Origin of the sequence: Sphingomonas cavernae (assembly GCF_003590775.1) — a bacterium.
GTDB lineage: Bacteria > Pseudomonadota > Alphaproteobacteria > Sphingomonadales > Sphingomonadaceae > Sphingobium_A > Sphingobium_A cavernae.
Genome location: NZ_QYUM01000003.1, coordinates 286,213 through 399,514 on the forward strand (window position 1 = coordinate 286,213; position 113,302 = coordinate 399,514).

General features: G+C 64.4%; 109 protein-coding genes, 1 tRNA gene and 1 pseudogene (2 of these 111 running past the window's edge). 65 read left to right on the plus strand and 46 right to left on the minus strand.

The genetic code is table 11. The features are described from left to right. Positions 1-544, plus strand: the final stretch of a protein-coding gene (locus tag D3876_RS09085) for a M16 family metallopeptidase (RefSeq protein WP_119761558.1). 2,345 nt of this gene lie to the left of the window's left edge; only the last 544 of its 2,889 coding nucleotides appear in the window; its start codon lies beyond the left edge, outside the window; its stop codon occupies positions 542-544. 3 nt (positions 545-547) lie between these two features. On the opposite strand, the gene D3876_RS09090 is transcribed toward D3876_RS09085, so the two are convergent. From D3876_RS09090 to hslV, 5 genes are all read right to left on the minus strand, one after another. Beyond that, positions 548-1,171: a hypothetical protein gene (locus D3876_RS09090; protein ID WP_147417627.1), complete on the minus strand. Its 624-nt coding sequence runs from the start codon at positions 1,169-1,171 to the stop codon at positions 548-550. A 73-nt stretch (positions 1,172-1,244) separates the two neighbouring features. Then, positions 1,245-1,640 (minus strand): nuclear transport factor 2 family protein, encoded by a 396-nt coding sequence (locus D3876_RS09095; RefSeq protein ID WP_119761562.1) that lies wholly within the window; start codon positions 1,638-1,640, stop codon positions 1,245-1,247. 9 nt (positions 1,641-1,649) lie between these two features. Next, entirely contained in the window at positions 1,650-3,767 is a 2,118-nt protein-coding gene (locus tag D3876_RS09100; RefSeq protein WP_119761563.1) for a S9 family peptidase, read from the minus strand. A gap of 54 nt (positions 3,768-3,821) precedes the next feature. Next, positions 3,822-5,123, minus strand: a complete 1,302-nt coding sequence (gene hslU, locus D3876_RS09105) for an ATP-dependent protease ATPase subunit HslU (protein WP_119761565.1) — start codon at positions 5,121-5,123, stop codon at positions 3,822-3,824. Positions 5,124-5,165: 42 nt separating this feature from the next. Further along, positions 5,166-5,717 (minus strand): ATP-dependent protease subunit HslV, encoded by a 552-nt coding sequence (gene hslV, locus D3876_RS09110; RefSeq protein ID WP_119761566.1) that lies wholly within the window; start codon positions 5,715-5,717, stop codon positions 5,166-5,168. A 246-nt stretch (positions 5,718-5,963) separates the two neighbouring features. Between hslV and D3876_RS09115 the strand changes: the two genes are divergently transcribed. Together D3876_RS09115 and D3876_RS09120 are read left to right on the plus strand one after the other, a co-directional pair. Then, on the plus strand, positions 5,964-7,976 hold the full coding sequence (locus tag D3876_RS09115) for a hybrid sensor histidine kinase/response regulator (RefSeq protein ID WP_274378988.1): 2,013 nt from the start codon (positions 5,964-5,966) through the stop codon (positions 7,974-7,976). A 74-nt stretch (positions 7,977-8,050) separates the two neighbouring features. After that, complete coding sequence (locus tag D3876_RS09120) at positions 8,051-8,440, plus strand: response regulator (RefSeq protein WP_238475308.1); 390 nt, start codon at positions 8,051-8,053, stop codon at positions 8,438-8,440. A 150-nt stretch (positions 8,441-8,590) separates the two neighbouring features. Here the strand turns inward: D3876_RS09120 and D3876_RS09125 are convergent, their stop codons facing one another. The 3 genes from D3876_RS09125 to D3876_RS09135 form a co-directional block, all read right to left on the minus strand. Next, positions 8,591-10,489 carry an ABC-F family ATP-binding cassette domain-containing protein gene (locus D3876_RS09125; protein WP_119763649.1) on the minus strand — a complete coding sequence of 633 codons (1,899 nt, stop codon included), beginning with the start codon at positions 10,487-10,489 and terminating at the stop codon, positions 8,591-8,593. A gap of 165 nt (positions 10,490-10,654) precedes the next feature. Then, positions 10,655-11,068: a holin family protein gene (locus D3876_RS09130; protein WP_119761571.1), complete on the minus strand. Its 414-nt coding sequence runs from the start codon at positions 11,066-11,068 to the stop codon at positions 10,655-10,657. 58 nt (positions 11,069-11,126) lie between these two features. After that, positions 11,127-11,666 carry a glycoside hydrolase family 108 protein gene (locus D3876_RS09135; protein WP_119761572.1) on the minus strand — a complete coding sequence of 180 codons (540 nt, stop codon included), beginning with the start codon at positions 11,664-11,666 and terminating at the stop codon, positions 11,127-11,129. Between the two features lie 180 nt (positions 11,667-11,846). Here D3876_RS09135 and D3876_RS09140 point away from each other — a divergent pair, with 180 nt between their 5' ends. Continuing rightward, complete coding sequence (locus D3876_RS09140) at positions 11,847-12,371, plus strand: GNAT family N-acetyltransferase (RefSeq protein ID WP_238475309.1); 525 nt, start codon at positions 11,847-11,849, stop codon at positions 12,369-12,371. Between the two features lie 229 nt (positions 12,372-12,600). Here the strand turns inward: D3876_RS09140 and D3876_RS09145 are convergent. After that, positions 12,601-12,677: transfer RNA gene (locus D3876_RS09145), tRNA-Pro, on the minus strand. 248 nt (positions 12,678-12,925) lie between these two features. Between D3876_RS09145 and yajC the strand changes: the two genes are divergently transcribed. The 4 genes from yajC to D3876_RS09165 all read left to right on the plus strand — a co-directional run bounded on the left by yajC (position 12,926) and on the right by D3876_RS09165 (position 16,375). Further along, positions 12,926-13,267, plus strand: coding sequence for a preprotein translocase subunit YajC (gene yajC, locus D3876_RS09150; RefSeq protein WP_119761576.1), 342 nt, complete (start codon positions 12,926-12,928; stop codon positions 13,265-13,267). Positions 13,268-13,275: 8 nt separating this feature from the next. Then, complete coding sequence (gene secD / locus D3876_RS09155) at positions 13,276-14,868, plus strand: protein translocase subunit SecD (protein WP_119761578.1); 1,593 nt, start codon at positions 13,276-13,278, stop codon at positions 14,866-14,868. A gap of 146 nt (positions 14,869-15,014) precedes the next feature. Next, positions 15,015-15,989, plus strand: coding sequence for a protein translocase subunit SecF (secF, locus tag D3876_RS09160; RefSeq protein ID WP_119761580.1), 975 nt, complete (start codon positions 15,015-15,017; stop codon positions 15,987-15,989). 2 nt (positions 15,990-15,991) lie between these two features. Continuing rightward, complete coding sequence (locus D3876_RS09165) at positions 15,992-16,375, plus strand: Mth938-like domain-containing protein (protein ID WP_119761582.1); 384 nt, start codon at positions 15,992-15,994, stop codon at positions 16,373-16,375. On the opposite strand, the gene D3876_RS09170 is transcribed toward D3876_RS09165, so the two are convergent. Both D3876_RS09170 and D3876_RS09175 read right to left on the minus strand, forming a co-directional pair. Then, positions 16,358-17,521: a glycosyltransferase gene (locus tag D3876_RS09170; protein WP_119761584.1), complete on the minus strand. Its 1,164-nt coding sequence runs from the start codon at positions 17,519-17,521 to the stop codon at positions 16,358-16,360. The genes D3876_RS09165 and D3876_RS09170 overlap by 18 nt on opposite strands. A 38-nt stretch (positions 17,522-17,559) precedes the next feature. Next, positions 17,560-18,405 carry a class I mannose-6-phosphate isomerase gene (locus D3876_RS09175; RefSeq protein ID WP_119761586.1) on the minus strand — a complete coding sequence of 282 codons (846 nt, stop codon included), beginning with the start codon at positions 18,403-18,405 and terminating at the stop codon, positions 17,560-17,562. Between the two features lie 136 nt (positions 18,406-18,541). Between D3876_RS09175 and D3876_RS09180 the strand changes: the two genes are divergently transcribed. The 5 genes from D3876_RS09180 to D3876_RS09200 all read left to right on the plus strand — a co-directional run bounded on the left by D3876_RS09180 (position 18,542) and on the right by D3876_RS09200 (position 24,958). Further along, positions 18,542-19,324 (plus strand): outer membrane protein assembly factor BamD, encoded by a 783-nt coding sequence (locus tag D3876_RS09180; RefSeq protein ID WP_119761588.1) that lies wholly within the window; start codon positions 18,542-18,544, stop codon positions 19,322-19,324. 243 nt (positions 19,325-19,567) lie between these two features. Beyond that, positions 19,568-21,232, plus strand: a complete 1,665-nt coding sequence (recN, locus tag D3876_RS09185; RefSeq protein WP_119761590.1) for a DNA repair protein RecN — start codon at positions 19,568-19,570, stop codon at positions 21,230-21,232. A 97-nt stretch (positions 21,233-21,329) separates the two neighbouring features. Further along, positions 21,330-22,049 (plus strand): TylF/MycF/NovP-related O-methyltransferase, encoded by a 720-nt coding sequence (locus D3876_RS09190; RefSeq protein ID WP_220475448.1) that lies wholly within the window; start codon positions 21,330-21,332, stop codon positions 22,047-22,049. A gap of 32 nt (positions 22,050-22,081) precedes the next feature. Then, complete coding sequence (ligA, locus tag D3876_RS09195; protein ID WP_119763653.1) at positions 22,082-24,214, plus strand: NAD-dependent DNA ligase LigA; 2,133 nt, start codon at positions 22,082-22,084, stop codon at positions 24,212-24,214. 123 nt (positions 24,215-24,337) lie between these two features. Further along, positions 24,338-24,958: a PilZ domain-containing protein gene (locus D3876_RS09200; protein WP_119761592.1), complete on the plus strand. Its 621-nt coding sequence runs from the start codon at positions 24,338-24,340 to the stop codon at positions 24,956-24,958. Here the strand turns inward: D3876_RS09200 and D3876_RS09205 are convergent. Next, entirely contained in the window at positions 24,949-25,431 is a 483-nt protein-coding gene (locus tag D3876_RS09205; protein ID WP_119761594.1) for a hypothetical protein, read from the minus strand. The two genes, D3876_RS09200 and D3876_RS09205, sit on opposite strands and share 10 nt — an antisense overlap. A 3-nt stretch (positions 25,432-25,434) precedes the next feature. After that, positions 25,435-25,782: a DUF6152 family protein gene (locus D3876_RS09210; RefSeq protein ID WP_238475310.1), complete on the minus strand. Its 348-nt coding sequence runs from the start codon at positions 25,780-25,782 to the stop codon at positions 25,435-25,437. A gap of 104 nt (positions 25,783-25,886) precedes the next feature. Here D3876_RS09210 and phhA point away from each other — a divergent pair, with 104 nt between their 5' ends. Together phhA and D3876_RS09220 are read left to right on the plus strand one after the other, a co-directional pair. Continuing rightward, entirely contained in the window at positions 25,887-26,759 is an 873-nt protein-coding gene (gene phhA, locus D3876_RS09215; protein WP_119761598.1) for a phenylalanine 4-monooxygenase, read from the plus strand. Further along, entirely contained in the window at positions 26,756-27,358 is a 603-nt protein-coding gene (locus D3876_RS09220) for a hypothetical protein (RefSeq protein ID WP_119761600.1), read from the plus strand. Before phhA ends, D3876_RS09220 begins: the two co-directional genes overlap by 4 nt. 134 nt (positions 27,359-27,492) lie before the next feature. Here D3876_RS09220 and D3876_RS09225 read toward each other — a convergent pair whose 3' ends face one another. Genes D3876_RS09225 through D3876_RS09240 form a run of 4 tightly spaced genes read right to left on the minus strand, consistent with a single transcriptional unit; the run spans position 27,493 to position 32,007 of the window. Then, positions 27,493-28,470: a 50S ribosomal protein L11 methyltransferase gene (locus D3876_RS09225; protein ID WP_119761602.1), complete on the minus strand. Its 978-nt coding sequence runs from the start codon at positions 28,468-28,470 to the stop codon at positions 27,493-27,495. After that, positions 28,460-29,176 carry an SDR family NAD(P)-dependent oxidoreductase gene (locus D3876_RS09230; protein WP_119761603.1) on the minus strand — a complete coding sequence of 239 codons (717 nt, stop codon included), beginning with the start codon at positions 29,174-29,176 and terminating at the stop codon, positions 28,460-28,462. Before D3876_RS09230 ends, D3876_RS09225 begins: the two co-directional genes overlap by 11 nt. Positions 29,177-29,223: 47 nt before the next feature. Beyond that, complete coding sequence (locus D3876_RS09235; RefSeq protein WP_119761605.1) at positions 29,224-30,591, minus strand: methyl-accepting chemotaxis protein; 1,368 nt, start codon at positions 30,589-30,591, stop codon at positions 29,224-29,226. Between the two features lie 33 nt (positions 30,592-30,624). Further along, positions 30,625-32,007, minus strand: coding sequence for a methyl-accepting chemotaxis protein (locus D3876_RS09240; protein ID WP_238475311.1), 1,383 nt, complete (start codon positions 32,005-32,007; stop codon positions 30,625-30,627). Positions 32,008-32,178: 171 nt separating this feature from the next. On the opposite strand from D3876_RS09240, the gene sdhC reads away from it, so the two are divergent. The 6 genes and pseudogenes from sdhC to D3876_RS09260 all read left to right on the plus strand — a co-directional run bounded on the left by sdhC (position 32,179) and on the right by D3876_RS09260 (position 36,278). Further along, the gene (sdhC, locus tag D3876_RS09245) at positions 32,179-32,574 is read left to right on the plus strand and encodes a succinate dehydrogenase, cytochrome b556 subunit (RefSeq protein ID WP_119761607.1); all 396 of its coding nucleotides are present in this window, start codon (positions 32,179-32,181) and stop codon (positions 32,572-32,574) included. Then, positions 32,574-32,963 carry a succinate dehydrogenase, hydrophobic membrane anchor protein gene (gene sdhD / locus D3876_RS09250; RefSeq protein ID WP_119761609.1) on the plus strand — a complete coding sequence of 130 codons (390 nt, stop codon included), beginning with the start codon at positions 32,574-32,576 and terminating at the stop codon, positions 32,961-32,963. Before sdhC ends, sdhD begins: the two co-directional genes overlap by 1 nt. Next, positions 32,963-34,768: a succinate dehydrogenase flavoprotein subunit gene (gene sdhA / locus D3876_RS09255; protein ID WP_119761611.1), complete on the plus strand. Its 1,806-nt coding sequence runs from the start codon at positions 32,963-32,965 to the stop codon at positions 34,766-34,768. The genes sdhD and sdhA overlap by 1 nt, the downstream gene beginning before the upstream one ends. A gap of 188 nt (positions 34,769-34,956) precedes the next feature. Next, positions 34,957-35,451 carry a hypothetical protein gene (locus D3876_RS20235; protein WP_147417628.1) on the plus strand — a complete coding sequence of 165 codons (495 nt, stop codon included), beginning with the start codon at positions 34,957-34,959 and terminating at the stop codon, positions 35,449-35,451. Between the two features lie 45 nt (positions 35,452-35,496). Next, positions 35,497-35,676 (plus strand): annotated as a pseudogene (locus D3876_RS20815) (transposase); the annotation flags it as partial. Positions 35,677-35,705: 29 nt separating this feature from the next. Continuing rightward, a complete protein-coding gene (locus D3876_RS09260; protein ID WP_238475177.1) occupies positions 35,706-36,278 on the plus strand; it encodes an IS5 family transposase in 573 nt (190 codons plus the stop codon). Between the two features lie 110 nt (positions 36,279-36,388). Here the strand turns inward: D3876_RS09260 and D3876_RS09265 are convergent, their stop codons facing one another. Together D3876_RS09265 and D3876_RS09270 are read right to left on the minus strand one after the other, a co-directional pair. Further along, positions 36,389-37,537, minus strand: coding sequence for an alpha-hydroxy acid oxidase (locus D3876_RS09265; RefSeq protein WP_119761613.1), 1,149 nt, complete (start codon positions 37,535-37,537; stop codon positions 36,389-36,391). Positions 37,538-37,549: 12 nt separating this feature from the next. Next, the gene (locus tag D3876_RS09270) at positions 37,550-39,076 is read right to left on the minus strand and encodes a lipopolysaccharide biosynthesis protein (protein WP_119761614.1); all 1,527 of its coding nucleotides are present in this window, start codon (positions 39,074-39,076) and stop codon (positions 37,550-37,552) included. A 129-nt stretch (positions 39,077-39,205) separates the two neighbouring features. Between D3876_RS09270 and D3876_RS09275 the strand changes: the two genes are divergently transcribed. Together D3876_RS09275 and D3876_RS09280 are read left to right on the plus strand one after the other, a co-directional pair. Continuing rightward, positions 39,206-40,231: a D-alanine--D-alanine ligase family protein gene (locus D3876_RS09275; RefSeq protein ID WP_119761616.1), complete on the plus strand. Its 1,026-nt coding sequence runs from the start codon at positions 39,206-39,208 to the stop codon at positions 40,229-40,231. 244 nt (positions 40,232-40,475) lie between these two features. Further along, entirely contained in the window at positions 40,476-41,174 is a 699-nt protein-coding gene (locus D3876_RS09280; RefSeq protein ID WP_238475312.1) for a TIGR02117 family protein, read from the plus strand. Here the strand turns inward: D3876_RS09280 and D3876_RS09285 are convergent. Next, positions 41,171-42,655: a hypothetical protein gene (locus tag D3876_RS09285; protein WP_147417629.1), complete on the minus strand. Its 1,485-nt coding sequence runs from the start codon at positions 42,653-42,655 to the stop codon at positions 41,171-41,173. The genes D3876_RS09280 and D3876_RS09285 overlap by 4 nt on opposite strands. Before the next feature lie 163 nt (positions 42,656-42,818). Between D3876_RS09285 and D3876_RS09290 the strand changes: the two genes are divergently transcribed. The 14 genes from D3876_RS09290 to D3876_RS09355 all read left to right on the plus strand — a co-directional run bounded on the left by D3876_RS09290 (position 42,819) and on the right by D3876_RS09355 (position 57,698). Next, positions 42,819-43,841, plus strand: coding sequence for a D-alanine--D-alanine ligase family protein (locus D3876_RS09290; RefSeq protein ID WP_119763659.1), 1,023 nt, complete (start codon positions 42,819-42,821; stop codon positions 43,839-43,841). After that, complete coding sequence (locus tag D3876_RS09295) at positions 43,838-44,638, plus strand: NTP transferase domain-containing protein (protein WP_238475313.1); 801 nt, start codon at positions 43,838-43,840, stop codon at positions 44,636-44,638. Before D3876_RS09290 ends, D3876_RS09295 begins: the two co-directional genes overlap by 4 nt. 69 nt (positions 44,639-44,707) lie before the next feature. After that, complete coding sequence (locus D3876_RS09300; protein ID WP_119761621.1) at positions 44,708-45,493, plus strand: succinate dehydrogenase iron-sulfur subunit; 786 nt, start codon at positions 44,708-44,710, stop codon at positions 45,491-45,493. A 136-nt stretch (positions 45,494-45,629) separates the two neighbouring features. Then, a complete protein-coding gene (locus D3876_RS09305) occupies positions 45,630-46,079 on the plus strand; it encodes a PaaI family thioesterase (RefSeq protein WP_119761623.1) in 450 nt (149 codons plus the stop codon). Continuing rightward, entirely contained in the window at positions 46,076-47,218 is a 1,143-nt protein-coding gene (gene zapE / locus D3876_RS09310; protein WP_119761625.1) for a cell division protein ZapE, read from the plus strand. Before D3876_RS09305 ends, zapE begins: the two co-directional genes overlap by 4 nt. Positions 47,219-47,665: 447 nt before the next feature. After that, on the plus strand, positions 47,666-48,628 hold the full coding sequence (gene mdh, locus D3876_RS09315) for a malate dehydrogenase (protein ID WP_119761627.1): 963 nt from the start codon (positions 47,666-47,668) through the stop codon (positions 48,626-48,628). An 81-nt stretch (positions 48,629-48,709) separates the two neighbouring features. Further along, complete coding sequence (locus D3876_RS09320) at positions 48,710-49,000, plus strand: GIY-YIG nuclease family protein (RefSeq protein ID WP_119761628.1); 291 nt, start codon at positions 48,710-48,712, stop codon at positions 48,998-49,000. A 49-nt stretch (positions 49,001-49,049) separates the two neighbouring features. Beyond that, complete coding sequence (gene sucD / locus D3876_RS09325) at positions 49,050-49,934, plus strand: succinate--CoA ligase subunit alpha (RefSeq protein WP_119761630.1); 885 nt, start codon at positions 49,050-49,052, stop codon at positions 49,932-49,934. 209 nt (positions 49,935-50,143) lie between these two features. Then, positions 50,144-53,065: a 2-oxoglutarate dehydrogenase E1 component gene (locus tag D3876_RS09330; protein WP_182911967.1), complete on the plus strand. Its 2,922-nt coding sequence runs from the start codon at positions 50,144-50,146 to the stop codon at positions 53,063-53,065. A gap of 8 nt (positions 53,066-53,073) precedes the next feature. Then, positions 53,074-54,312 carry a 2-oxoglutarate dehydrogenase complex dihydrolipoyllysine-residue succinyltransferase gene (gene odhB, locus D3876_RS09335; RefSeq protein ID WP_119761634.1) on the plus strand — a complete coding sequence of 413 codons (1,239 nt, stop codon included), beginning with the start codon at positions 53,074-53,076 and terminating at the stop codon, positions 54,310-54,312. 85 nt (positions 54,313-54,397) lie between these two features. Beyond that, a complete protein-coding gene (locus D3876_RS09340; RefSeq protein WP_274378989.1) occupies positions 54,398-54,667 on the plus strand; it encodes a GIY-YIG nuclease family protein in 270 nt (89 codons plus the stop codon). 45 nt (positions 54,668-54,712) lie between these two features. After that, entirely contained in the window at positions 54,713-56,107 is a 1,395-nt protein-coding gene (lpdA, locus tag D3876_RS09345) for a dihydrolipoyl dehydrogenase (RefSeq protein ID WP_119761637.1), read from the plus strand. A gap of 192 nt (positions 56,108-56,299) precedes the next feature. Beyond that, the gene (locus D3876_RS09350; protein ID WP_147417630.1) at positions 56,300-56,935 is read left to right on the plus strand and encodes a hypothetical protein; all 636 of its coding nucleotides are present in this window, start codon (positions 56,300-56,302) and stop codon (positions 56,933-56,935) included. 178 nt (positions 56,936-57,113) lie between these two features. Further along, on the plus strand, positions 57,114-57,698 hold the full coding sequence (locus D3876_RS09355; RefSeq protein WP_119761640.1) for a trimeric intracellular cation channel family protein: 585 nt from the start codon (positions 57,114-57,116) through the stop codon (positions 57,696-57,698). On the opposite strand, the gene D3876_RS09360 is transcribed toward D3876_RS09355, so the two are convergent. Beyond that, positions 57,695-58,258: a GNAT family N-acetyltransferase gene (locus tag D3876_RS09360; protein WP_119761642.1), complete on the minus strand. Its 564-nt coding sequence runs from the start codon at positions 58,256-58,258 to the stop codon at positions 57,695-57,697. The genes D3876_RS09355 and D3876_RS09360 overlap by 4 nt on opposite strands. Next, positions 58,255-60,129, minus strand: coding sequence for a signal peptide peptidase SppA (sppA, locus tag D3876_RS09365; protein WP_119761644.1), 1,875 nt, complete (start codon positions 60,127-60,129; stop codon positions 58,255-58,257). The genes D3876_RS09360 and sppA overlap by 4 nt, the downstream gene beginning before the upstream one ends. A gap of 293 nt (positions 60,130-60,422) precedes the next feature. Between sppA and groES the strand changes: the two genes are divergently transcribed. Both groES and groL read left to right on the plus strand, forming a co-directional pair. Then, on the plus strand, positions 60,423-60,710 hold the full coding sequence (gene groES, locus D3876_RS09370; RefSeq protein ID WP_119763663.1) for a co-chaperone GroES: 288 nt from the start codon (positions 60,423-60,425) through the stop codon (positions 60,708-60,710). Positions 60,711-60,764: 54 nt separating this feature from the next. Then, the gene (gene groL / locus D3876_RS09375; protein ID WP_119763661.1) at positions 60,765-62,408 is read left to right on the plus strand and encodes a chaperonin GroEL; all 1,644 of its coding nucleotides are present in this window, start codon (positions 60,765-60,767) and stop codon (positions 62,406-62,408) included. A 248-nt stretch (positions 62,409-62,656) separates the two neighbouring features. Here groL and D3876_RS09380 read toward each other — a convergent pair whose 3' ends face one another. Together D3876_RS09380 and D3876_RS09385 are read right to left on the minus strand one after the other, a co-directional pair. After that, positions 62,657-62,893, minus strand: coding sequence for a hypothetical protein (locus D3876_RS09380; RefSeq protein ID WP_119761645.1), 237 nt, complete (start codon positions 62,891-62,893; stop codon positions 62,657-62,659). A gap of 79 nt (positions 62,894-62,972) precedes the next feature. Then, positions 62,973-63,263, minus strand: a complete 291-nt coding sequence (locus D3876_RS09385) for a hypothetical protein (RefSeq protein WP_119761647.1) — start codon at positions 63,261-63,263, stop codon at positions 62,973-62,975. Between the two features lie 232 nt (positions 63,264-63,495). On the opposite strand from D3876_RS09385, the gene D3876_RS09390 reads away from it, so the two are divergent. From D3876_RS09390 to D3876_RS09410, 5 genes are all read left to right on the plus strand, one after another. Further along, positions 63,496-64,455: an ArsR/SmtB family transcription factor gene (locus tag D3876_RS09390; RefSeq protein WP_119761649.1), complete on the plus strand. Its 960-nt coding sequence runs from the start codon at positions 63,496-63,498 to the stop codon at positions 64,453-64,455. Continuing rightward, positions 64,452-65,393 (plus strand): methylenetetrahydrofolate reductase, encoded by a 942-nt coding sequence (metF, locus tag D3876_RS09395; protein ID WP_119761650.1) that lies wholly within the window; start codon positions 64,452-64,454, stop codon positions 65,391-65,393. Before D3876_RS09390 ends, metF begins: the two co-directional genes overlap by 4 nt. Next, positions 65,390-66,436, plus strand: coding sequence for a homocysteine S-methyltransferase family protein (locus D3876_RS09400; RefSeq protein WP_119761652.1), 1,047 nt, complete (start codon positions 65,390-65,392; stop codon positions 66,434-66,436). Before metF ends, D3876_RS09400 begins: the two co-directional genes overlap by 4 nt. 131 nt (positions 66,437-66,567) lie before the next feature. Continuing rightward, on the plus strand, positions 66,568-69,246 hold the full coding sequence (metH, locus tag D3876_RS09405) for a methionine synthase (RefSeq protein ID WP_119761654.1): 2,679 nt from the start codon (positions 66,568-66,570) through the stop codon (positions 69,244-69,246). An 81-nt stretch (positions 69,247-69,327) separates the two neighbouring features. Further along, on the plus strand, positions 69,328-70,263 hold the full coding sequence (locus D3876_RS09410) for a right-handed parallel beta-helix repeat-containing protein (protein WP_119763665.1): 936 nt from the start codon (positions 69,328-69,330) through the stop codon (positions 70,261-70,263). A gap of 3 nt (positions 70,264-70,266) precedes the next feature. Here D3876_RS09410 and D3876_RS09415 read toward each other — a convergent pair whose 3' ends face one another. Next, positions 70,267-72,003 (minus strand): alkaline phosphatase family protein, encoded by a 1,737-nt coding sequence (locus D3876_RS09415; RefSeq protein WP_119761656.1) that lies wholly within the window; start codon positions 72,001-72,003, stop codon positions 70,267-70,269. Here D3876_RS09415 and D3876_RS09420 point away from each other — a divergent pair. From D3876_RS09420 to D3876_RS09430, 3 genes are all read left to right on the plus strand, one after another. Continuing rightward, entirely contained in the window at positions 71,973-74,042 is a 2,070-nt protein-coding gene (locus D3876_RS09420) for a protein-disulfide reductase DsbD family protein (protein ID WP_119763667.1), read from the plus strand. The genes D3876_RS09415 and D3876_RS09420 overlap by 31 nt on opposite strands. Before the next feature lie 30 nt (positions 74,043-74,072). Further along, on the plus strand, positions 74,073-74,690 hold the full coding sequence (locus tag D3876_RS09425; RefSeq protein ID WP_119761658.1) for a redoxin domain-containing protein: 618 nt from the start codon (positions 74,073-74,075) through the stop codon (positions 74,688-74,690). Positions 74,691-74,810: 120 nt separating this feature from the next. Beyond that, positions 74,811-77,330: a hypothetical protein gene (locus D3876_RS09430; RefSeq protein WP_119761660.1), complete on the plus strand. Its 2,520-nt coding sequence runs from the start codon at positions 74,811-74,813 to the stop codon at positions 77,328-77,330. Positions 77,331-77,436: 106 nt separating this feature from the next. On the opposite strand, the gene D3876_RS09435 is transcribed toward D3876_RS09430, so the two are convergent. The 3 genes from D3876_RS09435 to D3876_RS09445 form a co-directional block, all read right to left on the minus strand. Beyond that, on the minus strand, positions 77,437-78,126 hold the full coding sequence (locus D3876_RS09435; RefSeq protein ID WP_220475450.1) for a DsbA family oxidoreductase: 690 nt from the start codon (positions 78,124-78,126) through the stop codon (positions 77,437-77,439). 14 nt (positions 78,127-78,140) lie between these two features. Further along, positions 78,141-79,769, minus strand: coding sequence for an amidohydrolase (locus D3876_RS09440; protein ID WP_119763669.1), 1,629 nt, complete (start codon positions 79,767-79,769; stop codon positions 78,141-78,143). Between the two features lie 89 nt (positions 79,770-79,858). Further along, the gene (locus tag D3876_RS09445) at positions 79,859-80,725 is read right to left on the minus strand and encodes an NAD(P)-dependent oxidoreductase (RefSeq protein WP_119761663.1); all 867 of its coding nucleotides are present in this window, start codon (positions 80,723-80,725) and stop codon (positions 79,859-79,861) included. Between the two features lie 57 nt (positions 80,726-80,782). On the opposite strand from D3876_RS09445, the gene D3876_RS09450 reads away from it, so the two are divergent. Next, on the plus strand, positions 80,783-82,036 hold the full coding sequence (locus D3876_RS09450; RefSeq protein ID WP_119761665.1) for a threonine ammonia-lyase: 1,254 nt from the start codon (positions 80,783-80,785) through the stop codon (positions 82,034-82,036). Positions 82,037-82,188: 152 nt separating this feature from the next. Next, positions 82,189-82,986, plus strand: a complete 798-nt coding sequence (locus D3876_RS09455; protein WP_119761667.1) for an arginyltransferase — start codon at positions 82,189-82,191, stop codon at positions 82,984-82,986. A 37-nt stretch (positions 82,987-83,023) separates the two neighbouring features. Here D3876_RS09455 and D3876_RS09460 read toward each other — a convergent pair whose 3' ends face one another. From D3876_RS09460 to D3876_RS09490, 7 genes are all read right to left on the minus strand, one after another. Continuing rightward, positions 83,024-83,569, minus strand: coding sequence for a thermonuclease family protein (locus D3876_RS09460; protein WP_182911968.1), 546 nt, complete (start codon positions 83,567-83,569; stop codon positions 83,024-83,026). Between the two features lies 1 nt (position 83,570). After that, on the minus strand, positions 83,571-84,320 hold the full coding sequence (locus tag D3876_RS09465; RefSeq protein ID WP_119761670.1) for a proteasome-type protease: 750 nt from the start codon (positions 84,318-84,320) through the stop codon (positions 83,571-83,573). 9 nt (positions 84,321-84,329) lie between these two features. Continuing rightward, entirely contained in the window at positions 84,330-85,154 is an 825-nt protein-coding gene (locus D3876_RS09470; protein WP_119761672.1) for a transglutaminase family protein, read from the minus strand. A gap of 2 nt (positions 85,155-85,156) precedes the next feature. Beyond that, on the minus strand, positions 85,157-86,092 hold the full coding sequence (locus D3876_RS09475) for an alpha-E domain-containing protein (protein WP_119761674.1): 936 nt from the start codon (positions 86,090-86,092) through the stop codon (positions 85,157-85,159). Positions 86,093-86,267: 175 nt separating this feature from the next. Continuing rightward, positions 86,268-87,713: a circularly permuted type 2 ATP-grasp protein gene (locus tag D3876_RS09480; protein ID WP_119761676.1), complete on the minus strand. Its 1,446-nt coding sequence runs from the start codon at positions 87,711-87,713 to the stop codon at positions 86,268-86,270. Positions 87,714-87,979: 266 nt separating this feature from the next. Further along, positions 87,980-88,183: a ferredoxin gene (locus tag D3876_RS09485; protein WP_119761678.1), complete on the minus strand. Its 204-nt coding sequence runs from the start codon at positions 88,181-88,183 to the stop codon at positions 87,980-87,982. Next, complete coding sequence (locus tag D3876_RS09490; RefSeq protein WP_119761680.1) at positions 88,180-89,496, minus strand: cytochrome P450; 1,317 nt, start codon at positions 89,494-89,496, stop codon at positions 88,180-88,182. The genes D3876_RS09485 and D3876_RS09490 overlap by 4 nt, the downstream gene beginning before the upstream one ends. A 393-nt stretch (positions 89,497-89,889) precedes the next feature. Here D3876_RS09490 and D3876_RS09495 point away from each other — a divergent pair, with 393 nt between their 5' ends. Continuing rightward, positions 89,890-91,989, plus strand: coding sequence for a catalase (locus D3876_RS09495; protein WP_119761682.1), 2,100 nt, complete (start codon positions 89,890-89,892; stop codon positions 91,987-91,989). 101 nt (positions 91,990-92,090) lie between these two features. On the opposite strand, the gene ctrA is transcribed toward D3876_RS09495, so the two are convergent. Both ctrA and D3876_RS09505 read right to left on the minus strand, forming a co-directional pair. Next, positions 92,091-92,807, minus strand: coding sequence for a response regulator transcription factor CtrA (gene ctrA / locus D3876_RS09500; RefSeq protein WP_119761683.1), 717 nt, complete (start codon positions 92,805-92,807; stop codon positions 92,091-92,093). Positions 92,808-92,943: 136 nt separating this feature from the next. Beyond that, positions 92,944-93,870, minus strand: a complete 927-nt coding sequence (locus D3876_RS09505) for a LysR family transcriptional regulator (protein ID WP_119761685.1) — start codon at positions 93,868-93,870, stop codon at positions 92,944-92,946. 108 nt (positions 93,871-93,978) lie between these two features. On the opposite strand from D3876_RS09505, the gene D3876_RS09510 reads away from it, so the two are divergent. The 6 genes from D3876_RS09510 (at position 93,979) to D3876_RS09535 (ending at position 97,505) form a co-directional block, all read left to right on the plus strand. Then, positions 93,979-94,677, plus strand: coding sequence for a pirin family protein (locus D3876_RS09510; RefSeq protein WP_119761687.1), 699 nt, complete (start codon positions 93,979-93,981; stop codon positions 94,675-94,677). 88 nt (positions 94,678-94,765) lie between these two features. Beyond that, the gene (wrbA, locus tag D3876_RS09515; RefSeq protein ID WP_119761688.1) at positions 94,766-95,365 is read left to right on the plus strand and encodes an NAD(P)H:quinone oxidoreductase; all 600 of its coding nucleotides are present in this window, start codon (positions 94,766-94,768) and stop codon (positions 95,363-95,365) included. An 83-nt stretch (positions 95,366-95,448) separates the two neighbouring features. Further along, positions 95,449-96,108 (plus strand): RluA family pseudouridine synthase, encoded by a 660-nt coding sequence (locus D3876_RS09520; protein WP_119761690.1) that lies wholly within the window; start codon positions 95,449-95,451, stop codon positions 96,106-96,108. Continuing rightward, a complete protein-coding gene (gene arfB, locus D3876_RS09525) occupies positions 96,095-96,511 on the plus strand; it encodes an alternative ribosome rescue aminoacyl-tRNA hydrolase ArfB (RefSeq protein WP_119761692.1) in 417 nt (138 codons plus the stop codon). The genes D3876_RS09520 and arfB overlap by 14 nt, the downstream gene beginning before the upstream one ends. Positions 96,512-96,519: 8 nt before the next feature. Beyond that, positions 96,520-97,008 (plus strand): GAF domain-containing protein, encoded by a 489-nt coding sequence (locus tag D3876_RS09530; protein WP_119761694.1) that lies wholly within the window; start codon positions 96,520-96,522, stop codon positions 97,006-97,008. 137 nt (positions 97,009-97,145) lie between these two features. Next, entirely contained in the window at positions 97,146-97,505 is a 360-nt protein-coding gene (locus D3876_RS09535) for a hypothetical protein (protein WP_147417631.1), read from the plus strand. 96 nt (positions 97,506-97,601) lie between these two features. On the opposite strand, the gene D3876_RS09540 is transcribed toward D3876_RS09535, so the two are convergent. After that, positions 97,602-98,057: a universal stress protein gene (locus D3876_RS09540; RefSeq protein ID WP_119761697.1), complete on the minus strand. Its 456-nt coding sequence runs from the start codon at positions 98,055-98,057 to the stop codon at positions 97,602-97,604. A 141-nt stretch (positions 98,058-98,198) separates the two neighbouring features. Between D3876_RS09540 and D3876_RS09545 the strand changes: the two genes are divergently transcribed. The 6 genes from D3876_RS09545 (at position 98,199) to D3876_RS09570 (ending at position 103,921) form a co-directional block, all read left to right on the plus strand. Beyond that, entirely contained in the window at positions 98,199-99,539 is a 1,341-nt protein-coding gene (locus tag D3876_RS09545; RefSeq protein ID WP_119763671.1) for a pyruvate dehydrogenase complex dihydrolipoamide acetyltransferase, read from the plus strand. Position 99,540: 1 nt separating this feature from the next. Further along, positions 99,541-99,753, plus strand: a complete 213-nt coding sequence (locus tag D3876_RS09550; protein ID WP_119761699.1) for a hypothetical protein — start codon at positions 99,541-99,543, stop codon at positions 99,751-99,753. Between the two features lie 72 nt (positions 99,754-99,825). After that, a complete protein-coding gene (gene lpdA / locus D3876_RS09555) occupies positions 99,826-101,223 on the plus strand; it encodes a dihydrolipoyl dehydrogenase (protein WP_119761701.1) in 1,398 nt (465 codons plus the stop codon). A gap of 206 nt (positions 101,224-101,429) precedes the next feature. Beyond that, entirely contained in the window at positions 101,430-101,720 is a 291-nt protein-coding gene (locus tag D3876_RS09560; protein WP_119761703.1) for a GIY-YIG nuclease family protein, read from the plus strand. Between the two features lie 271 nt (positions 101,721-101,991). Further along, positions 101,992-103,266 (plus strand): Xaa-Pro dipeptidase, encoded by a 1,275-nt coding sequence (locus tag D3876_RS09565; RefSeq protein WP_119761705.1) that lies wholly within the window; start codon positions 101,992-101,994, stop codon positions 103,264-103,266. 1 nt (position 103,267) lies between these two features. Beyond that, complete coding sequence (locus D3876_RS09570; protein WP_119761707.1) at positions 103,268-103,921, plus strand: phosphatase PAP2 family protein; 654 nt, start codon at positions 103,268-103,270, stop codon at positions 103,919-103,921. Here the strand turns inward: D3876_RS09570 and D3876_RS09575 are convergent. Next, entirely contained in the window at positions 103,913-104,575 is a 663-nt protein-coding gene (locus D3876_RS09575; protein WP_182911969.1) for a Crp/Fnr family transcriptional regulator, read from the minus strand. The two genes, D3876_RS09570 and D3876_RS09575, sit on opposite strands and share 9 nt — an antisense overlap. Positions 104,576-104,679: 104 nt before the next feature. On the opposite strand from D3876_RS09575, the gene D3876_RS09580 reads away from it, so the two are divergent. Together D3876_RS09580 and ggt are read left to right on the plus strand one after the other, a co-directional pair. Then, on the plus strand, positions 104,680-105,459 hold the full coding sequence (locus tag D3876_RS09580; RefSeq protein WP_119761711.1) for a class II aldolase/adducin family protein: 780 nt from the start codon (positions 104,680-104,682) through the stop codon (positions 105,457-105,459). Between the two features lie 94 nt (positions 105,460-105,553). Next, positions 105,554-107,401 (plus strand): gamma-glutamyltransferase, encoded by a 1,848-nt coding sequence (ggt, locus tag D3876_RS09585; protein ID WP_119763673.1) that lies wholly within the window; start codon positions 105,554-105,556, stop codon positions 107,399-107,401. Positions 107,402-107,414: 13 nt separating this feature from the next. Here the strand turns inward: ggt and D3876_RS09590 are convergent, their stop codons facing one another. Beyond that, positions 107,415-107,777, minus strand: a complete 363-nt coding sequence (locus D3876_RS09590) for a VOC family protein (protein ID WP_119761712.1) — start codon at positions 107,775-107,777, stop codon at positions 107,415-107,417. Positions 107,778-107,788: 11 nt separating this feature from the next. Then, positions 107,789-108,721 (minus strand): threonine ammonia-lyase, encoded by a 933-nt coding sequence (locus D3876_RS09595; RefSeq protein WP_119761714.1) that lies wholly within the window; start codon positions 108,719-108,721, stop codon positions 107,789-107,791. A gap of 95 nt (positions 108,722-108,816) precedes the next feature. Here D3876_RS09595 and D3876_RS09600 point away from each other — a divergent pair, with 95 nt between their 5' ends. Then, positions 108,817-109,299, plus strand: a complete 483-nt coding sequence (locus D3876_RS09600; RefSeq protein ID WP_119761715.1) for an Lrp/AsnC family transcriptional regulator — start codon at positions 108,817-108,819, stop codon at positions 109,297-109,299. A 30-nt stretch (positions 109,300-109,329) separates the two neighbouring features. Here the strand turns inward: D3876_RS09600 and D3876_RS09605 are convergent, their stop codons facing one another. The 5 genes from D3876_RS09605 to D3876_RS09625 all read right to left on the minus strand — a co-directional run. Beyond that, positions 109,330-109,734 carry a bactofilin family protein gene (locus D3876_RS09605; protein WP_238475315.1) on the minus strand — a complete coding sequence of 135 codons (405 nt, stop codon included), beginning with the start codon at positions 109,732-109,734 and terminating at the stop codon, positions 109,330-109,332. Further along, positions 109,727-110,848: a M23 family metallopeptidase gene (locus D3876_RS09610; protein ID WP_119761719.1), complete on the minus strand. Its 1,122-nt coding sequence runs from the start codon at positions 110,846-110,848 to the stop codon at positions 109,727-109,729. Before D3876_RS09610 ends, D3876_RS09605 begins: the two co-directional genes overlap by 8 nt. 225 nt (positions 110,849-111,073) lie before the next feature. Next, the gene (locus D3876_RS09615; protein WP_119761720.1) at positions 111,074-111,481 is read right to left on the minus strand and encodes an EVE domain-containing protein; all 408 of its coding nucleotides are present in this window, start codon (positions 111,479-111,481) and stop codon (positions 111,074-111,076) included. A gap of 109 nt (positions 111,482-111,590) precedes the next feature. Then, complete coding sequence (locus D3876_RS09620) at positions 111,591-112,823, minus strand: multidrug effflux MFS transporter (protein WP_119761722.1); 1,233 nt, start codon at positions 112,821-112,823, stop codon at positions 111,591-111,593. A gap of 88 nt (positions 112,824-112,911) precedes the next feature. Then, on the minus strand, positions 112,912-113,302 hold the 3' end of the coding sequence (locus D3876_RS09625) for a DUF3667 domain-containing protein (protein ID WP_119761724.1). The gene runs 680 nt beyond the window's last position; 391 of the gene's 1,071 nt are visible here — the last part of the coding sequence; the start codon falls outside the window, past its right edge — the gene reads right to left on this strand; the stop codon is at positions 112,912-112,914.

Sequence of the window (113,302 nt, forward strand, 5' to 3'; positions counted from 1 at the left end):
CGAGCAGTCGGCGGCGGTGATCGCCTGGCCCACGGGCGGCGGGCTCGACAACATCACCGAAGCGCGCAAGCTCGAGGTGCTGGCGGCGATCTTCAACGACCGGCTGTTTGACCAGCTTCGTTCGTCGGCGGGTGCAAGCTATAGCCCGACCGTCGCAAGCCAGTGGCCGACGGGGATGGACAATGGTGGCTATCTGATCGTGCTCGGCCAGTTGAAGCCCGAAGGAACCGAGCAATTCTTCAAGCTGGCGCGCGAGATTGCGGCGGATCTTGCGGCAAAGCCCGTCGACGAAGACGAACTGAGGCGCACGCTGGGTCCGATCCAGCAATATTACATGCGCGCAAGCACGGGCAACCAATACTGGATGCGCGAGACCGCAGGATCGTCGCGCGATCCGCGCAAGCTGGCGGCGATGGAAAGCTTGGCGCGCGACTTGCTCAGCATCACGCCTGAGCAGATCCAGGAGACCGCAGGGCGCTATCTGATCGCGGACAAGAGCTGGTCGATGGTCGTGCTTCCTGAAAAGCAGACTGCGGCGCGGTGACCGTCAGCCGGCGGTAGCAGCGCGTCCCCTGCGCAAGGATTTGTATCTGGCGGTTATGCGCAGGCCGAGGGCAGCGAGTGCAATGGGCGTGAAGACCAGCCCGATCTGGATGCGATCGGGATCGGCAAGGCGCCCTGCATAGCTGAACAAAAATATGAACCAGATATAGTGGATGCCCAACCGGTGCAGGCGCTTCCACCAACCGCCAAGCATCCGCTGGCTGGCATCGTTCGATGTAAGCGCCATCGCGAACATCAGCGCATAGCCGAGCCCGCCCCCGATCAGGACGCCAAGTGGACGCTCTTCGCCCGAAAGCGAAAGATAGGTGATCAGCGCGGCGAGGTGAATCGTGTGCGACAGCGCGAAGCCCAACCCCCATTGGCGGCGGCGCCTGAGGAGAGCCTTCGTCACGGGGCCCGGAAACAGCCGCGCCATTGCAGAGGCGGTGTAGGCCACCAGAAAGACAAGAAAGCTGGCGCGCGCCGTCCACCGAGCGGCGAATTGCGATTGTTCGATCACGTCGCTTCCGGCCCATAGCGCAAAGCTCACCGCAGCCGAGGAGGCGAGGAGGGCCGTGACGATGGGTGCAGCAAGCGCTGCAGGCGAGCTACGGATCGACGTTGGCACGGCATGCCTCCCTCGGATCAGGTCACGCGCTCACTTCCTCATGCTTCGGTCAATTCCGGCTCACGGTGGATCTTCAGGCCGAAACCTGATCGATCCAGTCCTGCAGATTGTAGTGGTTGGTGACGCGCGTGATTCTGTTGCCCGCAATGTCGAAAAACGCGCCGACGCGCAGGCGATAGTGCTGGCCCTTCGCGACTGGAAGATCGCCGTCGGTTTTCAGATATTTGCCCTCGAGCATGAACTCGGCCGACGCATGATTCTCCGCGGGCGAGTAAAGGATGCGCGGCTCGATCGCGTGCTCCTTGTAGCAGCGGTTCATGTGGTCGAGGAATTCGCGGAACGCGCCGACGCCGACGCGCGGGCTGCCCTGACAGGGTTCGTGGACGACGTCGTCGGCGAGCAGCGAGAGCATGCGCTCGGCATCGCCATGATTGAACGCGTCGTAATAGCTCTCGATGATTCCGGTCATGATCTCATCCTATTGCGCCACGCCAAGCTGGTCCATCATGAAGGCCAGATATTCGGCCTGTTCCTCGTAACGCCTGAAGCGTCCGGACTTTCCGCCATGTCCGGCTTCCATCTGCACGCGGAAGAGCAGGGGATTGTCGCCTGTCTTCTTCTCGCGCAGGCGCGCCACCCATTTCGCGGGCTCATAATATTGCACCTGGCTGTCCCAAAGGCCGGTGCTGACATAGATGGCAGGGTAATGTTTCGCCGCGATATTATCGTAGGGCGAATAGCCGAGGATATAGTCATAGGCCGGCTTCTGCTCGGGATTGCCCCATTCGTCATATTCGTTGGTGGTCAGCGGGATCGTCGGGTCGAGCATCGTCGTCACCGCGTCGACAAAGGGCACCTGCGTCACGATCACGCCGTAATCCTCGGGCGCCATGTTGGCGACCGTACCCATCAGCAGTCCTCCCGCACTGCGCCCGAAGCCCGCGGTCCGCCGCGGCGCCGCATATTTCTGCGCCACCAGATGGCGGGTAACGTCGATAAAGTCGGTGAAGCTGTTCATCTTCTTCATCAGGCGACCATTGTCATACCAGGCGCGCCCCATGTCCTGCCCGCCGCGGATCTGCGCGATCGCGACGACCATGCCGCGATCGGCGAGGCTCGGCCAGGCGATGTTGAACGCGGGGTCATAGGATGACCCATAGGCGCCATAGCCGACCTGATAGAGTGCGGCGGTGCCGTTGCGGTGGAACTTGCGGTGGTGGACCAGCGAGACGGGAACCCTGGTCCCGTCGCGCGCGGTCGCCCAGACGCGTTCGGTTACATATTGTGCGGGATCGTAGCCGGGCACGGGCTGCCGCTTGAGCTGCCGACGCTCGCCGGTTTTCGCGTTGACCTCATAGATGGTCGGCGGGGTCACCATCGATTCATAGCGATAGCGCAGCCAGTCGGTCGCAGGCTCGGCATTGGTGTCGAGCGTCATCGTATAGGCGGGCTCGTCGGCGGCTACGGACGTCGACTTGCCGTCATTGGCGAGCAGGCGGATGCGCTTGTTGCCGTTCACGCGCTCCTCGATCGCGACGAAGCCATTGAAGGGCTTGAACGCCTCGATGAAGGCGGTGTCGCTGGGCGCGACCAGATCGCGCCACTGCGTGCGGTCCGCGGTCTGCGCGGTGTCGGGCACGCTCATCAGCCGGTAATTGGGCGCCTGATGGTTGCTCCACACCAGCCAGCGATCGCCGATATGGTCGACATTGTAGAGCCAGCCCTTTTCGCGCGGCGCGAAGACCGTGAACTCGCCCTTGCCCGAAGCGGGCGCGCAGCGCGCCTCGTTGCTCGTCGTGCTCCACAGGAAGATGCACGCATATTTGTCCGAGGCCGTGCGCTTGAGGCTGATGTAGAAGCTGTCGTCCTTTTCCTCATGGATCAGCCGGTCGTCGCTCGCTGGCGTACCGATGACGTGCGCCTTCACGCGCTTGGACAGCAGCGTTACCGGATCCTTGTCGATATAGTAGATCGTCCGGTTGTCGTCGGCCCAGACGAGCGCGTCCTCGATATTGGCGACGGTTTCGTCCACGATCCGGCCCGTGGCGATCTCGCGCACCTTGAGCCTGAATTGCTGCCGACCCACGCTGTCTTCGGCATAGGCGACATAGCGGTTGTCGGGGCTCACCTCCCATGCACCGATGCTGAAGAAGCCCTTGCCCTTCGCCATGGCGGGTTGATCGAGCAGCACTTCCTCGGGCGCCGTCATCGCCCCCTTGCGGCGCGCGGTGACGGGATAGTCCTGCCCGGCGGCGAAGCGACGGTAATAGAGATAGCCGCGTTGGCGATAGGGGACGCTGCTGTCGTCGGGTGCGATGCGGCCCGTGATTTCCTTGAAGAGCGTGTCCTTGAGCGGCGTCAGACGCGCGAGCTGCCCATCGGCATAGCTGTTTTCGGCGGCGAGCCAGGACAGGACGTCCGGGTTCTTCCGCGTATCGTCGCGCAGCCAGTAATATTCGTCCTCACGGACGGCGCCGAAAGGCGCGGCGACCTGATGGGGCTTCTTGGCAGCGACCGGGGGCGTTGGGGCTGGTTCGGCGAATGCGGATGTCGCCGACAAAAGGCATACCGCGCCTGCCAGAAACCGCTTCACCATTCGCTCCCTCCCTTGCCGTGCGATGGACTGCATCGCACGGCGGGAAGGCCACGGCTAGAGCACGTATTTGCTCAGATCGGTGTTGCGCGCGATGGCGGTGAGCTGACTGTCGACATAGGCGGCGTCGATCACCAGCTTCTCTCCCTGGCGATCCTCGGCGTCGAAGCTGACTTCCTCGAGTAGTTTTTCCATCACGGTCTGGAGGCGGCGTGCGCCGATATTCTCGATCTGGCCGTTCACTTCGGCCGCGATCCTCGCGACCGCCTTGATACCGTCCTCGGTGAACTCGACCTCCACACCCTCCGTACCGATCAGCGCCCTATACTGCTCGGGCAGCGACGCCTTGGTGTCGGAAAGGATACTGATGAAGTCGTCCTCGGTCAGCGCCTGCAATTCCACACGAATGGGAAGGCGGCCCTGAAGCTCCGGCAGCAGGTCGCTGGGTTTGGCGACGTGGAAGGCGCCGCTCGCGATGAAGAGGATGTGATCGGTCTTCATCGGGCCGTATTTGGTGGCGACCGTCGTGCCCTCGATCAATGGCAGCAGGTCGCGCTGCACACCCTCGCGGCTGACCGATCCGCCGCGCACGTCGGAAACCGCGATCTTGTCGATCTCGTCGAGAAAGACGATGCCGTTGGCCTCGGCATCGGCGAGCGCGGTGCGGCTGACCTCGTCCTGATCCAGGCGTTTGTCGGCTTCCTCCTCGACCAGCTTGGTCCAGGCGGTGCGGACGTTCATCTTGCGACGCTTGAGCTGGTTGCCGCCGAACGCCTTGCCCATCATTTCGGACAGGTTGATCATGCCGACCTGACCGCCCTGACCGGGGATTTCGAAGGGCATGCCGGGCGCGGCCTCGAGTTCGATTTCGATCTCGGTCTCGTCGAGATGGCCGTCCTCGAAGCGCTGGCGGAAGGCGCTGCGCGTCGCCTCGCTCGCGTCCTTGCCGGTGAGCGCGTCGAGCAGCCGGTTCATCGCCGCCTCCTCGGCCTTGTCCTTCACCGCGTTGCGGCGGCGCTCGCGCTCCAGCCGGATCGCTTCTTCAACCAGATCGCGCGCGATCTGTTCGACGTCGCGGCCGACATAACCGACCTCAGTGAACTTGGTCGCCTCGACCTTCACGAAGGGCGCATCGGCCAGCTTGGCAAGGCGTCGGCTGATCTCGGTCTTGCCGCAGCCCGTGGGCCCGATCATCAGGATGTTCTTGGGCGTCACCTCGTCGCGCAGATCGGCCTTGAGCTTCTGGCGACGCCAGCGGTTGCGGAGCGCCACGGCGACCGCGCGCTTGGCGTCCTTCTGTCCGATGATGTGCGCGTCAAGCGCGGCGACAATGGCTTTGGGAGTAAGGGCGTCGTTCATTCTTTTCTTTCTGAACCGCTGTCGCGGGAGAGGGGGTCAGTGTCAGGAAGCGCTGGCGAGCGTTTCGACGGTCAACTGGTCGTTGGTGTAGACGCAGACGTCCGCCGCGATGCCCATCGCCTTGCGGCAGATCGTCTCTGCATCCTGCTCATAATCGACGAGTGCGCGCGCTGCGGCGAGTGCGAAATTGCCGCCCGAACCGATCGCGGCCACGCCGCCCACCGGTTCGAGCACGTCGCCATTGCCCGTCAGGATCAGTGTCGTCTCCTTGTCGGCGACGATCATCATCGCCTCGAGGTTGCGCAGATATTTGTCGGTCCGCCAGTCCTTGGCGAGTTCGACCGCAGCGCGCATGAGATGCCCGGCATGGCGTTCGAGCTTGGCCTCGAGTCGCTCGAACAGCGTGAAGGCGTCGGCAGTCGCGCCGGCAAAGCCGCCGATCACGCTGCCGTCACCGAGGCGGCGCACCTTCTTCGCATTGGGTTTCATCACGGTCTGACCCATCGAAACCTGGCCGTCGCCCGCCACCACAACCTTGCCGTTCTTGCGCACCGACAGGATCGTCGTGCCGTGCCATTTGGGTAATTCGCTCATTCAAGTCCCCGCTGCATCATGTGTTGGCGCATATGGGGTGCTGTCGCCACGGTGCAACGGTTGCGCGAAATCGTTGGTGCGGGGTGGCTTTTGATGGCGCGACAGGTCATGAAGGTCGAAACATAATAGGGGCGCAGATCGGGCAACCGGACAGGAGACTGCGTGGCTGACGACGCATCAACAGCACCAAAGGCCGGTGCGCCGGCCCAGGTGCAAGGCCATCAGATGTCCATCAGCGAGCTCAGGATGCTGGCTGACAGAATGGATCAGCTCGCTTGGCTCGCCTCGCCATCGGGGTCGCGCTACTGGTTCAACAAGCGCTGGTTCGACTATACCGGCAAATCCTATGGCGAGGTTCGGGGCTGGGACTGGCTGTGTGTGCACCACCCCGATCATGCCGAACGCGTCGAGGCGGGACTGCGCAATTGCCTCGAAAGGGGGGAACCCTGGGAGGACACTTTCCCGCTACGCCGATGGGACGGAAGCTTTCGCTGGTTCCTGACGCGCGCCTTTCCGGTTCGCGATGAAGACGGTGTAGTACGACGCTGGTTCGGGACCAATACCGACGTGACGCGCCAGATAGAAGCCGAGCAGGCTCTGCGCGACGCCGCGGAGCGTTTCGAAGTCGAAGCGTCGGCGCGCGCCGCCTTGCTTGCCCAAATGGACGAGGGCGTGATCGTCACCGATCCCGACGGCCGGATTACCTTCATCAACGAGGCGGCCAAGCGGCTCCACGGCGTCGATCAGCTCGATATCGGGCCGGAGGAATATTCCGACACCTATAATCTCTATACCGAGGATGGGCGCCCCTATCCGCACGAGCAGTTGCCCCTTGCGCGCGCGGTGATGAACGGAGAGGTCGTGTCCGACGCGCGATGGCGAATTCGTCGGCCCGACGGGCGCGAAGTGCTGGCAATCGGCAGCGCGCGCCCCTTCTGGGATGCTGAGGGGAAGTTGCTCGGCGCAGTGCTGACGGTCCGGGACGATACTGCGCGCAATGCCGCTGAGGCTGCGTTGCGAGACCTCAACGCCACGCTCGAGGATCGCGTGGCCGAGACGATCCGCGAGCGTGAGGTGCTCGGCGACGCGCTGCGGCAGGCGCAGAAGATGGAGGCGGTCGGCCAGCTCACCGGTGGCATCGCGCATGATTTCAACAATCTTCTCACGATCATAACGGGCAATCTCGACATGCTCCGCCGCGCGCTGGCCGAGGGCGCCGAACCACGAGTGCGCCGCATGGTCGACAATGCGCTGACAGGTGCGGAGCGCGCGGCATCGCTCACGCAGCGGCTGCTCGCCTTTTCACGACGTCAGCCGCTTTCGCCCAGGCGTGTCGATATGGATGCGCTGCTCGCGGGCATGTCCGATCTGCTTGCGCGTTCGCTGGGCGAGATGATCGATATCAGGACTGTGTCGAGTACGGGTCTCTGGCCTGTTGAGGTGGACGCGAACCAGCTTGAGAACGCCATATTGAATCTTGCCGTCAACGCGCGCGACGCGATGCCCGGTGGTGGCGCGCTTACGATCGAGACCGCCAATGTGACGCTCGACGAAGCTTATGCCGCGCGACAGGCGGAGGTTGTACCCGGCGACTATGTCGTGATCGCGGTTACCGACACGGGCGCCGGCATTGCGCGCGACACCCTGGAGCGCGTGTTCGAACCGTTCTTCACCACCAAGGATGTCGACAAGGGCACCGGGCTCGGGCTGTCGATGGTCTATGGCTTCGTCAAACAATCGGGCGGGAACGTCCGGCTCTACTCAGAACTGGGACAGGGCACCACGGTCAAGATCTACCTGCCGCGGATGACATGGGCCGGCGTCGACGAAGGCAAGGCAACCGAATCGGCGTTGCGCGCGCGGCCCGGCCAGTGCGAGACGCTGCTGGTGGTGGAGGACGATCCCGGTGTGCGCGCCTATTCGGTCGAGCTCATGCGCGAGCTCGGCTACAACGTGCTTGAAGCGCATGACGGCCCTTCCGCACTCGGCATGATCGAACGGCACGGTGCGCCGATCGACTTGTTGTTCACCGATGTCGTCATGCCCGGCATGTCGGGGCGCGATCTCGCCGAGGCCGCGCGGAGGCTCCAGCCCGGGCTGCCGATTCTCTACACCACCGGCTATGCGCGCAGCGCGATCGTCCATGGCGGACGGCTCGATCCGGGGGTCGACATCATCACCAAGCCCTTCACCTATGACGGGCTGGCCAAGCGGCTGCGCGAGGTGATCGACCGTACTGACGGCGAAGTTTCTTCCTGATCGCCGAATCGCGCGCATTTGTCGCCAAAATGCGTTATGGTCGCCCCCCGAATAACCCAGAGGCGAGGTATCGCATGGGACAGGCGAGGGTGCCCGCAGGGCTGAAGGTCCTGCTGGTCGAAGACAATGAAATGCTCGCGGAGGCCGCCGCGGAGCTGCTGGCGGACATGGGCTGTGCGGCCGTTCATTGCGCCACATCGGCCGAGGCCGCGATGGACTGGATAGATCATGGCGGCGAGCTGGACCTGCTGCTGACCGACGTGGTGATGCCCGGCATGAACGGCGTCGAGCTCGCCTGGCACGTCCGCGAGCACCGGCCCGAACTCCCCGTGCTGCTCGTCAGCGGTTATGGCGACGCGCTCCTCGTCGAACAGCAGCGGCACTTTCCGATGCTGAGCAAACCCTATCGCAGCGAAGAAATGTCGCGCGCGATCGGCGGGGTGATCGGAGTGCTCGCCAGCTAGCGCATCGCGCGTTAAATCGGCATCCACTATCCGCTCATCCTGAGGAGCCGTTGAGCGAAGTCGAAACGGCGTCTCGAAGGACGCACCGAGTTGATCCTTCGAGACGGGGCTTCGACAAGCTCAGCCCCTCCTCAGGATGAGCGGGTCTGACTAAGCGCACGATGCACTAACCGCCTGGCTTTCCTCCAGCGCTTCCGACGCTGCGAGCCAGCGCGCCTCGGCGGCCTCGATACCCTCGGTCAGCTCGGCGCGAAGCCGCATCAACTCGCTCATCGTCCGTTTCGAATCTTCCGCGGTCGCGGAGGCGGGATCGAACATCGCGCGATCGATCTGCGAGCGGCGCTCGGCGAGCTTCTTGATCTCGGTTTCGGTGGCCTTGACTGCATCGCGCAGTCCCTTGTCGCGCTCGCGCGCCTCGGCAGCGGCCTTGCGCGCGTCCTTCGCCGACACCTTGGGCCTTTCGGCGGCGGCCGATCGCTGCGCGGGTCCCTTGCCGAGGACCAGATCGGTATAGTCGTCGAGCGTGCCCGAAAATTCGGTCGCGGTGCCGCCGTCGACCAGCACGAGCCGGTCGGCGGTGAGCTCGAGCATGTGCCGGTCGTGGCTGACGACCACGACCGCACCCGAGTAACCGTTGAGCGCCTGCACCAGCGCCTCGCGCGAATCGACGTCGAGGTGGTTGGTCGGTTCGTCGAGGATCAGCATGTGCGGCGCCTCGCGCGTGATCAGCGCGAGTGCCAGCCGCGCGCGCTCGCCGCCCGACAGCTTGCCGACCTGCGTTGTCGCCTTGGACCCCGAAAAGCCGAAGCGGCCGAGCTGGCCGCGGACCGCGCCGGGGGTCGCGCCCTTCATCGCACGCGTCATATGCTCGAGCGGAGTATCGCTGCCGTCGAGTTCCTCGACCTGATACTGCGTGAAATAGCCGACGCGCATCTTGCCCGATGCCGAGATGTCCCCCGCCATCGGCGTGAGCTGGGCGGCGAGCAGGCGCGCGAGCGTGGTCTTGCCATTGCCGTTGCGGCCGAGCAGCGCGAGCCGATCGGTGGGATCGAGCCTGAGGTTGATCCGCTCGAGGATCGGCTGGCCCTCGGTATAGCCGACGCTCGCCATGTCGAGCGTCACCAGCGGCGGGCGCAATTCGTCGGGGCTCGGAAAATCGAAGCTCAGCGAGGGATCCTCGGCTACCGCCGCGATCGGAGTCATCTTCGCGAGCGCCTTGGCGCGTGACTGCGCCTGCTTGGCGGTGCTGGCGCGCGCACTGTTGCGCGCGACATAATCCTGCAGCTTCTCGCGCTGCGCAGCCTGCGCGGCGCGCGCCGATTCGAGTTGCGCCAGCCGCTCGGCGCGCTGCTTTTCGAACGCGTCATAGCCGCCCGGATAGAGCGTGGTCTTGCCCTGTTCGAGATGGAGGATGTGATCGACGACATTGTTGAGCAGATCGCGCTCATGGCTGATGACCACCATCGTCGCGCGGTAGTTTTTGAGGAAGTTCTCGAGCCACAAAGTCGCTTCGAGATCGAGGTGGTTCGAGGGCTCGTCGAGCAGCAGAAGGTCGGGTTCGGAAAAGAGCAGCGCCGCAAGCGCGACGCGCATCTTCCAGCCGCCCGAATAGCTGTCGAGCGGGCGGTGCTGCATATCCTCGTCGAAACCGAGGCCGACGAGGATGCGTGCGGCACGCGACGGCGCGGCATGCGCGTCGATCGCGATCAGCCGCTCATGGATCTCGCCGATGCGGTGGTGATCGTCGGTCTGCTCGGATTCGGCGAGCAGGGCGGCGCGCTCGGTATCGGCGGCGAGCACGGTTTCGAACGGCGTCGCGGAACCCGCGGGGGCTTCCTGCGCGATATATCCGATGCGGCTGCCGCGCGGCATTTCAGCGCTGCCCTCATCGGGTTCGCTGAAGCCCGCGACAACCTTCATCAGAGTCGACTTGCCAGCGCCGTTGCGGCCGATCAGACCGACACGGCTGCGCGGCGGCAGCGCGGCGCTCGCGCGGTCGAGGATCGTGCGTCCGCCAAGGCGCACCGTGATACCATTCAGGTTAAGCATGGCGGGGCCGATAGCCGAAACGCCCGCCATCGTCACCCCCCGCCCCTTCGTCACCCTGAACTTGTTTCAGGGTCCATGAACGATCGAGGCCGAATCCGCACCGCCGGTGTTCATGGATGCTGAATCAAGTTCAGCATGACGGGGAGTGGTGTTGATGACCGAGGTCTATTTTCCCGACCCCTTCGCCTTTTCCCATTGGCGCGCGGCGGTGTAACCGAGATAGCCGGTGCCGAAGAGCATGTAGAGCGATTCGGGGATGCCCGAGAGATAGGCGTTCATGCCTTTTGCGATCGCTTCGGCCATGCCCGGCTGGACCGCCGCGATCAGCCCCATCGGGATCGCCCAAAGCAGAAGCGCGTACATGACATAGAGAAAGCTCGGGCGCGCGCGGCTCGTCCACGGATCGTTGGACTGCGCCTCGGCGACGATCGCGGTCAGTTGCGTGCGGATCGCCTCCATTTCCTGACTGCCCTCCAGCTTGAGCAGCTCGAGCTTGGCGCGGTCGCGCGCTTCGGGGTCGGGAATGATCTTGTCGATCAGCTTGGCGACGGGGCCGATCAGGCCTTCGATTATGGACATCCGAACTCTCCTTGTGTTCGCACTTTTCCCGTGAATCGTGAAATAAAATTGCGCGATTTCATCCAAGCCGGTTGGCGAGCCAGCCGTAGAGAAACGCCTCATTGGCGGGTCGTTTCTCGGCGAGGCGGAGGTAACGTTCGCCCTGCAGCGCTTCGACTGCCCTGAGCAGAACGGTCTCTCCTGTGAGCCCGCGCTTCTTCAGGAAGGCCGCGAGTGCGGCTTCGGTGGCGTGGTCGAAGCGATCCGCCGCGGCGATGTCGGGATAGTCAGAGGCGCCGCGATTGAGCGCGTTCAAGGCGCGCTGGAGGAAACCGATTGCGACTGCGGGACCCATGTTGACGCCGGTGTCGAACAGTTCGGCGGCAAGCGCGGGCGCGTGATTGTGGACGCGGTCGAAGCCGGGGCGATGCCAGTAGATGCGCTTGTAGATCGCGGCGGCTGTTTCGCGCGAAAGCTGGCGCATGTCGCTGTCATAGTCGTTGGCGCGCGCAACCACCTCGGTGATGCCCCATCGTGTAGGGCCGCCGCGATCGGCCGGATGGTTGGAATAGCCTCCCTCGCGGCCGATGACCTCATCGATGAGCTGATCGATATCCACTGGATTCTCCTCGGTTCATGTCGAGTCTATCAATTAACCCATATGGAATATTGTAGGACAGCAGCTTTTCCTGCTTCGCGTCTTCGCGTCTTCGCGTCTTCGCGTGAGAAAAAGGGGTTCACGCGAAGGCGCGAAGAGTTCGGGAGAAGGAATTCGGAGAGGTGGGAAATGAGCCTGGGCGTGTCGCTGTCACGGGATAGGGTGGTGTTGGAGCCTTGGCACGAAACCTATGCGGAGGGGCTGCGCGCGGCTTGCGCCGAGGATAACGCGATCTGGGAGATTTATCCGATCTGCCTGTCAGGCGAGCATTTCGACGCGTCGCTCGACAATTTTCTCTCGCGGCCCAACTGGATCCATTTCGTGGTGCTGGACGGCGATCGCGTCGTGGGCATGACCAATTTCATCAATCCCGATGCGAAAAACGGCGTGGTCGAGATCGGCGGGACCTATATCGCGCCCTCGGTGCGTGGCAGCGGCTTCAACCGCATGATGAAGACGCTGATGATCGAGCACGCCTTTGCACAAGGGTATCGGCGCATCGAGTTGCGCGTCGATCTCCGCAACACCCGGTCGCAGCGCGCGGTCGAGAAGCTCGGGGCGGTGCGTGAGGGGGTGTTGCGCAAGAACATGATCACCTGGACGGGCCATCTGCGCGACACCGTGGTGTTCGGGCTGCTCAAGGATGAATGGGTGGCGGTCCGCTGACTTTCGTCATGCTGACGAAAGTCAGCATCCATGAACACGGAGGGTGCAAAGGGGGACGTAACGGTGTTCATGGATCCCGGATCAAGTCCGGGATGACGGATTATGCCGGCATCCCGCGAAAGCGGGGATTCATTGGGTGTCGCCAAAGGACCGTGCGGCATCAGCATCGTCTGGATTCCCGCTTTCGCGGGAATGACCTGTAAAGTTGAAAAATCGGGGGAAGAATAATTGGTCGGGACGAGAGGATTCGAACCTCCGACCCCCACACCCCCAGTGTGATGCGCTACCAGGCTGCGCTACGTCCCGACCGGAGCCGCGGCCTTTAGGGCCATTGCCCGAGTCTTGCAAGCCACGTTTGGCTAAATTGTACCCCGGCGAAGGCCGGGGTCCAGGAGCCGCTTGCATCGTGGCCGGCCACCCTGGACCCCGGCCTTCGCCGGGGTACTCCGGGGGAACACAGGAAAGTTGCCGCCCACCCTTGAACATGTTAGGCGCGCGCCTTTCATATGGGGCTGTTCGTCGCAGCCCATCCATAGAGACAGGTATCACCGTCCATGCTCATCACACCCGCTTACGCACAGGCCGCAGGCAGCGCCGCATCCGGCGGGGGCGCCGCGTTCTTCATGCAGATCGCGCCGCTGCTTCTGATCTTCGTGATCTTCTGGTTCCTGCTGATCCGTCCGCAGCAGAAGCGGATGAAGGAGCATCAGGCCAAGATCAATGCGGTCGCCAAGAACGATCAGGTCGTCACCGGCGGCGGGCTGGTCGGCAAGGTGGTCAAGGTCGACGAGCAGTTCGTCGACGTCGAGATCGCGAGCGGCGTCAAGGTCAAGGTGGTGAAGTCCACGCTTTCCGACGTCACCCCCGCGGCCGGCTCGCGCCCCGCGAACGACTGAGTTAGACAATGCTCGATTTCCCGCGCTGGAAGGTCTGGCTCGTCTGGATCACGATCGCCGTCTGCATTGCCTATTCGATCCCGAGCTTCTTCCCCAAGGAGCAGGTCGCCAAATGGCCGGCCTTCACGCAGGTCCGGTTCAATCTGGGTCTTGACCTTGCGGGTGGCAGCCACATCCTGCTCGAAGCCGAGACCGGCGATGTTGCCAAACAGCGGCTCGAGCAGATGGTCGAGACCGTTCGCAGCGAGATGCGCCGCAATCAGCCGCGCATCGACATAGGCGACATCTCGCTGCAGGGCGGGCAGGTGTCGTTCATGGTGCGCGATCCCAGCCAGGTCGACGCCGCGGTCGAGCGTCTGCGCGCGCAGACTCAGGGCGCCGGGATGACCGGGCAGCGCGATTGGGACGTAAGCGTCGTCGATTCGTCGCGGATCATACTCAAGCCGACACAGGCGGGCCTCGTCCGCGCGGTGGACGATGCACTCGCGGTCGCGCGCGACGTAGTCGCACGGCGCATCGATCCTGACGGCACCAAGGAAGTGACCGTCATCCGCCAGGGCTCGAACCGCATCGTTGTGCAGGTGCCGGGTCTGGAAGATCCCGAGGCATTGAAGACGCTGCTCGGCAAGACCGCCAAGCTGGAATTCAAGCTGGTCGATCTGAACGCCGATCCCGCGGCGGTGGCGCAGGGCCGCGCGCCCGTGGGCAGTGAAGTGCTGCGCATGGCCGACGGCACGGGCGCGATCGCGGTCAAGCGTCAGGCGATCATCAGCGGCGATCAGCTCGTCGATGCGACGCAGGGCTATGACCAGCGCGACAACACCCCCGTCGTCAACATTCGCTTCGACGGGCAGGGCAGCCGCCGTTTCGCGCGCGTGACGCAGGAAAATACGGGCAAGCCCTTCGCGATCATCCTCGATAACCAGGTGCTCTCCGCGCCCAATATCAACGAGCCGATCCTGGGCGGACAGGCGCAGATCTCGGGCGGGTTCACGGTCGAGAGCGCCAACCAGCTCGCGGTCCAGCTTCGTTCGGGCAAGCTGCCCGTGGCGCTGAAGGTGGTGCAGGAAAGCACGGTCGGGCCCGACCTTGGCGCCGATTCGATCCAGAAGGGAATCATTGCGGGCATCGTCGCGACGCTGGCGGTGATCCTGTTCATGGTCGTCACCTATATGCGTTTCGGCGTCTACACGACGCTGGCGCTGCTGGTGAACGCGTTCATGATCCTCGGCATCATGGCGATTTTCAACGCGACACTCACCCTGCCGGGCATTGCGGGCTTCGTGCTCACCATCGGTGCGGCGGTCGACGCCAACGTGCTGATCAACGAGCGCATCCGCGAGGAGCAGAGGCGCGGGCGCGGGACGCTGCAGGCGGTCGAATTCGGCTATAAGGAAGCGTCGCGCGCGATCTTCGACGCCAACATCACCAATGTGATTTCGGCCGCGATCATGTTCACCTTCGGCTCGGGGCCCGTGCGCGGCTTTGCCGTGGTGCTCGCGATCGGCATCATCACCTCGGTGTTCACGGGCGTGACCTTCACGCGTCTGCTGGTTGCGGACTATTTGAAGCGCAACCGTCCCAAAGAAATCGTCATCTGATGGGCAGTGCGCCTGCCTTTGGTGTCATTCCCGCGAAAGCGGGAATCCATGCACACCGCATCTTCCGGAAAAGTCCGTGTTCCTGGATTCCCGCTTTCGCGGGAATGACAGGAATGTGGAAATCGTGATTTAAGGACTGACACGCGATGCGTCCGCTGAAACTCGTCCCCGACAATACCAATATCCCGTTCCTCAAATATCGCACCTGGGCGATGGGATTTTCGATCCTGCTGATCGTCGCCTCGCTCGCGCTCGTTGCGGTTCGGGGCTTCAACCTGGGCGTCGATTTTGTCGGCGGGCAGATGATCCGCGTCACCTTTGAGAAGCCCGCCGAGCTCGACGAACTGCGCAACACGATTACCGATCTCAATCTCGGCGAGCCGACGATCCAGCACATGGGATCGACGAACGAGGTATCGATCCGCATGCCGCTGCCCGAGGGCGGCGAGGACAGCGCAAACCGCGCAGCCACCGAGATCCGCCGCGCGATCACGGCGGCACATCCCGATGCAAGCTTCACCGCGGTCGAGACCGTCTCGGGCAAGGTATCCGAAGAGCTGTTCAGCGCGGGCGCATGGGCGCTCGGGCTCGCGATGCTGGCGATCGCGCTCTACATCTGGTTCCGTTTCGAGTGGCAGTTCGGCGTGGGCGCGCTGTTCGCGCTATTCCACGACGTCGCGCTGACACTGGGCTTCTTTGCACTCACCCAGCTCGAATTCGACCTGAACGTCGTCGCCGCGATCCTGACGATCATCGGCTATTCATTGAACGACACGATCGTCGTCTATGACCGCATCCGCGAGAATATGCGCAAATATCGCAAGATGGACATCGCCGCGCTGCTCGATCTGTCGGTCAACGAGACGCTGTCGCGCACCGTGGTGACCTCGCTCTCGCTGATCATCGCGCTCACCATCCTGCTGGTGCTTGGCCCCGAGGTGATCTTCGGCTTCACCGCGGCGATGCTGCTCGGCATCGGCATCGGCACCTTCTCGTCAGTGTACGTCTCGGCGGCGATCCTGCTCTGGCTCAACATCAAGCCCGACAGCTTCCTGCCCAAGGAAGATGCCAAGGGCGGCAAGGCCGAGCGCGTCGCCAAAGACGACGGCGCGCGGGTCTGACGATGCCGAGCCTCGTCTCCGAGGCGAAGGGGCCGGGACCGCAGATCACGGGCTTTGCCGAGGGCGGCTTCAGGATCGACGGGCAGGTCTATCGACGCGGCGCGCTGCTGACGCCGGTGAGCGTGACCGCGTGGGACGCCCCCTTATTGGAAGCGCTGGCCGAGGGCGACGTCGCGGCGCTGCTTGCGATCGAACCGCAGCCCGAATTCCTGTTGCTGGGCACTGGCGCGGAGATGGCGCGGCCGGCGCGGGGCTTCGTCGACGTGCTTGAAGCGCGGGGCATCGGGGTCGAGGCGATGGACAGCAGGGCTGCGGCGCGTGCCTGGGGCGTGCTGAGGGCCGAGCAGCGCTGGATCGTCGCGGCGCTGCTACCGCTTCAACGCTGAAAGGTGCGCGAACAGCGCGTCGCTGTTCGCTTCCCATGTGAAACGCTCGGCGGTCGTCCGGACCTGCGCAGGGTCGGGCGGACTCGCCAGCAATTCGGCGATGGCGGCGGCGATCGGGCGCGATTCGCGCGCGACGATGCGCCCCGCGTCGGGCCGATCGAGCAGTTCGCGCGCGCCGCCGCAATCGCTGATGACGGTCGGCGTGCCGCAGGCCAGCGCCTCGACCCAGGCATTGGCGAGCCCCTCGGATGACGAAGGCAGCGCCATCACGTCCGCCGCCGCGAGCCAGCCGGGAAGCGCATCGTGCGCGATACTGCCGAGGAAGCGCACGCGCCCGGCGACGCCCAGCCGTGCGGCCTGCGCTTCGAGCGCGCCGCGGTCGGGACCTTCGCCGGCGAGCGCGAGCGTGACGCCGGGAAGCAGCGTGAGTGCGTCGAGCAGCAACGCCTGACCCTTGCGCGCGATGAGCGCGCCGACGCTGAGGACGAGCGGGCCGGCGATGCCGCGCTCGGCCTTGAGCAGGGCGCGGTCGCCGGGGCGGAAGCGATCGAGATCGACGCCGGTGTAGTGGACGCGTGACCGCTCGACGGGAATGCCCAGCGCCGCCATGTCGTCTCTCAGCGCGGCGCTGACCGCGAGCAGGCCGTCAGCCGATGCGCCGGCCCTGCGAATTTCCCTGCGGCTGCCGCGCTGGACGCCCCAATAGTGGATGTCCGCGCCGCGCGCCTTGACCGAGAAGGGGAGGCCGAGCGCGCGCGCGATCCGCATCGCGGCGGGGCCGTCGGGAAAGAAGAACTGCGCGTCGACCACGTCGAAAGGGCGTTCGGCGTGAATCCTGCGCGCGAGCGGCAGCACCGCGCGCGCCATCAGCGCGGCCGAGGCGAAGCCGTTGCCGCCCGGGATGACGGGAAAGCGCGGTCGGTGGACGGTGAGGCCCTTCCAGCGTTCGGCAAGCGGAATCGCGTCGAACATGCGATAGCGCGCATGGTGCGACAGCGGCCAGGGCGGGATCCCGATCGGCGCGATGACCTCCAGCTCCACATCGTCGCGCGCGGCGAGCCCTAGCGTTTGTCGCTCGACGAACACGCCGAAATTGGGCCGGCTCGCATCGGGGAAGAGCGAGGACAGGGTGAGCGCGCGGAGCATCGCGCCATATTAACGGCGCGAGGTTAAGAAAGTCGGGATCAGCTCTGGAAAACCGTGTCGAGCCGCTTCGCGGTGGGATAGGCGAAGAGGATGTCGCTGCCCTCTTCGGCGGAAAGCGGTGCGGCGTCCTCGATCAGCCAGGTCTCGCCTGCCTTCCATGGCGCGCCGCCGATATTGCCGGCGCCGGCTACGGGCACGAACCACCCGGGCACCCCTTGCGGCATGACGATCGTGCGATGTGACGGCGGGCGCCAGCGTTCAAGCACAAATTTCGGCCCTTCGGCGAGGATCGTTCGGCCGGACTCCGCCTCTTCGGGCGCAAAGTCGGGGACGAAGGGGCGCGCGTCCGAAACCTTTATGCCTTCATCGAGATGAAGTTCGCGCGGTCGGCCATAATCGTAGAGGCGGTAGGTGAGGTCGACATTCTGCTGAACCTCGACCAGCGTAATCCCTGCGCCGATCGCGTGGACGGTGCCCGCGGGCGAATAGAAGACGTCGCCCGCGCTCACCGGTTTCCAGTCCACCAGCCGTTCGATGCTGCCGCCGAGCGCGGCCGCGCGCAGCGTTTCACGGTCGACGGGCTGTCTGGTGCCGATCGCGATCGTCGAGTCGCGCTCGGCGGCGAGGATCACCCACGCCTCGTCCTTGCCGCGCGGATGGCCCGCGGCCTGCGCGGCCTTGTCATCGGGGTGAACCTGAATCGAGAGTTTCTCGGCGGTGAAGAGATATTTGACGAGCAGTTCGGGCGCGTCGTCGGCTTCGTCCTGGAACCAGATCTCGCCCACCGGTTCGCCGTCGGGCGCAGGATCGGCGAAGCCCGGCCACAGATGATGACGGCCCCAGGGTTTTTCGACGCGGTGTGTCTTCAGGCGTTTTGCGCTCATTGCCGGCTCCTTGCCTCCGGTTAAGACCAATGCCCGACCATGCGCAAGCGTTCCGGAGAGGCGCCCCGAAATTGTGCCGGACAGAGGCAATCTCGGCGCTTGGCGAAGACCGATTGCTTCGCTAGAACCCCGCCTCATGCGTAATTCTGCCCTGAAGCCGATCGCCCTCCTCATCGGCGTCGCCCTTATCGCCCCGCTCGCCGGTTGTGCGCGCACCTCTGCCAGCACAAAGGCCGACACCAACTATGTGGCGAGCGACGTCAACACGCTTTACACCGCGGCGAAGGACCGGCTCGACCGGGGGCAGTACAAGCTTGCCGCCGCGCTGTTCGACGAGGTCGAGCGCCAGCATCCCTATTCGCCCTGGGCGCGTCGCGCGCAGCTCATGAGCGCGTTCAGCTATTACGCGGCGAAGGAATATAATGATTCTATCCAGTCGGCGCAGCGCTTCCTGGCGATCCATCCGGGCAACAAGGACGCGTCCTACGCCTATTACCTGATCGCGCTCGATTATTACGAGCAGATCACTGACGTGACGCGCGACCAGAAGATCACCCAGCAGGCGCTGAGCTCGCTGGGCGAGCTGATCCGCCGCTATCCCGACACGCGCTATGCCGCGGACGCGCGCCTGAAGGTTGACCTCGTCAACGATCACCTTGCGGGCAAGGAGATGGAGATCGGGCGCTTCTATCAGCGGCGTTCGCAGTGGCTCGCCTCGGTCGTCCGCTTCCGCGCGGTGGTCGACGACTATGAGACGACGACTCACGCGCCCGAGGCGTTGATGCGGCTCACCGAGAGCTATCTGGCGCTCGGCATGCGCGATGAAGCCAAGAAGTCCGCGTCGGTTCTCGGCACCAACTATCCGGGCACCAAATGGTACGAACGCGCCTACGAATTGATGGAGCGCAATCCCGCCTGACGGGGGCAAGTCCAGTATCATCGTCATTCCCGCGAAAGCGGGAATCCCGCTGCCTTTCCGGTTCGTGCTCCGGGCTTGACCCGGAGCCCATGCCGAAAACGACCGTATGCCCGGGAAAATGGGCTCCTGCTTTCGCAGGAGCACTGAACCCTATTAAACGCACGATGATCTGGCGAAAGAAAAGCGGGATTCCCGCTTTCGCGGGAATGACGAAGAGGAAAACTTCGCTTAAACGAAGCATCCATGCTTTCCGCCCTCGCCATTCGTGACGTCGTGCTCATCGAAGCGCTCGACCTTGAGTTCGGGTACGGGCTTGGCGTGCTGACCGGAGAGACCGGTGCGGGCAAATCGATCCTGCTCGATGCGCTGGGGCTGGCGCTGGGCGCGCGCGCCGATAGCGGACTCGTGCGCCATGGCCAGAATCAGGCGAGCGTCACCGCGAGCTTTGAGTTGAACCGCCGCGATCATCCTGCGCTGGCGCTGCTTGCCGAGAATGGGCTCGAGCCGCAAGAGGGCGAGCCGCTGATCGTACGGCGCGTCGTCAAGGGTGATGGCGGCAGCCGCGCCTTCATAAACGACCAGCCGGTATCCGCGGGGCTGTTGCGCGACGTGGGCACGGCGCTGGTCGAAATCCACGGCCAGCATGACGATCGCGGGCTACTCAATCCCAAGGGCCACCGCGCGCTGCTCGACAGCTTCGCGCGCGCCGATACCGCTGCGGTCGAGGCCGCGCATGGCGCGTGGCGCGCGGCCGAGGCCGCGCTCGAGCAGGCGCGGATGGACATCGCGACTGCCGAGCAGGACCGCGAATGGCTGGAACACGCGATCGACGAACTGCGACGCTTCGACCCGCAGGAGGGCGAGGAGGAGAGCCTCGCAACCGAACGCGCCGATATGCAGAAGGGTGCCCGAATTTCGGACGACCTGATCGCCGTGATGTCGGCCTTTGAGGGATCGGACGGCGGCTTGACGCAATTGCGCCAGGCGGCGCGGCGACTCGACCGGATGGCGGGCGAGCACGAACTGCTTGCCGAGGCGCTGGCGGCGCTCGACCGCGCCGTGATCGAAGCGTCCGAGGCCGAGGAGAAGCTGGAAGCCGCTGGCGAGGCGCTGCGCCATGATCCCGAACGGCTCGAGGCGATCGAGACACGGCTGTTCGAACTGCGCGCGCTCGCGCGTAAGCACCGTGTCGGCCCCGATGAGCTCGGCGCGCTGCTGCGCGAGCTCGAGGACCGCCATGCGCGGATCGAGGCGGGGACCGAGGGGCTCGCCAAGCTCGAAGCAGACTGCGCGGCGAAGGCGGCCAGCTATCGCGAAGCCGCCGACGCGCTGAGCGCGCAGCGCCGCGCCGCAGCGGAGAGGCTCGACGCCGCAGTGAAGACCGAGCTGGCGCCTCTGAAGCTCGACGCCGCGCGCTTTCGCACAGCGGTCGACGCGTTGCCCGAGGGCCAATGGGGCCCGCACGGCAAGGATCGCGTGGAGTTCGAGATTTCGACCAACCCCGGCGCGCCCTTCGCCCCGCTCATCAAGATCGCGTCGGGCGGCGAGCTTTCACGCTTCATCCTCGCGCTCAAGGTATCGCTCGCCGAAGAAGGCGGTGCGGCGACGATGATCTTCGACGAGATCGACCGCGGCGTCGGCGGCGCGGTGGCGAGCGCGATCGGGGAACGTCTCGCGCGGCTGGCGGGCAAGACCCAGCTTCTCGTGGTCACGCACAGTCCGCAGGTCGCGGCGCGGGGCGCGGCGCACATGTTGATCGCCAAGAGCCACGATGGGGTGGTGACGCGCACCGGCGTCGTGCGGCTGGCCGATGGCGAGCGTCGCGAGGAAATCGCGCGGATGCTGTCGGGCGCAAGCGTTACCGATGAGGCGCGCGCGCAGGCGTTGAGGCTGCTGGAGGCGGCCTAGAGGCGGACCGTTTGAGGTAGTGGTGCTTTGTGCTTCCGCCCAAGCGGGAATCAGGCTCTATTCAAAGCCTTCTCGAACGAAGGGCGGTACCGCGACTATGAAGCTGTCGTCCATCAGATCCCGGCTCGGCCGCGCCGCAAACACAGCGATGCTGAGCAATGTCGCGCGATCCGTCCGCCGTGACCGACTCACCTATCTTTCGCCCGCCAAGCTGCTTCGGATCGAGCGCGCGCTCGACACGACGCTCCGCCCCGATGTGCCCGGCGACATTGTCGAGTTCGGCGTCGCGCTCGGGGGGTCGGCGATCCTGCTTGCGAAGCGGGCAATCCCGCCGCGCCGCTTCTTCGGTCTCGATGTCTTCGCGATGATCCCCCCGCCGACGTCCGACAAGGACGATAGCCGGTCGAAACAGCGCTATCAGGACATATTGGAGGGCAGTTCGTCGGGCATCGGCGGCGACGTCTATTATGGCTATCGGGACGATCTGTACGAATATGTCAGCCGCCAGTTGAGCCGCTATGGCACGCCCGTGGACGGCGTGCGCGTGAACCTCGTCAAGGGATTGTTCGAGGAAAGCTGGCCGACGCTTGAGATATCCTCACTGGCCTTCGCGCATATCGACTGCGACTGGTACGATCCCGTCAAATATTGCCTGAATGCGGCGGCGCCACGCCTCAGCCGCGGCGGGCTGATAGTGATGGACGATTATCACGACTATGCGGGCTGCAAGGCGGCGGTCGACGAATTCCTGATCGCGAACCCCGGCTTTGAAATGCTGGACGGCGTAAATCCTGTTCTGCGCCATCGGCGCTCTTGATCGCCGCCGCACTTCTCCCGTACCGCATGGCCATGTCCGCGCCGCTGCCCCCTACCGACGAAGAAGCCGCCACCGAACTCGAGCGCCTTGCTGCCGAGATCGCGCATCACAACCGGCTCTATCACACCGATGACGCGCCCGAGATTTCAGATGCGGCCTATGACGCGCTGGTGCAGCGCAATACCGCGATCGAGACGGCGTTTCCGCATCTGATCCGCGTCGACTCGCCGAGCCGGCAGGTTGGGGCGGCCCCTGCCGAACATCTCGGCAAGGTGCGCCATGCGCGCCAGATGTTCAGCCTCGACAATGCGTTCGCTGAATCGGACGTGCTCGAATTCGTTGTGCGCATCCGGCGTTTCCTGGCGCTGGGCGCCGAGGACCGTGTCGCCTTTACCGCCGAGCCCAAGATCGACGGGCTCTCGTGCTCGCTGCGCTATGAAAAGGGCGTGCTCGTGCTCGCGGCGACGCGCGGCGACGGGCAGGTGGGCGAGGACGTGACCGCCAATGTGCGGACGATTGCCGATATTCCGCAGCGGCTTAAGGGCAATGTGCCCGACGTGTTCGAGGTGCGCGGCGAGGTCTATATGGCCAAGGACGATTTCGCGGCCTTGAACGAGAGGCTGCTCGCCGAGGCCGACGATCCCGCCAAGGCGCGCCAGTTCGCCAATCCGCGCAATGCCGCGGCGGGGTCGCTGCGCCAGAAGGACCCGACGGTTACCGCGTCGCGGCCCCTGCGATTCTGGGCGCATGGTTGGGGCGAGGTTTCGGCGCTGCCCGCCGACACGCAATTGGGTGTCATGAAGGCAATCGAGAGCTGGGGGCTTCCGGTAAGCGACCTGCTGGTCCATGCCGACCTGATCGAAGTGGCGCTCGCGCATTATCGCAAGATCGAGGAGCAGCGCGCCGGGCTGCCCTATGACATTGACGGCGTGGTCTACAAGGTCGACCGGCTCGACTGGCAGCAGCGCCTCGGCTTTGTCGCCAAGGCGCCGCGCTGGGGGCTGGCGCACAAATTCCCGGCCGAACAGGCGCAGACGATTCTGCGCGCGATCGACATTCAGGTTGGTCGAACGGGCAAGCTGACCCCGGTGGCGCGGCTCGAGCCCGTGGGCGTGGGCGGGGTGATCGTCACCAACGCTACGCTCCACAATGCCGACGAGATCGAACGGCTGGGCGCGCGGCCGGGCGATCGCGTTGTCGTCCAGCGCGCGGGCGACGTGATCCCGCAAATCGTCGAGGTGCTGACCAAGGACGAGGAGCGACCGGCCTTCGTCTTTCCCGATACCTGCCCACAATGCGGATCGGACGCGGTGCGCGAGGAGGGTGAGGTCGATGTCCGCTGCACCGGCGGGCTGATCTGCCCCGCGCAGCGCGTCGAAAGGCTCAGGCATTTCGTCAGCCGACAGGCGCTCGACATCGAGGGGCTGGGCGAGACAAGCATCATCGCCTTTTTCAACGACGGGCTGATCCAATCACCCGCCGACATCTTCCGGCTGAAGGACCGGCGCGAGGATCTGATCGGGCGCGAGCGTTGGGCGGAAACCTCGGTCGACAACCTGCTTGCCGCGATAGACGCCAAGCGCGCCTCGCCACTCGACCGCTTCCTCTTCGCGCTGGGCATTCGCCATGTCGGACAGGTGACTGCGCGCGATCTCGCGCGGCGCTATTCGACAATGGCCGCGCTGCAGGCGATGATCGAAACGGCGCTTGGCAAGCGCGCGGAACTGATCCCCGCGATTGGCGAGAGCGACGACAAGTTTCGTCAACGTGTCGGCAAGGATTTAGCGGCGATCGTCGAGACGCCCGGCGTCGGCCCGGAGGTCGCGATGGCATTGCTCGACTTCTTCGCCGAGGAGCATAATCAGGAAGTCCTCGCCGATCTGCTCGATCAGATGGACATTCAGGCCGTCGTCCATGAAACGCGCGCGTCTGAGGTCAGCGGCAAGACGGTGGTGTTCACGGGCAGCCTCGAGACGATGAGCCGCGACGAGGCCAAGGCGCAGGCCGAATCGCTGGGCGCCAAGGTTTCGGGATCGGTGTCGGCCAAGACCGATCTTGTGGTCGCCGGGCCAGGAGCCGGCTCCAAGCTCAAAAAGGCGAGCGAGCTGGACATTCGCGTGATCGACGAGGCCGGCTGGGCCGACATCGTCAAGGCCGCGCAATAGTGACGATATCCTTCACGCCATTTTAACCGCCACTACGCATGCTTGTCCTGTGGGGACGACGCTGTTTCGCGGGGGCGAAACGGCGATCGGTTGTTCATTTCCGGCAAGGGACGGCCACAACCCATGGGTCACGCAGACATTATCGACGAATCATCGAAGGACGACGGCGCGGACTCGGATCGGCGCGGCGCCCAGCGATTCATGACCATCCTGCGCGTTGGCAAGCTGGTGACGGGCGGCGCGCAGGAACTGTGCCTGATTCGGAATATTTCGGCGGGCGGGCTGATGGCCCATGTCTATGCGCAGCACGAAATCGGCGACCGGGTCGAGATCGAATTCAAGTCCGATGAGCGACTTTCGGGCGAGGTCGTCTGGGTCGAGGAAGGCCGCGTCGGCGTGCGCTTCGAGGGGGAGATCGAGGTCAGCGACATCCTGACGCACCGCACCGCGCCCGATGGCCGCAAATCGCGCCCGCCGCGGATCGAGGTGGAGGGCCGTGCGCGAATCAAGGTTGGCGATGTGCGCCACGAGGTCGTGGTGCGCGATTTCTCGCAAGGCGGGATCAAGGTCGAGCTCGACGCGCCGCTGAAGGTGGGCGAGGACGCGGTGATCACGGTCGAGGGCATGCACCCCGTCAGGGGCATCGTGCGCTGGTCCCGCGACGGCATGGCGGGGCTGTCCTTCATCAAGCCCATCGCGTTCGATGAACTCATCCGCTGGCTCGAGGCGCAGGGTCAGGCATAGGCGATCAGCCGCCCTGCGGCGGCGACTGCGAGCCACAGCAGCAGCGAAGCGAGCGCCATGATGCGCGCGCCGGCTGGCGGCTCGGCTCGGCCATCGGCAAGCGCGCGGTTCCACAAGAGGCGAAAGCCGAGAGCATTGGCGAGTGCCAGCGCGACCAGCGCCTGCTTCCACTGAAACAGCGGCGCCACGACGAGCGTCGCCGCGTCGGCGGCGAACAGCACGATGCCGCTCGCGCCCATCAGCCCGATGCCCGCGATCGCCATTGGCGTCACCGCCCGCGAGAGCGCGCGCAGTGGCAGGGCACGGAACAGCCCGATGATTCGCAGATCGAGCAACCCGATCCCTCCGACGATCAGCACGAAGCCGAGCAAGTGGAGCAGGTTGGCCGCGGGATAGGCCGAGGCTGAGCCGCGCGCCCATTGGCCAAGGCCGGATTCCTGCAGGGCGGTTGCGAACGCGGCGAGCGATTCCACGCCTCAGCGCAGCTCGACCGTCTTGCCGCCCGCGGTGACGCGCTCGATCCGCATTTCGGGCGTTCCGTCGCGGCGGGGATAACCTTCGAGCGTCACCTTCTTGTCGGGCGCGAGCATTGCCTTGGACAGCCCGCGCGCTTCCATCCGCGCGACAGGGGCCAGGATCACGTCCCAGGTGCGCTTCTGGTAGGTCACCTTCGCGGTGCCGTGCGGGTTGCCCCAGTTGAGCGACTGCAGCGGCGCGGTGACCTTGATGACCTTTTCGGCGTCGTAGGAACTCCAGCCGTGATGCGCGAGCGCGGCGGCGGGCATGGCAAGCGCGATGACGGCGGCAAGCAGGGGACGGGGCATCGTCATTCTCCTCGGCTGCGGGAATATACGCCTGATCCGACGGATATATCCATGGCCGCCCGCAGCGATTTCGTCCCACGGTCGCGTTGTGCTATTTTGTTGCAATGGAAACCGAATCTCATGTGCTCGAGCGCCCGCCCGAGGGGGCCGGCGCTGACTGGACGATACCGCAGGACTGGCAGGCCTATGGCGACGCCGAACATCGCGTATGGGACACGCTGTTCGCGCGGCAATCGAAGCTGTTGCCCGGCCGCGTTTCCGAGGCGTTCCTGCGCGGGCTCGACGTGCTCAGGCTGTCCAAGCCGGGCATTCCCGATTTCGAGGAACTGTCCGAGCGGCTGATGAAGCTGACCGGCTGGCAGGTCGTCGCCGTTCCCGGGCTGGTTCCCGACGAGGTGTTCTTCGACCACCTCGCCAATCGCCGCTTCGTTGCGGGTAATTTCATCCGCCGCGCTGACCAGCTCGACTATCTGCAGGAGCCCGACGTCTTTCACGACGTGTTCGGCCATGTGCCGATGCTCGCCGATCCGGTTTTCGCCGATTATATGGCGGCCTATGGCAAGGGCGGTCAGCGGGCGCTCGAATACGGATCGCTCAAGCAACTTGCACGGCTCTACTGGTACACGGTCGAGTTCGGGTTGATCGAAGAGGCTGGCGGACTGCGCATCTACGGGTCCGGGATCGTATCGAGCCATGGCGAAAGCCTGTTCGCGCTCGATGATCCGAGCCCCAACCGCATCCGCTTCGACCTGAAGCGCGTCATGCGGACGGACTACAGGATCGACGATTTTCAGCAGAACTATTTCGTCATTCCCGATTTCGAAACGCTGCTGCACACGACGGTCGAAACCGATTTCGCGCCGCTCTATACCGAGCTCGCGACGCTGCCCGATATCGCGATCGCCGACATTCTGCCCGAAGACGACGTGATCACGCACGGCACCCAGGACTATGCGCGGAAACGAGCGGCAGAATGATCAGGGCCGGTTTGCTCTGGGCGGGCACGCTGGCCTTGATGCTGGTGGCGTGCGGCGAAACCGCGAAGGACAATGCCGTCGCGCCGGTCGACGGTGAGAGCGCGGGCGTCAACGCGGCGATCCCGTCTCCCGCAATGCTCAATTCGGTGCTGCCGCAACGGACGCCAACGGCAGCGCCGGTTGCCGGGAGCTTTGCAGCGGTGTCGAACACAGCGATGAGCGTGACAGGCGATGTGACAATCGCCGCTGACACACTGAGCTTTTCGCTCGATCAGAGCTACGGCACGGGCGGCGCGAGCGTGACAACCGCGGCTTCGCCCTATGCCGGCGCGGACATATGGGCTGACCTGTTCGGGGTCACCGCCGATACGCCGGTCGAAATTCGGCCCGTGACCTCGGAGCAGGTGGGCGCCAAGGCGCGCAATGGCGGGCTTTGCGGGAAGGCGAAGGCGAGTTTCGTGGCGATTGCCCGCAAGGCGGCGGGCACCCCCGACGAACTGCTCCAGATCGCGGCCTTTCAGGGGCCGGCCGCGCCGGGGAACGGCGCGAGCCCGGACAGCTTGTGCGGCACCTATACCTACATGCCCAAGGGCAACTAGACCGCGGCACGTTAAATCGGGTTCAGTGCTCCTGCGAAAGCAGGAGCCCATTTGTCCGCTCGCCTTGCCGCTTCCGACATGGGCTCCGGGTCAAGCCCGGAGCACCAGCATGGATCAGATTTACGCACGATGGCCTACCCGAAGCGCCTGCGCTTCCTCAGCATCAGCGTCGGCCATTCGCCGCGGTCGATCCGGCCGGCAAGGCGCAGGCCCTGGCGGCGATAAGCGGTGGCTACACGGTGCGCCTGGCTGTCGAGCAGCCCCGCGAGGATCAGCGTCCCGCCTTCTTCGAGTACCGCGGCGATCGACGGCGCCATTTCAATGAGCGGACCGGCCAGGATATTGGCGATGATAAGGTCATAGGGCGCGCGGCGCTGGATGGTGCGGTGCTGCATCCCCTCCGCGACGACGAGCGCGAGCCGTCCTTCGCGCGTGCCGAGGGGTATGTCATTGATCTCGGCGTTCTCGCGCGTCACGTCGATCGAGATCGGGTCGATATCCGACGCGGTCGCGAAGGCGCGCGGCCAGAGGTGCATCGCGGCGAAGGCCAGCAGGCCGGTGCCCGTGCCGACGTCGATCAGATCGCGGTAGAGATTGCCTTCACGCTTCAGGCGATCGAGCATCATCAGGCAACCCGTGGTGGTCTCGTGCTGGCCCGTGCCGAACGCAAGTCCCGCCTCGATCAGGAAGGGCTTGGCGTTTACAGGAATATTATCCGCGTTGGTCGAGGTATGAACGAAGAAGCGGCCCGCGCGAACGGGCTCGAGGCCTGCCTGGCTGAGCGTAACCCAGTCCGCTTGCTCGACCTTCTCGATCTTTGGCGTGACGCCGGCGGCGCTGGGAATCAGCGCCGTGATCAGCGCAATGGTGACATCGTCGGGCTTGTTCTCGAAATAGGCGTCGAGCTGCCATTGTTCGGGGCGCGCCGGATCGGGCTCGCTGGTCATCAGCACGGGCAACGGGTCGAGTTCGGCGAGCAGGCCGATATCCTCTTCCAATATCCTGGCCTCCTGCGCGGTGCATGGCAGGGTGAGTTTCCAGCTTTCGCCGGTGGACGCATCGCCGGACGAAAAACCGGTTTCCACCTTTTCTGGCGTATGCTTAGCGGACATAGGACGCTCCGTTGATATCCAGCACCGCGCCCGTCATCGAAGGGGGCGCGTCGAGCGCGAGAAACCGCGCGGCTTCGGCAATTTCGGCGGGTTCGGCAACGCGGCCAAGCGGAATCTCTGCGAGCAGTGCTGCACCGCCGTCGCAGTCCAGATGCGCCTCGGCCATCCCCGTCATGGTGAAGCCGGGGCAGATCGCAAAGGCGTAAATCCCCTCGGCAGCATAGCCCCGTGCGATCGACTTCGTCATCCCGATCATGCCTGCCTTCGACGCGGCATAGTGCCAGTGCGCGGGGCTGTCGCCGCGATACGCGGCGCGGCTGGCGATATTGATGATGCGCCCGCCGCCGATCTCGCGAAAATGCAGCACGGCGAGCCGGCTGAGTTCGGCGGCTGCGGTAAGATTCACCTGCATCGTGCGGTCCCAGGCGGAGACCCAGTCGTCATGCGCATCCTCGATCGGCGCCGCCTCGAAGATGCCGGCATTATTGATGAGCACGTCGATGCGGCCGTCGAGGCGATCGAGCGCGGCTTGCCAGAGAGAGGGCGCGGTGTCGGGCACGGCGAGATCGCAAGCGATCAGCCGGTCGGAAGCGGTTCTGCTCGAATGGCCGATGACGCGTGTGGACTCGCCCGTCAGCCGTTCGGCTATCGCAGCACCGATGCCCCGACTGCTGCCGGTGACGAGAATATGGACGGGGTGGGTCATCCCCGCCCCTTAAAGCAAGCGGGCGATGAATCCCAAATGAAGAAGCGTCAGCTCGTGATCTTCTGCAAAAATTGCGCAGCACCTACGCGAAGGCCGTCGAAGCTGCTGTCCGCCTCGGAGAAACCCTGGCGGATGCCTTCCATCTCCGCGGTGACATTTTCGGTATCGGCGCGGATGGCGGCGATGGTGGAAGACATGGAGTCGGCGGCGAGCGCGGTTTCATCGACGGCGGCGGTGATCATGGTGACGGTCTGCGCCTGGACCTCCATGGCCTGACGGATACGCTGCGCGGAGGACTGGACCTCGGCGACGGTGTCGCGGATCGAGGCATTGGTGTCGACAGTGGTGCGGGTGGCGGACTGGATCGCCTCGATCTTGGCGGCGATGTCGTCGGTGGCGCGCGCGGTCTGGCTGGCGAGCGACTTGACCTCCTGGGCGACGACCGCAAAGCCGCGGCCGGCGTCGCCAGCGCGCGCGGCCTCGATGGTGGCGTTGAGCGCAAGCAAATTGGTCTGGCCGGCAATGTCGCGGATGAGCCCGAGGATCGATTCGATCGACTGGGCGTGCGCCGAGAGCATTTGCGAGATCGAGACGGCTTCGCCGGCCTGAGCCGAGGCGCGGGTAGCGACGTCGGCGGCGATCTCGACTTCGGAGCGCGCATCCTCGATCGCGCGGATCAGCCCGGCAGCGGTCTGTGCCGCCTCGCGCATCGCGACCGCCGATTGCTCGGCGGCGGCTGCGACTTCCGAGGTCTTGCCATGCATCCCGCGTGCGGCCTCGACCGCGTTGATCGCCTGTGACCTAAGCGTGGCGCCGCGGTTGGATACCTCGGTGACCGCGGCCGCAATCTGGGAACTGAACGTTTCCGCATCCAGCCCGCGCTGGCGGCTCGCCTCGAGCGTGCGGCGCTCATGGACGTAGCTCGACATCAGCTCGGCTTCGATGAGTGAGATCTGCATCACCGCACTGTTGAGCCGCGTCATGCGCGCGCAATCATCGCCCACCGCGTCGGCAACGAGCGCGATTGTGTATTGGTGCGACGTCGCAAGCGCGGCAAGCACGGTACGCAGCGGAACCTTTGCCTCCTGCGACGCCCAGGCGTTGTCGCGCGCCATGTCCGCCCATTGCTGCGCGGTCGGGCTGGAATATTTGGTGCGGACATAGGCGGTGCTGAAATCGAGCATCTTCTCGCGCTGCGGCGCGGTCAGACGGTCGTAGACCGAACTCGCCGCGCCGTAGTGATCCCAGAAGCAGCGTGCGATGTCGCCTTCGCGCCCCTCGATCAGCGACCAGATCTCCCGGCAATCGCGCGCGAGCGTGTGCTCGCGATCGAAATCCGGCAATCGCTCCGATAGAGCCACCTGAATCTCGGTCGCTCGTTCGTAGCGAGGCTGGCTTTTGCCCTGGCCTTCCATACGCGTCTCTCCTGTTATCGTAATCGCGGCGGATTAGCGTCGCGCACCCGCGACGCTTGCCACGAAGCTGTTGGCGCTGGCGCGAAGCTGCCCCAGTTGCGAGTCGAGGTTGCCGAAGCCTGCGCCTGCGTGATCGATTTCGAACGCCACATTTTCGGTATCGACGCGAATGGCGGCGATGGTGGAAGACATGGAGTCGGCGGCGAGCGCGGTTTCATCGACGGCGGCGGTGATCATGGTGACGGTCTGCGCCTGGACCTCCATGGCCTGACGGATACGCTGCGCGGAGGACTGGACCTCGGCGACGGTGTCGCGGATCGAGGCATTGGTGTCGACAGTGGTGCGGGTGGCGGACTGGATCGCCTCGATCTTGGCGGCGATGTCGTCGGTGGCACGCGCGGTCTGGCTGGCGAGCGACTTGACCTCCTGGGCGACGACCGCAAAGCCGCGGCCGGCGTCGCCAGCGCGCGCGGCCTCGATGGTGGCGTTGAGCGCAAGCAAATTGGTCTGGCCGGCAATGTCGCGGATGAGCCCGAGGATCGATTCGATCGACTGGGCGTGCGCCGAGAGCATCTGCGAGATCGAGACGGCTTCGCCCGCCTGCGCCGAGGCGCGCGTGGCGACATCGGCGGCGATCTCGACTTCACTGCGCGCATCCTCGATCGCGCGGATCAGCCCGGCAGCGGTCTGTGCCGCCTCGCGCATCGCGACCGCCGATTGCTCGGCGGCGGCTGCGACTTCCGAAGTCTTGCCATGCATCCCGCGTGCGCTGGACGCCACCTTGCCCGTCTGGACGCGGAGTTCCTCGCTCCCGCGCGAGACGGTTTCGAGCGAGGCGCCGATTTTGGAGCGGAATTCGTCGGCCATCCGCGCGCGTTCGCGATCGTTGGTGCGATCATTATAGCAGGCGAAGAGCGAGCCGGTGACATCGCTTTCGAGTGCGGAGAGACGCAGCAGCGCGTCGATCAGGCTGAACAGGCGGGGATCGTCGTTTGGCACCTTGCGGATCAGGATTTCGAGTGCGGCGCGGTCGCTGGCATTGATCATCGCGCGCAGCGCCGTCGCGCGGACATTCGCGTCATAGGCCTGAATGACCGAGCGTTCGACCGATTCGATCCAGGCCATCTGCTGCGTGTTGCAGAAGCGATCGCGCAGGAAAGTGCAGCCGATCTCGATCATCCGGTCATAATCGGCCGCCGTCCAACTTCCCTCATTGGGAAAGCAGAGCCGCCAGTGATCCCAATAGGCCTTTGATATCGCGTAGGCATCATCCTCGAGGATCGCCCAGAGCTCGCGGGCTGTCGCGATGAGGGTGCCATCCACATCGAAGACCGAGAGGCGATGCGCAATGTCGATCGTCGCGGCGAACGGGGTCGCGTTATTGGCCTCGGCTGCGCTGCTGATGCTGTCGGTCACGTAATGCTCCGCTGCGAATTTGGTCGCGCCCGCTACAGGGCATCCAAATCCAGTAAGCGGAAATGGTTAAAAGCCTGTTAGTTCGGCGATCGGCGCGCAGACGTCATTGTCTGTTTGCATCCGCGCGCGCTTGTCTTAAGGGAGGCGCGAAAATCATGAGGGGTGAGTATCATGACACGCGAGAAGGCCCGCCCGCTTTCGCCGCACCTGACGATCTGGAAATGGGGCCCCGCCATGGCGGTTTCCATCATCCACCGCGTCACCGGCAACGGACTTGCGACAGTGGGGGCCATCGGCCTGGTCTGGTGGCTTGCCGCCGCGGCGAGCGGACCCGAGGCCTATGCCAGCTTCATGGCTTGCGCGACGGGCTGGTTCGGCAAGATCATCGGTATCGGGCTCACCTGGGCTTTCTTCCAGCACCTTTTCGGCGGGCTTCGCCACTTCGTGCTCGATACCGGCGCTGGTTATGAGCTTCAGTCCAACAAGAGCTGGTCGCTGATGGTGTTCGCGGGCGCGATCATTGCGACCATCATCTTCTGGCTCTTCATCTTCTGGAAGGCGCTCTGATGGGTAGCGGAACGGGAATTGGCCGCGTCCGCGGTCTGGGTTCGGCGAAGCACGGATCGAAGCACTGGCTGCACCAGCGCCTCACCGCCGCAGGCAATCTGGTGCTTGTGCTGTGGTTGCTCTTTTCGCTGCTGAGCCTGGGTTCGCTCGAGCACGCGGGCGTCGTTGCCTGGCTTTCAAGCCCGCTTGTCGCGGTCCCCATGATGCTGATGATCGTCAGCGTCTTCTGGCACCTGAAGCTCGGCATGCAGGTGATGATGGAAGACTATGTGCATGACGAGGGGCTCAAGCTGCTGAGCCTTGTCGCAATCAATTTTTATGCGATCGGCGCCGCCGCGCTTGCGCTGTTCTCGATCGCCAAAATCGCCTTCACGGGAGCTGCCGGCTGATGGCTGACGCATCGTACAAGATCATCGACCACACCTATGACACCGTCGTCGTCGGTGCGGGGGGTTCGGGCCTGCGCGCCACCATGGGTTCGGCCGAAGCGGGCCTGAAGACCGCGTGCATCACCAAGGTTTTCCCGACGCGCAGCCACACCGTCGCGGCGCAGGGCGGTATTGCCGCCAGCCTCGGCAATAACAGCCCCGATCACTGGACCTGGCACATGTACGACACCGTCAAGGGGTCGGATTGGCTGGGCGACCAGGACGCGATCGAATATATGGTGCGCGAGGCGCCCGCCGCGGTCTACGAGCTCGAGCACGCCGGCGTGCCGTTCAGCCGTAACAACGACGGCACCATCTATCAGCGCCCCTTCGGCGGCCACATGCAGAATATGGGCGAGGGTCCGCCGGTGCAGCGCACCTGCGCCGCCGCGGACCGCACCGGCCACGCGATGCTGCACGCGCTCTATCAGCAGAGCCTGAAGTACGACGCGGACTTTTTCATCGAATATTTCGCGATCGACCTGATCATGGAAAACGGCGCGTGCCGGGGCGTGATCGCGCTGTGCATGGAAGACGGCACTCTGCATCGCTTCCGTTCGCACGCGGTCGTGCTTGCCACGGGCGGCTATGGCCGCGCTTATTATTCCGCAACCTCGGCGCACACCTGCACGGGTGATGGCGGCGGCATGGTGCTGCGTGCGGGCCTTCCGCTCCAGGACCTCGAATTCGTCCAGTTCCACCCGACCGGCATCTACGGCGCGGGCGTGCTCATCACCGAGGGCGCGCGCGGCGAGGGCGGCTATCTCACCAATTCCGAGGGTGAGCGCTTCATGGAGCGCTACGCGCCGTCGGCCAAGGATCTGGCCAGCCGAGACGTCGTGTCGCGCTCCATGGCGATGGAGATCCGAGAAGGCCGCGGCGTCGGCCCGCACAAGGATCATATCTACCTGCACCTCGATCATATCGATCCCAAGGTGCTGGCCGAGCGCCTGCCCGGCATCACCGAAAGCGGCAAGATCTTCGCTGGCGTCGATCTGACGCGCCAGCCGCTGCCCGTCAGCCCGACGGTGCACTACAATATGGGTGGCATCCCCTGTAACTATCACGGCCAGGTCGTCACCAAGGTGGGCGACGATCCCGAAGTGATCGTGCCCGGCCTCTATGCGGTTGGTGAGGCGGCGTGCGTTTCGGTCCACGGCGCGAACCGCCTTGGCTCCAACTCGCTCATCGACCTGGTGGTGTTCGGCCGCGCTACTGGCCTGCATCTCAAGGAATCGATCAAGCCCGGTACGGCCCACAAGGCGCTGCCCAAGGATTCGGCCGATCTGTCGCTCGCGCGCGTAGACCATTTCCGCAATGCCAAGGGTGGTTCCTCGACCGCGCAGGTGCGCCTCGAAATGCAGCGCACGATGCAGAAGCACGCGGCGGTGTTCCGCGACGCCGCGCTCCTTGCTGAAGGTGTTGAGCATATGCAGGCGGTCAACAAGCGGCTGGCCGATGTCTCGGTCACCGATCGCTCGCTGATCTGGAACACCGACCTCGTCGAAACGCTCGAGCTCGATAACCTGATGTCGCAGGCGGTCTGCACGATGGAAAGCGCCAGCAACCGCAAGGAAAGCCGCGGCGCGCACGCGCACGAGGACTTCCCCAATCGCGACGACGCGAACTGGATGAAGCACACGGTGAGCTGGTTCGAAGGCTGGGGCGGCAAGGGCGGCAAGGTGTCGCTCGACTACCGCCCGGTGCACGATTACACGCTGACCGACGAGGTCGAGTACATCAAGCCGAAGGCGCGGGTGTATTGAGCGACTGATCATTTTAGCGCAAAAGGAAAGGGCCTCCTCGGAGGCTCTTTTTTATTGTCCTTTTTGCATCATTTGTTTTGAGGTGCTGAGATGCGAAATCCTACCGAGCGATGACAAGTTATTGGGCATACGTTTCTCAGAACCCGGTAGCAGCTTACGCTGCAGGGCTAAGCACTCTGACATTCTTGATGGCACTGCCGCTGACGATCGAAAGCTATCGAAAGGCAAGGCGTGATCGTGGGCTACTTCATGTTGAACGAGCCGATCCTGGTTACGTGGTTCAGGAAGGCTGGAGATATGAGAATGTCATAGTAAGTCTAATAAATGTGGGCGGCCCTACCGTTTTAATTACCGGTTATGACATCCGTGTTTATGAGGGCTGGTGGAATACGCTGCTTAAGCGAAATCCCATCATTCACCGTGGTGATGGATGGAAGGTCGCACGAGGGGAGAAGTCGTTTTCTCTCTCGCTTAAGGGTGGCGAGTCTCCGCCGTTTCCGGTGAAATCCGGAGAGCCCACACGACTCGAAATTCACGCCGACAGGCTGTGGATCGACCGACGGCCAAGAAAAGTGATGGCGTGGGTAAAGTTCAGCCATTCCAAAAAACCTCTGAAGATTACCATTCTGCCAAATGACCCTTGGAGTTACACCGATGCTAGGCGGCGTGGACGAATTGGTTGACGTGGACGGTGTGGGTTGATTCAAGGCTGCCTTTTGGAGGCAGGTTTGAGCCGGGGCGATCTGAGCGAAGCAGAATGGCGCGTTCTGAAGGGTCTGCTGCCGATCGAGCCAGAGAACCGAGGGCGCGGCCGCAGGCCTGAGCAGAATCTCTCGATAGTCAACGGCATACTCTGGCGGCTGCGCTGTGGGACTGCTTGGCGCGATGTCCCGCCAAAATACGGCAATTGGAACACGATCTACCGGCGGTTCCGTCGTTGGAGCGAGGCCGGGGTCTGGGAGGCCGTGTCGGTGACGCTTGCCGAGATCATGGCCGACACCGGACACTACAGCATCGACAGCACCACCCTTCGCGCCCATGTCTCGGCAGCGGGCGGAAAAGGGGGACTTGTCGACGCGCTCTTGGCCGCTCGCGGGGCGGGTTCACCAGTAAGCTTCACTGTCTGGCTGATGCCCGAGGACGCCCCGTCGCCTTCCACCTGACTGGTGGTGAAGCCGCCGACTGCACGGCCTATGACACGCTGATCCGCCTGCCGGACCGCGCTCCGGCGGCTCTGCTGGCCGACAAAGGCTACGACACCAACGCCATTCGCGCCGATCTCGCGAGCCGCAGCATACAGGCTGTCATCCCGGCGCGCTCCAATCGCCGAGAAAGGATCGAGCACGATCGGCAGCTCTACAGGCAGCGAAACGGCATTGAGCGAATGTTCGGCAAGCTGAAAATCAATCGTGCCGTCGCCACCCGCTACGATCAAACGCCCTCAAGTTTCCTCGGCATGGTCCATCTCGCTGCCATCCGGCTTTGGATCAAATTCGTCCACGCCGCCTAGGGGGATACAGGATGCCCAGCGAAAACTAGCGACACTTAATGTCCATCGGAAGTCGGATCAGGGTTGGGAGCCCGTGTAAGGGCTCTTGTGTGCTGTTGCGCCCCGAACGATTACCGCCAGCGCAGATTGTCGCGCGACAGTTCCGATACCGATCGCATTCCCATGAGCTTCATGTCGCGTTCGATCTCGTCCCGCAGTCTGCCGAGTGCGCGCTCTACGCCCGGCTGGCCCGCGGCGGCGAGGGCGTAGAGGTAGAGGCGGCCGCCCGAGCACGCCTTTGCGCCGACGCTCAGCGCCTTCAGCACATGGCTGCCGCGGCGGATGCCGCCGTCGCAGATGACGTCGAGCCTGTCGCCGACCGCATCCACGATCTCGGCGAGCTGGTCGAAGGGGGCGCGGCTGCCGTCGAGCTGTCGCCCGCCATGGTTGGAGACCATGATCGCGGTCGCGCCGATGTCGACGGCGCGTTTCGCGTCGTCGACCGACATGATGCCCTTGAGACAGAATTCGCCGCCCCATTCGGCGCGGATGGCTTCGGCCATCTTCCAGTCCATCGACTGGTCGAGCATGGTGTTGAAGTAATCGGCGATCGAGAGCGCGACATTCGTCCCCTCGCTCACGTGATCCTTGAGGTTGGAGAGCTCGAACTTCTCGCGAAAAAGATAGTTGAGCGTCCAGCGCGGGTGCGCCGCGAAGCTCAGCGCCGAGCGCGGTGTGAGTCTGGGCGGCGAGGTGAAGCCCGTGCGCAGGCAACGTTCGCGATTGCCCCCGACGATCGTATCGACGGTCAGCGTCAGCGCGTCGAACTTCGCGTCCCTGGCTCTCGCGATCATCGCATGGTTCAACCCCTTGTCCTTGTGGACATAGAGCTGGAACATCTTTGGCGTGGAGATCATCCCTCCGACATCCTCGATGCTGACTGTCGCCAGCGAGGAGATGCCGAAGAAGGTGCCGAACTTCTCGGCGGCGCGGCCGACGGCGCGCTCGCCCTGCCAGTGGAAGAGGCGCTGGAGCGCGGTCGGCGAGAGGAAGAGCGGCATCGCGATCTTCCGGCCCATCACGGTGGTGCTCATGTCCACGGTTTCGACGCCCGCGAGCACATTGGGCACGAGGTCGCAGCTTTCATAGGCGTCGGTGTTGCGGCGACAGGTCAGCTCGTCGTCGGCGGCGCCGTCGATATAGTGGAATATCGGGCCCGGCAGACGGCGTTTCGCCAGTCGGCGGAAGTCTTCGATATTATGGCAATCGCTCAGCCGCATGCGATGTCCCTCTCAAATGAGGCGCAGCTTGCGCCCCGCCTTGCCGAGCGCCGCCCGGTCTGCATACGGCAGCGCAAAGCGGCATGCCGTCCAGATCGAGGCGGCCGCGATCAGCGTGACGAGCGGTAGCTGGACGATATCGGGTTGGAGCTTGGCCGCGGGTATGGCGAGCGCGAGGCCCGGGAGCGCAATCAGAACGGAACGCAGCGCAGTTCGCGCGAACGGGCGCTCGAAGGGGTGGACGCCGTCGAAGCGGTGGAGCTGGAAGAGCGGGATGATCGCGGCGATGATGAAGCCCGTGCTCGTCGCGAGCGCCATTCCCGTGAGGCCATGGCGTTCAACAAGCGGCACACCCACGAGTGCGGCGGCGGCAAGGCCGATCGCGCTCGCCGCCAACTGCTGGCGATAACCACCGATCACCTGTTGTACCGGGACTGCCGCGCCGAACACCGCCTCTGCCATGCGCGCGAGGATGAGCACGACGAGCGCGGCGTGCGCGGCATCGGCGCCGCGCCCGAACAGGCCGAGAATGGCCTCTCCGCCTGCCGCCATGACGAACCCCAGCGGCACGACGATCGCGAAGGCGAGCCGCGTGGCAAATGCATAGATTGGCTGGACCTCTGCCTTGCCCCCGCGCGCCGCCGCCGAGGCAAGCGGGGCGAGGACATAGGCGAAGGCGGTGCGGACGAGCTGGACGACGCTCGAGACCTTGCGCGCGATCGTATAGAGCGCGGCGGCGGTTGCGCCCGCGGCGCCGGGGATGAGCGCGTTGAGGAAGATCGGCGGCGCGTCGCCGAACAGCCGCGCGACCGCGTTGGCGGGGAGGATTGCGAGTCCCGCGCGGAAGGTCTCGAAGACGATCGGCTCGATCAGCGGGCCGCGGAAGAATAGCCGCAGATCATATTGCCGTGCGAGCAGGCGGATGCTGAGCAGGCAGATGATCCCCAGCGATATGAGATGCGCGACGAACAGCGCCATGATGCCGAAGCCCGCCGCATAGAGCGCCGCTGCCAGAACGAGCCTGATGAGCTGCTCCCAGAAGATGCGCAGCCGTATCTCGGCTCCGAAGACGCGGCGTGCGCGCAGCGCCGAAGTCGCGATCTCGACAAATGCCCAGAGCGGGAGCGCCCATGCGAAGAGGCGCACGGCGTCGACAAGCATCGCCTGGTCGCGCGGCGCCGCGTTGAATAGGGGAGCGACATGTGGCGCGAACAGCGAGATCATCCCCGCAATCAGAAGGCACGGCACGACGCCGATCAGCAGCGCCGAGCGTAGCGCTGCAACGGCGTCGCGCTCGCTCTTCGCCTGCGGCACGACCCGTTGCAGCGAGGAGGTCATGCCGAGATCGGCGATATTCTCGATCAGGTTCACCGCCGCCCAGAGCACGGCGTAAATGCCATAGCCCGCCAGCCCGAACAGCCAGACATAGACGGGCTGCGAAACGATATCGATCACGCCGCCGAGCCGTGCGAGCAGCGTGGTCCCGAGCCCCCTGGCAAAGTCGCGGCTGGTGACGGGTTCGGGGGCTGAGGCGGTCATCGCGGGCGGGTGGCGGCGGGCGGCATGGCGCGGTGATCAACGCACGCGCGGCGCTTGTCAACGGACGCGGCATTGATATTGTCTACTGAATTACTATACAAAGTATCTCTTCTCTCCCAAGGTGTTCCCATGCCCCATCCCAACACGCTTCGCATCGCGCCCGCCGACAAGGCGCGGCTCAAGATCATGTTCCTCGCCAAACACGCGCTGGCGGGGGGCGTGCCCGATGCGGCCGATGGCACGCACGCGGTCTATCATGACGAGATGCTGACGACGCTGAGAGGGATCGGGCTGAGCGTTCGGCCCGCCAACAGCTATGAAGCGCTGTTCGACTGGCCCGACGCCGATTTCGTGGTGACGCTGCTCAACCGCGGCGGCTTTGTGAACAGCGAGATGCTCGCGCCCTTGCTGTTGCGGCGGCACGGGCTCCCCTTTCTGGGCGCCGCGCCGATCCTGCGGGGCTTGTCCGACGACAAGCATCTGATGAAGGCGGTCGCCGCGCGGCGCGGGGTGCCGGTCACGCCCTGGAATATCGTGCGGCAGGGGCAGGGCGGCGTCAGCGAACCGGATTTCGCGTGGGAGCGGCTGGTGGTGAAGCCCAATGCCAGCTCGGCGAGCTGGGGTGTGAAGATCATCGACGACTGGGCCGAGGCGCGCGCGCATGCCGAGAGTATTCTGGATTCAGGGCACGATGTGATTATCGAGCCCTATGCGCCGCTGATCGACATCGCGGTGCCTGTGGTTGGCGCGGACGGACCGTGGCTGTTGCCCGCGTTTGGCTATTACCCCGTCGACCGCCCGGGCGACGTGCGCTCCTACGAGGAAAAGCGCAATCTGATCGCGACGGGCGACGATCCGCTCGAGGCGATCGGCGATCGTGCGCTGATCGTGCGGCTGGAGGCGCATGTGCGCGCGATGCTGCCCGAGCTCTGGCCCTTCGATTACGGCCGCTTCGAGTTCCGCTATGACCCCGTGACGGGCGATGTACGGTTCATGGAAGTGAACCTGTCGTGCAACCTCTGGTCGAAGAAGACGATCAGCCGCTCGGCGCGCTCGCTTGGCGTGAGCCATGCCGAGCTGGTCGAGACGATCGTCGCGCACAGCATGGAACGACAGGGGCTGATCCGCGCGGAGCGGGTGCGGCTGGCGGCGTGATCGGGCGACGCCTCTCTGCGACTAATGGCCCGCGGCCGGCCGACTGTCCCACATCGCAGCCGGCCGAACCGCAGCCCATCCCGTAATTGGGGAAGGCCGCTGGTTTCCGGGAAGCCGACATTCAGCTACGCTACGCTCCGATGCTCGGAAATCCCATTTTTTCGGCTCGACCTCGACTCAATGTCGATCCGTCCCAGGACTGCCGACTCAAAGCGGCAGGAAGCCAGGCTGGAGGCGAAATTTCGTGACGGACAAGACGCCGCGTTCAACTCCCGATCGCCGCAGGCATCGTCTTGCCGCAAGGCTGGCATGGACGCTTCTTGCCATTCTTGCAGTTCCGCTGGCTTATGGTGCGGCCGGCTATGTCAGCGGGTTTATCCCGGTAAATGATAACTGGCGCGAGGCGAAACAGGGCGTCACCATCTATGTCGAAACCAACGGCGTCCACACCAGCCTCATCCTTCCCATTGCTGCCGAAGGAATAGACTGGCGCGGACTGGTATCCCCGAACGACCTCGCCGACCCGCGCTACGCTGGCGATCACTACGGCTTTGGCTGGGGTGAGCGGCGCTTCTATCTCAACACGCCGACATGGGCCGATCTCGATGCGCGCACCGTGATCCGCGCGACGATCGGCAGCGACGAGACACTGGTGCATGTCGACCATGTCGTCCGCCCCTTTCCCGACCGCTGGCGCCGCCCGCTGAGGCTCAGCTCCGACGAGTATCGCCGTCTTTCCGCCTATATCCGCGCGAGCTTTGCGCCGGGGCGCCCCAAACCGATCCCCGGCTACACGCCCAGTGACATCTTTTATGAGGGGCGCGGCCATTATGATGCGATCACGACCTGCAACGAATGGACGGGCGCGGCGCTCCGCGCCACCGGAGTCCGTGTCGGCGCCTGGACGCCGTTCGAAAGCGGCGTGATGCGATGGTTTCGTTAGGCGCTGATCACCTTCTCCAGCGCGTCGGCGACCGTGGTCATGTCGCGTTCGAACTGCGCCTCGAGCGCGGCGTCGTCGAGCGCGTCGAAGGCTGTGACCTGCGGCATTGAGAGGCCGACGCGCAGCGTGCCGCCCCAGCGGCCATCGGGAAGGCGCACGCATTTCACGGGCTGTCCCAGCCGCACGCCGTGATCGACGAGCGCGCGGTGGATGCGCTTGGCCTCGTCGAAATCGGGCTGGCCGGGCATGTGCGATATGTCGATCGTGGACAGCGTGCGCATCTCGATCGGATGCGCGTCGCCCTCGGCGCGTTCGCCGGGCGCATAGGGCGCGATGCGGCGGCCGCCCAGCCGCTCGACCATCGCCTTGCGGACCGCGGCGTGGAAGGCGAGCACAACGCGTTCGACGCGCTCGATACTCAGTGCCTGGAAGCGCTCGAGCTCGAACACCGACGCTTCCAGGCGGAGCAGCAGGCCGAGATTGGACTCGCGTGGAAGCAGGTCGACATCGGGCCAGTTGTCGGGCCATTCGCCGCGGCGGAAGATCTTGCAAAAGGCGATCGGCATCAGCGCTGCCGCCTCGACCGCGGCGCGCGGGACGAGCGCGAAGCCGCTGAAGGGCGGGCCGCCCATGAACTTGGAGCCCGTGAGCAGCACGGTGCAGCCGCGCGCGAGATAATCGTGGATCGCCTGTGTCGTGATGCGCGCCTGGCACGCATCGACGATGAAGCTGACCGCACCGCCATGTTTTGCGGCGAGCGCGTCGATATGCTCGAGCGAGGGCAGGACAAGCCCGGTCTTGGAGCCGTGGACGACATGGACGACGGTGTGGCGGTCTTCGGCCTTCGCCTCGATCACCTGCCGATCGACTTCCTCTGCCACCGACTCGGGGCGCCATGCGGCGCCCAGATCGTCGCGCACGGGAACATTGGTCAGCTCGATCTTTTCGGGGATGCGGCCGCCCACGGGTTCGCCCGGCGCGACCGCGATGTCACGTGCGGTCTGCTTCGCGAAATATTGCCCGCGCGCCGAATAGATGCAGCCGCTGCCCACCTCGTCGGCGCCGAGCAGGATGTTGCGGATGCCGCCCGGCGCCTTTTCCTTGGCAAGCGCGAGGCCGACATATTCTAGATCGGTGCCGGAGGGTGAGAAGACGATCTCCACATCCTCCGCAAGATTGTAGGAGGCGCGGATGCGGTGGCGTAGCCGCTCCAGCGCTTCGGCATAGCCATCGGGCGAAAGCGTCAGATCGGGCGCGATCTCCGCGATCCGGCGGCAGCCATGATCGAAGGCAGGCGCCGAGATGTCGTTCGCGGTCGACGAGGCATAGGCGATCGCGTCCGACGGCCGGGGCTGCGAGAAATACTGGTTGAGGCCCGTTTCCGGGTCGAGGATGATGCGCGCGTCGCCGCCCTGAGTGAGGAGTTCGGCGGCGGAGTCGGCGAAAGCCTGCGCGTTCATCGCGGTGGCTGTCAGTTTCATAAAATTGATCAATCCCTGGGGTCACGCGGAATTTGGGCGCATCTTGACGCCCGCATTGCGGCGAAAAAAAGGCTCGTTGGCGCTTCGACGGTTTATTCCCTATATGCGCCGCGCCGGACAGGGCAAGCCCAGCGCCGGACCGACATATTGCGAAGGTTCCCACGTGACTCAGCCGATTTCTCCGCTCCGCATTCCGCAGGAAGCCAAGGACCGCCTCAAGATCATGTTCATCGCCAAGCACGCGCTGGGCGACGGCACGCTGCACCCCGAGGACGGCAACCACGCCGTCTATCACCATGAGGTGCGCACGATCCTGGAGGGGCTGGGCATCAACCTCGTGCTCGCCAACAAATACGAGGCGCTGTTCGAGAATCCGGGGGTCGACTTCGTTTTCCCGCTGCTCAACCGCGGCGGCTTTCTCAATTCGGAGATGATGCTGCCGCTGCTCTGCACGCGGCTGGGCATTCCCTATCTGGGTGCATCGCCGATCCTGCGGGGCTTGTCCGACGACAAGCATCTGACCAAGCTCGAGGCGAAGGCGCGCGGCATTCCGACCGCGCCCTGGGCGATCTACCGGCGCGGCGCGCCCGTGCGCGAGGCCGATTGCCCGATGGCCGAGCGCATGGTGATCAAGCCCAATGCCTCCTCGGCGAGCTGGGGCGTGGGCGATGCCGGCGACTGGGCGGGGGTCAGGGCCGCGGTCGCGGGCATCCACGATCAGGGGCATGACGCGATCGTCGAACCCTTCCTCAACGGCAGCGATGTCGAGGTGCCCGTCATCACCGTGAACGACGAGCCCGCCGTGATGCCGATGATGATGTTCCGCCAGGCCGATCCAACGCATCTGCGTACCTATTGGGAAAAGCGCGATCTGGTCGATCGGACGCAGAAGTACGAGCTGTTCGCGTTCGAGGACAAGGAATGGCAGCCCAAGATCGACGCGCTGACGCGCAAGATGGTCGAGGTGTTCCGGCCCTTCGACTATGGCCGCTATGAATTCCGCCTCGACGAGGAAAAGGGCGAGGTGCAGATGCTCGAGGTGAACCTCAACTGCAACCTCTGGTCGCAGAAGGTCTATGGCCGTTCGGCGGTGCTCGCGGGGCTGACGCAGGAGCAGCTCATCGAGACGATCCTGTGCGAGAGCCTTGCGCGCCACGGCCTGATCGAGCGGGACGCGATCGCTTGAGCTACGGCGCATTCACCGTCCTGATCCTCGCGGCGCAGCGGACGGGGCAGGAGAATCCGCTCGCGGTCGAGCACGGCGTCAGCCACAAATGCCTGGTGCCGATCTGCGGCAAGCCCCTCATCGCGCACGTGCTCGATACGCTGACGACGATGGACGATCTGCGGCTGATCCGTATCTCGATCGAGCCCGAAGCAGTGGCGGCGCTGACGCCGCTGATTGAGAGCTATGCGCCATCGGGCGTGAAGATCGAATTCGTTCCCTCGGCCGAAAGCATCGCGGATAGCGTGCTGATTGCGGCCGCGGGCGTCGACGGGCCCTATGTCATCACGACGGCGGACAATGTGCTGCTGACGCATTTCGCGGTGAACGAGATGCGCCGCGCCTTTGCCGAAGGTGCCGATGTGACCGCCGCGCTCGCCACCAGGGGCGGCGTGCTAGCGGCGCATCCGGAAGGACAGCGACGCTTCTACGAGTTCAGCGACGACGGCTATTCCAACTGCAATCTTTACGGGATCGCTGGGGCGAAGGGGATGAAGGCCGCCGAAATCTTCCGCGAGGGCGGCCAGTTCGCCAAGAATCCGAAGCGGCTGATCAATGCCTTTGGCCTCTTCAACATCCTGCTGATGAAGTACAAGCTCATATCGCTGAAAGGCGCAATGAAGCGGGTTTCGCGGCGCTTCGGACTGAAATTCGACGGCGTCGTGCTCGCCGATGGCAGCCACGCGATCGACGTCGACAATGAGCGCACCTATCGCATCGCCGAGGGCTTGCTCGCAAAAAGGCTGGGGCAGGCATAAGGGTCTTTCATCCTTTGCCCCGATTGACTATCGGCTGTCCGCAATTGTGACGCGAAGGACCTGAGCGAGATGGCCGAATTCACGCTGCCCAAGAACAGCAAGATCAATTCAAAGGGCAAGACCAACAAGGCTCCGGCGGGCGCGACCAACGTCAAGAGCTTCAAGGTCTATCGCTACGATCCCGACTCGGGCGAGAATCCGCGCTACGACACCTTCGAAGTCGACCTCGACACCTGCGGACCGATGGTGCTCGACGCGCTTATCAAGATGAAGAACGAGCAGGATCCCTCGCTCACCTTCCGTCGCTCCTGCCGCGAGGGCATTTGCGGGTCGTGCTCGATGAACATCGACGGGCGCAACACGCTCGCCTGCACGCACGCGATCGAGGACTGCAACAAGGACGTCCAGATCACCCCCTTGCCGCACATGGAAGTGATCAAGGACCTTGTCCCCGACTTCACGCATTTCTACGCGCAATATGCTTCGATCAAGCCTTGGCTGCAGACGGTTACGCCGCCGCCATCGGGCAAGGAGCGCCTGCAGAGCCCCGACGACCGCGCCAAGCTCGACGGTCTCTACGAATGCATCCTGTGCGCCTGCTGTTCGACCTCATGCCCGAGCTATTGGTGGAACAGTGACAAGTTCCTCGGCCCCGCGATCCTGCTCCAGGCCTATCGCTGGCTGGCCGACAGCCGCGACGAGATGACGGGCGAGCGACTCGACGAGCTGGAAGATCCGTTCCGCCTCTATCGCTGCCACACGATCATGAACTGCTCCAATGTCTGCCCCAAGGGGCTGTCGCCTGCGCGCGCGATCGCCGAGGTGAAGAAGATGGTGGTCGAACGGCAGCTTTGATCCGGTTGGCCCCAATTTCTTCCTTTGCCGTCATCCCAGCGAAAGCTGGGATCCAGACAATGTTGGAGAAGGTCAGAGAGGGTTGCGGGCATTGCTTGGATCCCAGCTTTCGCTGGGATGACGTAAAAGGGGTAGCATGAGCGCACCCGCCTTCATCCACGAACCCGACCCCGACAATCCGGGCTGGCTGATCTGGCAGTTAAGCGATCCGACCCGCTTCAACGCAACGCTCGGCAAGCTCCTCGTGCGACTGGAACCTGATGGGCAGGCGCGCGTGCGCATGTTCCCCGAACGCCCGCATTCCAATCTCGCCAACAATGTCCATGGCGGCGTGACGCTTGCGTTCATCGACGTGTCGCTGTTCGCGGCCTCGCGCATGTTCGGGCTGATCGAGGCTGCGAGCGCGGTAACGCTCGACCTGTCCACCCAGTTCATGGGTGCCGGGCGCGTCGGTGAGCCCCTCGATGCCACGGTCGAGCTGCTGCGCGAGACGGGGCGGCTGCTGTTCCTGCGCGGACTCGTTGTTCAGGGCGACGAGCGGATTGCGAGCTTTGCGGGGACGATCCGCAAGTCGGTCAGAAGATGATCACCGTCCTTCAGAAATATGAGGCGCTGCTGCGCGCGGGCGAGCTTCGCGAGGATTCCGAGCAGCGCACGGTCGCCGAACGGCTGGATCATCTCCAGCAGGTGCTGCAGGCCGCGCCGCGCAAGGGGTCTATACTGTGGCGGTTGGCGCGCTCCAAGCCCGAGGTTCCGCGCGGCCTTTATATCTGGGGAGGGGTCGGGCGCGGCAAGTCCATGCTGATGGACCTGTTCTTTTCGTGCCTCGACATCAAGCGCAAGCGCCGCGTTCATTTTCACGAGTTCATGATGGAGGTCCATGACCGGCTGCGCGTCGAGCGCCAGAAGGAGGCGGGCGACCCGATCCCGCCCGTGGCCGAGGCGATCGCGGGCGAGGCGCGGCTGCTCGCGTTCGACGAGATGGTGGTCAACAACAGCGCAGACGCCATGATCCTGTCTCGACTGTTCACCGCATTGCTCGAACAGGGCGTCACGGTGGTCACCACCTCGAACCGGCCGCCGCGCGATCTCTACAAGGACGGGCTCAACCGCGAGCATTTCCTGCCCTTTATCGACCTGATCGAAGAGCGGCTCGACGTGCTGACGCTCAACGGCCCGGTCGATTACCGGCTCGAGCGGCTGGGGGGATGCGACACCTGGTATGTTCCTGCCGATCCTGTGGCCACGGTCGCGCTTAGAAGCGCATTCTTCCGACTGACAGATTATCCACCCGAGGACGCCGCGCATGTGCCGAGCGAGGATATTCCGGTGCCCGGCGGTCGTACGATGCACGTACCCAAGAGCCTGAAGGGGGTCGCCGTCTTCTCGTTCCGGCGGCTCTGCACAGGCGCGCGCGGGGCCGCCGATTATCTGGCGATCGCGCGGCGCTTCCACACCGTGTTCATCGTCGGCATACCCAGGCTGGGCCCGGAGAACCGCAACGAGGCGGCGCGCTTCGTGACGCTGATCGACGCGCTCTACGAATATAAGGTCAAGCTGCTTGCCAGCGCCGCGGCGGAGCCTGCGGAGCTCTATACGGAGGGTGACGGAAGGTTCGAGTTCGAACGTACGGTGAGCCGGCTGATGGAAATGCAGTCCGACGAATATCTCGCACTCGGCCATGGCGAAAACGGATCCGCGCTCAACATCATCCGCGCATCCTGAGCTTTAGGGGGCCACCGCTTACCGTTCGGGCTGAGCCTGTCGAAGCCTTCCAATTTCTCCGCGTCTCCGCGTCTCCGCGCGGGAAAAGAGATGTTCGCGCGAAGACGCGGAGGCGCGAAGAAGAAACGGGAAGGAATGGGCTTAGACAGGCTCTGCCCCAACGGGGATGGACGCGCCCGACATCGCCGGTGGCGAAGCGCTCGTGTTGCAGGGGCTGGAACAATTGCGTGCTATATGGGTATTGTGCGCTTGGAAGGGTTACTCGCATGGTGGTCTTCGCGCTGCCTTGAGTGTTATTGCAATTCATTCGCAATCGCAAAGATTTTCGGCGATGCGAGCTTTTCCGCGGTTGCTCTATTAACTTTATGGGCCTAAGCGGTCGCCAATCTTGAATGGCTGCGGCCCGAGTCCTGTGGTCGCCTGGCCCTGATAAGGGAGAATGACTGCATGGCCCGGAAGAAGATCGCGCTGATCGGCGCTGGCAATATCGGCGGAACGCTCGCGCATCTCGCGGCGATCAAGGAACTGGGCGACATCGTCCTGTTCGACGTCGTCGAGGGCGTGCCCCAGGGCAAGGCGCTCGATCTCAGCCAGTGCGGCCCGATCGAAGGTTTCGACGCGAAGATCACCGGCTCGAACGACTATGCCGACATCGCGGGCGCGGACGTCATCATCGTCACCGCCGGCGTCGCGCGCAAGCCGGGCATGAGCCGCGACGACCTGCTCGGCATCAACCTCAAGGTCATGAAGGCCGTGGGTGAGGGCATCAGGAACAACGCCCCCGACGCCTTCGTCATCTGCATCACCAATCCCTTGGACGCGATGGTCTGGGCGCTCCGCGAGTTCTCAGGGTTGCCGCACAACAAGGTCGTCGGCATGGCGGGCGTGCTGGATTCGGCGCGCTTCAGCCACTTCCTCGCCGACGAATTCCAGGTTTCGGTGCGCGACGTGAACACGTTCGTGCTCGGCGGCCACGGCGACACGATGGTCCCCGTCGTTCAGTATTCGACCGTCGCGGGCATCCCCGTGCCCGACCTGATCAAGCAGGGCCGCTCGACCAAGGAGCGCATCGACGCGATTGTCCAGCGCACGCGTTCGGGCGGCGGCGAGATCGTCGCGCTCCTGAAGACCGGCTCGGCCTATTATGCGCCCGCGACCAGCGGCATCGCGATGGCTGAGGCCTATCTGCGCGACCAGAAGCGCCTGCTGCCCTGCGCCGCCTATGTCGACGGCAAGTACGGCCTCGACGGGCTCTATGTTGGCGTCCCCGTGATCATCGGCAAGGACGGTGTCGAGCAGATCGTCGAGATCGAGCTGGATGACGAAGCCAGGGGCAACCTCCAGGTCTCGGTCGACGCGGTCAAGGAACTGCTCGACGCGTGCAAGGGGATTGACGAATCGCTGAAATAGTACCCCGGCGAAGGCCGGGGTCCAGTTCGATGCATGGAACTGGATACCGGCCTTCGCCGGTATACTGGAAGGCCGACGTCCATGAACAAACGCGGTTTCGTTTACATCATGGCGAGCAAGCGAAACGGGACATTGTACATCGGGGTTACGAGCGATCTGGTGAAGCGGGTGTGGGAGCACAGAAACGGCCGGATTGAAGGTTTCACCAAGAAATACGGCTGCAAGATTCTGGTTTGGTATCAGGTGTTCGAAACGATCGAAGCTGCGCGGGGCCGGGAATTGCAGATGAAAGAATGGCGGCGAAACTGGAAGCTGCGTGAAATCGAGGCGATGAATTCGGATTGGAACGATCTGTATCCGTCGTTGATCTGACAACTGGACTCCGGCCTTCGCCGGGGTACTCAAAAGGCGAAACGAGTTTATGAGCATCCTCGTAAATGCGAACACCAAGGTGATCACGCAGGGCTTTACCGGCGCGCAGGGCACCTTCCACTCCGAACAGGCGATTGCATACGGCACCAAGGTTGTTGGCGGTGTGACGCCGGGCAAGGGCGGCACGACGCATATCGGCCTGCCCGTGTTCGACACGGTCGAAGAAGCGGTGAAGAAGACCGGCGCCGATGCATCGGTGGTCTATGTTCCACCCGCATTTGCCGCAGACTCGATCCTCGAGGCGATCGACGCCGAAGTGCCGCTGATCGTGTGCATCACCGAGGGTATTCCGGTGCTCGACATGGTCAAGGTCAAGCGCGCGCTTTCGGGCTCCAAGTCGCGGCTGATCGGCCCCAACTGCCCCGGCGTGCTGACCCCGGGTGAATGCAAGATCGGCATCATGCCCGGCGGCATCTTCAAGAAGGGTTCGGTGGGTGTTGTGTCGCGCTCGGGCACGCTTACCTATGAAGCCGTGTTCCAGACCTCCAACGAAGGCCTTGGCCAGACCACCGCGGTCGGCATCGGCGGCGATCCGGTCAACGGCACCAACTTCATCGACGTGCTCGAACTGTTCCTTGCCGACGACGCGACCGAGTCGATCATCATGATCGGCGAGATCGGCGGCTCGGCCGAAGAGGAAGCCGCGCAGTTCCTCAAGGACGAAGCCAAGCGCGGCCGCAAGAAGCCGATGGTTGGCTTCATCGCGGGCCGCACCGCGCCTCCGGGGCGTCGCATGGGCCACGCCGGCGCGATCGTCTCGGGCGGCCAGGGCGGCGCCGAGGACAAGATCGCAGCGATGGAAGCCGCGGGCATCCGCGTCTCTCCCAGCCCCTCCGAACTCGGCACCACGCTGGTCGAGGTTCTGAAGGGCTGAGGCAAATACCTCGCCCCTGGAAAGGGGAGAGGATACTGAAGCTTGGCGGCTTGCCGCCTAGCAAAAGTTGGTGAGGGGTTGAGCGAGGCGCAGCCTCGCGTGATTGCTGAGCAATCACTCACCCCTCACCCAGCTTCGACTAGCCCCAGCCTGCTGGGGCAAGTCTGCGCAACCCTCTCCCCTCAAGGGGCGAGGGATGGAGAATGAAAATGGGTTACGAAGGCCAGGATTTCGACGACATCGCGGGTGTGAGCCCGGGCTTTGTCGAGGGGCTTTACCGCGTCTACCAGGCGCAGCCGGACAAGGTCGAGCCCGCGTGGCGCGCCTGGTTCGAGGGACTGGACAACGCTGTCGCAGGGCCGAGCTGGGCGAAGAGCAACTGGCCCCTGCGCGACACCGACGCGCTGACGGCTGCGCTCGACCCGATGCAGATGCAGGTCGAGGCGAAGCCCGACGCGAAGAAGGCTGCTGCACCCGCACCGGTGGCGCTGGCCGGCGACGTCGCCTCGGCAGCCGCCGACGCGATCCGCGCGCAGATGCTCATCCGCACCTATCGCGTGCGCGGGCATCTGGCCGCCAATCTCGATCCGCTGGGCCTGACCCAGCGCGAACTGCCTGCCGACCTGACCCCTGAATATCACGGCTTCTCAGCCGCCGATCTTGACCGGCCCGTCTATCTGGGCGGCACGCTTGGCCTCGAAAAGGCGACCGTTCGCGAAATCGTCGACATCCTGCGCGCCAACTACTGCGGTAATGTCGGCCTCGAATACATGCACATCGCCGATGTCGAGGAGCGCCGCTTCCTGCAGGACCGCATGGAGGGCAAGGACAAGGTCATCGAGTTCACCCCCGAGGGCAAGCGCGCCATTCTGGCGGCAGTGATCCGCGGCGAGCAGTACGAGAAATTCCTCGGCAAGAAATATGTCGGCACCAAGCGCTTCGGCCTTGATGGCGGCGAGTCGATGATCCCCGCGCTCGAGGCGGTGATCAAATATGGCGGCCAGATGGGCGTGCGCGAGATCTGCTACGGCATGGCGCACCGCGGGCGCCTGAACGTGCTCGCCAATGTGATGGCCAAGCCCTATCGCGTCATCTTCCACGAATTCTCGGGCGGCTCGGCCAATCCCGACGATGTCGGCGGCTCGGGCGACGTGAAATACCATCTCGGCACCTCAACCGACCGCGAGTTCGACAACATCAACGTCCATATGTCGCTGGTGCCCAACCCCTCGCACCTCGAGGCGGTCGACCCCGTGGTGCTCGGCAAGGTTCGTGCCCAACAGACCTTCTATGACGATCTCGAGGAGCATGATCAGGTGCTTCCCGTGCTCATCCACGGCGATGCCGCGTTCGCGGGGCAGGGCATTGTCTGGGAGACTTTGGGCTTCCAGGGCATCCGCGGCTATGCGACGGGCGGTTGCATCCACTTCATCATCAACAACCAGATCGGTTTCACGACGAGCCCGCAATTCGCGCGCAACTCGCCCTATCCCTCGGACGTCGCCAAGGGCGTTCAGGCGCCGATCTTCCACGTCAACGGCGACGATCCCGAGGCGGTGACCTTCGCGTGCAAGATGGCGATCGAATTCCGCCAGAAGTTCGACAAGGACATCGTGATCGACATGTGGTGCTATCGCCGCTTCGGTCACAATGAGGGCGACGAACCGAGCTTTACGCAGCCGCTGATGTACGCCGCGATCAGGCAGCATCCCGGTGTCAGCAAGATCTATGGCGACCGGCTGATTGGCGAGAAGATGGTCGACCAGACTTGGATCGACGACAACACCAAGGGCTATGTCGACCTGCTCGAGGACGAGTTTTCGGCGGCCAAGGGCTACAAGCCCAACAAGGCCGACTGGTTCGCCGGTCGCTGGTCGGGCCTCAGTCTGCCCGCCGACCGTGACATCACAAACCGCGCGATCGAGACCGGCGTCGAGAAGAAGCTGTTCGACAGCATCGGCCGTACGCTGACCGAGGTTCCCGAGGGGCTCAACATCCACAAGACGCTGGCGCGCGTGATCGACGCCAAGCGCGAGATGTTTCGTTCGGGCGAGGGCTTCGACTGGGCGACGGGCGAGGCGCTGGCCTATGGCACGCTGCTTTCCGAGGGCTTCAGCGTCCGTCTTTCGGGTCAGGACTCAGGGCGCGGTACCTTCAGCCAGCGTCACGCGGTCTGGGTCGATCAGACCACCGAGGCGCGCTACGTGCCGCTTTCGCAGGTTCCGCACGGCCGGTTCGACGTGCTCGACAGCCCGCTCTCCGAATTCGGCGTGCTTGGCTTCGAATATGGCTATGCCATGGCCGATCCCAAGTCGCTGGTGCTCTGGGAAGGGCAGTTCGGCGACTTCGCCAATGGTGCGCAGGTGATCATCGACCAGTTTATCGCCGCGGGCGAGGCCAAGTGGCTGCGCGCCAACGGCCTCGTGATGCTGCTGCCGCACGGCTATGAGGGGCAGGGCCCCGAGCACAGCTCGGCGCGCCTCGAACGCTACCTCCAGCTCTGTGCGGGCGACAATATGCAGGTGTGCAACATCACCACGCCGGCCAATTATTATCACGTGCTGCGCCGGCAGATGCACCGCACCTTCCGCAAGCCGCTGATCATCATGACGCCCAAGTCGTTGCTGCGGCACAAGCTGGCGGTGTCGAAGACCGAGGATTTCCTCGGCGACAGCCACTTCAACCGCATCGTCTCGGATACCAATCCGGCGGCCGACAAGGATACGAAGCGGCTGGTGCTGTGCTCGGGCAAGGTCGCCTATGACCTGATCGAGGCGCGCGACGCTGCGGGTGACAGGAACACGCAGATCGTCCGGATCGAGCAGCTCTATCCTTTCCCCGGCGAGCAGCTCACCACTCGCCTGAAGCGCATGACCAACCTCGAAGAGGTCGTGTGGTGTCAGGAAGAGCCGAAGAACAACGGTGCGTGGTTCCTCGTCGAACCTTATGTCGAGCAATGCCTTGCCGATGCGGGCCGTGCGCCGATGCGCGCACGCTATGCGGGACGTGCGGGCTCGGCCTCACCCGCCACGGGCTTTGCCTCGCGTCACCTGATCGAACAGGGCGCGCTCATCGCCGATGCACTCGGACATAATGTCCGCGAAGAAGTTCGCCGCCAGAAGAAGGGTTGAAAACAATCATGGCAACCGAAGTCAAAGTCCCCGTCCTGGGCGAATCGATCACCGAAGCCACCGTTGGCGAATGGCTCAAGAAGCCGGGTGACGCCGTCGCCGTCGACGAGCCCATTGCCAGTCTCGAGACCGACAAGGTCGCGGTCGAGGTGCCATCCCCCGTCGCGGGCGTGATGGGCGAACAGGTCGTGAAGCCGGGCGACACCGTTCAGGTCGGCGCGCTGATCGCGATCATCGAGGAAGGCGGCGCGGCCGCCGCTGCTCCCAAGGCCGCGGCGCCCGAGCCTGCCAGGGCCGAGGCTGCGGCGCCCGCACCCAAGGTGGAGGCGCCTGCCGCTGCGCCCGCGAACGACGACCACATCATGACGCTTTCGCCCGCGGTCCGTCGCCTCGTCCTCGAGCATGGCCTTGATCCGAGCGCGATCAAGGGCACCGGTCGCGACGGCCGGCTTACGAAGGAAGACGTGCTCGCGGCGGCCGAGGGGCACAAGGCCGAAACGCCAGCAGCGGCGCCCGCCGCGGCTACGGTGCTGGCGCCCGTCGGCGCCCGCAAGGAAGAGCGCGTCCGCATGACGCGCCTGCGTCAGACGATCGCCAAGCGGCTCAAGGACGCGCAGGACACCGCCGCGATCCTCACCACTTTCAACGATGTCGACATGACTGCGGTCATGGAAGCGCGCGCGAAATACAAGGATCTCTTCGAGAAAAAGCACGGCGTGCGGCTGGGCTTCATGGGCTTCTTCGTGAAGGCCGCGGTGATGGCGCTCAAGGACATGCCCGCGGTCAACGCCTCGATCGAGGGCGAGGAGATCGTCTACCACGATTATGTCGACATCTCTGTTGCGGTCTCCGCGCCCAACGGGCTCGTCGTCCCCGTGATCCGCGATGCGCAGGACATGAGCGTCGCGACGGTCGAAAAGACGATCGGCGACTTCGGCAAGCGCGCCAAGGACGGCACGCTCAAGATGGAAGAGATGAAGGGCGGCACTTTCACCATCTCCAATGGCGGCGTGTTCGGCTCGCTGCTCTCGACCCCGATCATCAATCCGCCGCAGTCGGCGGTGCTCGGGCTTCACCGCATCGACGAGCGACCCGTGGTGGTGAATGGCGAAATCGTCATCCGTCCCATGATGTATCTGGCACTCAGCTACGATCACCGTCTGATCGATGGACGCGAGGCCGTGACCTTCCTTGTCGCCTTGAAGAATGCGATCGAGGATCCGACGCGGTTGCTCATCGACCTGTAAATATTATCCTGTGCAATCTTGACCGTGCTCCTGCGAAAGCAGGAGCCCATGCTGGAGAACGGACACGAAGGCTGGTTTTGTCTATCTGATGGCGAGCAAGCGCAACGGGACATTGTATCTCGGCGTGACGAGCAATCTGGCTCAGCGCGTCTATCAGCATCGCAACCGGCTAATTGACGGGTTTAGCAAGGAGTATAGCTGCACGCGTCTCGTGTGGTTTGCCCAGTTCGACGACTTGCAGGATGCACGCGCCTGCGAGCTGCGAATGAAGAAGTGGAAACGTGCGTGGAAGGTGCAGCTTATAGGGGAGCGAAATCCCGATTGGGATGATCTGTTCTTGGGCATTGCGCGATAACAGACATGGGTTCCTGCTTTCGCAGGAACACGATTGAGGTGATGTATGGCTGAGTTTGATTTCGACGTTCTGGTGATCGGTTCGGGTCCGGGCGGCTATGTGGCCGCGATCCGTGCGGCACAGCTTGGCCTCCGGACAGCGTGCGCCGAGAGCCGCGAGACGCTGGGCGGCACCTGCCTCAATGTTGGCTGCATCCCCTCCAAGGCGCTGCTGCACGCTTCCGAGCTGTTCGAGGAAGCGCATAACGGCACGCTGGCCAAGTTCGGCGTCGTGACCAAGGGGCTCAGCCTCGACCTTGGCGCCATGCACGGCGAGAAGGATGTGGCGGTCAAGGGACTGACCGACGGCATCGCCTTCCTGTTCAAGAAGAACAAGATCGAGTGGCTCAAGGGGCATGGCAAGTTCACCGGCCCCAACACCGTCGCTGTCGGCGGCAAGAGCGTGACCGCGAAGAATATCATCATCGCGACGGGCTCCAGCGTGACGCCGCTGCCCGGCGTCGAGATTGACCAGAAGGTCGTGGTGGATTCGACGGGCGCGCTCGCGCTGCCCAAGGTGCCCGAGCATATGGTCGTCATCGGCGGCGGCGTGATCGGGCTCGAACTGGGTTCGGTCTGGCGCCGCCTCGGCGCAAAGGTGACCGTTGTCGAGTTCCTCGACCAGATCCTGCCCGGTTTCGATGGCGAGGTCCGCAAGGAATCGGCCAAGCTGTTCAAGAAGCAGGGCTTCGACATCAAGACCTCGACCAAGGTCACCGGCGTGACGGTGAAGGGCAAGAAGGCCACCGTCACGGTCGAACCCGCTGCTGGCGGTGCGGCCGAGACGATCGAGGCCGATTCGGTGCTCGTCTCGATCGGGCGTCGGCCCAATACCGATGGGCTCGGTCTCGATGCGATCGGGCTTCAGGCCAATAATCGCGGCCAGATCGAGGTTGGCCATGATTTCCAGACGTCGGTGAAGGGCGTCTACGCGATCGGCGACGTCACCCCGGGCCCGATGCTCGCGCACAAGGCCGAGGATGAGGGCATTGCCGCAGCGGAATTCATCGCCGGCATGACCGGGATCGTGAACCATGACGTGATCCCGAGCGTGGTTTATACCCATCCGGAAATCGCTGGCGTGGGCCTGACCGAAGAGCAGGCCAAGGAAAAGGGCGCGATCAAGACGGGCAAGTTCCCGATGATGGCCAACAGCCGCGCCAAGACGATCCGCGACACCGACGGCTTCGTGAAGGTGATCGCCGATGCGGAGACCGACCGCGTGCTGGGCGTATGGATGGTCAGCTCGGTTGCGGGCACGATGATCGCGCAGGCGGCGCAGGCGATGGAGTTCGGCGCGACGTCCGAGGATATCGCGTACACCTGCCACGCGCACCCGACCCACTCGGAAGCCTTCAAGGAAGCCGCGATGGCGGTGCAGGGCAAGCCGATCCACATCTGAGGCATACAGGGCAGAGCCTGATCGTTGGAGGTGGAAGCGCTACGCGCTTCCGCCGAAAGCGTGAATCAGGCTCTGTTCAAATGGTTGCGGCCTTGATCGTTTCAGGCTGACTGAGCCTGAAACGATCAAGGCCCGGGGAACCAATTGCCCGGCCCAGCGCTCTCTTCCATGCAAACTGCATGGGAGAATTGTGTGAACAAGGCCGTATTGCTGCTGTGTCCGGGGCTGCTCTTGGCAAGTGCCTGTGGATCAAAGGCTTTGTCGCTTCCCGCCGACCCGATTGAAAGCGCTGCTACCTGCGGCGTGGTCGCAGCAGCCCAGGCGCGTGAGGGCCAGACCAATATCAGGGCGCCACTCAGCATGGAGGCGCAGGGCAATATCCTCCGCTATCCGTTGGCCATCGGCGCGCGCAGCACCGAGTTCGCGCAGGACGACGCGGCGGCGGTGATCAAGGGCATGTCCGACCGCGCTGATGCGGTGATCGAAAGCGACTGGAAGGAACTGATAGGGCCTTGCGCCACGGCCTATCCCGCGCCGGCAGGTACGCCGCGCCTGCCCGATGATCCTTATCAGGCGGCGCTGGGTTGCGAAGCACTCGGCCGCTTCATGCGTGCCGCGCTCGCCAGCGACGGGCGCTATGAGGAGGTGATGGCCGGCTACAACAAGCTCGAGACGAGCCTCGACTCAAAGCTTGCGCCGCTGCTCGCAAAACATGGCAAGAGCTCAACCGAGGCTGCCCAGACCGAAAAGCGCAAGGCAATGACCGCCTTTGCGAAACTCGGACGGCCGGATCAGGTGATGGAAGCCTGCGTCGCCCGTTATACGTGATCGGCGGTCCCACGCTCGCCATATTTGAGCGCCGTTTGGGCTGAGCCTGTCGAAGCCCACTTCTTTTCTCCGACAAGGGGAAGAAGGAAAGGGCTTCGACAAGCTCGGCCCGAACGGTTTAGAAAGGCTGCGAAAAGGGGGCGTCTTGCAGGAAGTTGAAATCGGAACATTGCTCGCGATGCTCGACCTGCTCGGCATCGCGGTGTTCGCCGCCTCGGGCGCACTTGCGGCGGCGAACAAGCAGCAGACGATCGTCACCTTCGCGTTTTTCGCACTGGTGACGGGCGTCGGCGGCGGGACGGTGCGCGATCTGCTGATCGGCGCTCCCGTATTCTGGGTGCATGACTGGCGCTATCCCGCGGCCTGCCTTGCGACCGCATTGCTGATCTGGGTCACCCCCAAGCACATCTGGCGACCCAAGGCGCTCGACTGGTTCGATGCGGTAGGCCTCGCCGCCTATGCGGTGTTCGGCGCCGCGAAATCGCTGTCCTTCGGCATTTCACCGCTGCCCGCGATCATGATGGGGGTTATCACCGCCTGCGTGGGCGGCATCATCCGCGAGATCCTCGCGCATGAGCCGTCTATCCTGCTTCGGCCCGAACTCTACGTCACCGCCGCCGCGCTGACCGCGGCGTTGTTCGTCGGACTGGTCGTGGCAGGCATAGCCTATCCCGTTGCCGCGGTCGTTGCAGCGGTCGCGGGGTTCATGCTCAGGGGGCTCGCAATCTGGAAGCAACTCGCGCTGCCAGCCTATCGCGGCTAGCTCGGCCCGACGACGCCCACATCCTTGAACGGCTTGGGATCGAGCGGCGGGTTGGCGGCTTCGTTCAACTCACGCTGCCACATGCCGATATCGTACCACTGGCCGTTCTTGAAACCCATCTCGCGGCAGACGCCGGCACGGCGGAAGCCAAGCGATTCGTGTAAGCCTATGCTGTATTCGTTGGGCAGGGACAGCACCGCGATCGCCTGGGTGAAATCCTGCTTGGTCAGCGTCTCGATCAGCGCGGAATAGAGCAGCCGCCCGAAACCCTGACCACGCTGGACATTGCCGCCCAGATAGATCGAGGTCTCGACGGTGTAGCGATAGGCGGGGCGTTCGCGGAACTTGCCCGCATAGGCATAGCCCATCACCGCATCGTCATCTTCGGTCGTCGCGACGAGCCAGGGATAATAGCCGTCGCATGAGGTCATGCGCTGCGCCATTTCCTCGGGCGTGGGCGGGGTCGTCTCGAACGAAATCGCGGTGGTGGTGACGTAAGGCATGTAGATGGCCGCGATCTGCGTGGCATCCTTCGGCTCGGCGGCGCGGATACGGATCATTGCGCGAACCATCCGAGCATGCGGGCAACGAGCGAGCTATCGACTACGGGCATTTTTCCCCCTTCAACCGGACATTCGAGACACTGGGCGCGGACGACTGGTCCCTGCGCCAGCCGTTCCGCATCTTTGACCGCGCGGAACACGGTCATCATGCGTGCCTGCGCCAGGCGCGCGAGCAGATCCGCCTGCTTCCTGCTGTCATCCTCGTCGCGTGTCCAGCCCTGAAACAGCGTCGCCGCGAAGCCGGGTTGGCGCTCCAGATACTCGGCGTGAACCTTGGCCGGGTCGAGCTTGGCGCGGCGCGCCGCCTCGGCGATCGCTTCCTCGATCCCCCCGAACTGGTCGACAAGGCCAAGCTGCCGCGCGGTGCCGCCGTCCCAGACGCGACCCTGCGCGATGCCATCGACCTTCTCCACCGGCAGGTTGCGTGCCTTGCTGACGAGGCCGAGGAAGCGGGCATAGGTATTCTCGATGCTCGACTGGATCACCGCGTCGAAGGTTTCGTTGGTGCCGCCGATGATATCGGGCTGCCCCGAAAGCGGCGTGGTTGCAACGCCGTCGCTGGTGACGCCGATCTTGGCGAGCGCATTTTCGAAAGTCGGGATGATCCCGAACACGCCGATAGAACCGGTAATGGTCGTAGGCTCGGCGAAAATCCGGTCCGCCGGCGTCGAAACCCAATAGCCGCCCGATGCCGCGACCGAGCCCATCGACACCACGACGGGCAAGCCCTTGGCCTTGGCCTGAAGGATCGCCTGACGGATCCTTTCGGATGCGAGCACCGATCCGCCGGGCGAATCGACGCGCACGACAAGCGCCTTCAAATCCTTTTCGGCAAGGCCATCGAGGATCAGCTTCGCGATGCTTTCGCCGCCTGCGGTACCGGGCAGCGCCTCACCATCGACGATTTCGCCCGCCACGGTGATGACCCCGATCGCGTCGCCCGAGGAGGGCACGGGATTGGCGGCGATCCAGTTGGTCAGCCTGGTATGCTTGAAGGCGCCTTCACCCTTGCCGCTGTCCGCCCCGGCGATTTCGGCCACGCGCCTGCCAAAGGCGATGCGGTCGCCGAGCGTGTCGACCAGCCCCGCGCGCAGGGCGGCCTGGGCGAGATCGCCGCCCGCGGCCGCGATCTGCTGCTGGGGCTGCGCGATGAAGGCTGCGAGCTGCGCCTTGGGACGCGCTTTGGCAACATCGTCCTGCCAGTTCTGCCACAGCGCCCCGGCGAGCGCCTGATCTGCCTGTTTCGCTTCGGGCGACTGGTCGGCGCGGGTATAGGGCTCGATCGCGGATTTGTAGGTGCCAACGCGGTATACCTTGGTGGTAACGCCCAGCCGGTCGATCAGGCCTTTGTAATAGAGACGCGAGCCGCCGGGCCCAGTGAACAGCGTCAGCCCCATGGGATCGAGCCAGACCTCGGAAGCATGCGCCGCGAGCTGGTAGCTATCGTCGCTATAGCCTGTCGCATAGGCCAGCACGGGCTTCTTCGCCTTGCGGATCGTGTCGACCGCCTCGGCAGCGCGCTGGATCGCCGCCTGGCCGCCGCCCACGAAGCTGTCGAGATCGAGCACGACGACCTTGATCCTGTCGTCGGTCGCTGCGGTTTCAAGCGCCCGGACCACGTCGCGCAGCCGGTGCTGCCTGACCGCATCGGTCGCGCCTGCCAGCAGGCTCAGCGGATCCACCTCTTCGGGCTGTTCGACAAGCGTTCCCGAAAGGTCGACGAGCAGCGCTCCCGCTGTGACATCCGCCGGATTGGGACGCGCCGAGAGCGCCGCCCAGAGCAGCACGAAGAAGAGCAGCATGAAGAGAAGCACGAGCGCATCCTTCACGCCCACCAGCAATTTCCAGGCACCGCGCACGAACGACACGAATTCGTCTCCCGATCAGGATTGACCCTTTTGGGGCTATAGGAGCGCGCGCGCGCTGTAAACGCCGGCGTTGATCGCCGCTGATCCGGACCATGGCGCGGCTTGCCGATTCCTGACGCGCGATTGCAAAAAATCGCTGCTAGTCCCCTTGACCATGTATCGGGGCAGGCACATATGCCCGCCGTTGGCACTCGTCGAAGATGAGTGCTAATTCCGATTTACAACCGTCGGACAAGGGGGTGCGGGCAGTGGTTGCTGCGTCCCCTGTCCCTAGAGAAAAGAAGGTGACGCGCATGAAATTCCGTCCGTTGCACGATCGCGTTCTCGTCCGCCGCGTCGAGGCCGAGGAAAAGACCGCTGGCGGGATCATCATCCCCGATACGGCCAAGGAAAAGCCGCAGGAAGGCGAAGTCGTCGCCGCCGGCGCCGGCCTGAAGGCCGAAGACGGCAAGGTGACGCCGCTCGACGTCAAGGCGGGCGACAAGATTCTGTTCGGCAAATGGTCGGGCACCGAGGTCAAGATCGACGGTGAAGACCTGCTGATCATGAAGGAAAGCGACATCCTCGGGATCGTCGGCTAACCGCCACGCCCTTTTCCACTCATTCGAATAATCAGAAAGTAGAGGTTGAAGATCATGGCAGCGAAAGAAGTCAAGTTTTCGCGCGACGCGCGCGAGCGCATCCTGAAGGGTGTCGACATCCTCGCCGACGCGGTGAAGGTGACCCTGGGCCCCAAGGGCCGCAACGTCGTCATCGACAAGAGCTTCGGTGCGCCCCGCATCACCAAGGACGGCGTCACCGTCGCCAAGGAAATCGAGCTCAAGGACAAGTTCGAGAACATGGGTGCCCAGATGGTGCGCGAAGTGGCCTCGAAGACCAACGACATCGCGGGTGACGGCACCACCACCGCCACCGTGCTTGCGCAGGCGATCGTCCGCGAAGGCATGAAGTCGGTTGCCGCCGGCATGAACCCGATGGATCTGAAGCGCGGCGTTGATCTGGCCGTCTCCAAGGTCGTCGAGGATCTCAAGGCGCGCTCCAAGCCCGTTTCGGGTTCGAGCGAGATCGCACAGGTCGGCATCATCTCGGCCAATGGCGACCGGGAAGTCGGCGAAAAGATCGCCGAGGCCATGGAAAAGGTCGGCAAGGAAGGCGTGATCACCGTCGAGGAAGCGAAGGGTCTCGATTTCGAGCTCGACGTCGTCGAGGGCATGCAGTTCGACCGTGGCTATCTGAGCCCTTACTTCATCACCAACCCCGAGAAGATGCAGGTCGAACTCAACGACCCCTACATCCTCATTCACGAGAAGAAGCTCTCCAACCTCCAGGCGATGCTTCCGATCCTCGAGGCCGTGGTGCAGTCGGGCCGTCCGCTGCTCATCATCGCCGAGGACATCGAGGGTGAGGCTCTGGCCACGCTCGTCGTCAACAAGCTGCGTGGCGGCCTCAAGGTCGCTGCCGTCAAGGCTCCCGGCTTCGGCGATCGCCGCAAGGCGATGCTCGAAGACATCGCGATCCTGACCAAGGGCGAAGTGATCTCCGAGGATCTCGGCATCAAGCTCGAAACCGTCACGCTCGGCATGCTCGGCACCGCCAAGCGCGTCACGATCGACAAGGACAACACCACCATCGTCGATGGCGCCGGTGAAGCCGATGCGATCAAGGGCCGCGTGGAAGCCATCCGCCAGCAGATCGAGAACACCACCAGCGACTACGACAAGGAAAAGCTCCAGGAGCGTCTTGCCAAGCTCGCCGGCGGCGTTGCCGTGATCAAGGTTGGCGGCGCCACCGAGGTCGAGGTGAAGGAGCGCAAGGACCGCGTCGACGACGCACTGCACGCCACGCGCGCTGCGGTTGAGGAAGGCATCGTCCCCGGTGGCGGTACCGCTCTCCTCTATGCCACCAAGGCGCTCGACGGCCTCAAGGGTGCGAACGACGACCAGACCCGCGGCATCGACATCATCCGCAAGGCGATCACCGCCCCCGTCAAGCAGATCGCGCAGAATGCCGGTCATGACGGCGCTGTGATCTCGGGCAACCTGCTGCGCGAGAATGACGAAACCAAGGGCTTCAACGCCGCGACCGACGTCTATGAAAACCTGGTTCAGGCAGGCGTGATCGACCCGACCAAGGTCGTCCGCACCGCGCTTCAGGATGCGGCATCGGTTGCCGGTCTGCTGATCACGACCGAAGCGTCGATCGCCGAACTGCCCGACGACAAGCCCGCCATGCCCATGGGCGGCGGCGGAATGGGCGGCATGGGCGGCATGGACTTCTGATCCGGATCAAGGCGGGCGGAGCATCGCTTTCGCCCGCGATCCGGCCGATCAGGTCTGCCGTTTTTCGGTACGCAAAAGAAGGGCCGGGGGCATCCCCCGGCCCTTTTTTCGTTTGTTATGCAAGGCTTTTGATGGGTCGGTCTTCAGGTGCTGGTGGCCTGCAGACGGCGCTTTTCTGCGTTTCGGGAGCTCACCTGCTTTAAGTACGCTGCGCGCTGGTTCTCGAAAGGCACCGTTTTCGCCTCTGGCTATTGCCGTGCGGGATCGGGCCAGATCTTCGAGTCGGCCATGCCATTGTCCGGCGCGGCCATGCCGTTGGCCATGGGACGCGCTGCAGCACTGTTGTTGGCGTCGTCGAGCATTTCGGCGGCGTCGTTAAGCGCCTGCACCTCGCCCGTGGTCACGCCTTCTGCACCCGGATCATTGTCCGACGCACCGCATCCGGCTGTCGCCACCAAGAGCGCCAGCATGCTGATACGCTTCATCGTACGGCCTCCTCTCATATGACAAGGGCCGCGCCCCCGGGGATGGAAGCGCGGCCCGATCTACTTCACTGGAAAGCGATCAGTGCTTCACTTCCTCGGCGCCTTCCTTGAGCGCATTGCCGGCCGCGTCGAGCGTGTTCGCGGTTGCGTTGGCGGTTGCCGCAGCGGCGTTATCTGCTGCGCTCTCTGCCGCGCCGATCGCGCCCTCACCGACATTGGCAACATCGGTGGCGGCGTTGTCCACGGTCGCCTCGGCGTCGCTCGCGACAGCATTCGCGGCTTCTGCGGTTTCGTCCTGCGCCTTTTCGCTGCAGGCAGCGAGGCCCAGCGCAGCAGCAAGAACGAGCGATGCAGTGATCGTCTTTTTCATGGATTTTCCCTCCTGTTGATACCCTATGGCCATCTTCGTGCATGGCCCGTTTGGCCAGGGTCGACCCTTTGCCCATGCGCCGCATTGTCTAACCGCTCGATTTCGGCCGCGCAACACGCCGCGCGCCGAACCCCGGTAACTGCTCCGCGGCGGGACAGTGTAGTGCGGCTATCAGTCTGCGATAGAAGTGCTTCGTTGACCACATATAAAGAAATCTTTATATGATGAATTCATGAACCGTTCGCTCGACATCTTCCGTGCGCTTGCCGATCCGACGCGGCTGCGCATCTTCGCGCTGCTGCGCCAGATGGAGCTGTCTGTTGGCGAATTGGCACAGACGCTTGGGCAAAGCCAGCCACGCGTGTCGCGCCATGTCAAGATCCTCGCCGATGCGGGGCTCACCGCGCGCCGCCGCGAGGGGAGCTGGGTGTTCCTGACGCTTGGGCAGGCGCATGTCGTGGCGCCGCTGATCGAGGCGCTCGACGCGTGGAGCATCGGTGCGACTGATCCCTGGCAGGCCGCCGACGCTGCGCGTCTCGCCGCGGTTCGTGGCGATCGCGCGGCTGCGGCCGAACGCTATTTTGACCAGCATGCCGAGCAATGGGATGCGATCCGCAGCCTCTATGTCGCTGAAACCGAAGTAGAGGCGGCGATGCGTGCGCTGCTCGACGGCGAGCCGATCGGCCGGCTGGTCGATATCGGCACGGGCACGGGACGGATGCTTGCGCTGTTCGGCCATAATGCGGAGAGCGCGACGGGCGTTGATCGCAGCCCGCAGATGCTTCGCCTCGCGCGCGCCAAGCTTGCCGAGGCGGGGCTCGATAGCGCGGAACTGCGGCAGGGCGATATGTACGCGGTGCCGCTCGTCGATGGCTCGGCCGATACCGTCGTGTTGCACCAGCTTCTCCATTTCGCGCAAGTGCCCGAAGCCGCGATCACGGAAGCGGGGCGTTTGCTTGCTGCGGATGGCCGCCTGCTGATCGCTGACTTCGCGTCGCACGAGCGCGAGGAGCTGCGCAGCGAGGATGCGCATGCACGATTGGGTTTCGCCGACGACCAGATCCGCCATTGGTTCGCCGATGCCGGACTTTCGATCGAGGCGATCGAGGAATTGAAGGGCGGCGAGCTGACCGTGAAGCTTTGGCTCGGCCGCCGTAGGGAACAGAAAATGACACAAAGGAAAGCGGCATGACCTTCACCTTGAGCCAGTTGGAGGAAGCGCGCCGCGCGCTCGATGCCCCGCTGTTCGCCGATCTTGCGGGCGATGCGCAGGTGTCGTTCGAGTTCTTCCCGCCCAGGACCGAGAAGATGGAGCAGACGCTCTGGGAGGCGATCCAGGCGTTGGTGCCGCTGGGCCCCCGCTTCGTTTCGGTCACCTATGGCGCGGGCGGATCGACACGCGAACGCACGCACGCGACGGTGGCGCGGATCCAGAGCGAGACGCCGATCCCGGCGGCGGCGCACCTGACCTGCGTCGAGGCGAGCAAGGCGGATATCCGCGAGATCGCCGAAGCCTATTGGGAGGCGGGCGTGCGCCATATCGTGGCGCTGCGCGGTGACCCGCCCGTGATGGGCAGCAAGTTCGCGCCGCATCCCGAGGGTTTTGCGGGTGCGGCCGATCTGGTTGCAGGACTCCGGGAAATCGCGCCCTTCGAGATTTCGGTCGCGGCCTATCCCGAAACGCATCCCGAGGCGCAGAGCGGTCAGTCGGATCTCGACAATCTGAAGCGCAAGCTCGACGCCGGCGCCAATCGTGCGATCAGTCAGTTCTTCTTTTCGCCCGACTGTTTCTTCCGCTTCCGCGACCGTGCGGCGGCGGCGGGGATAGACGCCGAGATCGTGCCCGGCATCCTGCCCGTCTCCAACGTCGCGCAGACGCGCAAGTTCGCGGCGATGTGCGGCGCGGCGATCCCGCCCTGGATGGACAGGTTGTTCGAGGGGCTCGACGACATGCCCGCCGCGCGCCAGCTCGTCGCCGCGACGATCTCGGCCGAGCTCTGCCGCAAGCTCTATGCGGGCGGCGTCCGTCATTTCCACTTCTACACGCTGAACCGCGCCGAGCTGAGCTACGCCATCTGCCATCTGCTCGGATTGCGGCCCAAGGCCGATGCGCAGGAGAAAGCCGCATGAACGCCCGTGAACGCCTGGTCGAGGCCGCGTCGAGCCGCATCCTGCTCACCGACGGCGCCTTTGGCACCGAGATCCAGAACTACAAGCTCGACGAGGCGGCCTATCGCGGCAATCTCGATCTTGCGCGCGACCAGAAGGGCAATAACGACATCCTCGCGCTGACGCGGCCTGAGATCGTCGAGGCGATCACGCGCGCTTATCTGGAGGCGGGATCTGACATCGTCTCGACCAACACCTTCTCGGCAAACGTCATCAGCCAGGCCGACTATGCCGCCGAGCATCTGGTGAAGGAGATCAACATTGCCTCCGCCCAGATCGCACGGCGCGAGGCCGATGCGATGCAGACGCGCGATGGCCGCCCCCGCTTCGTCGCGGGCGCGATCGGGCCGACCAACAAGACGCTTTCGCTCTCGCCCGACGTCAACGACCCCGGCTTTCGCGAGATCGACTTCGACTATCTGAAATCGGTCTATCGCGAGCAGATCGACGCGCTGCTCGATGGCGGGGTGGACTTCATCCTGATCGAGACGGTGTTCGACACGCTCAACGCCAAGGCGGGCATCATGGCCGCGCTCGAGGCGGGTGAGGCGCTGGGCCGCGACGTGCCGATCATGGTGTCGATGACGCTCACCGATCTTTCCGGCCGCAATCTGTCCGGGCACACGGTCGAGGCATTCTGGCACGCGGTGCGCCATGCCAGGCCCGTCACGATCGGGCTCAATTGTTCGTTCGGGGCCGAACAGCTCCGCCCGCATGTGCAGGTGCTCTCGGGCCTCGCCGACACGCTGATCATGGTCTATCCCAATGCGGGGCTGCCCAACGAGCTCGGCGAGTATGACGAGCTGCCCGAGCAGACCGCGAAACTGGTCGGCGAATGGGCGGGCAAGGGGCAGGTGAACATCCTCGGCGGCTGCTGCGGATCGACCCCCGCGCATATCGCGGCGATGGCTAAGGCGGTGGCGGGGCTAGAGCCGCGCCGCATGCCGACGCCGCCGGTGGTGACGCGCCTGGCCGGCCTCGAACCGATGATCATGGCGGCGTGAAAGCCCTGAAACGAAAACACCGTTCGCCCTGAGCTTGTCGAAGGGCCGTCCTTCACTGGACACGGAAAATAACGAGAAAGGGCAGGGCTTCGACAGGCTCAGCCCGAACGGTATCTGGAAGATAAAAAGACGTGACAACCCAATCCACCGCCTCTTTCGTCAATATCGGTGAGCGCACCAACGTCACGGGATCCGCGGCGTTCAAGAAGCTCATCATGGCCGGCGATTATCCCAAGGCGGTCGAAGTCGCGCGCCAGCAGGTCGAGAACGGCGCGCAGATCGTCGACGTCAACATGGACGAGGGCCTGCTCGACGCCGAGTTCGCGATGACGACCTTCCTCAAGCTCATCGCGGCTGAACCCGATATCGCGCGTGTGCCGATCATGATCGACAGCTCCAAATGGAGCGTGATCGAGGCGGGGCTCAAGTGCGTCTCGGGCAAGCCGATCGTCAATTCGATCAGCATGAAGGAGGGCGAGGAGGAGTTCCTCAAGCACGCGCGCAAGGTGATGGCCTATGGCGCCGCGGTTGTCGTCATGGCGTTCGACGAGACGGGGCAGGCGGACACGAAGGATCGCAAGATCGAGATCTGCGAGCGCGCCTACAAACTGCTCATGGGCATCGGCTTTCCGCCCGAGGACATCATCTTCGATCCCAATGTCTTCGCGGTGGCGACGGGGATCGAGGAGCACAATAATTACGGCGTCGATTTCATCGAGGCGACGCGCGAGATCAAGAAGCATTGTCCCCACGTCCATATCTCGGGCGGGCTTTCCAATCTGAGCTTCAGCTTCCGCGGCAACGAGCCCGTGCGCCGCGCGATGCACTCGGTGTTCCTGTACCACGCTATCCCGGCGGGCATGGACATGGCCATCGTCAATGCCGGCCAGCTCGACGTCTATGACACGATCGATCCCGAACTGCGCGAGGCGTGCGAGGATGTGATCCTCAACCGCGATCCCGAAGCGACCGACCGGCTCATCGCGCTTGCCGAGAAGTTCAAGGGCACCGATGCGGTCGCTGAAAAGGCGGCCGAGGAATGGCGCGGATGGGATGTCGCCAAGCGGCTGGAGCACGCGCTGGTCAAGGGCATCGACGCGCATGTCGTCGACGATACCGAGGAAGCGCGCCAGCTCTTCGCTCGCCCGATCGAGGTGATCGAGGGGCCGCTGATGGACGGGATGAACGTCGTCGGCGACCTGTTCGGATCGGGCAAGATGTTCCTGCCGCAGGTGGTGAAATCGGCGCGCGTGATGAAGAAGGCGGTCGCGCACCTGCTGCCCTTCATCGAGGCGCAGAAGGAACCCGGCGCCAAGGCCAAGGGCTGCGTCGTGATGGCGACGGTCAAGGGCGACGTCCACGATATCGGCAAGAACATCGTCGGCGTCGTGCTCCAGTGCAACGGCTTCGAGGTGATCGACCTTGGCGTGATGGTCGCGTGGACCGACATCCTCAAGGCCGCCAACGAGAATGACGCCGACATGATCGGGCTGTCGGGGCTCATCACGCCCTCGCTCGACGAGATGGTGACGGTGGCAGAGGAGATGCAGCGCGCCGAAATGGCGATCCCGCTACTGATCGGCGGCGCAACAACGTCGCGCGTGCATACGGCGCTTCGCATCGACCCCGCGTACAAGGGACCCGTCGTCCATGTGCTTGACGCCAGTCGCGCGGTCGGTGTCGCCTCGACCTTGGTTAGCGATACCCAGCGCGATCCCTTTGTCGCGAAGACCGCGGCGGACTATCAGGCGGTCCGCGAAGCGCGCGAGGGCAAGGGGCAGAACGCGCTCGTGCCGATCGTGGCCGCGCGCGCCAACGCCTTCCCAACCGATTATGCGCAGAAGCCCGGTGCCCCCAAACAACCCGGCGTGCACCGTTTCGACGACTGGTCGCTTGAGGATCTGCGTCAATATATCGACTGGACGCCCTTCTTCCGCTCGTGGGAGCTGGCGGGCAACTATCCTGCGATCCTCGAAGACAAGATCGTCGGGGAGAGCGCGAGCAGCCTTTTCGCCGATGCGCAGGCGATGCTCGACAAGATCATCGCCGAGAAGTGGCTGACCGCGAAGGGCGTCGCCGCGCTCTGGCAATGCCGCCGCGAGGGTGACGACGTGCTGATAGAGACGGGGAGCAACTCTCCGTTCGTCCCGAGCGAAGTCGAGGGACGTGTCTCGACTTCGCTCGACACAAACGGCGCCTCTTCCATCGTCCGCATGCCCTTTCTCCGCCAGCAGATCCAGAAACGCGAGGGCCGGCCGAACATGTGTCTCGCCGACTTCATCGATCCCGCAGGCGACTGGATCGGCGGCTTCGCGGTCACCGCGGGGCACGGCATCGAGCCGCATCTGGCGCGCTTCAAGGCCGATAATGACGATTATTCGGACATTCTGCTCAAAGCGCTGGCCGATCGCCTTGCCGAAGCCTTTGCCGAGCGGATGCACCACCATGTCCGCACCGAGCTTTGGGGCTATGCCGAGGGAGAGCAACTCACCAACGAGGCGCTGATCAAGGAGCAGTATCGCGGCATCCGCCCCGCCCCGGGCTATCCCGCATGCCCCGATCACAGCCAGAAGCCGCTGCTGTTCGACATGCTGCAGGGTGGCGAGGGTGGCGATCCCGCGGGCATCACGCTCACCGACAGCTTCGCAATGCTTCCCACCGCCGCGGTCTCGGGCTTTTATTTCGGGCATCCCGACAGCGAATATTTCGGCGTGGCACGGATCGACCGCGACCAGCTCGAGGAATATGCGGTGCGCCGGGGCGTCGATCTGGCGACCGCGGAACGCTGGCTCAGGCCCAATCTGGACTGATCGCAAAAAATGGTTAGCGCGTCGAATTAACCGACATTCGTCATCGACTCGCGCGCGGTTGCGAGTCACGCGGGGCAGATGATGCGTAAAGCGCTGCTCCTGATTGCGATCCCGCTGCTGGCGAGTCCGACGCTCGCGCAGGAAGATGGCGCGCCCTTCACGATCGTCGAGACGGGGCAGCGGTTCCAAAAGCTGTTCGAGGCGGTGGACGCGATCGGCGATGCGCGGGCGACCATCCGCATCGCGCCCGGCACCTATCGCCAGTGCGCGGTGCAGGAGAGGGGGGAAATCACCTATCGCGCCGCGATCCCCGGACAGGTGATCTTCGAGCGGACGACCTGCGAGGGCAAGGCCGCGCTCGTACTGCGCGGGCGCGCGGCGACGGTGGACGGCATCGTCTTTCGCAACCTTCGCGTCGCTGACGACAATGGCGCGGGCATAAGGCTGGAAAAGGGCGACCTCGACGTTTTCAAGGCGATGTTCCTCGATTCACAGCAGGGAATATTGAGCGCGAACGATCCTGCCGGCGCGATCCGCGTGGAGGATTCGACCTTCTCGGGACTTGGCTATTGCCCGGACGGCGGCTCATGCGCGCACAGCATCTATATCGGGCATTATGGCGCGCTCAGCGTCGTCAATTCGCGCTTCGAACGCGGGACCGGCGGACATTATGTCAAAAGCCGAGCGGCGCGTGTCGAGATTGCGGGATCGAGCTTTGACGACACACGTGGCCACCAGACCAACTACATGATCGACCTGCCCTCGGGCGCGGTCGGCTTCATCCGCGGAAACACCTTCGTCCAGGGACGCGACAAGGAGAACTACAGCGCGCTGGTGGCGGTTGCCGCGGAAGAACGCGACAATCCATCGGAAGGGCTGGTCGTCGCGGACAACCGGGCGTCGATCGCGCCCGGCGTGGACCGCGCAAGCACCTTCGTCGTCGACTGGAGCGGCGAGCGCATCGTGCTCGCCGCCAACCGGTTGGGTTCAGGTCTGACCGCTTTCAAGCGCCAGTGAAGATCAGGGGCAGGTCGAGCCGGTCCCCGCGTCGAGATCGAGGCAGCGCCCGTCGATTTCCTCGGCCGGAACCTTGAGTTCAACCAGACTGGCGAGCGTCGGCAGAATGTCGACGGTCTCGACGCCGAGCGGCTGCTCGAATCCCGTCGTGCCGGGCCGGTAGAAGATGATCGGAACGCGGCGGTCATAGATCCATGGCGATCCGTGCGTCGCGACATAGCCCGGCCCGGGCTTCGAGATCGGGGTGACGTGCGACTTGAGCAGCACTACGAGGTCACCCGAGCGCTCGGGATCGAACGAGGCACGGCTGCGCTGTGCCAGGTCCCATTCCTCGACGGGAGGCTTGGGATCGGCGACGCGGCGAAGCTCCTCCTTGGTCAGCACCGCGGCCACCTGCGGATGCGCAAGCAGCTTCGCCTTGGCGAGCGCGAGCACGCGGTCACGTTGGGTGTTGGACACCGCCTTTGAGAGATACCAGTCGCCAAAGGGGCCATCGCCGTAGAATAGTGGGCCGTCGATGTTCAGCCCCAGCTCGCCCGCGAGCGCCTTGCCGAAATTGCCGGGCAGAAGCGCGACATCTACGCGCTCGGCATCGGCGAATCCACGTTGTTTGTTGCGTTCGGGCAGGTCATGGCCGCCATGATCGGCGGTCAGCACCACCGCATAGGGCACGCCGCTTGCGTCGAGCGCCGACAGGATGCGACCGATATTGGCGTCAAGACCAACCATCTGCGCGCACATCTCGGCGCCTTCTGTGCCGAAACCGTGGCCGACATAGTCGGTGGCTGAAAGCCCGATCGTTAGAACGTCGGTCGATGCGCCCTGGCCGAGCTTCAACTCTTTCATCAACCCGATAGCGAGGTCCGTGGTCGCCGCGTCGAAATCGCTCGCGGCGCGAAAGCTCCTGAAATCCTCTGCCTTGCGATCGGCGAGAACACCCACCTGTTGTGCCGTGCTAACCGGCACCGCCACCGACCGAGAGCGGCACTGCGCGGGGAGCGTCGCCTTAGCGGGCTTCGCGATGAGGGCTGCCACGCGCGCGTTGATCGCGTTCACCGTGGCCGGCGGCGCAGCGGTGCGATCCGCCAGCGTCACATAGGATTTGCCGCCCCAGAACCACATCTGGTCGGTTTCGTGCCCTCCCATCATCACCGCCGCGCGGTCCTTGCCCGCAACCGCGACGACGCGCGCAGCGGGATCGGCGGTCTTCAGACGGTCGCCCAGCGTCGGAACCTTCAGCAATTTCGTCGAGACGACATATTTGTCGGAATTGCTGCCGGGCGCGTCGGTATCCTCGGAGCAATAGACCTTCTTGTCCTCGCGGCCGAGGCTCAGGTCGAACCAGTTGTTTGCGATGATACCGGTGCGTGCGGGATGCGATCCGGTGAGGATCGTCGAGTGACCGGGGCAGGTTTCGGTTGCGGCATGGCTCTGATAGCCCGAGGGGAAGACCACACCGTCCTGCAGCCGCTTCATGCCATCCTTGAACAGCGGGCGATACTCGGCGAAGACATTGGCCGAAAACTGGTCGACCGAGATGGCGACGAGGAGTTTGGGCTTCTGCGCGGGCTGCGCCGCGAGCGCTGCGGGGATGGCAAGGGCTGTCAGAAGGGCGGTAACGCGCGCATGTGTCTTCACGAATAACTCCTTGTCGCCAACGGGTGCAGTTGGGCTAGTATAGGGGGAACCCCGAAGGATAAAGTGTGCGGATGAAGATGCTGCGTTTCGCGATAATGACATTGCTCAGCTTGTTGCTGGGCACCCAGGCCCATGCGCAGGCGCAGCCGACGCATATCAAGCCGGCGCTGATCGCCGAAAGCGTGGTGCCGGCGGCGGGCGGGATCGTGACGCTGGCGCTCGCCATGAAGCCCGACAGGGGCTGGCACGGCTATTGGAAGAACCCCGGTGACGCCGGGATTACGCCCGAGTTCAACTGGACGCTACCCGCGGGCGTGACCGCCGCTGACGCAGAGTATCCAGTCCCGCACCGGCTGATGCTCGCGGGGCTGATGAACTATGTCTATGAGGGCGATTATGCGCACCTCATCACGCTGACGCTGCCCGCGGGGCTGGCGAAGGGCACGAAGCTGCCGATCCAGCTTGCCGCCGACTGGCTTGCCTGCACCGATCAGGTCTGTGTCCCCGAAAGCGGTACGATGGCGATCGAGCTCGTCGTCGGCGACGGCACGATCGACGCCGGGCGCAAGGGCCAGTTCGACCGCTGGCGCGCGCTGCTCCCCAGGCCGCTCGGTAGCGAAGGACGTTTCGAGGTCGCCGGCGGCAATTTCCGGCTCGGCGTGCCGTTGCCCGCCTCGGCCACGCTTGGCGAGGTCTATTTCTTTCCGCTGACCGATGGCGCGATCGACTATGCTGCCCCGCAGACCGTGCGCCGCGACGGCGACATGCTGACGATCGAGGTCAAGGCAGCGGGTGCGGCGGGCGAACTCAAGGTGATTGATGGCGTGCTCGCGCTCGACAAGGACAAGGGCCTCGCGCTCAAGGCGCTGCCGGGAAAGGTGTCGGCCGCGGGAGCCATCGTCGGTCCCGCCGACACGGGGCGCATGGAGGGCGCGGGCGGACTCGCGGGCACGCTGCTCGCATCTTTCGGCGCGGCGCTGCTCGGCGGGCTGCTGCTCAACATCATGCCCTGCGTTTTTCCGATCCTGAGCCTGAAGGCGCTGAGCCTTGCGCGCTCAGGCGGACATGAGACCGCCGCGCGGCGCGAGGCGCTGGCTTATACCGCGGGGATCGTGCTGGTCTGCGTCGGGCTCGGTGCAGCGCTGCTGGGCCTGCGCGCGGGCGGGAGCGCGGCGGGCTGGGCGTTCCAGCTTCAGGATCCACGCGTCATCCTGTTCCTGCTGCTGCTGGTGAGCGCGGTGGCGTTCAATCTGGCGGGGCTGTTCGACTTCGCATCGCTGGGGTTCGGCAATCGCCTTGCCGCACAAGGCGGTACCACGGGCGCCTTCTGGACCGGGGCGCTTGCCGCCTTCGTCGCGACCCCCTGCACCGGCCCCTTCATGGGCGTGGCGCTGGGCGCGGCTCTGGTGCTGCCGCCGATCGCCGCACTCACGATCTTTGCGGGTCTCGGATTGGGTCTTGCACTGCCCTTCCTCGCGCTCGGCTTCATTCCCGCGCTGCGCAAGCGCCTGCCGAAGCCGGGTGCCTGGATGGAGCGTTTTCAGCGCATTCTCTCGATCCCGATGTTCGTGACCGCGCTGGGTCTCGCCTGGATACTGGGGCGTCAGGCCGGGGTCGACGGCATGGCGATGGGGCTCGCCGCTGCGCTCGTGCTGGGGCTTGCGCTGTGGTGGATCGGGCGGCGTCAGTCGCATGGCGACGGCAGGAACTGGCTCGCGCTTGCGCCCGCCGCGGCGGTCGCGATGGCGATGATCCTGACCGTTTCACCTGCGCCCAAGGCTTCGGCGGGAGCGCCGGCGGCTGGCATCCTCGCCGCCGAACCGTTCAGCGAGGCGCGGCTCGCGGCGCTCCAGCAGGAGGGGCGGCCCGTGTTCGTCTATTTCACCGCCGACTGGTGCCTGAGCTGCAAGGTCAACGAAAAGGCGGCGATTCAGCGGCAGGAGGTGGCCGATGCGTTCGCCGCGAGGCGCGTAGCGGTGCTCGTCGGCGACTGGACCGACGGCGACCCCGTGATCGGCCGCTTCATCGAAAGCCACGGCCGCTCGGGCGTCCCGCTCTACCTTTTCTACAAGCCCGGCGGAGCTCCTGAAATCCTGCCGCAGGTGCTGACGCCGGAACGGCTGACCGCGCTGGCGGTTTGAGGCTGTGATGGATTGCCAAGGAGACGGTTCATGAAAATGTGGATTGGTGGAACGCTCGCGGCGGCTGCATTCGCGCTCGCCATGCCCGTGATCGCGGGGCAGGCGACGGGTGCGAAGGCCGGCAATTTCCGCGTGAACGACGCGACGGGCAAGGTGATCGAGCTGGAGCAGTTCCGCGGCAAGACCGTCGTGCTCGAATGGAACAATCCGGGCTGCCCCTTTGTCCAGAAGCACTACACCAGCGGCAACATGCAGAACACGCAAGCCGCCGCGCGCAAGGACGGCGTGGTCTGGCTGACGATCAATTCGGGCGCGCCGGGCAAACAGGGCTATATGACGGGGCCCGAAGCGCTGAAATTCGTCAAGGAGCAGAAGAGCAACGCCTCTTATTACCTGCTCGATCCCAAGGGAGTGGTCGGCAAGGGCTATGGCGCCAAGACGACGCCGCAGATGTTCATCATCGATAAGACGGGCACGCTCGTCTATCAGGGCGGCATCGACGACAAGGCGACCGCCAAGGTGGCCGACATCGCGAGCGCAACCAACTATGTCACCGCTGCGCTGTCCGAGATGAAGGCGGGCAAGGCCGTCTCGATCAGGGAATCGCGGCCCTATGGCTGTTCGGTCAAATATTCCGACGTGAGCTGAGAGCGCACCGGGAAATTGATCCTGATGGCCCATGATTTTTTTGTGGGGTAGTCGGGGTTTCCCCCGATTGTCCCCGCTTGTGTTTGAGAACAGATTTTCCCGGAATGAGGGAAAATCGCCATGTCCGATCACGCCGCAAACCGCCGTTCGCTGTTCCTTGCCGTGGCAGGGCTCGCGCTGTTCTGCCCCTCGGGCCCGCTCAAGGCGCAATCGATCGCGACCCCGGTCGACGCGCGGCCCTTTCCGCGGCAATTCGAGGCGAACGGCCTCCATTTCTGGCAGTATCCGCCGCAATATGAATCGCTTTCGGGCAATCTGGTAACGGGGCGCGCGGCGGTCGCGGTCCAGACGGGCGAGACGAAGGACGCGCAGGGCAAGACGCAGCCGCAGCTCGCCTATGGGACGGTCTGGCTCACCGGGCGCGCCGAGATCGACAAGGAAGGCCGCGAGGCGACACTCACCGGCCTTCAGGTGCAGCGCGTGAGCTTTCCGACGCAGAGCGCGAATGAGGCGCGCTACCGCACCGCGATCCAGGCTGCGGTCCAGAACATCAGCAAGGTGGTGAGCCTCGATCAGATAGAGGCATCGATCGCGCTCGGCCAGGCGCGCGCCAACGAACGGGCGTTCACCGTGCAGAACGCGCCGCCCGAGATCGTCTTCGCCTTCCAGCCCGCGGTGATGGTCCATCTCGATGGAGCCGCGGTAATGCGCCCGATGAAGACCGCGGGCGTCCAGCGGGTTATCAACACGCGCTCGCTGCTGCTCAATTCAGGCGGCGCCTATTATCTTCGGATGGGCGGCAAATGGGCGCGCGCGACGGCGCTCGACGGCCCATGGACGCTGGCGACGAGCGTGCCCGACAGCGTTTCGCACGCGCTCGCCGAGGCGATCGAGGGCAAGCTTGCCGATCCGATGGACAAGCCCGCCGACAATATCGCCGAGGCCCTTGCCGCGAACCAGCTCCCCGCGATCATGGTCCGCACAAAGCCCGGCGAGCTGATCCCGGTTGCGGGCGATCCCCAGTTCGAGCCCATCCCGGGCACGCAGCTCAGCTATGTCGCCAATTCGCCCGCCGACGTCTTCGTGCAGGCCAACAAGACATGGTTCGTGCTGATTTCGGGGCGCTGGTTCCGCGCCGCGTCGACCAAGGGACCCTGGACCTATGTAGCGTCGAACGCGTTGCCCCCGGATTTCGCGAAGATACCGCCCGACAGTCCCAAGAGCGCGGTGCTTGCGTCGATCGCAGGGACGCCCGAGGCGCAGGAGGCGCTGATCGCCAATTCGGTGCCGCAGACCGCCTCGATCAACCGCAATCAGGCGAAGTTCGCCGCCAGCTATGACGGTGCGCCCGATTTCGTGCCGATCAAGGGCACCTCGCTCACCTATGCGCACAACAGCGCGGTGCCGGTGATCAAGGTCGATGCGTCGCACTATTATGCGGTCAGCAACGGCGTGTGGTTCACCGCAGCGTCGCCGACGGGCCCGTGGGCCGTCGCGACCGAGGTGGCGCCCGCGATCTACACGATCCCGTCAAGCTCGCCGCTTCATTATGTCACCTATGTGCAGGTCTATGGGACGAGCGGGGACACCGTCTATGTCGGCTACACGCCGGGCTATTATGGCACCGTGGTGAGCCAGAACGTCGTCGTCTATGGCACGGGCTATCCCTGCGATCCGTGGGTCGGCAGCGTCTGGTACGGTTGCGGCAGCACCTACGGCGTTGGGGCCTATTTCGGTTTCGCCGCCGCGGTCGGATGGACCTTCGGCTTCGGCTGGGGGTATGACCCGTGGTACGATCCCTGGTACGGTCCCTATTGGCCCGGCTATTACTACCCCTGGGGCGCGGGCTATTATTATCCCGTCGCGGGCGCGTGGAACGTCTATGGCAATTGGGGCAACGCCGTGGTCTCGGGCACCGCGGCGGCATGGGCCAATCCCTGGACGGGCAATTACGGCCGCGCAGCCGAGGGCAGCTTCTACAACCAGCGCACCGGTGGGCGCGGCATGGGGCAGGCCGGGATCAACACCAACATCTATACGGGCACCACGACCGCGGGTGCGCGCGGGGTGCGCTACAATCCCCAGACGGGCCGCGTGGTCGCGGGCGGCGGCGCCGTCGCCTACAATCCCTATACCGGGCAGGCCGCAGCCGCCGGACGCCGCGACGTCGTCAACACCAATACCGGGCGCGAGACAAAGGCCGCGGGCGCGGCCGGGCGCGGCCCGGAGGGTGCGGGCGCGGCGGGCGCTTTCTCATCCAAGGGCGAGGGCGGCGACATCGCGGGCGCAGGCCACATTCGCTACGACCGCGACACCGGCGACATCAATCGCGGCGGCGTGGTGAAGGCGGGCGACGACATCTATGCCGGCCGCAACGGCAATGTCTGGAAGAAGACCGACAGCGGCTGGCAATCGATGGTCGGTGGCGAAGGCAGCACGCGCCAGGTGGGGCCGCCCGACAGCTCGCTCGACCGCGACCGGATGGCGCGCGACCGCGGTTTCGACCGCAGCGGCGCGGCTGCACCCGACAGGCTCGACCGCGGCGCCGTGCGCGGCGGCTTCCAGGGACGCATGGGCGGCGAACGCCCCGCGATGAACCGCATGGGCGGGATGCGCGCAGGCGGGTTCAGGCGGCGCTAGAGGGATCCTATCTTGTGCTCCGGGCTTGACCCGGAGCCCAAGCTGGACGCTGTGCGCAGCCGGACAAATGGACTCGTGCTTTCGCAGGAGCACTGCTTCTATTTGATCAAAGCGCGCAGCCGTCCGAGGCGCATGCTTGGGAGGCTTGCGCCTGGCGCTCGGGCTCGCCTTCGCGCCAGAGTGTTTCGAGCGCGTGGAGGAAATATTCGGGGCTCTGCCCACCCGAGATCGCATATTTGTCGCCAAGCACGAAGAATGGCACGCCGCTGACGCCGATCGCCTGTGCGCGCTGTTCGTCGGCGATCACGTCGGCGGTGTAGCGGCCTTGCTCCAGCGCCGCGCGCGCATCGTCGACATCGAGCCCCGCCTCGCCAGCGAGCGCGACCAGCACGTCGATCCGGCTGAGCCACTGGCCTTCGGTGAAATTCGCGCGGAACAGTCGTTCGGCCATCGCGTCCTGCCTGCCCGCGGCGCGTGCGAAGTGCAGCAGTTCGTGGCCCTTGCGCGTGTTGAAACGCTTGACGCCTTCCGAGCGCATCTCGATCCCGACGCTGGCGGCGGCCTCGCCGCACTGCGCGATCATCGCGCGCACGCGTTCCTCGGGAATTCCCTTGGAAACGAGATACTCGACGCTGCTCATCTTCACTTCGGCCGGCATGTCCGGCGATAGCTCATAGCTGCGCCAGACCACCGACACCGCATCGCGGTGCGCAAAGCGCGTCAGCGCCTCCTCGAAACGGCGCTTGCCGATATAGCACCAGGGGCAGGCGATATCGGAGAATATCTCGATCTGCATAACGTTCCTGTCAGTCATTTGCGCGTATAGACGGGGCGGCCGCCGACCCAGGTTTCGCGCACCTTGGTGGCGCGGATCTCGGCGGGCGTCGCCATCAGCGGGTCAGTGTCGATCAGGATGAAATCGGCGCGCATACCGGGCGTCAGGCTGCCCAGCCGGTCCTCGGCGAAGCTTGCATAGGCGCCGCCGGTGGTGAAGGCGGCGAGCGCCTGTTCGCGTGTCACGCGCTCCTGCGGCTGCCAGCCGCCAAAGGGCTGGCCCTTCGCGTCCTCGCGCGTGAACGCGGCGGCGATCCCGGCAAAGGGATCGGGACTTTCAACGGGTGTATCCGATCCGAACGCAAGGCGGCTGCCCGCCTTGATCATCGTTTCCCAGGCATAGGCGCCCGCCAGCCGGTCGGGGCCCAGCCGGGCTTCGGCCATCAGGCGGTCCGAGGTCTGGTGAACGGGCTGCATCGAGGCGATGGTGCCGTGCTGACCGAAGCGCGCGATATCGACGGGGTCGACGATCTGCGCATGTTCGACGCGCCAGCGGCGGTCGCCCTTGTAGGTTTGCGCGAGTTCGTCGATCGCGTCGAGCAACTGTGCGTTGGCTTTGTCGCCGATCGCGTGGACCGCGACCTGGAAATTGTCCATGGCGGCGCGGCTCATCAGGTTGCGGAGCTGGGCATCGGTCAGGAAGCCGAGCCCGGTTTCATTGGGTGCGTCGTGATAGGGGCGCTTGAGCCATGCCCCGCGCGAGCCGAGCGCGCCGTCAGAAAGGAGCTTGACCCCGACCATCCTGAGTTTGTCGCTGTAAAGCCAGGGGCTTGGCCCCGGTCCGCCGATCTGGATCATTGCTGGCACGCCGGCCGCATAGGAGAGGATACGGATATGCAGGCCGCCATTGTCGCCCGCGCGCCTGTAGGTCATCCAGTCGTCAAGACTGGTGCCCATATCGGCAATCGCGGTGATGCCGTAGGACAACAGCGTCTGCTGCCCTTTGACGAAGGCAAGATCGCGTTCGCGCGCCAGCGGCTCGGGCACGGATTTCTGGATCAGGTCCATCGCGGCATCGACGAAGACGCCGCCGGGTGCAGCGCCCGTCTTTTCGATGCGGCCGCCCGCGGGCGATGCGGTTTTGGCGGTTACGCCCGCCGCCGCCATCGCCGCGCTGTTGGCCCAGCCCGCGTGACCATCGACGCGTCGCAGCCAGACGGGACGGTCGGATACCACCGCATCGAGGTCGGCAGCGGTTGGGAAACGGCCAAGTCCCCAGGCTTCCTGATTCCAGCCGGTGCCAAGGATCCATTTGCGATCGGGATGCGCCTGCACATAGGCCGCGATCATCGTCTTGGCCTCTTCGAGCGACTTCGCGGCCGACAGGTCCAGCGTCAGCGCCTGAAAGCCCACGCCCATGACATGGCCATGCGCGTCGATGATGCCCGGCATCAGCGTCAGGCCCTTGCCGTCGGTCTTGAAATCCGGCCGCTCGGGGCGTTTGTCCTTGCGTTCGAGCAGCTTGGAAACCTTGCCGTCCTTGTCGATCAACAGCCCGTTGAAGCGGACGACCTTGCCCGCCTTGTCAATCGTCAAGCCGTTGACATTGTCGATCAGCCCGTCGGCGAGCGCGGGGGTGGGGAGGAGCGCCAACAGTGCCAATATCAGGCCGTTCGTCCCGAGCGAAGTCGAGGGACGTCCGCGCCGCGTGTCTCGACTTCGCTCGACACGAACGGACCTTTTCCAAATTGAAATCACTTAGGGAGTCTCCGGATAAGGGCGCTGGTGTCCTGGCGGTGCCCGCCCATCGCCTGCACGTCGGCAAAGAACTGGTCGATAAGCGCCGCGACGGGAAGCGCTGCGCCGTTGGATCGCGCCTCGTCAAAGGCAAGGCCAAGGTCCTTGCGCATCCAGTCGACGGCGAGGCCGAAATCGAACTGGTCCTCGGCCATTGTCTGCCAGCGATTTGTCATCTGCCAGCTCGACGCTGCGCCGCCCGAAATCGCCTCGTAGACGCGGTCGAGATCAAGATCGGCGGCCTGCGCGAAGCGGATGCCTTCGGCCAAGCTCTGGATGATGCCGGCAAAGGTGATCTGGTTGACCATCTTGGTCGTCTGCCCCGCGCCCGCGGAGCCGACATGCACGATGCGTCTGGCATAGGCCTGCATCAGCGGTGTCGCGGCCTCGATCGCCTTAATCGAGCCCCCGCACATGATCGCCAGCGTCCCGTTCTCCGCGCCAGCCTGACCGCCGGTCACCGGTGCGTCGACGGTCAGGATTCCCGCGCTCTTGCCCTCGACCGCGAGCTGCCTTGCGATCTTCGCGGATACCGTGGTGTGGTCGATGAACACCGCGCCCTCGCGCATCGTGCGGAAGGCGCCTTCGCGCCCCAGTACCGCCTGCGCCAGATCGTCGTCATTGCCGACGCAGGTGAAGACGGCGTCGGCATCCTTCGCAGCGCTTGCAGGATCGGGCGCGACGCTGCCGCCATTGGCGGCCACCCAGGCCTCGGCGCGCGCGGGGCTTCGGTTGTAGACGGTGACGTCATGCCCTGCCGTCCGCAGATGGCGCGCCATGGGGCCACCCATGGTGCCGATGCCGATAAAAGCTATTCTTGCCATCGGCTGTGCATAAGCATTGTTTCCCCGATCGGCTAGATGGGGTAGGGGCAGCGCATCATGGCTACCGAACCTCTTAGCACCGACGTCGTGGCAGAATTGCCCGTTTCCCTCGCCGATGTTCGCGCCGCGGCCGCGCGTATTGGCAAGTCGATCGTGCGAACGCCGACGCTGCACAGCCAGACGCTCTCGAAGATGACGGGCGCGACGGTCTATCTGAAGTTCGAGAACCTCCAGTTCACCGCCGCCTATAAAGAGCGCGGCGCGCTCAATACGCTGCTCCAGTTGCCCGAAAACGCACGCGAGAAGGGCGTGATCGCGGCGTCGGCGGGCAACCACGCGCAGGGCCTCGCCTATCACGGCGCGCGGCTGGGCATTCCCGTCACGATTGTCATGCCGCGCACGACGCCCACCGTGAAGGTCATGCAGACCGAAAGCCACGGCGCGACCGTCGTACTCGAGGGCGAGACCTTCGACGCGGCCTATGCGCATGCGCGCAAGCTCGAGGGTGAGCGCGGACTGACCTTCGTCCATCCCTTCGATCAGGAATCAATCATTGCGGGGCAGGGCACCGTCGGGCTCGAAATGCTCGAGGATGTTCCCGAAATCGACACGCTGGTGATCCCGATCGGTGGTGGCGGGTTGATCTCGGGCATCGGCGTTGTTGCGCGGGGGCTGAATCCCGACATCGCGCTGGTCGGCGTCCAGGCCGAACTTTACCCCTCGATGTTCAACCGCATCAAGGAGACCGACCTGCCGTGCGAAGGCGATACGCTCGCCGAGGGCATCGCGGTCAAGCAACCGGGCAACCTGACCTCGCGCTTCGTGCAGGCGCTGGTAGACGACATCGTGCTGGTCGACGAGCGTACGCTCGAAGAGGCGGTGAGCCTGTTCCTGCAGATCGAGAAGACCGTGGTGGAGGGCGGCGGCGCCGCCGGGCTTGCTGCGCTGCTCGCGCATCCCGAGCGATTCAAAGGCAGGACCGTGGGCATCGTCCTTTCGGGCGGCAACATCGACACGCGGTTGCTCGCTAACGTATTGCTCCGCGATCTGGCGCGCTCGGGCCGGTTGGCACGCGTGCGCGTCCGCCTTCAGGACCGGCCGGGCGCGCTTTACAATGTCGTGCGCATCTTCGGTGAGCAGCAGGTCAACATCATCGAGATCTATCATCAGCGGATCTTTACTTCGCTTCCTGCCAAGGGGCTCATCACCGAGATCGAGTGCGAGACTCGCGACCGCGCGCATCTCGACCGCCTGGTCGACGCGCTGCGAATCGGTGGCGGCTATGAAGTCGGGCTGGTTGAACTCGACTGAGGCGCGATTCGTCCCATTTTGAATCGCTTTGAACCACTTTGAATCAATGGCGATTCTTGATCGTGGTAAACGCTCTTTTCATTATTGCGCTTGGGCTTCATAGTTTCGAAACGGGCTGAGACCCGTATCGAACTGGCAGAGGACAGGCCCAGGTGAGCGCACCATTTCGCTTCCCGCGTTTTTTCGTGACGAGCCCGAGCCCGTGTCCGTATCTGCCGGGCAAGAGCGAGCGCAAGGTGTTCACCGAGCTTTCCGGGCCGCACGCGTCCGAGCTTAATGACGCGCTCGGCCGGATCGGTTTCCGCCGCAGCCAGGGCGTCGCCTATCGACCGAGCTGTGTTGATTGCCAGGCCTGCGTTTCAGTGCGCGTCGCGGCCCAGCGCTTCGAGCCCAATGCCACGCAGCGCAAGCTTATCCGCAGGCACGCCGATCTTGAGATCACCGCCTGCCGGCCCTGGTCCACCGACGAGCAGTTCGAGCTGCTGCGTCGCTATCTCGGCGCGCGGCATCCCGGCGGCGGCATGGCCGACATGGACGAGCTCGATTATGCCGACATGGTCGAGCAGACGCCTGTCCAGACCTTCGTGATCGAATATCGCGAGCCTTCGGTTGATGGCGTCCCCGGCAAGCTCGTCGGCGCCTGCCTAACCGATCAGCAGGGCGACGGGCTGTCGATGATCTACAGCTTCTTCGACGCCGACACCGCAGGTCGGCGTGGACTCGGCACCTTCATCATTCTCGACCATATCCGCCGCGCGGCGGAGGCGGGGCTGCCCTATGTCTATCTGGGCTACTGGATCGATGGTTCGGACCGCATGGCCTACAAGGCCAATTTCCGTCCGATCGAGAAGCTGACGCCCGCGGGCTGGCAGGAATTCGAGCCCGCACCGCGCGCGCTCAAGCCCTTCGACGAACGCCGCGCCCAGACGCGCGAGCATGTTTTCGGGTAGGCCACGATAGGCACCCGCTTGCGCCGGATGCGTTATGTCAATCTTCCGTCAGCCGCGAATTGGCCTTGCGCCATTCGGCTGGAGTGACGAAGCTTCCTTGCCAGACACCTTGTCTTGCCGCCCGCGCTTCCCGCTCCGCGTCAGCATAGGGCGCGTCGCCGAATCCGCCGGGGCTGATCGCGAACCCCGCGCGCACCATTGCTTCGCCGATATCCGCGGACCCCTCGTTGCGGCAGGTGGAAATCGCGCGGCCGAACTGGTCCCGCGCGCGGGGCGTGCAGCCGAGCCCGGGTGCCCTGAGCAGCGCTTCGAGCTTCAGCCGCGCCTGCTTGCCGCAATCCCAGGGGCGGCCCGCGGCATCGGTGCACGACTGGTGATATTCGGGCGCGTCGATCCCGGACAGGCGAAATTCGTCCTTGCCGATCAGGAAGGTGTCGCCGTCGCGCACGGAGACCGCCGCATCGCCCGCAAACAGTTCGCGCGCGCCGATGCCGATCTCCTCATTCCACGCATAGGCAAGGAGCAGCGCGAACAAAATGGCGAGCGCGACCGTGCTCCTCAGATATCGGCGAATGCGGCCCACCTCAGTCGGGGGCGAGGAAGGGCGGATCGGGAATCGTCTCCCGCGCATCGTTGAGCAGCAGGCCCCAACGCACCGACAGGTCGTTGAAATAGCGATCGTCCCAGTCGATCCGCCGAGTGATGACGGGCTTGTCCCGTTCCACCGGCACGACGACCAGGTCGAGCGGCCGGCCTACCGCGAGGTTCGACCGCATCGTGCTGTCGAAAGAGATCAATCCTACCTTTACCGCCTCGCCGAGCGGCGATTCATATTCGAGCGCGCGGTCGAGGATCGGCTTGCCATATTTGGTCTCGCCGATCTGCAGGAAGGGCGCGTCGGGCTGACATTCGATGAAATTGCCCTGGCTGTAGATCAGGTAAAGCTTCAGTGGCTCGTCGCCGATCCGGCCGCCGAGCAGGATTGACACGCCGGTGTTGATCTCGGTGCCCTGGAGCGTGCCTTCCAGATCGCTGCGCGCGCTGTGGATCGCCTCACCGACGAGCTGGGCTGCACGGAACATGCTCGTCATATCGGACAGTCGGCGCAACGCGCCGCTGTCGTCATGCGAGGGCAGGCCCTCCTCGAGCAGCGTCAGTGCGGACTGCGTGACCGAAAGATTGCCCGCGGTCGCGCCAATGACGATGCGGCCCTTGCTCTCGCCGAGCATGTGGAGCTTGCGGTAGGTCGAGATGTTGTCGACGCCGGCATTGGTGCGCGTGTCGGCGATCATCACCAGGCCGGTCTCGACAAGCATGCCAACGCAATAGGTCATGACACCCGTTCAATTCTGTTGCTGGCTCTGGGCCATCGTCACATGCACGTCGACCGTAAGGCGTTCTTCGCCGCCGCCCGTGCGCGCCCCGGATAGCGGAGCCGCCTGCGCATAGTCCAGCCCGGTCGCGACCCGAATATAGGCGTCATCGGCGCAGATGCCATTGGTGGGATCAAAGGCGACCCAGCCGAGATGATCGACCCACGCCTCAACCCAGGCATGCGCGGCGGGTTGGCGCGCGGCGCCGTCGCGGCGGAAGAGATGGCCCGAAACATAACGTGCGGGCGTGCCCGCGGCGCGCGCAGTGGCAAGGAAAACATGCGCGAAATCCTGGCACACGCCGTGCCCTGCGGCGAAGGCGGTCGCCGCGTCGGTGTCGACCTCGGTCTTGCCGGGGTCGAAGGCGAGCCGCCGGTGGATCTCGTGGTTGAGCAGATGGAGCCAGGCGAGCTTGTCGCGGTCCACCTCCGCGGCGCGGCGCGCGAAGGCGACAATGGCAGGGCTGGGTGCGCTGAGCGGCGTCGAACGCAGGAACAGCTCCGGAGGAAGCGGCTCGGCGGCGTCGCGCACGACACCCGCGGTATCCTCGGTGAACACCTCGCCAGAGACAGCGATACTCAGATGATCCACGGGGCCGGGAATGTAGATCATCGTCACCTTGTTGCCATAGCCGTCGACATGGCTTCTCAGCCGCGCATCGCATTCGACGTCGATCGACCAGTCGACCACCGTCTGTCCGGCATGGCTCGTCGGCGTCACGCGAAGCGACTGGATGATCCGCTGCTGCGGATGCGTGAACCGGTAATCGGTGCGATAGTCGATCGTCAGGTGCATTGTCAGTTGAACCGGAACTGCTGTGCAATGGCGCCGTGGAGTTCCGCATTGTCACGGATGAAGTCCGAAAGGAACTGGTGAAGCCCGTTCTGGAAGATCGTGTCGATATCAAGCCGCTCGAGCGCGCTCTGGCGCTTGCGCGCCAACCGGTCGGCCGCGCCCTGCTTGCCCGTGGCGCCCGCGATCGCGCTGAGCATATGCCCCGCCTCGTCAACCGTCGCGATCAGCGAGCGCGGCATCGGTCGCTTGAGGATGAGCATGTCGGCGACGAGCCACGGGCGCAGCCCCTCGGCATAGAGAATGTGGTACGCGGTGCGCGAGGACACGACCTGGAGCAGCGTCATCCATTGGTCGCGATCGATGATCCCGCCGACCTTTTCGCCATCGGGCAGCAACAGATGATATTTCACGTCGAGCAGCCGCGCGGTCGCGTCGGCGCGTTCGATGACCATCCCCAGCTTAACAAACCAATAGGGCTCGCTGCGCAGCATCCGGTTGATCGCGCCTTCGAAGCTGCGCGATTCGACCTTGATCTGATCGACAAGGCTGAGCGTCGCCTGCGGGCCGCCCGGGCTCGCGCGATGCTTGAGGTTGAGCCAGGCGCGATTGATCGTCTCCCACGCCTCGCGCGTGATCGCATTGCGCGCCGCGCGCGCATTGAGCCGTGCGGTTGCGATGCACGACCGGATCGAGCTCGTATTGCCTTCGTCGAGCGCGAGATAGCGGCTGACATGGAGCGGTGAGACGCTGTCGCCGGTTTGCTCGAAGCCCGGATTTGCGGCGGCGACCGCAAGCGCGCTCGTCCATGCCCCCATGCCCGCCGGCCGCGCCGAAAGCGAATCGAGCCGGATCGTCGCCTCGAGCAGCCGGGCGGTGAACTCGGCGCGTTCAACATAGCGTCCGATCCAGTAAAGACTGGCCGCGGTCCGCGACAGCATGATCAGGCTCATCGCTTTAGCCCCTCCCTTCCCAGGGAGGGGTTGGGGTGGGTGCGAGCGGAACGAGCGTTCGTGATTTCGGGCCAACGGCTTCGTCGGCCATTGTCAAATGACAATGGCACCCACCCCCAGCCCCCTCCCTTGGAAGAGAGGGGTTCAATGGTGCGCAGTCGCTTCATCCGCAATCGTCCCGCTCACACAGCACGAAGCTGTCCTTGGTCCCGCCGCCCTGGCTTGAGTTCACGACGAGCGAACCCTGTTTCAGCGCGACCCGCGTAAGACCTCCGGGGGTGACGGTAACGCCGCTGGTTCCCGTCAGGATGAAAGGGCGGAAATCGACATGCCGCGGCGCGATGCCCTTGTCGGTAAAGGTCGGGACGGTGGAGAGCGCCAGCGTGGGCTGTGCGATATAGCGTTCGGGCTGCGCCACCAGCGCGGCGCGGAAATCCTCGATCTCTTTCCGGCTCGCGGTGGGGCCGACGAGCATGCCATAGCCCCCCGATCCGTCGACCAGTTTCACCACCAGTTCGCCCAGATGTTCGAGCACATACTTAAGCGCCTGCGGTTCGCGGCAACGCCAGGTCTCGACATTGGGAAGCTTTGCTTCGCCGCCTGAATAATATCGCACGATCTCTGGCATGTAGCTGTAGATCGCCTTGTCATCGGCAATGCCCGTGCCGGGCGCGTTGACGAGCGTGACGTTGCCCGCCTGCCAGGCGGCCATCAGCCCGGGAACGCCCAGCATGGAATCGGGGCGGAACACGAGCGGGTCGATGAAATCGTCGTCGATCCGGCGATAGATCACGTCGACGCGCAGTCGCCCCGAGATCGTCCGCATGTAGACGATGTCCTCGTCGACCTCGAGGTCGGAACCCTCGACCAGCGCTATCCCCATCGTGTCGGCAAGAAAGCTATGCTCGTAAAAGGCCGAGTTGAAATGCCCTGGCGTCAGCAGCACGCAAACCGGATCGCGCCGCGTGCACGCAGGGGCGACCGAGACGAGCGTCTCGAACAGGGACTCGCAATAGCTGTCGACCGGCTGGACCGGATAGGTTTCGAACAGCTCGGGGCAGAGGCGCAGCATCGCCTCCCTGTTCTCGATCATATAGCTCACGCCCGACGGCGTGCGCGCATTGTCCTCCAGGACGAAGAAGTCGTCGGGACCCGTGCGGACGAGGTCGATCCCGCAGATATGCGCATAGATGCCGTGCGGTGGCCGCGCCGCCGCGGCCGGGATGCAGAATTGCGGGTTGGACCAGATGAGTTCTTCGGGGATCACGCCATCGGCGAGGATCCTGCGCGGTCCGTAGATATCGGCGAGAAAGGCGTTCAACGTCTCGACGCGCTGGACCAGCCCTTCGGAAAGCCGGTTCCATTCGGCGGCGGTGAAGATCCGCGGCACGATGTCGAAGGGTATGATGCGCTCAGCGGCGTCCTCCTCGCCGTAAACCGCGAAGGTGATGCCAAGGTCGCGGAAATATTGCTCGGCGGCCTGCTGCCGACGCTCGAAATCGGCGGGGGAGGTGTCCCTTGCCCACTGCGCCAGTTCGGTGAATTCATCCCTCGGCGCGCTGCGTCCGTCAAAGCCCCAGATTTCGTCGAAGGTGCCGCGTGAAGCCATATCCCTCCTTCAGGCGGGCGCATGAAGCGCCGGTCGAAACGCAGACTGCATAGTTTTGCTGCATTGCACAAGAGGGGGCTCGAAGCCAAAAGGCAAGTTCGGGTGCTTCGCTTGACCGCCCGAAAGCGGTCATAAGTCCATGATTGCCGGTTCGGCTCGAACTGGGCCGTGTGCCGACTGGAAGACAATCTGTCAGCAGCTCGCTGTCTCTCCAGTTCCGCCGCACGCCCGCACATTCCATGCCGGCCGGCCCTCGCCGATTTCAGTCAGTCGGAAGAGTCGCCACTTAGGGAAATCGCTTGCGTCGGGCACTGGTCGGCCGCCCGGCGCACCAGCTCCTCGAGTTCCGGCGGCACCTCGCTGACCAGCACGGTGGCGTAGCCGTCGTCGTGCAGTTCGAACACCTCGGGGCAGATCCCCACGCAGATCCCGAAACCGGCGCACAGGTCCGTGTCGACGCGGACTTTCATTTTGCGCCAGCCTCCACCGGGTCAAGCTCAATGGCGATGTGCGTCAATCCGCGCAGGATGAAGGTCGGCAGATAGCTGTAGCGTCGCGCGTCGGCCGGCCCGTGGACCTTCTCGGAGATGCGAATGTCGCTGGTCCTATCGAACATGCGGTTGAGGGCGACGACCGTTTCTGCGCGCGCGAGCGGCGCGCCGGGACAGGCATGGCGGCCGGCGCCGAATGCCACATGCAAGCGGGCGTTCTTCCGGTCCAGCTCGAACTCTCCGGGGTTTTCGAACTTGCGCGAATCCCGGTTGGCGGCGCTGTTGGAGACATACAGGAAGCTACCGGCCGGGATATCGATGCCACCGAGGCTCGTCGGTTTTTTGGCCAGTCGGAAGTCGCCCTTCACCGGGCCCTCGATCCGCAGGCATTCCTCGACGAAATTGGGGATCAGGCTGCGATCCTCGCGAAGACGTTGCTGAATGTCCGGGCGCTCGCCGATCACCTTGAACGCATAGCTCAGCAGCCGCACCGTGGTTTCCTGTCCGGCGGAGAACAGGTTGGCGGCAATCCGGGCGACATCCATCGGCTCCGGCACCGCGCCGCCCGGGAAGGTGGCTTTGGCGAGTCCCGTAAGGACATCCTCCCTGGGATTGCGCCTGCGGTCTTCGATATAGGCCGAGAATTTCTCGTAGAGAAAGACCAGCGGCCCGTGCGTGACCTCGCCGTCCGTGCCGCCGACCACGGCTCCGCCACTCTCCTGCTCCACGCGTATGAGGTGTTTGCGGAACTCTACCCGATCCTCGGGCGGCACGCCCAACAGGTCGGATACGACGAGTACGGCGAAGGGCTGGGCGAAGGCGTCCATGAACTCGCACTCGCCACGGGAAAGGAAGGTGTCGATCTGTTCGTCGGCCAGCTTCCACATGAAGTCCTCATTTTCCTTGAGGCGCTTCGGGGTGATCAGCGACATCAGCAACGCCCTGTGGGCGGTGTGCTCCGGCGGATCCATGGTCGGGAGCTGATCGCTGAACGGCGTCTGGTCGCGATACTCTTCGATCAGCTCGGAAATATCTTCGTTTTCGTGCCCCTTCAGAGGAATGGGGCAGCCCGCAAACGGTCCCGTGGTCGACATGCAGGAAGAAAAGCGCGCGGGATCGTTGTAGACCTCAAGGGCTTCGTCGTAACCCGTTACCATGAAGACGCCCTGATGCGGCTCACGCACGACCGGAGACTGGTCTCTCAAATAGTCGAAATAGGGGTACGGATCGTTGACGAACCGGTCGCTGCGGAAGAAATCATGCTCTTCAAACGCGTTGGGCGTATCGTTCATGTTCTCTCCTTTGGCACGCCGTCGGCATATTCACGGTTCACAATCGGCTGAAAGCCGACCCGGCGTATAACAATGTCGCTGCACATCGGCCACGAGTCCGCTTTGGATACAAATGCTCATCGCCCCGACGATCCACTCTGGTCGCTGACGGTCGCCTGGATGAGGAAGAATTTCGTTGTAAGTCAGGCGACTTGGGTTTCCACATCCAGATCCACACCCTCGTCCTCGGAATCGCGCAGCTCATAGCCGCGGCCCCAGACGGTCTCGACATAATTGTGGTGATCAACTCGAGCATTCAAAACGGAGCTGCGCAGGGAATCAGACGATCCGCGGACCTTTTCGCATCTGTCGCCAGTTGGCTTGAAGCACGGACGGGGCGCAGGAGAGGACGCGATGGCCAAGAAAGCTCATTATGAAACGCAACCTGGCAACGGCGGCGAGGCACACCAGCAGATTCCGCGAGACGCGTCGCACGACCCGGAAGGTCATCTGACGACCAGCCAGGGAATTCGCATTTCGGACAACCAGAATCAGTTGAAGGCAGGGGCGCGTGGGCCCGTGCTGCTGGAAGATTTCGTGCTGCGCGAAAAAATCTTCCACTTCGACCATGAGCGCATTCCCGAACGTATCGTTCACGCGCGCGGCAGTGCGGCGCACGGATATTTCGAACTCTATGACTCGCTTGCCGACATTACCCGCGCGGACCTGTTCCAGCGGGCAGGCGAGAAAACCCCCGTGTTCACCCGGTTTTCCACGGTCGCAGGGGGCGCTGGCTCGGTCGATACGCCGCGCGACGTGCGAGGGTTTGCGGTTAAATTCTACACCAAGGAAGGCAATTGGGATCTGGTCGGAAACAATATCCCGGTCTTCTTCATCCAGGATGCCATCAAGTTTCCCGATCTTGTCCACTCGGTAAAGATGGAAGCGGATCGGGGCTATCCCCAATCCGCCACCGCGCACGACACGTTCTGGGACTTTATCGGGCTCATGCCGGAGTCGATGCACATGGTCATGTGGATCATGTCGGACAGGACGATCCCGCGCAGTCTGCGCACGATACAGGGCTTCGGCGTCCATACCTTCCGCTTCGTCAACGCCAGGGGCAAGTCCACCTTCGTCAAGTTTCACTGGAAGCCGAAGCTGGGACTGCGATCGACGATCTGGGATGAAGCCGTGAAAATCGCAGGCGCGGATCCTGACTTTCACAGGCGCGATCTGTTCGAAGCGATCGAGAGCGGCGATTTCCCCGAATGGGAACTGGGCATCCAGACGTTTGACGAGGAATTTGCCGACGGCCTGCCCTATGATGTGCTCGACGCGACCAAGATCATCCCCGAAGAGATCCTGCCCGTCCAGCCGATCGGCCGGATGGTCCTTGACCGCTGGCCAGACAATTTCTTCGCGGAAACCGAACAGGTCGCCTATTGCCCGGCCAACATCGTTCCCGGAATCGATTTCAGCAACGATCCGCTGCTTCAGGGACGGCTGTTCAGCTATCTCGATACCCAGCTCAAACGGCTCGGATCGGCCAATTTTCACCAGATCCCGATCAATGCGCCCAAATGTCCCGTCATGAACTTCCAGCGCGACGGCCATATGCAGATGATGCAGCCGCAAGGTCGCGCCAACTACGAACCCAACAGCCTCGCCGAGGCCGGTGAGGAGGCAGGACCCCGCGAATGCCCGGCGACAGGTTTTACGAGCTTTGCCGGAAGGAACGCGGCCGATGAACAGGGCGACAAGCTTCGCATCCGCGCCGAGAGCTTCGCCGATCACTACAGCCAGGCGCGCATGTTCTACCGCTCGCTCGATCCCGCCGAACAAGCGCATCTCGCCTCGGCCTTGGTGTTCGAGCTTTCGAAGGTCGATCTTGAGCATGTTCGTACGCGGATGCTCGCCAATCTCGGCAATGTGGATACCGCGTTGTCCGGGCGCGTGGCTCAGGGTCTCGGGATGGAATGCCCTGAGCCATCGGCAACCGCCGCTCCGGTGCAGGATTTGAAGCAATCGCCCGCGCTGCGGCTGGTCCGCGGAGCACTGGAGCTCGACTCGCTGGAGGGACAGACGGTGGGGATCCTCATCGCCGACGGCTCCGATGCTGGCGCGCTGAAAAAATTGAAGTCGGAAGTCGAGGCTGCCGGAGCGAGAGCGCTGATCATTGCGCCCAAGGTTGGATCGACGGTGCTGTCCGACGGCAAGGCCATTGCCGCCGACGCGCAGCTTGCCGGGTGTCCATCGGTCATGGTCGATGCGATCGCGCTCGTTCTCTCGGAGGATGGTACGCAAGCGCTCACGGGTGAAGCCGCTGCGGTTCAGTTCGTGATGGACGCCTTCGGCCATCTGAAGGCAATCGGCCATACGCCCGCTTGCAAGCCGCTTCTGGACAAGGCTGGCGTCGTCACCGACGAGGGCGTGGTGCCCATCGAACGGTTCGCCGGCATCGCCGGCAAGCGCTTCTGGGACCGCGAACCATCGCTGCGCACACTTGCGTGACAGCGCATCGCCTTGCGCGCGCGATCGCCTGGCCCGCGCACGAGAAAGGCCGGCGAAGCATGCTTCGCCGGCCTTCCACCCTCGGGAAATTTCGTTGCAGGTCAGGCGACCTGGGTTTCCACATCCAGATCCACGCCCTCGTCCTCGGAATCGCGCAGCACGTAGCCGCGGCCCCAGACGGTCTCGATATAATTGTCGCCGCTGCACGCGAGGCTCAGCTTCTTGCGCAGCTTGCAGATGAAGACGTCGATGATCTTGAGCTCGGGTTCGTCCATGCCGCCGTAAAGGTGGTTGAGGAACATTTCCTTGGTGAGCGTCGTGCCCTTGCGCAGCGAGAGCAGCTCGAGCATCGCATATTCCTTGCCCGTCAGATGCACGCGCGCGCCGTCGACCTCGACGGTCTTGGCGTCGAGGTTAACGGCAAGCTTGCCCGTGCGGATCACCGACTGGCTGTGGCCCTTGGAACGGCGGACGACCGCGTGAATGCGCGCGATCAGCTCTTCGCGGTGGAAGGGCTTGGTGACGTAATCGTCGGCGCCGAAGCCGAACGAGCGCACCTTGGAATCCATCTCGGCGACGCCTGAAAGGATGAGCACGGGCGTTTGCACCTTGGCCGACCGCAGCTTCTTGAGCACGTCATAGCCATGCATGTCGGGCAGGTTGAGGTCGAGCAGGATGATGTCGTAGTCGTACAGCTTGCCGAGATCGAGGCCCTCTTCGCCCAGATCGGTCGTGTAGACGTTGAAGCCTTCCGTGGAGAGCATCAGTTCGATGGCCTTCGCCGTCGTCGGCTCGTCTTCGATCAGCAGCACCCGCATTGTGGAACCCCCTGTCGCTCGGGATGCGTGCGCCCTCGCGGCGCTGCGTTCCCCGACCCCTTCATTAACCAAACGACATCTGAACGCAAAAGGTTAATTTCAAATTAAGCGGCCTAACTCAACGAGTCGCGAGGGGTTATTGGCGAACGGACTGTGATTCGGTGGCGCATAATTTCCGGAAGCGCGTGCTCAGAAATTCGATCAGCAACTCCACACGCGTCGGACGCGGGCCACTTGGAGGGCTCAGCAGATGGAGCGCGACGGGGGGCATCGCCCAGTTCCGGAGTATCGGCTCGAGCGTGCCCGCCGCGATGTCGGCGTCGACAATGAAGTCGGGCAGACGCGCGACACCGAGGCCTGCACGGAGTGCCGGCAGCATCGCCTCGCCGCTGTTGCAGCGCAGCGGGCCGTCCAGCCGAACCGATGCCTCCTCGCCGTCGGGGCCGCGAAAGCGCCAGAGGTCGGGATTGGCGACATTGGTGTAGGCGATGCACCGGTGCTCGGCGAGCTGCGCCGGATGTGTCGGGCGGCCGTGGCGCTCGAAATAGGCGGGGGCCGCCACGACATGTGCGTCGATCGCGCCGAGACGGCGGGCGCGCAGCGAACTGTCGGGCAGCGCCGCGATCCTGAGCGCGATATCGAAGCCCATTTCGATGATGTCGACCTTTTCGTCGCTGAAATGCAGGTCGACCTTGATCCCCGGATGCTGTGCAAGGAAATCGGCGATCGCGGGCGCGACATGCATCAGTCCGAAGGTCATGGGCGCCGCAACGCGGACGATGCCCGCCGGCGCGGTGGCTTCGCCGCGCGCGGCTTCCTCGGCAGCCTCGGCCTCGGCGACGATGCGCTGCGCGTGCGCCGCCAGCGCCTTGCCGCTCTCGGTCAGCGAAAGCCGGCGCGATGTGCGATGGAACAGCGCTGCGCCCAGATGCTCCTCGAGCCGCGTCACCGCTTTCGAGACCGTGGCCTTGGAAAGGCCCAGTGAGTCCGCCGCGGCGGTGAACGATCGAAATTCGACGACTTTCGCGAAAATCGCCCAGGCTTCGAAATCGGGAAGGCGCATGATTCGAAACGATCTGTTTCAAAGGTTTCTATTTATGATCTGATCATGGCTTCTATCTTCTCCTCAAGCAAGCGGCGCCGAGACAGGCGCCTTCAGTGGAGTTTTGACATGATCGAGAAAAGGTCCTTCGAAAGCCTTGGCCATGCTGATCACGGCTGGCTGAACGCCCGGCATCATTTTTCCTTCGCCAACTATTATGACCCGGCGCGCATGGGCTGGGGTTCGATCCGCGTCTGGAACGACGACGAGATTGGCGCCAACAGCGGCTTCCCGCCGCACCCGCACGCCGACATGGAGATCATCACCTATGTCCGCGACGGCGCGATCACGCATCAGGACAGCATGGGCAACCAGGGCCGCACCGAGGCCGGCGACGTCCAGGTGATGAGCGCAGGAACGGGTGTCCGGCATTCCGAATATAATCTGGAGGCCGATACGACGCGGATCTTCCAGATCTGGATCGAACCCAAGCGCCGCGGCGGTGCCCCGAGCTGGGGCGCCAAGCCTTTTCCCAAGGGGGATCGCTCGGGCAAATTCGTGACGCTCGCCAGCGGTTTCGAGGGCGATGACGGCGCGCTGCCGATCCGCGCCGATGCCCGCGTCCTCGGCGCGACGCTCAAGGCGGGTGAGAGCCTGATCCACGGCGTCGGCGAGGGCCGTCATGCCTATCTCGTCCCCGCGACGGGCAGGATCACGGTCGACGACACCGAGTTCAAGGCGCGTGACGGTGCCGCGATCCCGGGTGGCAAGACCGTCACCATCACCGCGATCGAGGACAGCGAAATCGTCCTCGTCGACGCCGAGTAACAGTTCCCCCCGGTCGCCCGCGCATCCACCCTCCCAAGGCGCGGGCGGCCACCTTTCTTCCCCGGCTATTCTTCAAGGAGTGATTCCCATGCCCAAAGTACTCGTGCTCTATTATTCGACCTATGGTCACATCGAGACGATGGCGAATGCGATTGCCGAAGGTGCGCGGTCGGCAGGCGCCCAGGTCGACGTCAAGCGGGTTCCCGAGACGGTTCCAGAGGAAATCGCGCGCGCCAACCATTTCAAATATGATCAGGACGCGCCCGTAGCGACGATCGCCGATCTCGAGAATTACGACGCGATCGTCGTCGGCACGGGCACGCGCTTCGGCCGCATCAGCTCGCAGATGGCGGCGTTCCTCGATCAGGCCGGCGGCCTCTGGATGAAAGGCGCATTGAACGGCAAGGTTGGTGCAGCATTCACCGCCTCGGGCAGCCAGCATGGCGGGCAGGAGACCACGCTCTTCTCGATCATCACCAACCTGCTTCACTTCGGCATGACGATCGTCGGGCTCGACTATGGCTTTGCCGGCCAGATGGGCGTCGACGAGGTGAAGGGCGGCGCGCCATATGGCGCGACCACGATTACCGGCGGCGATGGCAGCCGCATGCCGAGCGAAACCGAACTCGACGGCGCCCGCTACCTCGGCGCGCGCGTCGCCAACACCGCGGCCAAGCTGTTCGGTTGATCGCTCAACCGAGGACCCCGGTGAAGGCCGGGGTCCTCGTAGTTTCGCTGGCATGACGTGGGCGGGAGTGGCATGGCGCGGCTATGCTTACCGACCGCGTTCTTTTCATCGATGGCGAGGCGATCATCCTCGACAAGCCGGCGGGGCTTCCCGTCGATGCGCCGCGCGACGGGTCGCTGAGCCTCGAAAACCACCTATCCTCGCTGACCTTCGGCTTCCAGCGCTGGCCGCTGCCCGTCCATCGGCTCGACCGCGACACAAGCGGCTGCCTGCTGCTTGCGCGCAATCCCAAGGCGCACAAGCGCTTCGCCGCGGCGTTCGAGGCGGGGACCGTCGAAAAACGCTATCTCGCGGTCGTCGACGGCGTTCCCGAGGCTGAAGATGGGCTCATCGACCTGCCGCTCGGCAAGACCAGCACGCGCGAGCGCGGCTGGCGAATGGTCGTCGATCCAAAGGGCAAGGCGGCGCGTACGCACTGGCGCCGCGTCCAGGTCGTCGGCGCGCGCGCGCTCATCGCCTTCACCCCCGAGACGGGCCGCACGCACCAGATCCGCGCGCACGCGCTCTATGGTCTGGGCATGGGGATCGTCGGTGATCCCGTTTACGGCGCGTCCGATGGCGCGGGCATGCTGCTTCACAGCTACCGCCTGTCGGTGCCGCGCGAGGGCAAGCCGCCTGCCGAGGCGATCGCGCCGCTACCCGAACGCTTCACCAAATCCGGCTTTGCCTATGGCGAAGACTGAATATCCGCCGGTTCCCGATGACGCGATCGTTGAGGAGAAATTCCTCGCCGCGACCGGGCCGGGTGGACAGAATGTCAACAAGGTCGCGACCGCAGTGCAGCTCCGCATCGACGCGTTCCGCCTCGGCATGCCGCCCTGGGCGTGGCAGCAGTTCAAGGAACTGGCGGGAAGCCGGCTGACGTCCGCGGGCGAACTCGTCATCACGGCGCGACGTTTCCGCACGCAGGAGGCCAACCGCGCGGATGCGCGCGAACGCGCTGCCGAACTTGTCGCCAAGGCGCATGAGCGCCAGGCCAAACGCGTCAAGACCAAGCCGAGCCGGGCGGCCAAGGCGCGGCGGCTTGAGTCCAAGACCGCGCGTTCCCAGATCAAGAAGGGCCGTGGCCGGGTTTCGTGGGATTAGGAGCGATCATGTACCAGTTCGATATCAAGACCAGCGGCGCCAAGGCCGAGCTTTATCGCGAGATGCTGGGTGCGCTCGACGCGCTGACCGCTGACGAGCCCGACACGATCGCGAACATGGCGAATGCCGCTGCGCTGATCTGGGAATATCTACCCGATCTCAACTGGTCGGGCTTCTATCGCATGGTCGGCGATGAGCTGGTGCTCGGCCCCTTCCAGGGCAAGGCAGCGTGCATCCGTATCGCGCTGGGCAGCGGCGTCTGCGGCACCGCCGCGGCAACGCGCGAGACGCAGGTGGTTGCGGATGTGCATGCCTTTCCCGGCCATATCGCGTGCGACGCAGCCAGTGCTTCCGAACTGGTCGTGCCGATCGTCCATGACAGCCGCCTGATCGGCGTCCTCGATCTCGACAGCCCGATAGCGGACCGCTTCGACGCCGAGGACGCGGCGGGGTGCGAGGCGCTGGTGACACTGCTCGCCTCTCGGATTGCGGGCTGACCTGCCCCGAAACGGGACGCGAATTGATGGTTAAATCCATGGCCAAGCTCGCGCCAAGGTGTTAAAAAAGCGTTAATAAATGCACAGTTCCCGGTCAAATCGGACCGGTCGGGAGATGTTGTTCAATGCGCGCATCGATGATCCTGGGAGTGGCATTGACGCTTGTCGGTACCGCTGGAAGCGCGCAGGCACGCGACGCGGTCGAGCCGCCCGCAACCATCGCCTATGACTATGATTTCGGGCCGCAGGATGCTGGCCTTGCGGGCGCCGCGGGACGCTGGTCGGGCAACCGGGACGGCCGCTATGTTGATGGCCGCTATGAAGGAACCTTCCGTGGCACCTATCAGCCCCCGGTCGGTTCGGTTCAGTCAGCCGCGCCAACGAACGTCGTTGGGGCTTATCCTGTCGGGACCAACAACGTGCCCGTCGTCATCAGGGTCGAACCCGTCGTCACCAGGACCGTGACCGTCGTTGAGGAGTTCGTCGAGCCCGAATGACGCGTCGATCCCAGGTTCCGCCAGCGGAGGGGCAGGAGGTTCGGAGTCGGGGGGCTCCGGACCTCCTTGCGTTTCATGTAGAGCCCGCGCGGCGGCTCAGCTCAGTCGGTCGATCGCTTCGCGGCTGAGCGAACCCGGGATGACCATGATCGGGCAGGGGAGCTTGCCGGCATCGGCGCCCGCAAAGTGGGCGACCAGCGGCCCGGGTGCGCCGCTCGCAGCCGCACCGAGAACGAGCGCGGCGATCTGTTCGTTCTCGGCTAGCATCTTTCGCACGACCTGAATTGGTTCGCCCTGCAGCACGGTGATTGACGGGCGGACGCCCGATTCCTCGACCAGCGTACCCGCCGCGCCTGCGACGAGCGCTTCGGCGCGCAACCGCGCCTCCTCTTCGATCGTCGCCTGTACGCCGCCCCATTGGACGAACTCGGACGGCGGTACGAGCGCCAGTATTTCGACGGTTCCGCCGGTCTTGGCGGCACGCCGCGCCGCGAAACGCAGCGCGATGATCGCTTCTTCGGTCTCGTCGATCACGACCAGATAGGTGCGCACGGCGAAATCCCTCTCCCCAATTAGGGTACGAGCGTGCGCGAATATTGGCGGCCGCGCAAGCCTGTGGCCTTGACCGGAAGTGGCAAACAGGGTGAGAGGTGCCGCGACCCTACGGAATCAGGAAGAGGTTTGGCCGTCGACATGCCCATCGAACTCAAGATGCCCGCGCTGTCCCCGACGATGGAGGAAGGCACGCTTGCCAAATGGCTGGTGAAGGAGGGCGACACCGTCGCCTCGGGCGATCTGCTGGCGGAGATCGAGACCGACAAGGCGACGATGGAATTCGAGGCGGTCGACGAGGGTGTGGTGGCAAAAATCCTTGTGGCCGCGGGCACTGAAGGCGTGAAAGTGGGAGAGGTGATCGCGCTGATCGCCGAAGAGGGTGAAGATTCGTCGGCGGCGTCCGCTCCCAAGGCGAAGGCGGAGGCGGCGTCCCCTCCCAAGGCGAAAGTAGCGGAATCTGAGGCGCCGAAGCAGGTTGCCGCGCCAGCCCCTGCACCCGAGGTGAAGGCAGCCCCCGCAACTCCTGCTCCCGCCGCGGCTAGCAGCGATGACGGGGATCGCAAGAAGGCGAGCCCGCTTGCGCGCCGCCTCGCCGAGGCGCGCGGTGTCGACGTGGGCAGCGTTGCCGGAACCGGCCCCGGCGGTCGCGTCGTCAAGGCCGATGTCGAGGCTGCTGCCCCCGGCGCTGCGAAACCCGCTGCACCTGCGCCTGCGCCGACATCGGCACCAGCACCGGCGGCCAAGCCTGCTTCGGCGGCGGCGCCTGCAGCGGTCCAGCCGGTCGAGGGCATCCCTTCGGAAACCATCAAGCTTTCCATGATGCGCAAGACGATTGCGCGCCGCATGGCCGAATCGAAATCGACCGTCCCGCATTTCTATCTGACGCTCGACTGCAATCTCGACGCGCTGCTCAAGCTGCGCACGGATCTCAATGCGGGGCTCGAGAGCCGCGGCGTCAAGCTTTCGGTCAACGACCTGCTGATCAAGGCGCTCGGCGTTGCGTTGGAGCAGGTGCCTGAGGCCAATGTCAGCTTCGCGGGCAACGAGCTGATCAAGTATCACCGCGCCGATATCTCGATGGCGGTCGCGATCCCCGGCGGGCTGATCACCCCGATCATCACCGATGCGGGGGGTAAGGCGGTTTCCAAGATCGCGGTCGAGGCGAAGGATCTGGCTGCGCGCGCGCGCGACGGCAAGCTCCAGCCGCACGAGTTTCAGGGCGGCACCGCCTCGATCTCCAATCTCGGCATGTTCGGCATCAAGCAATTCGACGCCGTGGTGAACCCGCCCCAGGGGATGATCCTGGCGGTCGGCACCGGCGAAAAGCGGCCCTATGTCGTCAACGATGCGCTCGCCATCGCCACCGTGATGACCGCGACGGGGAGCTTCGATCACCGCGCGATAGATGGTGCGGTCGGTGCCCAGTTGATGGCGGCGTTCAAGGCGCTGGTCGAAAGCCCGCTGGGCATGGTGGCCTGAGATGGCGCTGCTGCGATCGGTCATCTTTGGCGGGATCGTGGCGGTTGCGGTCCCCACGCTCGCAAAGGGCGTGGGCGGACCGTTCGGCGATTTCATGTGGCGGACGTCGTCGCACATCGAAGTGGGCGACACCTGGATCCGCTTCAACGCCGGCCTGTTTGCGATCGTGGCGATTCTGACCTTCGGATTTCTGCAGATCTGGCGAAGTCGATAAATTTCCGGCCGCGTAGGTTGGCGCGGCCCGCACATTACTGCCGGATCGCCGGCACCATTCAGGAGCAGACTCTTGGCTGACAGCTATGACCTCATCGTGCTTGGTTCAGGCCCGGGCGGCTATGTCGCGGCGATCCGCGCGGCTCAGCTCGGGTTGAAGACCGCCATCATCGAGCGCGAGCGGCTGGGGGGCATTTGCCTCAACTGGGGCTGCATCCCCACCAAGGCGCTGCTGCGCTCGTCCGAAATCTATCATTATATGACGCATGCCGAAGCCTATGGCCTGTCGGCAGAGAAGCCCGGCTTCGACCTGTCGAAGGTCGTCCAGCGTAGCCGCAAGGTTGCCGATCAGCTCAACGGCGGCGTCAAGGGATTGATGAAGAAGCACAAGATCGACGTGCATGAGGGTGTCGGCACGCTCACGGGCAAGGGCAAACTGGTCGTCGAGAAGGACGGCAAGAAGATTGAACTGGCGGCGAAGAACATCATCATCGCCACGGGTGCGCGCGCACGCGACCTGCCCTTCGCGAAGACCGACGGCAAGAAGATCTGGACCTATCGCCATGCGATGGTGCCCGAGGAGATGCCGTCGAAGCTGCTCGTCATCGGCTCTGGCGCGATCGGGATCGAGTTCGCGAGCTTCTATTCGGATATGGGCGCCGAGGTGACCGTAGTCGAAATGCTCGACCGCATCCTCCCCGTCGAGGACGAGGAAATCAGCGCCTTCATGCACAAGGCGCTGACCAAGCAGGGCATGAAGATCCATGCTTCGACCGGCGTCCAGAAGCTCGAGGCGACTGCGAAGGGCGTCAAGGCCGAAATCAAGTTCAAGGACGGCAGGACCGAAACCCAGGAATTCAGCCATGCGATCGTCGCGATCGGGATCGTCCCCAATATCGAGGGGGTCGGGCTCGAGGCGCTCGGCGTGAAGCAGCTTCCCAACAAGCATATCGAGACCGACCCCTATGGCCGCACCAATGTGGACGGCATCTGGGCGATCGGCGACGTCACCGCCGGCCCGTGGCTTGCGCACAAGGCGATGCATGAGGCGGTGGTGACGGTGGAAGCTATCGCCGGTCAAAAACCGCATGCGCTCGACAAGGCCAGTATTGCGGGCTGCACCTATTCGCGTCCGCAGGTCGCTTCCGTCGGGCTCACCGAGGCAAAAGCCAAGGAAGCCGGTTACAAGATCAAGGTCGGGAAATTCCCCTTCATCGGCAATGGCAAGGCAATTGCGCTGGGCGAGACCGAAGGGTTTGTGAAGACGGTGTTCGACGAGGCGACGGGCGAGCTGCTCGGCGCGCACATGGTCGGCGCAGAGGTGACCGAGCTGATCCAGGGCTATGTCATCGGCCGCGAACTCGAGACGACCGAAGCCGAATTGATCGGCACCACCTTCCCGCACCCAACCTTGAGCGAAATGATGCACGAGAGCGTGCTCAGCGCATACGGCCGGCCGCTGCATATTTGAATGTCAAGGAAGGGCTGGGCTTCGACAGGCTCAGCCCCAACGGTGTTAGATAGCAAGGTGAAATGCCAACACGCGTTGGGGCTGGATGCCAACAGTGTCCGATACCGGGTCCGAACGGTGCCGAGCCTGTGCTCCTCTACCAACACCATTCGGGCTGAGCCTGTCGAAGCCCTTTCCTTTTCTATTCAGATACCTAACTTCAGCCCATGGCATTCTGGACCTACATGCTCCACTGCGCCGATCGCAGCTTCTATGTCGGTCACACCGACGATCTCGAACGCCGCATTGCGGAGCACGAAAGCGGCATCTTCGTCGGTTATACCCACAGCCGCCGCCCGGTAGCGCTGGTCTGGTCGGAATATTTCCAGACAAGGCTCGAAGCACTTGAGGCCGAGCACCGCATAAAGGGCTGGACCCGCGCCAAGAAGCTCGCGCTCATTCGCGGCGACTGGGGCGCGATCAGCGTGCTCGCCCGGAATCGGACTGAAGAAAAATAGGGCTTCGACAGGCTCAGCCCGAACGGATTGGGTATTGAGCCTCGATCTTTCAGAACCGTTCGGGCTGAGCTTGTCGAAGCCCTTTCCGTTTCTTCGCCCCACATCAATCGCTTCCACCCTCTGTCCTACATCGCCGGTTTCGGTCATGGTCGCCGCCGAGCCGATTCGGTCCGATTCCAGCCAATGCCGAATCAAGATGGCGTTTTGTGAGAAGTTTGCGAAGTTAAGCGCATTTGGCGTCCTGTAACGCGCAGAAATCCTTGGGGGAGCAATGAAGAAAACGATCGTCACCGCGTTGCTTGGCTTCGCAGCCACGGCACCTGTTCACGCCGAAACCGTGGTTATCACCGCCGATCGCATGGTCGACGTGCTCGCGGGCAAGGCCATCGACCAGCCCGTCATCGTCGTCACCGACGGGCGCATCGTCTCGGTGGGGCGGCAGGGCAGCGTGACGCTCCCCGAGAAGGCGAAGCGCATCGACCTTGCGGGTAAGACGATCCTGCCCGGGTTGATCGACATGCACGTCCATCTCGACAGCGATCCCAGATATGGCGGCTATAACACACTGCAGTTCACTGACATGTTCTGGGTCGCCGCGGGTGTCGGCAATGCGCGGTCGATGCTCGATGCGGGCTTCACCACCGTGCGCAACGTCGGTTCGGGCAATTATTCGGACGTCGGCTACAAGCAGGCGATAGACGAGGGCGTCATGGTCGGGCCGCGCATTGTGCCCGCGGCGCATGCGCTGGGCGCGACGGGCGGGCACTGCGACGAGACCTATCTGCCCCCCTCGTTCAAGGCAAAGGGTGAGGCGGTGGGCGATGGTCCGCAAGAGCTGCGCAGGCGTGTGCGCGAGCAGCGCAAATATGGCGCAGAGGTGATCAAGGTCTGCGCGACTGGGGGCGTGTTCTCGCGCAATACCGAGCCCGGCCAGCAGCAGCTTTCCGAAGAGGAGCTGCGCGCCATCGCCGACGAGGCGCATCAATGGGGGCTGAAGGTCGCCGCGCACGCGCATGGCGCCGCGGGGATCAAGGCCGCAATCCGCGGTGGCATCGACACGATCGAGCACGCCTCGCTGATCGACGATGAGGGCATCAAGCTCGCCAGGGAGCGTGGCGCTTACCTCTCGATGGACATCTTCAACACCGAATATACGCAAGCCGAGGGCAAGAAGAACGGCGTGATGGAGGACAATCTCCGCAAGGACCGCGAAGTCGCGCAGGTCCAGCGCGACAATTTCCGCAAGGCGCATGCCGCGGGCGTGAAAATGGTCTTCGGGTCGGATGCGGGCGTGATGCCGCATCGCACCGCTGCCGGCCAGTTCCGCTACATGGTGGAATATGGGATGAGCCCGATGGACGCGATCCAGGCCGCTACGCGCAATGCCGCGCAGGCGCTTGGCCGCGAAAAGGACGTCGGCGCAATCGCGGTCGGCCGTTACGCCGATATCATCGCGGTCGACGGCGATCCGCTTACCGACATCCGCCAGCTCGAAGATGTCGATGCCGTCATCAAGGGCGGCGAGATCGTGACGGCCAAGGACTGAGATGGACGCCGTCAACGCACGCTTCCTGAAGATCGGGCTTGCGGCGTGGGTTGCAGCCGCGATCGTCATCGCACTGGTGCTGACGGGGGTGATGCCTCCGCTTGATACCGCGGCGATGTTGGGCTTGCGCGCGATCACCGAGCCATTTCCCGACTGGACCGACGCGACGATGCGTGGTGCGAGCTGGTTTGGCGACGGCTGGCCACGCTCGCTGATCGCGCTCGCGTTCATCGGCTATCTGGTCTGGCGCAAGCTCTACCGTGCGGTTTCCTACGTCCTTTATACCGCGCTTGGCATCGCGGCGCTCAACGCCTGGGTGCTGAAAGCGCTTTTCCACCGTCCGCGCCCCGAGATTGTCGAGCGCCTCACCGATGTCGACGCGACATGGAGCTTGCCGAGCGGGCATGCCGCCAACAGTGCGGCGGTCTATGGCGCGATGGCGCTGATCGCCACGGTGCTGTGGTGGCGCAAGCGACAGCGCCACGCGATCTGGACGGTCACGGGCCTGCTCGTTTTGGTGATCGGGCTTTCGCGCATATGGCTCGGCGTGCATTGGCCAAGCGACGTGGTGGCGGGCTGGCTGGTTGGGGCGGGCTGGGCCTTGCTGCTCGCGGTCGCGCTAAAGCCCGTGCAGGCCCGGCAAGCCTCAGTCTGAATCGGCTGCTCCGCGATCCAGCACGCGGATCACTCCATAGCCACGTGTGATCCTGCCCCCGCGCTCCATCTGCCCGAGCAGCGTATTCAGATGCTGGCGCGAAAGACCCACGAGCCCCGCCATGTCCTCCTGTGTCATCCGCAATGTCGCCACGCCGTCGTCGCCGGGGCTGGCCGCGGTGCGGGCAAGCGCGAGGATGCGGTCCTCGGGCGAGGCGGTAAGCAGCGCGCCGATGAAACGCAGCGAGGCACGTTGATGGCGGCATGAGAGCGTGCCGACATGGCGATAGAAACCAGGCGCCTCGGCAGCGAGCGCGTCTATGTCGGGCGGCGACAGCGAAGCGACCAGCGTTGGCCGTATCGCGATCGCATCATGGGGTCGTGGTCCGCCATCAAGTACTGACACCTCGCCGAACCAGTTGCCGGGACGCAGGATCATGTTGAGGATCTGCCGGCCCGGCGCGGGATAGGCGACCAGCCGCACGTCGCCCTCCACGACCGCATGCAGCCCGTCGGGCGGGTCCCCGATCCGGTAGATCCGGCCGTCCTGCGCGAAGGATCTGAGACGGACGCGCGCAAGGATGCGCGCGCGCAGCGGAGCCTCGAGGCTCGCGAACCATGGATCGCGCTCGAGCCGTTGGTGATGCGCTGCCATGTCCATCGCGCCATTGTGCGCCTATGGCATGAATTGTCAAAAATCCGACAGTCTTCGCTTCGGCGGGCTGATATGTGAATGCCAAAGATATCAGGAGAGAGTCGATGGCCACCGCAGCGATCCATAGCCCGAGCGTCCGCGATCAGGTTTCGGAAGAGGAATGGAAGATCCGCGTAGACCTCGCCGCCGCCTATCGGCTGGTCGCACTCTATGGCTGGGACGATCTGATCTTCACGCACCTCTCGGCGCGCGTGCCCGGACCCGAGCATCACTTCCTGATCAACCCCTATCAGTTGATGTTCGAGGAGATCACCGCATCGTCGCTGGTCAAGATCGACACCGAGGGACAGCCGGTGATGGAGACGCCTTATATGGTCAACGCCGCGGGCTTCACGATCCATTCGGCGGTGCACATGGCGCGCGAGGATGCCCATTCGGTGATGCATCTCCACACCCCATATGGCCAGGCGGTCTCGGCGATGGAGGAGGGGCTGCTGCCCCACACCCAGACCGCGATGATCGCGCGGCACGACATCGCCTATCACGACTATGAGGGGATCGCGACCGACCTCGACGAGCGCGAGCGGCTGGTCCAGGACCTCGGAGCCAAGAGCGCGATGCTGCTCCGCAATCACGGCACGCTGACCGTGGGCGAGACTGTCGGCCGGGCGTTCCTGCGGATGTATTTCCTCGAACGCGCGTGCGAGGCGCAGGTCCACATGCTCTCGGCCGGACGCGACAAGCTCAACAACCCGCCACAGGGCACGCCCGAGAAGGTCAGGGAACAGACGAGCGGGCCGACCATGGCAATGGCCGCCGACCTGCTCGCCTGGCCAGCGCTGCTCAGGAAGCTGGACCGGATCGATCCGGCCTTCCGGGACTAACGCCCGTCGCGTAACGATTGCGCGCGTAACATGGGGTTGCGCGCGCGTGTGAAAGCCCGCAACACCTCGTCATCATTCGATGCTGGAGGAAAAGTTGCGCCGCAGGACCTTTCTCGCTTCCGTCCCCGCCGTTGCGCTGGGGGCGCCGCTTCTCGCGCAACAGCCTGAAGGCGCCGCGGGCGGCAAGTCTGCACCCGGTCTGGCCCCTGATCTGGCCGCAAGCTGGAAGCCCGGCGAGGACCGGTTCATCCGCCCCGATGTCGGCTGCGGCGATCGGCCAGTTGGGGCGAGCTTCGGCTCGCGCACTGCTGCCTATGGCATGTCGGGCGCGGCTGGCACCGCGCATCCGCTCGCGACGATGGCGGGGATCGACATCCTGAAGCGCGGCGGCTCGGCGGTTGACGCGGCAATTGCGATCAATGCGTGCCTCGGCTTTCTGGAACCGACCGCCAACGGCATCGGCGGCGACTGCTATGTGATGCTTTGGGACCCCAAGGCCGGCAAGGTGATGGGTCTGGCGGGATCGGGCAAGTCGCCACGGGGCCTGAGCCTCGACACCGTTCGGAAGCGCGCGAAAAATGGCGTGCTGCCGCCCTATGGCGCGGTCACCGTCTCGGTGCCGGGTACGGTCGACGCATGGTGGATGCTGCATCAGCGTTACGGCAAATTGAAATGGGCCGAGGTGCTTCAGCCCGCGATCGACCTTGCCGAGAACGGCGCGCCCGTGCCCGATCTGATCGCCTGGTCGATCCGCCGCAGCCTTGCCAACTTCAAGCGCAATTCGGGTCAGATCGAGGAGTTCGACAATGCGCTCAAGACCTGGGCGCCCGGCGGCGAAGCGCCGAAAACGGGCGGCGTGTTCCGCAATCCCGATCTTGCGCGGACGCTGCGCCTGATCGCTGAGGGCGGACGCGACGCTTTCTATTCGGGGCAGATCGCAAAGACGATCGACGCCTATTTCAGGCGCATCGGCGGCTGGTTGCGCCACGAGGATCTGGCGGCGCATCGCGGTGAGTGGATCGAACCGCACATGACGAGCTATCGCGGCGTCGGCGTCCATGCGCTCGGCGCGAACACGCAGGGCATCGCGACGCTGCAGATGCTCAACATCCTCGAGAATTTCGACATGGGGACGGCGGGCTTCCAGTCGCCGCTTTCGATCCACCTCCAGGCCGAGGCCAAGCGCCTCGCCTATGAGGATCGCGCACGCTACTACGCCGATCCGCACTTTTCGAAAGTGCCTGTCGAGTGGCTGATCTCCAAGGAATACGCAGCCGAGCGCGCGAAACTGATCCGGCCCGACCGCATCCTGACGCCCGTCCATCCGGGGCAGGCGCCGAGCAAGGGCGACACCACCTATTTCAGCGCCGCCGATAAGGACGGCATGATGGTCTCGATGATCCAGTCCAACTTCCGCGGCATGGGTTCGGGGCTTGTCGCCGATGGTCTGGGTTTCATGTTCCAGGATCGCGGCCAGCTCTTCTCGATGAAGGACCGCCATCCCAATATCTATGCGCCGGGCAAGCGGCCTTTCCAGACGATCATCCCTGGCTTCGCGACGAAGGACGGGCAACCGTGGATGGCGTTCGGCGTGATGGGCGGGGACATGCAACCGCAGGGGCAGACGCAGATCATCGTCAACCGCCAGGATTACGGGCTGGAGATCCAGGCGGCGGGGGATTCGCCGCGCTGGCATCACGAAGGCTCGTCGCAGTCGATGGGCGAGGACGATCCGGCGCTGGGGGCGACGGGACTGCTGCGCCTCGAGCGCGGCGTGCCCGCGGCGACGCGCTCGGCGCTCGCGGATATTGGCTGGAAGATCGGCGAAAGCGATGGTGGCTTTGGCCGCTATGAATGCGTCGAGCTGCGCCACGACGGCAAGGACCGCGTCTATGCGGCGGCGAGCGAGATGCGCGCCGACGGGTGTGCGCTCGCCTATTGATCGCCGCTGCGCCTCAATCGGGCGCGGCATGGCAGACGAACTCGATGAGGCGATCATCGGGGTCGCGCAGATAGCCGGCATAATAATTGGGGTGGATGTGCGGGGCGAGTGCGGGCGCGCGGTCGAGCGCATGGCCCGCGATGCGGCCAACCTCGTATATGCGGTCCACCGTCGGGCGGTCGGGTGCACCGAAGGCATAGTGAACATTGGAGGAGGGCTCGCCTTCGACGAGGAACATGTCGAGCGTGGTGCCATCGCCAAAGCCCTTGGCCGGGCCGTCCACCTCGAGCCGGTAACCGAGCGGGGCGAGCAGATCGGCATAGAAGCGGACGCTTGCCGCCATGTCGCGCGTGCGGATTTCGAGATGATCGATCATCGATGATGTCCTTATGCTGTGGGATTGTCGAGGTTGCCGCCGCATAGCGGCACGGCAATTCGCTGCCCGCGCCACGGCGCGGGATCGGCGACGATGGCTGCAAGCCCCGCCGCGCCCGCGGGCTCGACGATGAGGCCGAGATGCTTGTCGAGCAGCGCCATCGCGGCGCGGATCGCGCTGTCCTCGACGAGCAGAACCTGATCGGTCACCCGGCGCACGGCGTCGACCGCGTAGGGGATAGGCACGCGTACCGCGATGCCGTCTGCGATGGTGTCGACATGCGCTGTCTCGGCTATACGCCCGGTCTCGACCGCGCGCGCCATCGCTGGGGCACCCGCAGCGCCGACGGCCACGATGCGGGTTGCGGGTCGTGCGTGCTTCATCCAGGCACCGACGCCGGCGGCGAGCGCTCCGTTGCCGAGCGGCACAAGTATCGCGTCGGGATGTTCGCCCGCCTCGGTCAGTTCGAGTGCGAGCGTGCCGGCACCCTCTGCAATCGCGGCGTGTGCGCCATCCTCGACATAACAATAACCCTTGCGCTCTGCGTGCGCCCGCGCAGCCCTTTTGGCGGCATCGAAGTCGTCCCCTTGCAACCGCACGTCGGCGCCCAGCGCGCGCATCGCGTCGAGCTTGCAGCGCACCGCGTTGTGCGCAGCGAACACGGTGATCGGCAGTTCGCGTCGCCGTGCCGCCCAGGCCAGGCCCTGCCCGAAATTGCCCGCCGATGCGCAGACCAGCGGCGTCGTCGCGGACAGCCCGGCGATGAAATGGCCGGCACCACGACCTTTGAAGGATCGGATCGGGTTGGCGGTCTCATCCTTGAAGACAATGCTGGCGTCCAGCGCCTGATCGAGCGCGTCCGAACGACGCATCGGGGTTTCGAGGAATATCGGATCGATATGGCGGAGCGCGGCGATGACGCCTTCGGGACGGGGATAGTGCATGCGGTCAGCATAGCGACACAGCGCGCCGTTTTTCGGCGTGATGAGCCACGTACCTGCAGGAAAACGGCAGTTATTTCTGCTATGATGCCGAAATCATGCCCAAGGCCGCACTCGACTCATTCGACCGAAAACTCCTGACCATCGTTCAGCACGATGCCGATCTGACCGCCGAGGCGCTCGGCGAGCGTGTCGGCCTGTCGGCCTCGGCGGTGCTGCGTCGGCTCAAGCGGCTCAGGGCCGAGGGCGTCATCGTCGCCAGTATCGCGCTCGTCGATCCCGCCAGGGTCGGCAAACCGACCTCCTTCATCGTGGCGCTCGAGATCGAGCGCGAGCGACCCGAGCTCGTGGCGCGGTTGCGAAAATGGCTCGCCGAGGAGGCGCAGATCCAGCAGGTTTACTATGTGACGGGGAGCGCCGACTTCATCCTCATCGTCACTGCACCCGATGTCGAAGCCTTTGATGCGTTGATGAGCCGACTGATGGTCGACAACCCCAATGTCCGCCGGTTTACCACCAACGTAGCACTCGGCGTTGGCAAGCGCTCACTGTTCGTGCCGATCCCGCGGGACGGCACCTGACATTCAGCGCCGGGGATCCTGCGCGCCCGCTTAAGCGGCTGGTGCCGCGGAAACGAGTTTGAGCTGGCTTTCATGTTCCGACGTCAGCAGCGCCGCGCCGCCCCTGACGGTAAAACGGCCCTCGACGACGCCGCCCGTCTCGATCGAGATGCTTTCATAGGCAATGTCGCCCGTCACATGCGCGGTGCGCGCGATGATCAGCTCGCGCGCGGTGATCGAGCCGTCCACCATTCCCGAAAGCCGTGCGCTGTCAGCAACGATGCTGCCGGTGATGCGGCTGCCCTCGCCCTGGATGACTGCGGCGCAGGCGATATCCCCTTCGACACTGCCGTCGATATGCAAGTCCACCGTAGCGTTGATGTTCCCCGTGACGACAACGTCCGCACCGATCACCGAAAAGGTCGCGGCGCTGCGCGCAGCGCTGCCCTTAGCCACGGGCGACGGGCTTTGCGAACCGCTTTTTGACGCTGTCTTGGACTTTGAGAACATCGGTATTGGCCTCCAGGAAAGGTCGCGGATTCATCGCCTGTCCGCGCACGCGGACTTCGAAATGGAGGTGGGTGCCCGTCGACCGCCCGGTATTGCCCATGCGCGCGACCTGCTCGCCGCGAGCCACGACGTCGCCCACCTTCACGTCAAAACCCGAAAGGTGACCGTAACGCGTTTCGATTCCGTGACCATGATCGATCGTGACGAGATTGCCATAGCCAGCGGCGGGGCCGGCATGGGTGACACGTCCCGCGGCGGCGGCGGCGATAGGCTGGCCGTTATGGCCTGAAAAATCGAGCCCGGCATGGAGCGCGCCGCCGCCCGTAAAGGGATCGGCGCGGTAGCCAAAGCCGCTGGTGAGCGCCATCGGCGCGGTCGGCGCCGAATTGGGAATGGCAAGAAGCGTGCGCTCCATCAGGTCGAGCCGTCTGAGCGACGTGGCAAGGCGCGCGAGCTGCAGGTCCCGGAGCGAACGCGGACCCGCGCCCTTTACCGGGATATAGGGGCCGCCCATCGCAATCGGGCGAGCGCCGGAAAGCGCCTTGGGATTGAGGCCATAGCGGCGGATCGCCTGCTCGGCCTGCTGCGCCCGCATCGTGGCGGCCATGGTCAGCGTTTCGGCAAAGGCCAACTGGCGCTGCTCTATTCGCGCGAGCGGAGCCGCCTCGGGAATCGTCGCACTGATCTTCGCTGCGTCCGCAGCGGGAGCGGGGGGCGGCGTGGCCGAAGCCTTCACGCTGCCGAAATATCCCTCGACCATCCGGTCGAGCACCTGCTGGCGCTTTTCGAGCCGATCGGCGATGCCGTCGACGCTCGATCGATAGGCCTGGACCCGGCTTGCCGATTCGCTCACTGCCTCCTGCTGCGCGCCGATCGCGAGCCGGTCGCGGACGGTCTGGATCTGAAGGCCGACCATGACAGCGGTAACCATCAGCCATGCAACAACGCCCAGCAGAGCCATCGACGCCAGCTTCATCTGGAATCCGGTGGTGATCCTGAGGAATCGCATCTCGCCGCCGGAGCGGACATAGATCTCGTGATCAGGGAAAAACCGGGCCATTCGGGCCTGAAGCCCGGCAAACCCCGCTCGAATTTTCAGCACTATGCGACCCGCTCTGTTTCGATTGGTGGGGTCACATAGCAAGCGAGTCGGCGACTCCCGAGTCGAACCCGCCTGGACTCGTGACGAGTTGCCCGAGTCCTGCGACGAGGCGATGGAACGGGAGGAAAAACCCTTAGGGGATTTCGTTACAACGCCGAATCGACCTGCGCCGCGAGTCGATCGTTACGCACCCGCCATCTCCATGATGACCTTCCACTCGGCCGGGGAAACAGGCACGACCGAAAGTCGCGACTGGCGGATCATCGGCAAATCGGCAAGCCGCGGCTCGGCCTTGATCGCCTTGAGGCTGACGGGCTTGGGAAGCGGCTTTACCGGCTTGACGCGCACCGCGACCCAGCGCCCGGTCGCGTCGGTCCGGTCGGGTTCGGCCTCGCCCGAAACCTCCATGATGCCAACGGCCTCGAGCCCGGTATTGCTGTGATAGAAGAGCACCTGGTCGCCCTGCTTCATCGTGCGCATGTGGAGCGCGGCGGTCGGGTTGCGCACCCCGTCCCAATAGCCTTCGCCGTCACGCACGAGATCGTCCCAGCCATAGGCATCGGGTTCGGATTTCATCAGCCAGTACGCCATCTGCTTCTCCCGGTGCTGCGGTAAGTACTGTGTTATGCTTCCCGCGCCCGCTGGCCAAGAGGAGCGTGGCCCGCTTCATCCGGATCACGCTGGAACCTGCGTCGAAGACCTAGGCCGGATGATGGAACAGCCGTCCCCGTTCGCAGATCAGGATCGCGCCCAAAGCGCCAAGTCCGCACAGGAAGAAGCCTGCATAGAGCGGCACGGTGCTGCCGTCGAAAAGCTGGCCGATCGTGATCCCGATCAGCGCGCCGCCGATCGTGGAAAAGGCGCCCTGGAGCGAGCTGGCCGTGCCCGCGACTTCACCCACATGCTCCATGGCTAGCGCGCCGAAATTGGCGGTGGAAAGCCCGAAACAGCCCATCATCAGCGCCTGGAGCAGCGCGAAGGTCCACAATGTCTCATGCCCGCTCGCGGCGATCAGCATATGGACAAAACCCATCAGCGTGAAGGCGATCAACGCCGCGTGGCCGATGAAGCGCATGCCAACGCGCACTACGATGCGCGAGTTGAGCAGCGACGCCAGCGCCATGGTGCCTGCAACACAGGCGAATACGGGCGCAAGCAGATGGGGTGCCATGAAAATATCCGCGAAGATCTGCTGGACCGAATTGATGAAGCCGTACAGTGCGCCCGTCAGGAAGGCGAGGGCGACGGTGTACCCCGTCGACTGACGATCCCCAAGCACCTTGCCATAGGATATCCGCAACTGTGTCGGACTGATCGAAACGCGCTGAGCAGGAGGCAATGTCTCCGGAAGTCGCATAGCGACCCAGAGCCACAATCCGACGCCGACAAGGCCAAGCGCGACGAAGATCCAGCGCCACGGCGCGACCAGCAGAATGAGCTGGCCCACCGACGGCGCGAGAATCGGGGCCGCCATGAAGACGATGAAGGCAAGGCTCATCACGCGTGCCATCTGCCGCCCGACATAGCGGTCGCGCACGATCGAGACGACGAGCGTACGTCCGCCCGCGGCCGAGGCGCCCTGCAGCATGCGCGCGATCAACAGCATCTCGTAGCTCGGCGCAAAGGCCGCAGCGATGCTGAACAGCGTATAGGCGGCGAGCGCTGTCAGCAGCACGGGTCGGCGCCCGAAACGGTCCGACAGCGTGCCGACGAACACCTGCGCGACGCCGAAGCCCACCATGAAGGCGGAGATCACATATTGGCGGTGATTGTCCGTATCCACCGCAAACGCCTCGCCGATCGCGGGGAGCGCGGGCAGCATCGCGTCGATCGCCAACGCCACCATCGCCATGATCGCCGCGATGAGCGCTACGAACTCACGAAAACCGGGGCGCTGTTCAACGACAGGTTCAAGGCTGGTTGACGCATCCATGCGCGAGCCTTTGACGCAAACCGCGCATCAAGGCCAGAGCCGCACCCGCAAAAAATGTTGCAGTGCAAACAAGTTTTTCACGCCTGCGTCAGCCGACAAGCCCCAGCCCGAGCAGCAACAACAGGAAGATGACGATCGTGAAGATGGTAAAGTTGAGCAGCAGGAAAGTTCGGACCAGCGCCTTTGCCGTGCTTTGCTCATAGGCGCCCTTGAGCTGGACGAACATGTGCGCCGCCGGGAGGAAGACCGCAGCGACCGCCAGCCAGTTGGTGCTCACGCCGAGCGCGCCGAGCAGCGTCAAGGCGGTGAAAAACAGCGTCATGAAAGCGAGGGAATAGGTCACGAAGACCGCATGGTCGTACATGTGCCGCTTGCGATGCCAGAAGAAGAGCAGCCATACGAATGGCACCGAAATCGGGATCAGCATCCACGAAAATTTATAGGCGTTGGTCTGGAGCTTGTAGAGCAGCAGGTTGGGA

Bases quoted from the DNA above. Each gene is read 5' to 3' on its own strand.
- D3876_RS09470 (WP_119761672.1), bottom strand. From the start codon at position 85,154: ATGCACCTGACGATCGACTATCGCACCGATTACCGGTTCACGCATCCG.
- D3876_RS09595 (WP_119761714.1), bottom strand. From the start codon at position 108,721: ATGCACTATCCCCGTCCCGAAGGCGTCATCGCCGCGCTCCGCCATATC.
- D3876_RS09415 (WP_119761656.1), bottom strand. From the start codon at position 72,003: ATGTCATTATCGCGAAACGCAGCATCTTCATCCGCACACTTTATCCTT.
- D3876_RS09435 (WP_220475450.1), bottom strand. From the start codon at position 78,126: ATGCAGATCGAGATATTCTCCGATATCGCCTGCCCCTGGTGCTATATC.
- D3876_RS09420 (WP_119763667.1), top strand. From the start codon at position 71,973: ATGAAGATGCTGCGTTTCGCGATAATGACATTGCTCAGCTTGTTGCTG.
- D3876_RS09600 (WP_119761715.1), top strand. From the start codon at position 108,817: ATGCCCAAGGCCGCACTCGACTCATTCGACCGAAAACTCCTGACCATC.
- D3876_RS09235 (WP_119761605.1), bottom strand. From the start codon at position 30,591: ATGGAAGGCCAGGGCAAAAGCCAGCCTCGCTACGAACGAGCGACCGAG.
- wrbA (WP_119761688.1), top strand. From the start codon at position 94,766: ATGCCCAAAGTACTCGTGCTCTATTATTCGACCTATGGTCACATCGAG.
- D3876_RS09275 (WP_119761616.1), top strand. From the start codon at position 39,206: ATGCCCCATCCCAACACGCTTCGCATCGCGCCCGCCGACAAGGCGCGG.
- D3876_RS09565 (WP_119761705.1), top strand. From the start codon at position 101,992: ATGAAGAAAACGATCGTCACCGCGTTGCTTGGCTTCGCAGCCACGGCA.
- D3876_RS09550 (WP_119761699.1), top strand. From the start codon at position 99,541: ATGGCGCTGCTGCGATCGGTCATCTTTGGCGGGATCGTGGCGGTTGCG.
- groES (WP_119763663.1), top strand. From the start codon at position 60,423: ATGAAATTCCGTCCGTTGCACGATCGCGTTCTCGTCCGCCGCGTCGAG.
- recN (WP_119761590.1), top strand. From the start codon at position 19,568: ATGCTTTCCGCCCTCGCCATTCGTGACGTCGTGCTCATCGAAGCGCTC.
- D3876_RS09130 (WP_119761571.1), bottom strand. From the start codon at position 11,068: ATGTCCATAATCGAAGGCCTGATCGGCCCCGTCGCCAAGCTGATCGAC.
- D3876_RS09385 (WP_119761647.1), bottom strand. From the start codon at position 63,263: ATGAAAAAGACGATCACTGCATCGCTCGTTCTTGCTGCTGCGCTGGGC.
- D3876_RS09305 (WP_119761623.1), top strand. From the start codon at position 45,630: ATGAGCGCACCCGCCTTCATCCACGAACCCGACCCCGACAATCCGGGC.
- D3876_RS09475 (WP_119761674.1), bottom strand. From the start codon at position 86,092: ATGCTGTCGCGGACCGCGGCCAGTCTTTACTGGATCGGACGCTATGTT.
- metF (WP_119761650.1), top strand. From the start codon at position 64,452: ATGACCTTCACCTTGAGCCAGTTGGAGGAAGCGCGCCGCGCGCTCGAT.
- D3876_RS09115 (WP_274378988.1), top strand. From the start codon at position 5,964: ATGCTGGCTGACAGAATGGATCAGCTCGCTTGGCTCGCCTCGCCATCG.
- D3876_RS09180 (WP_119761588.1), top strand. From the start codon at position 18,542: ATGCGTAATTCTGCCCTGAAGCCGATCGCCCTCCTCATCGGCGTCGCC.
- D3876_RS09200 (WP_119761592.1), top strand. From the start codon at position 24,338: ATGGGTCACGCAGACATTATCGACGAATCATCGAAGGACGACGGCGCG.
- D3876_RS09220 (WP_119761600.1), top strand. From the start codon at position 26,756: ATGATCAGGGCCGGTTTGCTCTGGGCGGGCACGCTGGCCTTGATGCTG.
- D3876_RS09545 (WP_119763671.1), top strand. From the start codon at position 98,199: ATGCCCATCGAACTCAAGATGCCCGCGCTGTCCCCGACGATGGAGGAA.
- D3876_RS09265 (WP_119761613.1), bottom strand. From the start codon at position 37,537: ATGCGGCTGAGCGATTGCCATAATATCGAAGACTTCCGCCGACTGGCG.
- D3876_RS09380 (WP_119761645.1), bottom strand. From the start codon at position 62,893: ATGAAGCGTATCAGCATGCTGGCGCTCTTGGTGGCGACAGCCGGATGC.
- sdhC (WP_119761607.1), top strand. From the start codon at position 32,179: ATGACACGCGAGAAGGCCCGCCCGCTTTCGCCGCACCTGACGATCTGG.
- D3876_RS09210 (WP_238475310.1), bottom strand. From the start codon at position 25,782: ATGCCCCGTCCCCTGCTTGCCGCCGTCATCGCGCTTGCCATGCCCGCC.
- D3876_RS09410 (WP_119763665.1), top strand. From the start codon at position 69,328: ATGCGTAAAGCGCTGCTCCTGATTGCGATCCCGCTGCTGGCGAGTCCG.
- D3876_RS09535 (WP_147417631.1), top strand. From the start codon at position 97,146: ATGATCCTGGGAGTGGCATTGACGCTTGTCGGTACCGCTGGAAGCGCG.
- D3876_RS09480 (WP_119761676.1), bottom strand. From the start codon at position 87,713: ATGGCTTCACGCGGCACCTTCGACGAAATCTGGGGCTTTGACGGACGC.
- mdh (WP_119761627.1), top strand. From the start codon at position 47,666: ATGGCCCGGAAGAAGATCGCGCTGATCGGCGCTGGCAATATCGGCGGA.
- D3876_RS09270 (WP_119761614.1), bottom strand. From the start codon at position 39,076: ATGACCGCCTCAGCCCCCGAACCCGTCACCAGCCGCGACTTTGCCAGG.
- D3876_RS09170 (WP_119761584.1), bottom strand. From the start codon at position 17,521: ATGCTCCGCGCGCTCACCCTGTCCTCGCTCTTCCCCGATGCGAGCCGG.
- D3876_RS09615 (WP_119761720.1), bottom strand. From the start codon at position 111,481: ATGGCGTACTGGCTGATGAAATCCGAACCCGATGCCTATGGCTGGGAC.
- D3876_RS09620 (WP_119761722.1), bottom strand. From the start codon at position 112,823: ATGGATGCGTCAACCAGCCTTGAACCTGTCGTTGAACAGCGCCCCGGT.
- D3876_RS09505 (WP_119761685.1), bottom strand. From the start codon at position 93,870: ATGCGCCTTCCCGATTTCGAAGCCTGGGCGATTTTCGCGAAAGTCGTC.
- D3876_RS09320 (WP_119761628.1), top strand. From the start codon at position 48,710: ATGAACAAACGCGGTTTCGTTTACATCATGGCGAGCAAGCGAAACGGG.
- D3876_RS09560 (WP_119761703.1), top strand. From the start codon at position 101,430: ATGGCATTCTGGACCTACATGCTCCACTGCGCCGATCGCAGCTTCTAT.
- D3876_RS09510 (WP_119761687.1), top strand. From the start codon at position 93,979: ATGATCGAGAAAAGGTCCTTCGAAAGCCTTGGCCATGCTGATCACGGC.
- D3876_RS09120 (WP_238475308.1), top strand. From the start codon at position 8,051: ATGGGACAGGCGAGGGTGCCCGCAGGGCTGAAGGTCCTGCTGGTCGAA.
- D3876_RS09450 (WP_119761665.1), top strand. From the start codon at position 80,783: ATGGCTACCGAACCTCTTAGCACCGACGTCGTGGCAGAATTGCCCGTT.
- yajC (WP_119761576.1), top strand. From the start codon at position 12,926: ATGCTCATCACACCCGCTTACGCACAGGCCGCAGGCAGCGCCGCATCC.
- secF (WP_119761580.1), top strand. From the start codon at position 15,015: ATGCGTCCGCTGAAACTCGTCCCCGACAATACCAATATCCCGTTCCTC.
- D3876_RS09445 (WP_119761663.1), bottom strand. From the start codon at position 80,725: ATGGCAAGAATAGCTTTTATCGGCATCGGCACCATGGGTGGCCCCATG.
- D3876_RS09300 (WP_119761621.1), top strand. From the start codon at position 44,708: ATGGCCGAATTCACGCTGCCCAAGAACAGCAAGATCAATTCAAAGGGC.
- D3876_RS09495 (WP_119761682.1), top strand. From the start codon at position 89,890: ATGGCCAAGAAAGCTCATTATGAAACGCAACCTGGCAACGGCGGCGAG.
- D3876_RS20235 (WP_147417628.1), top strand. From the start codon at position 34,957: ATGGCACTGCCGCTGACGATCGAAAGCTATCGAAAGGCAAGGCGTGAT.
- D3876_RS09485 (WP_119761678.1), bottom strand. From the start codon at position 88,183: ATGAAAGTCCGCGTCGACACGGACCTGTGCGCCGGTTTCGGGATCTGC.
- D3876_RS09580 (WP_119761711.1), top strand. From the start codon at position 104,680: ATGGCCACCGCAGCGATCCATAGCCCGAGCGTCCGCGATCAGGTTTCG.
- D3876_RS09570 (WP_119761707.1), top strand. From the start codon at position 103,268: ATGGACGCCGTCAACGCACGCTTCCTGAAGATCGGGCTTGCGGCGTGG.
- D3876_RS09100 (WP_119761563.1), bottom strand. From the start codon at position 3,767: ATGGTGAAGCGGTTTCTGGCAGGCGCGGTATGCCTTTTGTCGGCGACA.
- hslU (WP_119761565.1), bottom strand. From the start codon at position 5,123: ATGAACGACGCCCTTACTCCCAAAGCCATTGTCGCCGCGCTTGACGCG.
- sucD (WP_119761630.1), top strand. From the start codon at position 49,050: ATGAGCATCCTCGTAAATGCGAACACCAAGGTGATCACGCAGGGCTTT.
- D3876_RS09095 (WP_119761562.1), bottom strand. From the start codon at position 1,640: ATGACCGGAATCATCGAGAGCTATTACGACGCGTTCAATCATGGCGAT.
- odhB (WP_119761634.1), top strand. From the start codon at position 53,074: ATGGCAACCGAAGTCAAAGTCCCCGTCCTGGGCGAATCGATCACCGAA.
- D3876_RS09230 (WP_119761603.1), bottom strand. From the start codon at position 29,176: ATGACCCACCCCGTCCATATTCTCGTCACCGGCAGCAGTCGGGGCATC.
- D3876_RS09390 (WP_119761649.1), top strand. From the start codon at position 63,496: ATGAACCGTTCGCTCGACATCTTCCGTGCGCTTGCCGATCCGACGCGG.
- D3876_RS09430 (WP_119761660.1), top strand. From the start codon at position 74,811: ATGTCCGATCACGCCGCAAACCGCCGTTCGCTGTTCCTTGCCGTGGCA.
- phhA (WP_119761598.1), top strand. From the start codon at position 25,887: ATGGAAACCGAATCTCATGTGCTCGAGCGCCCGCCCGAGGGGGCCGGC.
- zapE (WP_119761625.1), top strand. From the start codon at position 46,076: ATGATCACCGTCCTTCAGAAATATGAGGCGCTGCTGCGCGCGGGCGAG.
- D3876_RS09425 (WP_119761658.1), top strand. From the start codon at position 74,073: ATGAAAATGTGGATTGGTGGAACGCTCGCGGCGGCTGCATTCGCGCTC.
- D3876_RS09400 (WP_119761652.1), top strand. From the start codon at position 65,390: ATGAACGCCCGTGAACGCCTGGTCGAGGCCGCGTCGAGCCGCATCCTG.
- sdhD (WP_119761609.1), top strand. From the start codon at position 32,574: ATGGGTAGCGGAACGGGAATTGGCCGCGTCCGCGGTCTGGGTTCGGCG.
- lpdA (WP_119761637.1), top strand. From the start codon at position 54,713: ATGGCTGAGTTTGATTTCGACGTTCTGGTGATCGGTTCGGGTCCGGGC.
- D3876_RS09590 (WP_119761712.1), bottom strand. From the start codon at position 107,777: ATGATCGATCATCTCGAAATCCGCACGCGCGACATGGCGGCAAGCGTC.
- ligA (WP_119763653.1), top strand. From the start codon at position 22,082: ATGTCCGCGCCGCTGCCCCCTACCGACGAAGAAGCCGCCACCGAACTC.
- D3876_RS09225 (WP_119761602.1), bottom strand. From the start codon at position 28,470: ATGTCCGCTAAGCATACGCCAGAAAAGGTGGAAACCGGTTTTTCGTCC.
- ctrA (WP_119761683.1), bottom strand. From the start codon at position 92,807: ATGCGGGTGCTGCTGATCGAAGACGAGCCGACGACGGCGAAGGCCATC.
- D3876_RS09465 (WP_119761670.1), bottom strand. From the start codon at position 84,320: ATGACCTATTGCGTTGGCATGCTTGTCGAGACCGGCCTGGTGATGATC.
- D3876_RS09530 (WP_119761694.1), top strand. From the start codon at position 96,520: ATGTACCAGTTCGATATCAAGACCAGCGGCGCCAAGGCCGAGCTTTAT.
- secD (WP_119761578.1), top strand. From the start codon at position 13,276: ATGCTCGATTTCCCGCGCTGGAAGGTCTGGCTCGTCTGGATCACGATC.
- D3876_RS09285 (WP_147417629.1), bottom strand. From the start codon at position 42,655: ATGAAACTGACAGCCACCGCGATGAACGCGCAGGCTTTCGCCGACTCC.
- D3876_RS09330 (WP_182911967.1), top strand. From the start codon at position 50,144: ATGGGTTACGAAGGCCAGGATTTCGACGACATCGCGGGTGTGAGCCCG.
- sdhA (WP_119761611.1), top strand. From the start codon at position 32,963: ATGGCTGACGCATCGTACAAGATCATCGACCACACCTATGACACCGTC.
- D3876_RS09360 (WP_119761642.1), bottom strand. From the start codon at position 58,258: ATGATCCGTATCCGCGCCGCCGAGCCGAAGGATGCCACGCAGATCGCG.
- D3876_RS09575 (WP_182911969.1), bottom strand. From the start codon at position 104,575: ATGGCAGCGCATCACCAACGGCTCGAGCGCGATCCATGGTTCGCGAGC.
- D3876_RS09190 (WP_220475448.1), top strand. From the start codon at position 21,330: ATGAAGCTGTCGTCCATCAGATCCCGGCTCGGCCGCGCCGCAAACACA.
- D3876_RS09610 (WP_119761719.1), bottom strand. From the start codon at position 110,848: ATGGCCCGGTTTTTCCCTGATCACGAGATCTATGTCCGCTCCGGCGGC.
- D3876_RS09175 (WP_119761586.1), bottom strand. From the start codon at position 18,405: ATGAGCGCAAAACGCCTGAAGACACACCGCGTCGAAAAACCCTGGGGC.
- hslV (WP_119761566.1), bottom strand. From the start codon at position 5,717: ATGAGCGAATTACCCAAATGGCACGGCACGACGATCCTGTCGGTGCGC.
- D3876_RS09520 (WP_119761690.1), top strand. From the start codon at position 95,449: ATGCTTACCGACCGCGTTCTTTTCATCGATGGCGAGGCGATCATCCTC.
- D3876_RS09125 (WP_119763649.1), bottom strand. From the start codon at position 10,489: ATGCTTAACCTGAATGGTATCACGGTGCGCCTTGGCGGACGCACGATC.
- D3876_RS09165 (WP_119761582.1), top strand. From the start codon at position 15,992: ATGCCGAGCCTCGTCTCCGAGGCGAAGGGGCCGGGACCGCAGATCACG.
- D3876_RS09490 (WP_119761680.1), bottom strand. From the start codon at position 89,496: ATGAACGATACGCCCAACGCGTTTGAAGAGCATGATTTCTTCCGCAGC.
- groL (WP_119763661.1), top strand. From the start codon at position 60,765: ATGGCAGCGAAAGAAGTCAAGTTTTCGCGCGACGCGCGCGAGCGCATC.
- arfB (WP_119761692.1), top strand. From the start codon at position 96,095: ATGGCGAAGACTGAATATCCGCCGGTTCCCGATGACGCGATCGTTGAG.
- D3876_RS09355 (WP_119761640.1), top strand. From the start codon at position 57,114: ATGCTCGACCTGCTCGGCATCGCGGTGTTCGCCGCCTCGGGCGCACTT.